At 72.0% G+C, this 108,128-nt stretch carries 113 protein-coding genes, 1 tRNA gene and 2 pseudogenes (1 of these 116 running past the window's edge); 57 read left to right on the top strand and 59 right to left on the bottom strand.

What is annotated here, in order from left to right:
* A protein-coding gene (gene msrP, locus A5481_RS03320) for a protein-methionine-sulfoxide reductase catalytic subunit MsrP (RefSeq protein WP_048436773.1) crosses the window boundary here: on the top strand, window positions 1-925 show its 3' portion. The gene continues 50 nt to the left of window position 1, outside the view; only the last 925 of its 975 coding nucleotides appear in the window; its start codon lies beyond the left edge, outside the window; it ends in the stop codon at window positions 923-925.
* A gap of 112 nt (window positions 926-1,037) precedes the next feature.
* On the opposite strand, the gene A5481_RS03315 is transcribed toward msrP, so the two are convergent.
* The 3 genes from A5481_RS03315 to A5481_RS03305 all read right to left on the bottom strand — a co-directional run bounded on the left by A5481_RS03315 (window position 1,038) and on the right by A5481_RS03305 (window position 7,155).
* Window positions 1,038-2,399: an MFS family transporter gene (locus tag A5481_RS03315; protein ID WP_048436772.1), complete on the bottom strand. Its 1,362-nt coding sequence runs from the start codon at window positions 2,397-2,399 to the stop codon at window positions 1,038-1,040.
* A gap of 296 nt (window positions 2,400-2,695) precedes the next feature.
* A complete protein-coding gene (locus A5481_RS03310; protein ID WP_048436771.1) occupies window positions 2,696-4,039 on the bottom strand; it encodes an ABC transporter substrate-binding protein in 1,344 nt (447 codons plus the stop codon).
* A 77-nt stretch (window positions 4,040-4,116) separates the two neighbouring features.
* Window positions 4,117-7,155, bottom strand: coding sequence for a PAS domain-containing sensor histidine kinase (locus tag A5481_RS03305; RefSeq protein ID WP_048436770.1), 3,039 nt, complete (start codon window positions 7,153-7,155; stop codon window positions 4,117-4,119).
* 268 nt (window positions 7,156-7,423) lie between these two features.
* On the opposite strand from A5481_RS03305, the gene A5481_RS03300 reads away from it, so the two are divergent.
* The gene (locus A5481_RS03300) at window positions 7,424-7,945 is read left to right on the top strand and encodes a phasin (RefSeq protein WP_048436769.1); all 522 of its coding nucleotides are present in this window, start codon (window positions 7,424-7,426) and stop codon (window positions 7,943-7,945) included.
* 94 nt (window positions 7,946-8,039) lie between these two features.
* Here A5481_RS03300 and A5481_RS03295 read toward each other — a convergent pair whose 3' ends face one another.
* Window positions 8,040-8,279 (bottom strand): hypothetical protein, encoded by a 240-nt coding sequence (locus A5481_RS03295; protein ID WP_048436768.1) that lies wholly within the window; start codon window positions 8,277-8,279, stop codon window positions 8,040-8,042.
* 157 nt (window positions 8,280-8,436) lie between these two features.
* Here A5481_RS03295 and A5481_RS03290 point away from each other — a divergent pair, with 157 nt between their 5' ends.
* The gene (locus A5481_RS03290) at window positions 8,437-8,748 is read left to right on the top strand and encodes a hypothetical protein (protein WP_048436793.1); all 312 of its coding nucleotides are present in this window, start codon (window positions 8,437-8,439) and stop codon (window positions 8,746-8,748) included.
* A 98-nt stretch (window positions 8,749-8,846) separates the two neighbouring features.
* Here A5481_RS03290 and A5481_RS03285 read toward each other — a convergent pair whose 3' ends face one another.
* From A5481_RS03285 to A5481_RS03270, 4 genes are all read right to left on the bottom strand, one after another.
* Window positions 8,847-9,524: a L,D-transpeptidase gene (locus A5481_RS03285; RefSeq protein WP_048436767.1), complete on the bottom strand. Its 678-nt coding sequence runs from the start codon at window positions 9,522-9,524 to the stop codon at window positions 8,847-8,849.
* 158 nt (window positions 9,525-9,682) lie between these two features.
* Window positions 9,683-10,489, bottom strand: a complete 807-nt coding sequence (locus A5481_RS03280; RefSeq protein WP_064503775.1) for a transglutaminase-like domain-containing protein — start codon at window positions 10,487-10,489, stop codon at window positions 9,683-9,685.
* A gap of 151 nt (window positions 10,490-10,640) precedes the next feature.
* On the bottom strand, window positions 10,641-11,966 hold the full coding sequence (locus A5481_RS03275; protein WP_048432587.1) for an Nramp family divalent metal transporter: 1,326 nt from the start codon (window positions 11,964-11,966) through the stop codon (window positions 10,641-10,643).
* Between the two features lie 88 nt (window positions 11,967-12,054).
* Complete coding sequence (locus tag A5481_RS03270; RefSeq protein ID WP_048432586.1) at window positions 12,055-12,543, bottom strand: nucleoside deaminase; 489 nt, start codon at window positions 12,541-12,543, stop codon at window positions 12,055-12,057.
* Window positions 12,544-12,587: 44 nt separating this feature from the next.
* Between A5481_RS03270 and A5481_RS03265 the strand changes: the two genes are divergently transcribed.
* A complete protein-coding gene (locus A5481_RS03265) occupies window positions 12,588-14,594 on the top strand; it encodes a pseudouridine synthase (protein WP_048432585.1) in 2,007 nt (668 codons plus the stop codon).
* A gap of 9 nt (window positions 14,595-14,603) precedes the next feature.
* Entirely contained in the window at window positions 14,604-15,161 is a 558-nt protein-coding gene (rsmD, locus tag A5481_RS03260) for a 16S rRNA (guanine(966)-N(2))-methyltransferase RsmD (protein ID WP_048432584.1), read from the top strand.
* On the opposite strand, the gene A5481_RS03255 is transcribed toward rsmD, so the two are convergent.
* Window positions 15,151-16,149 carry a trypsin-like serine peptidase gene (locus tag A5481_RS03255; RefSeq protein WP_245238687.1) on the bottom strand — a complete coding sequence of 333 codons (999 nt, stop codon included), beginning with the start codon at window positions 16,147-16,149 and terminating at the stop codon, window positions 15,151-15,153. The two genes, rsmD and A5481_RS03255, sit on opposite strands and share 11 nt — an antisense overlap.
* A 275-nt stretch (window positions 16,150-16,424) precedes the next feature.
* On the opposite strand from A5481_RS03255, the gene A5481_RS03250 reads away from it, so the two are divergent.
* From A5481_RS03250 to A5481_RS03240, 3 genes are all read left to right on the top strand, one after another.
* Complete coding sequence (locus tag A5481_RS03250) at window positions 16,425-17,114, top strand: hypothetical protein (protein WP_048432583.1); 690 nt, start codon at window positions 16,425-16,427, stop codon at window positions 17,112-17,114.
* A 118-nt stretch (window positions 17,115-17,232) separates the two neighbouring features.
* Window positions 17,233-17,700, top strand: coding sequence for a Rap1a/Tai family immunity protein (locus tag A5481_RS03245; protein ID WP_245238686.1), 468 nt, complete (start codon window positions 17,233-17,235; stop codon window positions 17,698-17,700).
* A gap of 204 nt (window positions 17,701-17,904) precedes the next feature.
* A complete protein-coding gene (locus A5481_RS03240) occupies window positions 17,905-18,225 on the top strand; it encodes a hypothetical protein (protein ID WP_048432582.1) in 321 nt (106 codons plus the stop codon).
* Window positions 18,226-18,390: 165 nt separating this feature from the next.
* Here the strand turns inward: A5481_RS03240 and flaF are convergent, their stop codons facing one another.
* On the bottom strand, window positions 18,391-18,756 hold the full coding sequence (gene flaF / locus A5481_RS03235; protein WP_048432581.1) for a flagellar biosynthesis regulator FlaF: 366 nt from the start codon (window positions 18,754-18,756) through the stop codon (window positions 18,391-18,393).
* A gap of 182 nt (window positions 18,757-18,938) precedes the next feature.
* On the opposite strand from flaF, the gene A5481_RS03230 reads away from it, so the two are divergent.
* Complete coding sequence (locus A5481_RS03230) at window positions 18,939-19,193, top strand: hypothetical protein (protein WP_048432580.1); 255 nt, start codon at window positions 18,939-18,941, stop codon at window positions 19,191-19,193.
* Between the two features lie 12 nt (window positions 19,194-19,205).
* Here A5481_RS03230 and A5481_RS34550 read toward each other — a convergent pair whose 3' ends face one another.
* The 9 genes from A5481_RS34550 to A5481_RS03190 form a co-directional block, all read right to left on the bottom strand.
* Entirely contained in the window at window positions 19,206-19,349 is a 144-nt protein-coding gene (locus A5481_RS34550; protein ID WP_167350035.1) for a hypothetical protein, read from the bottom strand.
* A gap of 95 nt (window positions 19,350-19,444) precedes the next feature.
* Window positions 19,445-19,765: a hypothetical protein gene (locus A5481_RS03225; protein WP_048432579.1), complete on the bottom strand. Its 321-nt coding sequence runs from the start codon at window positions 19,763-19,765 to the stop codon at window positions 19,445-19,447.
* Window positions 19,766-19,938: 173 nt separating this feature from the next.
* Window positions 19,939-20,451: a metallophosphoesterase family protein gene (locus tag A5481_RS03220; RefSeq protein ID WP_048432578.1), complete on the bottom strand. Its 513-nt coding sequence runs from the start codon at window positions 20,449-20,451 to the stop codon at window positions 19,939-19,941.
* 85 nt (window positions 20,452-20,536) lie between these two features.
* Window positions 20,537-21,526, bottom strand: a complete 990-nt coding sequence (locus tag A5481_RS03215) for an energy transducer TonB family protein (RefSeq protein ID WP_048432577.1) — start codon at window positions 21,524-21,526, stop codon at window positions 20,537-20,539.
* 4 nt (window positions 21,527-21,530) lie between these two features.
* Window positions 21,531-22,007, bottom strand: a complete 477-nt coding sequence (gene tolR / locus A5481_RS03210; protein ID WP_064503774.1) for a protein TolR — start codon at window positions 22,005-22,007, stop codon at window positions 21,531-21,533.
* Window positions 22,008-22,074: 67 nt separating this feature from the next.
* Complete coding sequence (locus A5481_RS03205; RefSeq protein ID WP_064503773.1) at window positions 22,075-22,767, bottom strand: MotA/TolQ/ExbB proton channel family protein; 693 nt, start codon at window positions 22,765-22,767, stop codon at window positions 22,075-22,077.
* Window positions 22,768-22,804: 37 nt separating this feature from the next.
* Window positions 22,805-23,347: a hypothetical protein gene (locus A5481_RS03200; protein WP_048437724.1), complete on the bottom strand. Its 543-nt coding sequence runs from the start codon at window positions 23,345-23,347 to the stop codon at window positions 22,805-22,807.
* 290 nt (window positions 23,348-23,637) lie between these two features.
* Window positions 23,638-24,162 carry a photosystem reaction center subunit H gene (locus A5481_RS34545; RefSeq protein ID WP_197514131.1) on the bottom strand — a complete coding sequence of 175 codons (525 nt, stop codon included), beginning with the start codon at window positions 24,160-24,162 and terminating at the stop codon, window positions 23,638-23,640.
* Between the two features lie 37 nt (window positions 24,163-24,199).
* Complete coding sequence (locus A5481_RS03190) at window positions 24,200-24,604, bottom strand: response regulator (RefSeq protein ID WP_064503772.1); 405 nt, start codon at window positions 24,602-24,604, stop codon at window positions 24,200-24,202.
* A gap of 253 nt (window positions 24,605-24,857) precedes the next feature.
* Here A5481_RS03190 and A5481_RS03185 point away from each other — a divergent pair, with 253 nt between their 5' ends.
* The 3 genes from A5481_RS03185 (at window position 24,858) to A5481_RS03170 (ending at window position 27,963) form a co-directional block, all read left to right on the top strand.
* On the top strand, window positions 24,858-25,871 hold the full coding sequence (locus A5481_RS03185; protein WP_048437572.1) for a WD40 repeat domain-containing protein: 1,014 nt from the start codon (window positions 24,858-24,860) through the stop codon (window positions 25,869-25,871).
* Between the two features lie 2 nt (window positions 25,872-25,873).
* A complete protein-coding gene (locus tag A5481_RS03180) occupies window positions 25,874-26,140 on the top strand; it encodes a hypothetical protein (RefSeq protein WP_048437573.1) in 267 nt (88 codons plus the stop codon).
* Window positions 26,141-26,733: 593 nt separating this feature from the next.
* Window positions 26,734-27,963 (top strand): hypothetical protein, encoded by a 1,230-nt coding sequence (locus tag A5481_RS03170; RefSeq protein ID WP_048437574.1) that lies wholly within the window; start codon window positions 26,734-26,736, stop codon window positions 27,961-27,963.
* On the opposite strand, the gene A5481_RS32120 is transcribed toward A5481_RS03170, so the two are convergent.
* The 5 genes from A5481_RS32120 to argB all read right to left on the bottom strand — a co-directional run bounded on the left by A5481_RS32120 (window position 27,887) and on the right by argB (window position 30,857).
* Window positions 27,887-28,219 (bottom strand): hypothetical protein, encoded by a 333-nt coding sequence (locus A5481_RS32120; protein WP_064503771.1) that lies wholly within the window; start codon window positions 28,217-28,219, stop codon window positions 27,887-27,889. The two genes, A5481_RS03170 and A5481_RS32120, sit on opposite strands and share 77 nt — an antisense overlap.
* A 284-nt stretch (window positions 28,220-28,503) precedes the next feature.
* Window positions 28,504-28,926, bottom strand: a complete 423-nt coding sequence (locus A5481_RS03160; protein WP_048436460.1) for a metallopeptidase family protein — start codon at window positions 28,924-28,926, stop codon at window positions 28,504-28,506.
* Window positions 28,927-28,946: 20 nt separating this feature from the next.
* A complete protein-coding gene (locus A5481_RS35655) occupies window positions 28,947-29,078 on the bottom strand; it encodes a hypothetical protein (protein ID WP_280818901.1) in 132 nt (43 codons plus the stop codon).
* Entirely contained in the window at window positions 29,075-29,806 is a 732-nt protein-coding gene (locus A5481_RS03155) for a pyrimidine 5'-nucleotidase (protein WP_048436461.1), read from the bottom strand. The genes A5481_RS35655 and A5481_RS03155 overlap by 4 nt, the downstream gene beginning before the upstream one ends.
* A 142-nt stretch (window positions 29,807-29,948) precedes the next feature.
* Window positions 29,949-30,857 carry an acetylglutamate kinase gene (argB, locus tag A5481_RS03150; RefSeq protein WP_048436462.1) on the bottom strand — a complete coding sequence of 303 codons (909 nt, stop codon included), beginning with the start codon at window positions 30,855-30,857 and terminating at the stop codon, window positions 29,949-29,951.
* 281 nt (window positions 30,858-31,138) lie between these two features.
* Here argB and A5481_RS03145 point away from each other — a divergent pair, with 281 nt between their 5' ends.
* Window positions 31,139-31,348: a hypothetical protein gene (locus tag A5481_RS03145; protein ID WP_048436463.1), complete on the top strand. Its 210-nt coding sequence runs from the start codon at window positions 31,139-31,141 to the stop codon at window positions 31,346-31,348.
* Window positions 31,349-31,363: 15 nt separating this feature from the next.
* Here the strand turns inward: A5481_RS03145 and A5481_RS03140 are convergent, their stop codons facing one another.
* Complete coding sequence (locus A5481_RS03140; protein WP_048436494.1) at window positions 31,364-32,137, bottom strand: MOSC domain-containing protein; 774 nt, start codon at window positions 32,135-32,137, stop codon at window positions 31,364-31,366.
* Window positions 32,138-32,466: 329 nt separating this feature from the next.
* On the opposite strand from A5481_RS03140, the gene clpB reads away from it, so the two are divergent.
* The gene (clpB, locus tag A5481_RS03135; RefSeq protein ID WP_048436464.1) at window positions 32,467-35,106 is read left to right on the top strand and encodes an ATP-dependent chaperone ClpB; all 2,640 of its coding nucleotides are present in this window, start codon (window positions 32,467-32,469) and stop codon (window positions 35,104-35,106) included.
* Between the two features lie 57 nt (window positions 35,107-35,163).
* Here clpB and A5481_RS03130 read toward each other — a convergent pair whose 3' ends face one another.
* Window positions 35,164-35,868, bottom strand: a complete 705-nt coding sequence (locus A5481_RS03130) for a haloacid dehalogenase type II (protein WP_048436465.1) — start codon at window positions 35,866-35,868, stop codon at window positions 35,164-35,166.
* 160 nt (window positions 35,869-36,028) lie between these two features.
* Between A5481_RS03130 and A5481_RS33235 the strand changes: the two genes are divergently transcribed.
* Complete coding sequence (locus A5481_RS33235; protein ID WP_210179210.1) at window positions 36,029-36,247, top strand: hypothetical protein; 219 nt, start codon at window positions 36,029-36,031, stop codon at window positions 36,245-36,247.
* Window positions 36,248-36,539: 292 nt separating this feature from the next.
* Here the strand turns inward: A5481_RS33235 and trpS are convergent, their stop codons facing one another.
* The 4 genes from trpS to A5481_RS03110 form a co-directional block, all read right to left on the bottom strand.
* Window positions 36,540-37,580 carry a tryptophan--tRNA ligase gene (gene trpS / locus A5481_RS03125; protein ID WP_048436466.1) on the bottom strand — a complete coding sequence of 347 codons (1,041 nt, stop codon included), beginning with the start codon at window positions 37,578-37,580 and terminating at the stop codon, window positions 36,540-36,542.
* 118 nt (window positions 37,581-37,698) lie between these two features.
* Entirely contained in the window at window positions 37,699-38,433 is a 735-nt protein-coding gene (locus A5481_RS03120) for an endonuclease III domain-containing protein (protein ID WP_048436467.1), read from the bottom strand.
* 53 nt (window positions 38,434-38,486) lie between these two features.
* Window positions 38,487-39,110, bottom strand: coding sequence for a septation protein A (locus tag A5481_RS03115; protein ID WP_048436468.1), 624 nt, complete (start codon window positions 39,108-39,110; stop codon window positions 38,487-38,489).
* A gap of 184 nt (window positions 39,111-39,294) precedes the next feature.
* Window positions 39,295-39,534 (bottom strand): hypothetical protein, encoded by a 240-nt coding sequence (locus A5481_RS03110; protein WP_048436469.1) that lies wholly within the window; start codon window positions 39,532-39,534, stop codon window positions 39,295-39,297.
* A gap of 403 nt (window positions 39,535-39,937) precedes the next feature.
* Between A5481_RS03110 and A5481_RS03105 the strand changes: the two genes are divergently transcribed.
* The 11 genes from A5481_RS03105 (at window position 39,938) to A5481_RS03055 (ending at window position 49,769) form a co-directional block, all read left to right on the top strand.
* Window positions 39,938-40,606, top strand: a complete 669-nt coding sequence (locus tag A5481_RS03105) for a metallophosphoesterase family protein (RefSeq protein WP_048436470.1) — start codon at window positions 39,938-39,940, stop codon at window positions 40,604-40,606.
* 105 nt (window positions 40,607-40,711) lie between these two features.
* A tRNA-Thr gene (locus A5481_RS03100) sits at window positions 40,712-40,786 on the top strand.
* 47 nt (window positions 40,787-40,833) lie between these two features.
* Window positions 40,834-41,919 carry a hypothetical protein gene (locus tag A5481_RS03095; protein WP_064503770.1) on the top strand — a complete coding sequence of 362 codons (1,086 nt, stop codon included), beginning with the start codon at window positions 40,834-40,836 and terminating at the stop codon, window positions 41,917-41,919.
* 9 nt (window positions 41,920-41,928) lie between these two features.
* A complete protein-coding gene (locus A5481_RS03090) occupies window positions 41,929-42,930 on the top strand; it encodes an asparaginase (RefSeq protein ID WP_048436471.1) in 1,002 nt (333 codons plus the stop codon).
* Between the two features lie 176 nt (window positions 42,931-43,106).
* Window positions 43,107-43,619: a tRNA (N6-threonylcarbamoyladenosine(37)-N6)-methyltransferase TrmO gene (gene tsaA, locus A5481_RS03085; RefSeq protein ID WP_048436472.1), complete on the top strand. Its 513-nt coding sequence runs from the start codon at window positions 43,107-43,109 to the stop codon at window positions 43,617-43,619.
* Complete coding sequence (locus tag A5481_RS03080) at window positions 43,616-44,584, top strand: quinoprotein relay system zinc metallohydrolase 2 (protein WP_048436473.1); 969 nt, start codon at window positions 43,616-43,618, stop codon at window positions 44,582-44,584. The genes tsaA and A5481_RS03080 overlap by 4 nt, the downstream gene beginning before the upstream one ends.
* Window positions 44,585-45,008: 424 nt before the next feature.
* Window positions 45,009-46,811 carry a lanthanide-dependent methanol dehydrogenase XoxF5 gene (gene xoxF5, locus A5481_RS03075; protein ID WP_048436496.1) on the top strand — a complete coding sequence of 601 codons (1,803 nt, stop codon included), beginning with the start codon at window positions 45,009-45,011 and terminating at the stop codon, window positions 46,809-46,811.
* 169 nt (window positions 46,812-46,980) lie between these two features.
* Complete coding sequence (locus A5481_RS03070; RefSeq protein ID WP_048436474.1) at window positions 46,981-47,592, top strand: c-type cytochrome, methanol metabolism-related; 612 nt, start codon at window positions 46,981-46,983, stop codon at window positions 47,590-47,592.
* Window positions 47,592-48,479, top strand: coding sequence for a rare earth element methanol dehydrogenase accessory protein XoxJ (gene xoxJ, locus A5481_RS03065; RefSeq protein WP_048436475.1), 888 nt, complete (start codon window positions 47,592-47,594; stop codon window positions 48,477-48,479). Before A5481_RS03070 ends, xoxJ begins: the two co-directional genes overlap by 1 nt.
* Entirely contained in the window at window positions 48,476-49,009 is a 534-nt protein-coding gene (locus tag A5481_RS03060; protein ID WP_048436476.1) for a PQQ-dependent catabolism-associated CXXCW motif protein, read from the top strand. Before xoxJ ends, A5481_RS03060 begins: the two co-directional genes overlap by 4 nt.
* Before the next feature lie 55 nt (window positions 49,010-49,064).
* On the top strand, window positions 49,065-49,769 hold the full coding sequence (locus A5481_RS03055) for an SDR family oxidoreductase (protein WP_048436477.1): 705 nt from the start codon (window positions 49,065-49,067) through the stop codon (window positions 49,767-49,769).
* On the opposite strand, the gene folK is transcribed toward A5481_RS03055, so the two are convergent.
* The 3 genes from folK to folP are packed head-to-tail and all read right to left on the bottom strand — an operon-like array spanning window position 49,753 to window position 51,414.
* Window positions 49,753-50,265, bottom strand: coding sequence for a 2-amino-4-hydroxy-6-hydroxymethyldihydropteridine diphosphokinase (gene folK, locus A5481_RS03050; protein ID WP_048436478.1), 513 nt, complete (start codon window positions 50,263-50,265; stop codon window positions 49,753-49,755). The two genes, A5481_RS03055 and folK, sit on opposite strands and share 17 nt — an antisense overlap.
* Window positions 50,262-50,624, bottom strand: coding sequence for a dihydroneopterin aldolase (gene folB / locus A5481_RS03045; RefSeq protein ID WP_048436479.1), 363 nt, complete (start codon window positions 50,622-50,624; stop codon window positions 50,262-50,264). The genes folK and folB overlap by 4 nt, the downstream gene beginning before the upstream one ends.
* A 4-nt stretch (window positions 50,625-50,628) precedes the next feature.
* Window positions 50,629-51,414 carry a dihydropteroate synthase gene (folP, locus tag A5481_RS03040; protein WP_197514132.1) on the bottom strand — a complete coding sequence of 262 codons (786 nt, stop codon included), beginning with the start codon at window positions 51,412-51,414 and terminating at the stop codon, window positions 50,629-50,631.
* A gap of 261 nt (window positions 51,415-51,675) precedes the next feature.
* Here folP and A5481_RS03035 point away from each other — a divergent pair, with 261 nt between their 5' ends.
* Together A5481_RS03035 and A5481_RS03030 are read left to right on the top strand one after the other, a co-directional pair.
* Window positions 51,676-52,470, top strand: a complete 795-nt coding sequence (locus A5481_RS03035; RefSeq protein ID WP_048436481.1) for a quinoprotein dehydrogenase-associated SoxYZ-like carrier — start codon at window positions 51,676-51,678, stop codon at window positions 52,468-52,470.
* A 173-nt stretch (window positions 52,471-52,643) separates the two neighbouring features.
* The gene (locus A5481_RS03030) at window positions 52,644-53,195 is read left to right on the top strand and encodes a hypothetical protein (RefSeq protein ID WP_156312066.1); all 552 of its coding nucleotides are present in this window, start codon (window positions 52,644-52,646) and stop codon (window positions 53,193-53,195) included.
* Window positions 53,196-53,252: 57 nt separating this feature from the next.
* Here A5481_RS03030 and A5481_RS03025 read toward each other — a convergent pair whose 3' ends face one another.
* The 14 genes and pseudogenes from A5481_RS03025 to A5481_RS02955 all read right to left on the bottom strand — a co-directional run bounded on the left by A5481_RS03025 (window position 53,253) and on the right by A5481_RS02955 (window position 65,944).
* Complete coding sequence (locus A5481_RS03025) at window positions 53,253-54,179, bottom strand: NmrA family NAD(P)-binding protein (protein WP_048436497.1); 927 nt, start codon at window positions 54,177-54,179, stop codon at window positions 53,253-53,255.
* Between the two features lie 73 nt (window positions 54,180-54,252).
* On the bottom strand, window positions 54,253-54,621 hold the full coding sequence (locus tag A5481_RS03020; RefSeq protein WP_048436483.1) for a hypothetical protein: 369 nt from the start codon (window positions 54,619-54,621) through the stop codon (window positions 54,253-54,255).
* On the bottom strand, window positions 54,602-55,429 hold the full coding sequence (locus A5481_RS34540) for a hypothetical protein (protein ID WP_197514129.1): 828 nt from the start codon (window positions 55,427-55,429) through the stop codon (window positions 54,602-54,604). The genes A5481_RS03020 and A5481_RS34540 overlap by 20 nt, the downstream gene beginning before the upstream one ends.
* Window positions 55,426-56,565, bottom strand: a complete 1,140-nt coding sequence (gene pqqE / locus A5481_RS03010) for a pyrroloquinoline quinone biosynthesis protein PqqE (protein WP_048436484.1) — start codon at window positions 56,563-56,565, stop codon at window positions 55,426-55,428. The genes A5481_RS34540 and pqqE overlap by 4 nt, the downstream gene beginning before the upstream one ends.
* A 19-nt stretch (window positions 56,566-56,584) precedes the next feature.
* Window positions 56,585-57,660 (bottom strand): annotated as a pseudogene (gene pqqC / locus A5481_RS03000) (pyrroloquinoline-quinone synthase PqqC).
* Between the two features lie 198 nt (window positions 57,661-57,858).
* Window positions 57,859-58,758, bottom strand: coding sequence for a pyrroloquinoline quinone biosynthesis protein PqqB (gene pqqB / locus A5481_RS02995; protein ID WP_048436487.1), 900 nt, complete (start codon window positions 58,756-58,758; stop codon window positions 57,859-57,861).
* Window positions 58,759-58,776: 18 nt separating this feature from the next.
* Complete coding sequence (gene pqqA, locus A5481_RS02990; protein ID WP_048436488.1) at window positions 58,777-58,866, bottom strand: pyrroloquinoline quinone precursor peptide PqqA; 90 nt, start codon at window positions 58,864-58,866, stop codon at window positions 58,777-58,779.
* Between the two features lie 139 nt (window positions 58,867-59,005).
* The gene (gene pqqA, locus A5481_RS02985; protein WP_048426854.1) at window positions 59,006-59,095 is read right to left on the bottom strand and encodes a pyrroloquinoline quinone precursor peptide PqqA; all 90 of its coding nucleotides are present in this window, start codon (window positions 59,093-59,095) and stop codon (window positions 59,006-59,008) included.
* A 219-nt stretch (window positions 59,096-59,314) separates the two neighbouring features.
* Complete coding sequence (locus A5481_RS02980; RefSeq protein WP_048436489.1) at window positions 59,315-60,019, bottom strand: response regulator transcription factor; 705 nt, start codon at window positions 60,017-60,019, stop codon at window positions 59,315-59,317.
* A 22-nt stretch (window positions 60,020-60,041) separates the two neighbouring features.
* A complete protein-coding gene (locus tag A5481_RS02975; protein WP_048436490.1) occupies window positions 60,042-61,634 on the bottom strand; it encodes a sensor histidine kinase in 1,593 nt (530 codons plus the stop codon).
* A 168-nt stretch (window positions 61,635-61,802) separates the two neighbouring features.
* The gene (locus A5481_RS02970) at window positions 61,803-62,204 is read right to left on the bottom strand and encodes a hypothetical protein (RefSeq protein ID WP_048436491.1); all 402 of its coding nucleotides are present in this window, start codon (window positions 62,202-62,204) and stop codon (window positions 61,803-61,805) included.
* Window positions 62,201-63,451 (bottom strand): S8 family peptidase, encoded by a 1,251-nt coding sequence (locus A5481_RS02965; protein WP_048436492.1) that lies wholly within the window; start codon window positions 63,449-63,451, stop codon window positions 62,201-62,203. The genes A5481_RS02970 and A5481_RS02965 overlap by 4 nt, the downstream gene beginning before the upstream one ends.
* A gap of 4 nt (window positions 63,452-63,455) precedes the next feature.
* Complete coding sequence (locus A5481_RS02960; protein WP_053082554.1) at window positions 63,456-64,667, bottom strand: S8 family peptidase; 1,212 nt, start codon at window positions 64,665-64,667, stop codon at window positions 63,456-63,458.
* Window positions 64,668-64,990: 323 nt separating this feature from the next.
* A complete protein-coding gene (locus tag A5481_RS02955; RefSeq protein ID WP_048436493.1) occupies window positions 64,991-65,944 on the bottom strand; it encodes an NAD(P)H-binding protein in 954 nt (317 codons plus the stop codon).
* 93 nt (window positions 65,945-66,037) lie between these two features.
* Between A5481_RS02955 and A5481_RS02950 the strand changes: the two genes are divergently transcribed.
* Window positions 66,038-66,922: a LysR family transcriptional regulator gene (locus A5481_RS02950; RefSeq protein ID WP_064503768.1), complete on the top strand. Its 885-nt coding sequence runs from the start codon at window positions 66,038-66,040 to the stop codon at window positions 66,920-66,922.
* A gap of 26 nt (window positions 66,923-66,948) precedes the next feature.
* Here the strand turns inward: A5481_RS02950 and ftsY are convergent, their stop codons facing one another.
* Complete coding sequence (gene ftsY / locus A5481_RS02945; protein WP_048437016.1) at window positions 66,949-68,364, bottom strand: signal recognition particle-docking protein FtsY; 1,416 nt, start codon at window positions 68,362-68,364, stop codon at window positions 66,949-66,951.
* Window positions 68,365-68,447: 83 nt separating this feature from the next.
* On the opposite strand from ftsY, the gene A5481_RS02940 reads away from it, so the two are divergent.
* Entirely contained in the window at window positions 68,448-69,146 is a 699-nt protein-coding gene (locus A5481_RS02940) for an RluA family pseudouridine synthase (RefSeq protein WP_048437015.1), read from the top strand.
* Window positions 69,147-69,192: 46 nt separating this feature from the next.
* On the opposite strand, the gene mtaB is transcribed toward A5481_RS02940, so the two are convergent.
* Both mtaB and dapF read right to left on the bottom strand, forming a co-directional pair.
* Complete coding sequence (mtaB, locus tag A5481_RS02935) at window positions 69,193-70,425, bottom strand: tRNA (N(6)-L-threonylcarbamoyladenosine(37)-C(2))-methylthiotransferase MtaB (RefSeq protein WP_048437014.1); 1,233 nt, start codon at window positions 70,423-70,425, stop codon at window positions 69,193-69,195.
* Complete coding sequence (gene dapF, locus A5481_RS02930; RefSeq protein WP_048437013.1) at window positions 70,425-71,312, bottom strand: diaminopimelate epimerase; 888 nt, start codon at window positions 71,310-71,312, stop codon at window positions 70,425-70,427. The genes mtaB and dapF overlap by 1 nt, the downstream gene beginning before the upstream one ends.
* 201 nt (window positions 71,313-71,513) lie before the next feature.
* Here dapF and A5481_RS02925 point away from each other — a divergent pair, with 201 nt between their 5' ends.
* The gene (locus A5481_RS02925) at window positions 71,514-72,275 is read left to right on the top strand and encodes a GyrI-like domain-containing protein (protein ID WP_048437012.1); all 762 of its coding nucleotides are present in this window, start codon (window positions 71,514-71,516) and stop codon (window positions 72,273-72,275) included.
* Between the two features lie 286 nt (window positions 72,276-72,561).
* Here the strand turns inward: A5481_RS02925 and A5481_RS02920 are convergent, their stop codons facing one another.
* From A5481_RS02920 to A5481_RS02910, 3 genes are read right to left on the bottom strand one after another with little or no spacing between them, the layout of a single operon-like run.
* Window positions 72,562-73,176 carry a DsbE family thiol:disulfide interchange protein gene (locus tag A5481_RS02920; RefSeq protein WP_048437018.1) on the bottom strand — a complete coding sequence of 205 codons (615 nt, stop codon included), beginning with the start codon at window positions 73,174-73,176 and terminating at the stop codon, window positions 72,562-72,564.
* Window positions 73,177-73,187: 11 nt separating this feature from the next.
* Entirely contained in the window at window positions 73,188-73,358 is a 171-nt protein-coding gene (ccmD, locus tag A5481_RS02915) for a heme exporter protein CcmD (protein WP_048437011.1), read from the bottom strand.
* Between the two features lie 2 nt (window positions 73,359-73,360).
* Window positions 73,361-74,128 carry a heme ABC transporter permease gene (locus A5481_RS02910; protein WP_048437010.1) on the bottom strand — a complete coding sequence of 256 codons (768 nt, stop codon included), beginning with the start codon at window positions 74,126-74,128 and terminating at the stop codon, window positions 73,361-73,363.
* A 135-nt stretch (window positions 74,129-74,263) separates the two neighbouring features.
* Between A5481_RS02910 and A5481_RS02905 the strand changes: the two genes are divergently transcribed.
* The 5 genes and pseudogenes from A5481_RS02905 (at window position 74,264) to A5481_RS02890 (ending at window position 75,587) form a co-directional block, all read left to right on the top strand.
* A complete protein-coding gene (locus A5481_RS02905; RefSeq protein ID WP_048437009.1) occupies window positions 74,264-74,437 on the top strand; it encodes a DUF1328 domain-containing protein in 174 nt (57 codons plus the stop codon).
* Window positions 74,438-74,508: 71 nt separating this feature from the next.
* Entirely contained in the window at window positions 74,509-74,649 is a 141-nt protein-coding gene (locus A5481_RS35080) for a hypothetical protein (RefSeq protein WP_245239176.1), read from the top strand.
* 12 nt (window positions 74,650-74,661) lie between these two features.
* Window positions 74,662-74,916 (top strand): annotated as a pseudogene (locus A5481_RS35075) (GNAT family N-acetyltransferase); the annotation flags it as partial.
* Window positions 74,917-75,013: 97 nt separating this feature from the next.
* Window positions 75,014-75,280 (top strand): BrnT family toxin, encoded by a 267-nt coding sequence (locus A5481_RS02895; RefSeq protein ID WP_048437008.1) that lies wholly within the window; start codon window positions 75,014-75,016, stop codon window positions 75,278-75,280.
* Window positions 75,267-75,587 (top strand): BrnA antitoxin family protein, encoded by a 321-nt coding sequence (locus tag A5481_RS02890; RefSeq protein ID WP_053082587.1) that lies wholly within the window; start codon window positions 75,267-75,269, stop codon window positions 75,585-75,587. The genes A5481_RS02895 and A5481_RS02890 overlap by 14 nt, the downstream gene beginning before the upstream one ends.
* Before the next feature lie 3 nt (window positions 75,588-75,590).
* On the opposite strand, the gene ccmB is transcribed toward A5481_RS02890, so the two are convergent.
* Both ccmB and ccmA read right to left on the bottom strand, forming a co-directional pair.
* Complete coding sequence (ccmB, locus tag A5481_RS02885) at window positions 75,591-76,259, bottom strand: heme exporter protein CcmB (RefSeq protein WP_048437006.1); 669 nt, start codon at window positions 76,257-76,259, stop codon at window positions 75,591-75,593.
* Window positions 76,259-76,906, bottom strand: a complete 648-nt coding sequence (gene ccmA / locus A5481_RS02880; protein WP_048437005.1) for a heme ABC exporter ATP-binding protein CcmA — start codon at window positions 76,904-76,906, stop codon at window positions 76,259-76,261. The genes ccmB and ccmA overlap by 1 nt, the downstream gene beginning before the upstream one ends.
* A 374-nt stretch (window positions 76,907-77,280) precedes the next feature.
* Between ccmA and acnA the strand changes: the two genes are divergently transcribed.
* From acnA to A5481_RS02835, 9 genes are all read left to right on the top strand, one after another.
* Entirely contained in the window at window positions 77,281-79,980 is a 2,700-nt protein-coding gene (gene acnA, locus A5481_RS02875; protein ID WP_048437004.1) for an aconitate hydratase AcnA, read from the top strand.
* A gap of 149 nt (window positions 79,981-80,129) precedes the next feature.
* Window positions 80,130-80,435 (top strand): hypothetical protein, encoded by a 306-nt coding sequence (locus tag A5481_RS02870; protein ID WP_048437003.1) that lies wholly within the window; start codon window positions 80,130-80,132, stop codon window positions 80,433-80,435.
* A gap of 115 nt (window positions 80,436-80,550) precedes the next feature.
* A complete protein-coding gene (locus tag A5481_RS02865) occupies window positions 80,551-81,267 on the top strand; it encodes a hypothetical protein (protein WP_064503767.1) in 717 nt (238 codons plus the stop codon).
* Window positions 81,268-81,532: 265 nt separating this feature from the next.
* A complete protein-coding gene (locus A5481_RS02860; protein ID WP_064503766.1) occupies window positions 81,533-81,745 on the top strand; it encodes a NepR family anti-sigma factor in 213 nt (70 codons plus the stop codon).
* Between the two features lie 171 nt (window positions 81,746-81,916).
* The gene (locus A5481_RS02855) at window positions 81,917-83,119 is read left to right on the top strand and encodes an alpha/beta hydrolase (protein ID WP_048436201.1); all 1,203 of its coding nucleotides are present in this window, start codon (window positions 81,917-81,919) and stop codon (window positions 83,117-83,119) included.
* 116 nt (window positions 83,120-83,235) lie between these two features.
* A complete protein-coding gene (locus A5481_RS02850) occupies window positions 83,236-83,841 on the top strand; it encodes a glutathione S-transferase (protein ID WP_048436202.1) in 606 nt (201 codons plus the stop codon).
* Window positions 83,842-83,897: 56 nt separating this feature from the next.
* Window positions 83,898-84,164, top strand: a complete 267-nt coding sequence (locus tag A5481_RS02845; protein ID WP_245239088.1) for a hypothetical protein — start codon at window positions 83,898-83,900, stop codon at window positions 84,162-84,164.
* A 116-nt stretch (window positions 84,165-84,280) separates the two neighbouring features.
* The gene (locus A5481_RS02840) at window positions 84,281-85,069 is read left to right on the top strand and encodes an SDR family NAD(P)-dependent oxidoreductase (protein WP_048436203.1); all 789 of its coding nucleotides are present in this window, start codon (window positions 84,281-84,283) and stop codon (window positions 85,067-85,069) included.
* Between the two features lie 242 nt (window positions 85,070-85,311).
* A complete protein-coding gene (locus tag A5481_RS02835; RefSeq protein WP_048436204.1) occupies window positions 85,312-86,199 on the top strand; it encodes a DUF3313 domain-containing protein in 888 nt (295 codons plus the stop codon).
* Between the two features lie 123 nt (window positions 86,200-86,322).
* Here the strand turns inward: A5481_RS02835 and A5481_RS02830 are convergent, their stop codons facing one another.
* Window positions 86,323-87,444: an amidinotransferase gene (locus A5481_RS02830; RefSeq protein WP_245239274.1), complete on the bottom strand. Its 1,122-nt coding sequence runs from the start codon at window positions 87,442-87,444 to the stop codon at window positions 86,323-86,325.
* A gap of 376 nt (window positions 87,445-87,820) precedes the next feature.
* Here A5481_RS02830 and A5481_RS02825 point away from each other — a divergent pair, with 376 nt between their 5' ends.
* The 11 genes from A5481_RS02825 to A5481_RS02775 all read left to right on the top strand — a co-directional run bounded on the left by A5481_RS02825 (window position 87,821) and on the right by A5481_RS02775 (window position 102,254).
* A complete protein-coding gene (locus A5481_RS02825; protein WP_064503765.1) occupies window positions 87,821-88,912 on the top strand; it encodes a lysylphosphatidylglycerol synthase domain-containing protein in 1,092 nt (363 codons plus the stop codon).
* A gap of 4 nt (window positions 88,913-88,916) precedes the next feature.
* Window positions 88,917-89,576, top strand: coding sequence for an MlaC/ttg2D family ABC transporter substrate-binding protein (locus A5481_RS02820; RefSeq protein ID WP_082984888.1), 660 nt, complete (start codon window positions 88,917-88,919; stop codon window positions 89,574-89,576).
* Window positions 89,577-89,731: 155 nt separating this feature from the next.
* Entirely contained in the window at window positions 89,732-90,916 is a 1,185-nt protein-coding gene (gene hpnI, locus A5481_RS02815; protein WP_048435086.1) for a bacteriohopanetetrol glucosamine biosynthesis glycosyltransferase HpnI, read from the top strand.
* 77 nt (window positions 90,917-90,993) lie between these two features.
* Entirely contained in the window at window positions 90,994-92,430 is a 1,437-nt protein-coding gene (hpnJ, locus tag A5481_RS02810; protein ID WP_048435089.1) for a hopanoid biosynthesis associated radical SAM protein HpnJ, read from the top strand.
* 92 nt (window positions 92,431-92,522) lie between these two features.
* Entirely contained in the window at window positions 92,523-93,383 is an 861-nt protein-coding gene (hpnK, locus tag A5481_RS02805; RefSeq protein WP_048435085.1) for a hopanoid biosynthesis-associated protein HpnK, read from the top strand.
* 68 nt (window positions 93,384-93,451) lie between these two features.
* On the top strand, window positions 93,452-94,240 hold the full coding sequence (locus A5481_RS02800) for a substrate-binding domain-containing protein (protein ID WP_053082436.1): 789 nt from the start codon (window positions 93,452-93,454) through the stop codon (window positions 94,238-94,240).
* Between the two features lie 962 nt (window positions 94,241-95,202).
* Entirely contained in the window at window positions 95,203-96,861 is a 1,659-nt protein-coding gene (locus tag A5481_RS02795) for a dipeptide ABC transporter ATP-binding protein (protein WP_048435084.1), read from the top strand.
* A 27-nt stretch (window positions 96,862-96,888) separates the two neighbouring features.
* A complete protein-coding gene (locus tag A5481_RS02790; RefSeq protein WP_048435083.1) occupies window positions 96,889-98,574 on the top strand; it encodes a peptide ABC transporter substrate-binding protein in 1,686 nt (561 codons plus the stop codon).
* 432 nt (window positions 98,575-99,006) lie between these two features.
* On the top strand, window positions 99,007-99,957 hold the full coding sequence (locus A5481_RS02785) for an ABC transporter permease (protein WP_048435082.1): 951 nt from the start codon (window positions 99,007-99,009) through the stop codon (window positions 99,955-99,957).
* Window positions 99,958-99,989: 32 nt separating this feature from the next.
* Complete coding sequence (locus A5481_RS02780; RefSeq protein ID WP_048435081.1) at window positions 99,990-100,868, top strand: ABC transporter permease; 879 nt, start codon at window positions 99,990-99,992, stop codon at window positions 100,866-100,868.
* 75 nt (window positions 100,869-100,943) lie between these two features.
* Window positions 100,944-102,254 carry an NAD(P)/FAD-dependent oxidoreductase gene (locus tag A5481_RS02775; protein WP_048435080.1) on the top strand — a complete coding sequence of 437 codons (1,311 nt, stop codon included), beginning with the start codon at window positions 100,944-100,946 and terminating at the stop codon, window positions 102,252-102,254.
* Window positions 102,255-102,296: 42 nt separating this feature from the next.
* On the opposite strand, the gene A5481_RS02770 is transcribed toward A5481_RS02775, so the two are convergent.
* The 3 genes from A5481_RS02770 to A5481_RS02760 all read right to left on the bottom strand — a co-directional run bounded on the left by A5481_RS02770 (window position 102,297) and on the right by A5481_RS02760 (window position 105,704).
* Window positions 102,297-103,526 carry a sulfotransferase family protein gene (locus tag A5481_RS02770; protein WP_048435079.1) on the bottom strand — a complete coding sequence of 410 codons (1,230 nt, stop codon included), beginning with the start codon at window positions 103,524-103,526 and terminating at the stop codon, window positions 102,297-102,299.
* Window positions 103,523-104,641: a GNAT family N-acetyltransferase gene (locus tag A5481_RS35070; protein WP_082173221.1), complete on the bottom strand. Its 1,119-nt coding sequence runs from the start codon at window positions 104,639-104,641 to the stop codon at window positions 103,523-103,525. The genes A5481_RS02770 and A5481_RS35070 overlap by 4 nt, the downstream gene beginning before the upstream one ends.
* 523 nt (window positions 104,642-105,164) lie before the next feature.
* Window positions 105,165-105,704 carry a phage tail protein gene (locus A5481_RS02760; RefSeq protein ID WP_048435078.1) on the bottom strand — a complete coding sequence of 180 codons (540 nt, stop codon included), beginning with the start codon at window positions 105,702-105,704 and terminating at the stop codon, window positions 105,165-105,167.
* An 864-nt stretch (window positions 105,705-106,568) separates the two neighbouring features.
* Here A5481_RS02760 and A5481_RS02755 point away from each other — a divergent pair.
* Window positions 106,569-108,128, top strand: a 1,560-nt coding sequence (locus A5481_RS02755) for a collagen-like protein (RefSeq protein ID WP_197514128.1), incomplete at its 3' end; no start/stop codon positions are given.

Below are 108,128 nucleotides of genomic sequence, written 5' to 3'. Positions count from 1 at the left end.
GCCCGAATCGGTCTTCCTCAACCGCCGGACGCTCCTGGGCGGCAGCCTCGGGATGGCGGCGGCTTCGCTCGCCGGCGGTCCGGCCCACGCCGCGCTGCCGGGGGAGGGGACGGGTGCGGTGAAGACCGCCGACCTGTATCCGGCCAGGCAGAACCCGGCCTACACCCTCGACCGCCCGCTGACCGCCGAGCGCTACAGCGCCGACTACAACAACTTCTACGAGTACGGCACCAACAAGACGGTGACGCCGGGCTCGAATGCCCTGAAGGTCCAGCCCTGGACGATCAAGGTCGACGGCCTCGTCGAGGCGCCGTTCGAGATCGGCTTCGAGGACCTGGTGCGCAAGATGGCGCTGGAGGAGCGGCTCTACCGCCACCGCTGCGTCGAGGCGTGGTCGATGGCGGTGCCCTGGACCGGCTTCCCGCTCAGCGCCCTGGTGGCTCTGGCCAAGCCGAAGGGCGACGCCAAGTACATCCAGATGCAGACCTTCATGGACAAGGCGATGGCGCCCGGCCAGCGGGCGTTCTTCTATCCCTGGCCCTATACCGAAGGGCTGACCATGGCCGAGGCCAGCAACGACCTCGCCTTCATGGTGACGGGCGTCTACGGCAAGCCGCTCATCAACCAGTTCGGCGCGCCCTTGCGGCTCGCGGTTCCGTGGAAGTACGGCTTCAAGTCGGTGAAGTCGATCAACCGCATCACCTTCACGGCCGAGCGGCCCAAGACCTTCTGGGAGGGCCTGCAGGCCTCGGAATACGGCTTCTGGGCCAACGTGAACCCGGCGGTGCCGCATCCGCGCTGGAGCCAGGCGAGCGAGCGGGTGCTGGGCACCGACGAGCGGGTGCCGACGCTGATCTACAACGGCTACGGCGCCCAGGTCGCCGACCTGTACAAGGGGCTCGAGAGGGAGCGCCTGTTCGTCTGACGCCGCCGGGTGACCCGTCCCTCGCGAGGGACGGGCAGGCCCGGATGGGCGCCGGCGCCCACGCGCCGGGCGCCCTCGCATCGCCATGGTCGAGGCGAGGGCACGCGACCGATCACGCCGTGCCGTCGCCCTGCAGGTAGCCGGAGCGGCGGCTGTCGGGCATCTGCAGCGAGACCAGGAACGCGATGGCGCACATCGCCGTCACGTACCAGTAGAACGTGGTCTCGGAGCCCGCTTCCTTGAAGGTCAGCGCCACGAACTCGGCCGAGCCGCCGAAGATCGCGTTGGCGATGGCGTAGGACAGGCCGACGCCGAGCGCCCGCACCTCGGCCGGGAACATCTCGGCCTTCACCAGCCCGCTGATCGAGGTGTAGAACGACACGCAGAGCAGCGCCGCGGTGATCAGCGCGTAGGCGACGATCGGGCTCTGCGCGCCGGCGATCGCGTGCAGCAGCGGCACCGTCAGCAGCGTGGTCGAGGCGCCGAACAGCAGCATCGCGGTCTTGCGGCCGAACCTGTCGGCGAACATGCCGAAGAAGGGCTGCGCCACCATGTAGGTGAACAGCACCGCCGTCATCACCAGGTTGGCGGTCTTCTTGTCCATGTGCGTGGTGTTCACCAGGTACTTCTGCATGTACGTGGTGAAGGTGTAGAAGATCAGCGAGCCTCCGGCGGTGTAGCCGAGCACGGTGAGGAAGGCGCGGCGATGGTTGCGCCAGATCGACGCCATGCTGCCGGCCTCGCGCGAGGTGCGGGTCTCGGCGGTCGAGGTCTCGTGCAGCGAGCGCCGCAGGTAGAGCGCGACCACGGCGGCGGCCGCGCCGATGAAGAACGGGATGCGCCAGCCCCAGGCGGTCATCGCCTTGTCGTCGAGGGTCAGCGTCACCAGCACGACGACGAGGGAGGCCAGCAGCTGGCCGCCGATCAGCGTGACGTACTGGAACGAGCCGTAGAAGCCGCGCTTCCCCTTCAGCGCCACCTCGCTCATGTAGGTCGCCGAGGTGCCGTACTCGCCGCCGACCGACAGCCCCTGCGCCATGCGGGCGAAGAGCAGGAGGACGGGGGCGAAGATGCCGATCTGCGCGTAGGTCGGCAGGATCGCGATGACGAGCGAGCCGGCGCACATCATCATCACGGAGATCAGCATCGAGGTCTTGCGGCCGTAGCGGTCGGCGACGCGGCCGAACAGCCAGCCGCCGATCGGCCGCATCAGGAAGCCGATGGCGAACACCGCCGCGGTGTTGATGAGCTGCACCGTCGGGTCCGAGCCCGGGAAGAACACGTCCTTGAAGTAGATCGCCGTGAAGGCGTAGGCGTAGAAATCGTACCACTCGACGAGGTTGCCCGACGAGGAGCCGACGATGGCCTTGATGCGGGCCTTGTTGTCGTAGGCCGCGATGGTCGGGTCTTGCGAGGCGAGGCTGTCGGCGGCGGGCCGCGCGGCCCCCGGCCGGCTCTGGGCGGTGCTGGTCATCGCGGGTTCGGTCTCCTCCCGGCTGGAGCGATGTCGGCGGCGTGGCGCGGGCTCCGCGCCGTGCCCGCACTAGGAGAATGGGAGGCCGGGGTACAGCCCCGCAGCGCATCCCTCCTGCAATTTCACGACGTCGCCGCGTCTTGTCCCAAGGATAGCCGCGTGACGCAAGGTCCTCCACCCCGTTTCCGTCCCGCGATGACGAGCGGGCGCATCCGACGGAAACCGGATGGAGTCGGACAGACGTCGTTTCGCAACGCAACGATCTGGCGAAGACTTGTCGACGCGGCGAAGGTGGGTCACGGCCGGGCCGGGCAGGGCTCCCGCGGCTGCGTCACCGCGCTGCCGGTCCCGGAGGCGGCGCGCTCGGCCTGGGCCGCCACCGCGGCGTCGAGAGGGGCGCTCAAGCGCTCGCGCGGGGCCGGGATCTCGTCGCCGACCTGGACCCAGCGGGCCCCGGTCCATTCCTGCACGGTGACCGGGCGCCGGCCGCTGTGGTCGGCGCAGGTCAGGCGAAGCCGCCGGGCGAAGCCGACGAGGCCGAGTTCCTTCCAGCGCACCGGATCGAGATTGATCGCCTCGAGCCCGCGGCGCATCTCCGCGCCGTCGATCCGCTTGCGGCCGGCCAGCGCCTGCGCGTTGCGGATGCCCTCGGCCAGGACCACCCCGGCATAGACCCCGCGGTTGTAGAGCGGGCCGGCGCTCTCCTCCTTGGGCGTGCGCGACAGGCCGGCATCGACCACCAGGAGGTCGATCTGGTCGAAGGCCGGGAAGCTGTCCGTCAGGGCGTGCCAGGTCACGATGCGCAGGCCCTTCGCCGTGAGGTCCCGGGCGCCGCCGGCCGGCCGCAGCAGGTCGTCCTCGCCGGTCCAGCCCATCGTGACGACCCGGTTGAGCGGGAAGCCCGCCGCCGCGGCGTCGCGCAGGGGCGCGCCGGAGAGGCCGGCGGTGGCATCGAGGATGACGGTGTCGGGATCCGCCGCCCGGGCCCTGCGCCACGGATCGGCGTCCGGCGCCGCCGCCCCGTCGGGCAGGGCGTAGGCGCGGAACTCGAGGCCGGCCTCCGCCGCGAGCGCCTGCAGCACCGGTACCGGCTCGCGCCCGGCCGGGCTGTCGCGGTGCAGGTAGGCGAGGCTGCGCCCCTGCGGGTTGCCCTCGCTGCCGTCCTGCGACAGGTGCGCGAGCGCCGCGGCGAGACCGTCCCAGACCGTGACGGGCGGCGCGAAGGCCCAGGGCAGCGCGTCGCCCCGCGCCATCGCGGCCGGGCCGTAGCCGGAGGCGACGAGGGGCACCCGGCCCGCCGCGAGGCGCGGCAGCAGGGCGAGCGCCGCGTCGGCGCTGCCGGGCACCACGGCGACGCTGCCGCGGGCGACCGCCGCCGCGTGGCAGGCGAGCGCCCGCGCGACCTCGCCCCCGGTCTCGCATTCCTCGACCGTGAGGGTGATCCCGCCGACGCCGCCGTCGCGCCGGTCGAGCATCGTCAGGTAGTCGGCGAGCCCGTTCGCCAGCTGCGCGCCCGCGGCCGCCGCCGGGCCGGTGCGCTCGGTGAGGACGGTCAGCGTCAGGCCGTCCGCGGCAGCGCCGCCCGGGGCGACCGCCAGCAGGGCGAGGAGGGCGGCGATGGCGGCGGGGCGGGGCGGCATGGCCGGATCCTGTGGCCGGGTCCTGGAGGGGCGTTTCGCGGGCCGGAGCCTACGCCGGGGACCGCCCCGGCGATAGGTCAGGATTCGAGCACGCGGGCGGCCGGGAACAGCACCTCGACCAATGTGCCCTCGCCCTTGCGGCTGGTGATCGTCAGCGAGGCGCGATTGGCCTCGACGAGCGCCCGGGTGAGCGGCAGCCCGAGGCCCGTGCCGCCGCCCCGGCGCTGGGCGGTGGCGATCTGCCGGAACGGCTGCAAGGCCGTCTCGACCTCCTCCGGGCTCATGCCGATGCCGGTGTCGCGCACCCGCAGCGCCACGCCGCCGCGGTCGGTCGCGGCCGTCGACACGATCACCTGCCCGCCCGCATCGGTGAACTTGATCGCGTTCGAGATCACGTTGAGGGCGGCCTGGCGCAGGGAGCGCTGGTCGGCCAGCACCGCCGGCAGGCCGGGGGCGAAGCTCGTGCGCATCACCACCCGCTGGCGCGCGGCCTGGGGCTGCATCAGGGCGACCGAGGCCGCCACGAGGTCGTTGAGGCCGAGACCCGCGAAGGCGAGGTCGAGGTGCCCGGCCTCGATCTTGGCGAGGTCCAGCAGGTCGTTGACCAGGCTGACCACGTGCTCGCCGGAGGCGCGGATGTCGCGCAGGTAGTCGCGGTAGCGCTCGCTGCCGACGGGACCGAACTGCTCCTCCAGCATCACCTCGGCAAAGCCGGTGATGGCGTTGAGCGGCGTGCGGACCTCGTGGCTGATCGTGGCGAGGAAGTCGGATTTCTGGGCGCTGGCCCGCTCGGCCTCGCGGCGGGCGCGCACCAGCTCGGCCTCGGTGCGGCGGACGCCCGAGACGTCGCGCAGGACCGCGGCGACGCGGCGCTGCGGCCCGCTCGCCACCGGCGCCAGGGTGAGCACGAGGGGCAGCGGCCCCTCCGCCCCCTGGGCGATCACCTCCTCGGCCGGGGTCGCGACGTTGCCGGCGCTCGCCCGCAGCAGGGCGGCCTGGGCCGCGGGCCGGCTCTCGAGGGAGAACAGGCCGGTCAGGGACGCGCCCGCGACCTCGCGCGGATCGACGCCGAGCAGATCCTGCGCGCCGCGGTTCATGCCGATCACCCGGCCCTCCTCGTCGAGCACCACCACCCCGTCGGTGACCGCGTCGAGGATCGCGGTGGTCTCGCGCAGGTGCGCGTCGCGATGGGCGAGATGGGCCTCGGCCGCCGCCAGCGACTGGGCCGGGTCGGCATCCGGCAGGCGGCGGATGGTCAGCAGGCTGGCGGGCGCGCCGTCCCACTCGACCACCCCGACGGTGACGCCGACCGGCACCGAGCCGCCGGTGCGGGTCGTGAGGGCGACCGGGGCGCCCTCGCCGGCGCCGGCCTGCGCCGCCGGGTCGCGGCCGCGGAAGATCACCCCGGGCCCGCCCGCCTCCGCCAGGGCCTCGAGGGTGTCGTAGCCCGCCAGCGCCAGCAGGTGGCGGTTGGCGAGCAGGACCTCGTCGCCGCGATGGACCAGGAGCCCGATCGGCAGGCGCTCGACGAGCCGGGCGAGCGCCGATTCGGCGCCGCGCTCGGGCAGGCGGGCGAGGGCGTGGCCCTGGCCCGACACGCCGCGGAACGGCGTCACGGCGCCGCGATGCACCGGGCCGGAGGGTGCCGGCGGCACGGCCTCGGCGCCGTCCGGATCGCCGGCGAAGCGGGCGCCGAGCGCCCGGGCGATCTCCCGGAAGGCGGCGTGCTCGTTGAGGGACAGCGCCGCGCCGCGCGGGCCGTCCCCGGCGGGCTCGTCGCCGGACGCCGCGGGCGCGGCCTCGTCGGCCGGCGCCTCGGAATCGGGCCCGGGCTCGGGCCGGGCCGGCGCCCCGGGCGATTCGGACCCGGAATGCCGGCGATCGGCCGCGCGGCCCTCGCCCGGCTCGTCCCCGGCCCGCCCGCCGTCGCCGTCCTGCCGGTCCGGCGCCGGGGGGGCCGGCGGGCTCGACGGCGGCCGGGTACCGAAGCCCCAGCTCATGCCGAGATGCGCGAAGGGCGCCGCCATCAGGCCGGCGAATTCCGCCATCGTCGCCCCGGCGAGGGAGGCGAGGTCGCGCGGGTCGCCCGTCTCCTCCGGCGTTGCCGCCGCGAGGGCCGGCGAGGCGGCAAGAGCGGAGGCCGGATCGGGGGCCGGATCGGAGGCGAGGTCGGGCACGGCGTCCGTCGGCGCCGGTCGCCCGACGGCGATCACCGCCGCGGCGCGCTCGCGCAGGGTCGGGCGGGGCGGCTTCGGCTCGGCGGGCTCCCGCCGGTCGGCCGCCGCGGCGACCCGGTCGGGGTGGATCACCCCGAAGCCGCTGAAGCCCGCGAAGGCACGGCCGGCACCGAGCCGCGGCGCCCCCGAGAGGTCGACGGCGACCGCCTGCCGGGTCCCGGCGAGGCGCCAGCGCACCGGAACGGCCCGGAAGGTGCGGCGCTCCGCCAGGGCCTCGGCAAGGCCGGCTTCCGCCTCGACCGGGCCGGCGAGGAGATCGTCCCAGCTCAGGCCGACCGGCGCGGCGCCGACCGCATCGGACAGGGCCGCCGTCGCCTCGACGAGGCAGCCGCGGGCGTCGCTGCGCCACAGGAAGCGCAACGAGGGCGCCGGCGCGGCGGGAGTGGCAGCGGGAGTGGAAGCGGCGGGATCCGGGGCAGCGGCGGCGTCGGGAGACGCGGGCGGCGCGGGATCGGGCTCGGCGGGCGCGGGCGCCGCGGCCGGCGCGCGGCGCGGCCGGCGGACGGGGAGCGGGTCGAGGATCGCGACGGCGAGGCCCCGGCTCCCGTCCGGCAGCGCGGCGGGCAGGCAGGCGCAGAGCAGCGGCGGGGCGAGGGACCCGGCGAGGCGCAGGCGCTCGAGGCGCGGCTGCGCCGTTCCGGGGGGCAGGCCCAGGGACCCGCGCAGCTGCGCCGGCAGGCCGAGGGCCGGATCGAGGACCCCGTCCGCATCGGCGATCGAGCCGCTCAGGGATTCGGCGGCCGGCGAGGCGTGGAGCAGCCGCGTCGCAGCGCCGTCGACCAGCAGGAAGGCCCGGTCGGGTCCGGCGATCCGATGCCCGAAGGCCGGAACGGCCCGCAGGGCCTCGATCGTCGTCGCGTAGAGCACGTCCCGACCCACAGCCTCTCCTCAAGCGCCCCGCGCTGCACCGGTCCTCCGCGAGGACCGGACCTACCCGTCCTGCTTTAAACCAACTGACCCCATCCCGCACCGGCACGAAATGCGCAGTCGCAGCGTTATGTTGCCGTCAACCTTAACGCCCCACGGAAAGGTGGCATTTCCCGCACGGCATGCTATTGTGCGGTGCACAATACGTGCCGAGCCCCATAAAGTGCCGGGACCCCCGCGTGCCGCGCCGTGGGTCGCGACCGACAAAGAGGAGACGAACATGACCCAGACCCCGAACTACGAGATCCCGACCGAGATGCGGGACTTCGCGGAGAAGAGCGTCGAGCAGGCCCGCAAGGCGTTCGATTCGTTCATCGGCGCGGCGCGCAAGACCGCCGACACGCTGCAGGGCTCGGCCGAGATGGCCCGCACCAACGCCCAGGAAACCTCGACCCGCGGCTTCTCCTTCGCCGAGCAGAACGTGAACGCCGCGTTCGACCTCGCCCAGAAGCTCGTGCGCTCGCGCGACATCCAGGAGGCGATGCAGCACCAGGCCGAGTTCGTGCGCAGCCAGTTCGCCGCCATGCAGACGCAGGCCCGCGAGTTCGGCGGCCTGGCCCAGAACGCCATGCAGCAGAGCGCCGAGAACGCCAAGCAGGCGATGCAGCAGGGTGCCGAGCACGCCCGCAGCGCCATGCAGCAGGGCGCCGAGAACGCCAAGCAGGCGATGCAGAAGGGCGCCGACGCCGCCCGCGGCGCTGCCGACCATGCCACCAACGCCGCCAAGGACGCCGCGTCCTGAGGCGCGCCCGGCCCGCTCCGGCGGGCCGCAAGGCACCCGGGACGGGGACGCCAGGGCAAGGCCGCGCTCCTGCGAGGGGCGCGGCCTTTCTCGTTCAGACCACGTCCGGTGCCGGGCCGCGATGCAGAGGGCCGATGCCGACCTCCAGCTCGTCCAGGTCCTCGTCGGGATCGAGGTCGCGCGCGCCCGCGATGTGGGGCGGCGGGTCGACGGCGCGGATCAGCCGGACGATCTGCATCGCCCGGTCGGCGCAGTCGGGCGCGATGCGGGCGATGTCCTCCGCGAGGTCGACGACCGCGTCGAGGGTGCGTTGCCACTGGGCCGAGGTGGTCACGGCGGATCTCCCGAGGCTCGGACGACATCATGGCCCGCGTCCCGCGATTTGCCGGACCGGACCGGTTCGGCTACCGATGCGGCGCCCGGGGGCCCGTGGAGGCGTTCGCCCGCGCGGCGTCCCGCAGGGTAACCTCCCGCCACAGAGGAACGCAATGATGCGAGGGTTCGTTCGCGCCGGCCTGTCGTCGGCCGTCCTGTTGGTCGCGGCCCTGAGCGGCTCGGCTCACGCCCAGTACTACCGCGAGGACACGCCGCCCGGCTACGGCTACGACCGTTACGAGCGCCCGGCCCCGCGGCGCGCGGTCGGCTACAATTGCGACGCGGTGCAGCGCGGCTTCACCGGGCCGCAGCCCTATTCCTGCCCGCTGCCGGGCCCGCGCCCGCTCGGCGCCCGCTGCTTCTGCGACGTGCCGCTCGCGAGCTTCAGCGCGCCGCAGCCGCCGGCCCCGGGCAGGGTGGTGCCGTAACCGGGCAAGGGCCCGGCACCCGAGCCCCCGTCCCGACACGACGAGGGCCGCCCGAGGGCGGCCCTTTGCACTGCGATCGAAGCGGCCGCCGGCCGTTCTCAGTTCAGCACCACCACCTTGGCGCCGACCTTGACCCGCGAGTACAGGTCGGTGACGTCGTCGTTGGTCATCCGGATGCAGCCCGAGGACACCGCCTGGCCGATCGTGTCGGGCTCGTTCGAGCCGTGGATGCGGTAGAGGGTGCCGCCGATATACATCGCGCGGGCGCCGAGCGGGTTGTCGATGCCGCCGGCCATGTAGCGCGGCAGGTCGGGGCGGCGGGCCAGCATCTCCTTCGGCGGCGTCCAGGACGGCCACTCGCGCTTGGCGGTGATCGTCTTGGTGCCCGACCAGGTGAAGCCCGGCCGGCCGACGCCGACGCCGTAGCGCAGCGCCATTCCGTCGCCCAGCACGAGGTACAGCCGGCGCTCGGCGGTCGAGACCACGAGCGTGCCCGGGGCGTAGCCGCCGTTGAACGGCACCAGCTCCCGCGGGATCGGGGCGACCTGGGCCTGCTCGGTGCTGCCGGCGGCCTGGCCCTGGCCGTACTGGCCCTGGTACTGACCCTGGCCGTAATAGCCCTGCGTCCGATAGCTCGGCGCGTCGTAGGGCTGGCCTGCGTAGTAATCCTCGCCCGGGTTGGCATCGAAGGGATCGTAGGGCGCAGCCTTGGCCGGCGCCGAGGCAAGCACGCATACGCTCATAACGCCCGCCAGGGCGGCAGCGAAGATCTTCATGGCCGGAGCCTTACCTCAGCAGTTACCTTTGCTGTACAATGCTGTCCCGGCTCAGTGGTTCCCGGTTAAAGCGACGCTTATCGCGAAGCTGGAGTACCGAGCGTGGCAGGAGCGTTCACGTTCGGTTGACCGGACCGGCGGCATCCGAGCGTTCGCCGTCAGACCACCTCGTCGGTATGGACCCGGAACCCCGCCAGCAGCGAGGGGCCGAACTGGGTCGAGATCGCCACGTCGGTGGCGTCGCGGCCGCGGGCCATGACGATGCGGCCGATCCGCGGGCGGTTGTGGCGGGCGTCGAACGTGTACCAGCGCCCACCGAGATAGACCTCGAACCAGGCCGAGAAATCCATCGGGTCGGGCACCGCCGGCACGCCGATATCGCCGAGATAGCCGGTGCAGTAGCGCGCCGGGATGTTCATGCAGCGGCAGAAGGTGACGGCGAGGTGGGCGAAGTCGCGGCAGACGCCCTCGCGCTGGTTGAACCCGTCGAGGGCCGAGCGGGTGGCATCGGCGCGCTGGTAGTCGAAGCGGATGTGATTGTGGACGTAGTCGACGATGGCCTGCACCCGGGCCCAGCCCTCCGGCGTGTGGCCGAAGAGCTGCCAGGCGGTGTCCGACAGCTTGTCGGTGTCGCAGTAGCGGCTGGCGAGCAGGAACGGCAGCACGTCGTCGGGCAGGTCCTGGACCGGGTGCTGGATCGCGTCGGGAGCGTAGTCGTCGACCTCGCCGCTGTCCTCGACCAGGCAATCGGCCGAGAACGTGATGCGACCGCCGGGCGCCGTGACGCGGGTGCAGAGATTACCGAAGGCATCGACGAACTGATGCGCGGGGACCGGCGGATCGATGGTCATGGTGTCGGGCGTGATCAGGTCGTGTGCCCGCGACGGATGCACGTTGAGCATCAGGACCATCGGGGTCGGGCCGGGCGTGTCGAAGGCGATCGAGTAGCCGGTGCGGATCTTCATCGTGGCGTCCAAGCAAATCAAAAAGCGTGGTGCCTCAATTCTCGAATCGCGCCGATGTTCCGAGTTGTCGGCCAGTTCGGCGCACGATCGGCGCCCAAATGTTGTGCAGGCGCCACACCTTTCGGCTGGCGTCTGCTTCCTGACATCCGCGTCACCCGCCGGCGACGGTGTCGACGAGGAGCTTCAGGTTCAGCGCGACGATCACGGCGGCGATCGTCCAGGACAGGATGGTCAGCCAGGCCGGGATGACGAAGGCGCCCATCTTGCGCCGGTCGGAGACGAAGCTCACCAGCGGGATCACCGCGAAGGGCAGCTGCATCGACAGCACGACCTGGCTCAGCACCAGGAGCCGGGCGGTGCCCTGCTCGCCGTAGAGGCCGGTCACCACCACCACCGGCACGATGGCGAGGCCGCGGGTGAGGAGGCGGCGCGCCCAGTCCGGCAGGCGCAGGCGCAGGAACCCCTCCATCACGATCTGGCCGGCGAGCGTCGCGGTGACGGTGGAATTGAGTCCCGAGGCGAGCAGCGCCAGCGCGAACAGCGTCGAGGCGAGCCCGATCCCGAGCAGCGGCGAGAGCAGGGCGTGGGCCTCCTCGATCTCCTGCACGCCGGTATGGCCGCTGCCGTGGAAGACCTTGGCCGCCATGATGAGGATCGCCGCGTTGACGAACAGCGCCAGCGTGAGCGCGATGGTCGAATCGGCCACCGCGAAGCGGATCGCGCTCCGCCGGCCCGCCTCGTCGCGCGGATAGGCCCGGGTCTGCACGATCGAGGAATGCAGGTAGAGATTGTGCGGCATCACCGTGGCGCCGAGGATGCCGATGGCGAGGTAGAGCGCCGCCGGATCGGTGACGATCGTCGTCGAGGGCACGAAGCCGGCGAGCACCGCGCGGATCGGCGGCGCCGCCATGGCGATCTGGACCGCGAAGCACAGGAAGATGATCGTCAGGAGCGCGATCACGAAGGCTTCGAGCGCGCGAAAGCCCCGGCGCATCAGCAGCAGGATCAGGAGCACGTCGAGCCCGGTCAGCACCGCGCCGAGGAGCAGCGGCAGGCCGAACAGGAGCTTCAGGGCGATGGCGGTGCCGATCACCTCGGCGAGGTCGCAGGCGATGATCGCCGCCTCGCAGGCGAGCCAGAGCGCGATGCCGACCGGGCGCGGATAGGCGTCGCGGCAGGCCTGGGCGAGGTCGCGGCCGGTGGCGATGCCGAGCCGGGCGGCCAGGGCCTGGAGCACCACCGCCATCAGGTTCGAGAGCAGGATGACGGCGAGAAGCGTGTAGCCGAACTGCGCCCCCCCGGCGATGTCGGTGGCCCAGTTGCCCGGATCCATGTAGCCGACCGAGACCATGTAGCCGGGGCCGAGGAAGGCCAGGAGCCGGCGCGGCCAGGAGCCGGTGGCGCGCACCGGCACGCTGGCATTCATCGCCCCGAGGCTCGGTTCCGCCGCCCCGGCGCCCGCCCATCCGTCCCGCATCCGCCCGTGCTCCCCCGCGCCCGGTCGCGCCGGACCGGTTTATATAGCCACTGCTATATTGATTTGAGAAGGCTGAATTCGAGGGCGGTCAGGCGCGCCGGTCGCGAAAAAAATCGCGCAGCAGGGCGGCGGCCTCGCGCTCGCGAAGGCCCCCGTAGACCTCGGGGGCGTGGTGGCAGGTCGGCTGGTTGAAGAAGCGCGGCCCGTGCTCGACGGCGCCGCCCTTCGGGTCGTCGGCGGCGAAGTAGAGCCGGCGGATGCGCGCGAAGCTGATCGCGCCGGCGCACATCGCGCAGGGCTCCAGGGTGACGTAGAGGTCGCAGCCGGTCAGGCGCTCGTCGCCGATGGCCGCGCAGGCGGCGCGGATCGCCAGGATCTCGGCGTGCGCCGTCGGGTCGCGGTCGGCCCGGGGGCGGTTGCCGGCCACGCCGAGCACGACGCCGTCCCGCACGATCACGGCGCCGACCGGCACCTCGCCCCGCGAAGCGGCGTCCCGGGCGGCGTCGAAGGCGAGGCCGAGCGGGTCCGGACGGAAGGCCCCGCCTGCCGGCGGCCCCCCCCTTGCAAAATCGCCCATCGGTTCCACTCGCTTCGCCTAACCCCGTCTGGTATCAGGCGCGCATGAACGACATCAACGACGACGAGACCGGGGCGCCGCAGCAGCGTCACGGACGGGACGAGGCATCCGCGGGTTCCGCGGGGGGGCAGGCCTCGAGCAAGCGCGCGGGCGCCGCGAAGCCGGCGGCCGCCGAGCCGGAGCCGGAGCGCATCGCCAAGGCGATCGCCCGGGCGGGCGTGGCCTCGCGCCGCGACGCCGAGGCGATGATCGCCGAGGGCCGGGTGACGCTGAACGGCCAGCGCCTCGATTCGCCGGCGGTGAACGTCACCCCCGACGATCGCATCACCATCGACGGAGAGCCGCTGCCGACCCGCGAGCGCACCCGGCTGTGGCTGTTCCACAAGCCCCGCGGCGTCGTCACCACCGCCCGCGACCCCGAGGGGCGCCAGACGGTGTTCGACGTCCTGCCCGAGGACATGCCCCGGGTGGTGGCGGTCGGCCGGCTCGACATCAACACCGAGGGGCTCCTGCTCCTCACCAACGACGGCGGGCTCGCCAAGGTCATCGCCCATCCGGAGACCGGCTGGCTGCGCCGCTACCGCGTGCGCGCCTTCGGCGACGTCGACCAGGCGATGCTCGACGGTCTGCGCAAGGGCGTGACCATCGACGGGATGGAGTACGGTCCCGTCGAGGCGACGATCGACCGGGCGCAGGGCGACAACGTCTGGCTGACGCTCGGCCTGCGCGAGGGCAAGAACCGCGAGGTCAAGCGGATCCTCGAGCATCTCGGCCTGTCGGTGAACCGGCTGATCCGGCTCTCCTTCGGGCCGTTCCAGCTCGGCGAGCTCGAGGTCGGGCTGGTCGACGAGGTCCGCACCCGGGTCCTGAAGGACCAGCTCGGCAACAGCCTCGCCGAGCAGGCCGGCGTCGACTTCACGAGCCCGGTGCGCGAGCCGATCGCGGCGTTCGGCTCGCCGAAGGCCGCCGCCCGCAAGGCGGCCCAGGAGGCCGGTTTCCAGGGCGGCGCCCGCGGCCGCGATCCGGCCCGGCCGCAATTCGGCAAGCCGCCCGGCGCCCCGGCGGCCCGCCGCGCGCCCCCGGCCCCGCCGCGCACGGTCTGGCGCGACCCGGAGGCCGAGGCGGCGGGCGCCCTGCCGAATCGCGGCCGGGTGCATCGCCGCGGCGACAGCCCGCAGGAGATCCGCGCCGCCACGGCCGACGCGCCGCGCAAGCGCGTCGGCGCCATCGCCAGCGGCGACCGCCGGGTGCTGGTCGAGCGGCTGGTGGCCCAGCCGCAGGAGGAGGCGGCCCCGCACCGCCGCACCAAGTTCCGCGGCGGCGAGGGGGCTCCCGAGCGCGCGCCCCGCGGCGACGACCGCCCGATGCGCCGCGACCGCGACGGCGACGCCCCGCGCGGCGGCGCCAAGGCCGGCCTCGCCGACGACGGCGGCCGCGGCCGCGGCTTCGGCCGGCCCGGCGGACGCCCGGAGGGCGGCGGCAGCCGCTCGTTCGAGGGCCGCTCCGGCGGTGGCGGCCGTTCCTTCGGCGGCGGCGAAGGCCGCTCGTTCGACAAGGGCGGCGGTCGCTCGTTCGGCGGGCAAGGTGACGGCCGAGGCGAAGGCCGCTCGTTCGAGGGCCGCTCCGGCGGTGGCGGCCGCTCCTTCGGCGGCGGCGAAGGCCGCTCCTTCGACAAGGGCGGCGGTGGCGGTCGCTCGTTCGGCGGGCAGGGTGAGGGTCGCGGCGAAGGCCGCGGCTTCGGCGGCGAGGCCCGCGGGTCCGGCGGCCGGGGCGGCGAGGGTCGTTCGTTCGCCGGCAAGCCGGCGGGCGGCAGATCGTTCGGCGACAAGTCGTTCGGCGGCAAGCCGGGCGGCAAATCGTTCGGCGGCAAGTCGTTCGGCGGCAAGCCCGGCGGCGGCTCCTTCGCGGGCCGGGGCGAGGGTCGTCCCGGCGGCGGCGGCGGCGGCCGGCCGGGGGGCAAGCCCTTCGGCAAGCCCGGCGGCGGCTTCCGCTCCGGTGGCGGCGGGGGCAAGCCCGGCGGGCGTCCCGGCGGCGGCCGGCCGCGCGGCTGAGCCTGACCGATGCGGATCGTTGGAGGTGAGTTGCGCGGCCGCGGCCTCGCCGGGCCGCGCAGCGACGCGATCCGGCCGACCTCGGATCGCCTGCGCGAGGCGATGTTCAACGTCCTGAGCCACGCCTACGACGATCCGGTCGAGGGCGCCCGCGTCCTCGACCTGTTCGCCGGGACCGGGGCGCTCGCCTGCGAGGCCCTGTCGCGCGGCGCCGTCTTCGCCCTCCTCGTCGACGAGGGGGCGGAGGCCCGCGGCGTGATCCGTACCAACCTCGACACCCTCGGCCTCGGCGGGGTGACGCGGCTGTTCCGCCGCGACGCCACCCGCCTCGGCGCGGCGCCGCCCGGCGAGCCGTTCGGCCTCGTCTTCTGCGACCCGCCCTACGGCCGCGACCTCGCCCCGAAGGCGCTCGCCGCGGCCCGGGAGGGCGGCTGGCTGACGGACGGCGCCCTCGCAATCGTCGAGGAAGCGGCCTCCGCCGCCCTCGCTCCTCCGGCGGGCTTCACCGAGCTCGAGCGCCGGACCTACGGCGACACCCAGGTCGCGTTCTGGCGCCTCACGGCCTGACAGGCCCGTCGACCGTCCTCTTGCCGACCGCCTCCTTGCCGCCCTCCTTGCCGACCGCCTCGTCGAGGGCGCCCGCGAAGCTGCCGGCGGCGACGCCGACCCCGCTCGCCGAGCGGTAGGCGTTGCCGACCCGCGTTCCCGCCGTCACCGCGGTGTGGATGCCGACGAGGGCCGCCGTGCCGTCCGCGTCGAGGACCAGCACCGGCGCGCCGGATTCGCCCGACATCGATTCGCACAGGTCGCTGAGCATCCCCGTCGCGGGCGCGTCGATGCGGACGGCGCAGCCGCGGTGGATCACCGGCAGGTAGGGCCGGTCGGCGGCGTAGCCGGCGAGCGCCACCACGGTGCCGGGCCGGCTGCCCGGCAGGTCGGCATCCGGCAGGACGAGCCACGGCACCGGCTTCGGCGCGAGAGGCTGGCGCAGGGTGAGGATCGCCCAGTCCCGGCCGATCATCGCCGGCGCGATGCCTGCGCGACCCGGTCCCGCCGCCGCCCGCAGGTCGATGCCGGGGGCGAGGCGGATGGCCTCGACCTCGGCGGTGCCGGCATTGAGGTCGCGGGCCTGGCCGGCGACGAAATGGACCTGATGCGGCCTGACCCAGTCGCCGAGGCGGGCGTCGAACAGGCAATGGGCGGCGGTCAGCACGTGGCGCGGCCCGACCAGGGTGCCGGTGCAGTGGCTGCGATGGGCCGGTCCCTGCACCACGTTGACCCGGCCGATCGCCGTGAACGGCCAGGCATTCGGCTCCATCGGCACCCGCTTGTCCGGCGGTGGCGCATCCTTCTCCGCCTGCGGCGCACTCTTCTCTGCCTGCGGCGCACTCTTTCCTGCCTGCGGCACACTCTTCCCTGCCTGCGGCGCTTGCGCCCTCGCCGTCACGGCGAGCCCGAGCCCGAGCCCGAGCCCGAGCCCGAGCCCGAGGGCGACGAACGCTCGGATCGGCCCGCTCCGGCGAGGCGGCGACGTCCTCATCTCACGTAGCGTCATCGTCTCTCCCTCGGTCCCGGCAGTCCGCGTCCAGTGTTCGAGCGTCGACCCTCAAGACGAAGGCCAAAGCAGAGCGTGTCGCGCCCGCCGTCCGGGTCCGCCCCGCATCTCCCCGGGCCGCGACTCATCCGATCGGAGAGGTCCGGGCGAGCCACGCTCATAAATTGTTCATCTATGGCGCGAAGGCCGGAACTGGCAGGCTGCCGTCGAGGTTAAACGGCCGAGTACCAGTACAGACATCCCACACCCACCGTCACGCTCACTGGAGGGGCTCCATGCCGCTGCACCAGACCCTGCCGGCTGCCCGGCTGCGCGCCATGCTCCTGACGGTGACGTCGGGCTGCCTGCTGATGGCGTCGAGCGCCGGGGCACGAGCGGCGGACGGCGACGGTCTCGATTTTCTCCGGCAGATCTTCTCGTCCCCGCAGCAGCAGACCTACGCGCCGGCGCCGGTGGCCCAGCCCTACGCCGTCCAACCCTACGACGCGCCGGTCCGTCACCGGGTGAGCCGGCGCAATCGCCTCGCCGTCCAGGCCCGCGCCCTGCGCGGCCGCACCCGCTACGTCGCCCTGCCGAAGGCCGACGCGAAGCCCGAGAAGGCCGACACCAAGCCGCTCGCCCTCTCGGTGTCGCCGCTCAAGTCGCTCGATGCCCGCACCGCCCTCCTGCGCGACCCGACCCTGCGGCCCGGCGACATCGTCATCATGCCCGAGGGCCCTCGGGTGTTCCGCGGCGACCCCGATTCCGACCGGCACAAGATGGCCGACTTCCAGGATGCGAGCCGCCCCGGCGTGGTGGCGGCCAAGACCCGCAAGGAGCTGCTCGCCATGACGGCGCCGATCGGCGCGCTGCCGGCCGATGCGGCGCGCCGGCTGATGGCGCAGTACCAGAAGGCCGGCCCGATGACGGTGTCGACCCCCCGGGTCGAGGCGACGCTCACCCGCGTCGTGTACCCGGCGCGCTGAACCGCCCTGCGGCAACGAGGGTGTGACTGACCGGACCGGAAGCGGGGCGGCGCGCGGCGCCGCTTGCTAGGATGGGGTGGGCCGCAGGCAGGCGGCCTGCCGCGTCGAGTCAGTCCGCATGTCGATCCTGAGCAGGTTTACCGATCGCGCGTCGTCCATCGTCGCGAGCCTGCGCATCCCCGACCGTCCCCCTGTTCCCGGCCTCGCCGTCATCCTCGCCCTGGCCGGCGCGGCGCTGCTGGCGCCCGGGCCGGCGCGCGCCGCGGACGGCGCGGTGCTGGTGGCGCAGTGCAAGAGCCTCCTGCGCGGTGCCAAGGTGCGCGGCGACCAGGTCGAGTTCCGCCAGGATCCCGAGACCGTCGGGTGCTGGGCCTTCATGGCTGCGATGCAGGACCTCGTCGGCGTCGCGGAGGTCGCCAACCAGCCGCCGATCCTCGGCGCCTGCCTGCCGCCCGACGGCAACCGGCTGCAGCTCGTGCGGGCGGTGGTGGCCTATGGCGGCGCCCATCCTCCGGCCCTGCGCGAGAAGGCCGGCGTGCTCGCGCTGCTGGCGCTGCGCGATGCCTTCCCGTGCCGCAAGGAGTGACTTGCACCGGTACAGCTTTCGCGCGCGCGCTCCAGGTCGATCGTCGCGCTCGCATCGCTCTCGCCTGAAAAAGGTTCCCGGCAATATTTCGTTCGGCCGCGCTTGCGCCGGGCGATGCGCTCCATACTCTTAACGGGTAGCAGGGGCGAGGGGCTGCGACGGCACCGCTCTTCGTCCCGCGACCTGTTCGATCGGAGGATGAGCATGGCCAAGGCCGACAGGCACAACATGGGTCCCGGGGCGCAGGGCAAGGGCTCCGGCACCGGCGCGATGACCGAGCTGCCCGAGGGCATCCTCGAGGAGAACATGGTCCTGAGCAACCGCGACAAGGCTCAGCACGGCGCGGCGCGCGGCCTCGACGGCAAGCACGTCCAGACCGAGCAGTATCACGACCACGCCGCCAACCGGCGCAACTTCGACCAGACCCTGCCGGACCGGGCCGAGCAGAATACCAGCGGCCTCGAAGCCCCGATGACCACCGCCTCGGGTGACGACAGCTCGCTGCGCAGCCAGCAGAAGTCCTGACCGACCCGTCCCCGGTATCGTCGATGCGGCCCTCGTTCCGCCCGGGACGGGGGCCGCTGCGTGGAGGGAGCGGCGGCCGGCGGCCTCTCGGTCGGGGCGGCTCCGGGTCTCCGGTCGTGCCGCATCGTCTCTCGACGAACCGGCACCCGCTCGTCGGACACTGTCCTAGGGAGTGCCGCGCAGGCCGCTCGCCAGCTCGCGGTTGATCCGGATCAGGGCGGTCAGCTTGTCGGCGGTCGGCTCGATCATCGCGTCCAGGGTCCGGCTGAACACGAAGGCGCCGAGCCGGGCCATCGAGGTCTTCAGATCCTCGGGCAGGGGCGCGTCGGGCTCGGTCGCCGCCGTGGAGAGCAGGGTCCAGACCTTGCGGTTGAAGCCGAGCGCGTCGTTCAGCGTCGTCTGTTGCGCGTCCCAGTTGTCCTGGATGGTCTGCAGGCGGGCGGCCGCCTTGATCAGCACCGCCGCTTCCGCCTCGCGGGGTGTCAACGCCACCTGCGCCGTCCTGGCGTAGGCGTTCGCCGCGTAGCTCATCGTCTGCCTCTCCGGCGGGCCGGTGGAACGGCCCCGGGGCAGGTCTGCCATCGATTTGTTAAGCTTGAGTTGTGAAAGAGGGGCGACGTCGCGGCATCGGGCCGGCCCCGCCGCGGGGAAACTGTCCCGTGCCCGGGCTCCGCCCTCAAACCGCTACGATGTCGGCGCAAGGACCGGCCGCTATGCTGAACTTCCTCCTCGGCGCCGTCGCGGGCGCATTGATGGCCGCCGTCGCGACGGTCGCGGCCCTGCGCAATCCGGACGTGCAGGTGAGGATGGGCCTGGTGCGGCCCGAGCCGGTCACGATCCAGACGCGGCGCCCGGAGCCCGTCTGCCCGCCCCCGGCGGCGCAGACGCATGTGCAGGCGGGAAGCCCGCAGGTCGGCCAGCCGGACATGCTGTTTGCCCGGCGCCGGTTCTGGTCGGTGGCGCCGTGAGGCGCGCCGGCCTCAGACGCTGCTGAGGAGAAGCATCACCACGGTCGTCGCCGCGGTCGAGCCGAGGAAGCCGCACAGCGCCGCCGTGAACGAATGCGCACCGGCGGCCGGGGCGGAGAGGCGGGACTCGGACGAGGTCTGGCTGGCGCTGGTCATGGCGGATCTTCCGGTCTGGCGCGCCGATGCACGGCGGCGCCCGGTGAGAGCAATGGGTGAATTTCGGGTGAACCGGTGTGCGCTACGGCACACGCTCAGTCGCAGCGGAAGAAGCGCTTCTCCTGACGGACCGACCGCAGGGCGCTCTTGAGGTCGACCGAGGCGACGCCGAGGCCGCACTCGTCGAGACGGTCGCGGGCATCCTCGTAGCGGTCCTCGGCATCGCCGAGATTGTCGCAGACCCGGTCGCGGTCGCCGATCCGGGCGTCCTGGCGGGCCTGGAAGCGCAGGGCGCCGGCCTCGTCGATCTTGCGCTGCGCCCCGATGCAGGCCGGCTGCGCCAGGGCCGGGCCGGCGAGGAGCAGGACGGCGGCGGCGACGGGCCAGCCGAGCGGGAGACGACGCGGTGTGGTCATCGCTGAACTCACGAACTGATTGGGGGTCCGAAGCTGCGGCGATCTACCTCAGGGACGAGGGTAGAAGCCAAGCTTGCTTATCATGACCGAGGAACGTCTTCGGCGCCCGGGGGGTTCCGCGCAAAACTGCTCAGATGCTCGGCAGGCGCTGGCTGCGGGGCGAGCGGGCGCCCTCAGGCGGCGCCGCGCCGGCGCCGGGTCGCGCGGATCGTCTCGAGCGTCACCGGGCGGAATTCCCAGGCATCGACGCCGACATCGTATTGCCGGGTCGCGGGCTTGAGCTTGCCGTGGGAATGGCCGTGCAGGTTCACCACCCCGCGCCCCATCCGGTTCCAGGTCCGGAAGGCGTAGTGGCACAGGACAAGGTGCTGCCCGTCGACGTCGATCTCGGCGTAATGCGCGACGCTGCGCCAGTCCGGCGCCGTCAGCGTCGCCGGCCCGTCGTTGTTGCCGACGATCAGGTGCTTGTGCCCGTGCAGCCCCGCCAGCAGGGCGAGGACCCGCTCCGGCGGCGGCCCGAGGGCGAAGTCGCCGAGATGCCAGACCGTGTCGTCCGGCTCCACCACGGCGTTCCAGGCCTCGACGAGCGCGGCGTCGTGGGTCGCGAGATCGGGGAAGGGCCGGCGATCGATCCGCAGCACGCGCGGGTCGCCGAAATGCGTGTCGCTGGTGAAGTAGGTGGTCATGCGCCGTCCGGTCGGTCGCCCGGCGCGCGCCGGGCCGCCGACCGGAAATCCCGTCCCGCCGCGGAGTTCCGCGGCGACCGCTCGCTCAGTTGAACCGCACCGGCAGGGTGAAGCTCTGCTGGGCGCCGGCGAACTCCGCCGGGGCCGGCGGCAGGCTGCCCGAGGCCGCCGCGACCGCCGCGGCGTCGATGCTGCCGTTGCCGCTGCTGCCGGCGAGCGAGGCGCCGAGCACCCGGCCGGACCGCGAGACGGTGAAGCGAACCGTCGCGGTGCCGCTCGCCCCGACGCTGCGGACCCGTCCCTGGATCGCCCCGCGCACCATCGCGCCCCAGGCCCGGGCCGCGTTGGCGCTGGCGGCCGCCGAGGCGCCGCCCTGGTTCATCTGCGACGCGGAGGCCGCGGCGCGGCGCTGGCGGGCGGCCTCCATCCGGCGCTCGGCCGCCTTCTCGGCCTCGCGCTTCACGTCGCGCACCGGCTTCGGCGGCGGCTTCCTCGCCTCGACGGGCTTGGGCTTCTCGACCGGCTTCGGTCGCTCCACCGGCTTCGGCTTCGCCACCGGCTTGGGCACCGGCACGGGCTTCGGCTCCTGCACCGGCCGGGCCGTCACCGCGGCCGGCGCCTCGGGGTTGGTCGAGGTGACGACCTGCTCCTCGGGCTCCTGCACCGCCTCGGTCACCGGCTCGGGCGGCTTCTCCACCGGCACCGCTTCGGCCGGGACGGGCTCGACCGGGGTCTCCTGCGGCGCCTCCTCGGCTTTCGTCTCCGGCGGCGGCGTCTCGACCGGCACGGTGTCGGCGGGCGGCTCGGCCGTCGGCACCGTGGTGGGGGTGGTGGTGTCGGTCGGGGTCGGCGTATTCTCGACGTCCTGCGCCTGGGTCGGCACGTCGACGGCCGCCATGTCGGGCGCGAGATCGATGGTGATCTCGTTCTCGCCGGGCGGGGTCGGCGGGCTGCGCCAGTAGGTCAGGGCGAAGAGGCCGCCGGCGTGGAGGGCGAGCGCCACCAGGAAGGCGAGGCCGAGGCCGGTTCCCGGCTCGCGCGGCTCCGGCGCGTCGGTCGTCACGGTCTGGCTCATCGGGCTATTGCGGCGCCGGGGCGGGGGCCGCGGGGGCCGCCGCGCCGCCGGTGGGGGCGTTGGCGATCAGCGAGACCTTGGCGAAGCCGGCCTGGCCGACGAGGCCCATCACCTCCATGACCTTCCCGTAGGGCACGTCCTTATCGCCGCGCACCAGCACGGTCTGGCCCGGATCCTCGGCGGCGGCCTGCTTCAGGCGCGCCAGCGCGCCGTCGGCCGGCAGCGGCTCCTTGGCGAGGAAGGCCTGGCCGTCCTTGTCGATCGAGACCACCACCGGCTTCTTCGATTCGGCGCTCTTCGCCGCGGCGGTCTTCGGCAGCTGCACCGGCACGCCGACGGTCATCAGGGGTGCGGCGACCATGAAGATGATCAGCAGCACCAGCATCACGTCGACCATCGGGGTGACGTTGATCTCGGACATCGGCGCGGCGTCGAAGCCATCCTCGTCGCCGGCGCCGGCCTGCACCGGTCCCATACCCATCTGGCGGGCCTCCGGCCGCCTGCCCGGCGGGGCAGGGGCTGTCTCATGCGTTGAACGGAAGGGCGACTTACTCGGCGGCGGCGCTGCGGGCGTGGTGGCCGCGGTCGCGCGCCAGCCGGTTGCCCAGCACCTGGATGCCGGCGACGAAGGCCGACTGCACCTTGCCGAGGTCGCTCGAGAACTTGTTGTAGGCGAGCACCGCCGGGATCGCGACCACGAGGCCGATCGCGGTGGCGAACAGCGCCTCGGCGATGCCCGGCGCCACCACCGCGAGGCTGGTGTCCTGGCTCTTCGCGATCGACGAGAACGAGTTCATGATGCCCCAGACCGTGCCGAACAGGCCGATGAAGGGCGCCGCCGAGCCGGCGCTGGCCAGGAACGGCAGGCCGATCTGCAGCCGCTTGAGGTCGAGGGTCAGCGCCGCCCGCATCGCGCGCTCGATGCGCTCGCGGCGCTCGGCCCGGGTCTCGCTCGAATCCTGGTCGCGCCAGGCCTCCTGGGCGGCGGCCACCACCCGGGCGGACATGCCCGAGCGCGCCTCCGGCATGCCGCCGCTGGCCACAAGCCTGGCGAAGGACCGGGCCTGCCGCCGTGCGCCGGCGATGCGCACCAGCTTCTCGATGATGATCGTCCAGGAGACCAGCGAGGCCAGGACCAGGAGGATCATCACCCCCTTCACGATCGGATCGGCCTGCAGGAAGAGGCCGAGGAAGGAGAAGTCGTGGCCGGCAGTCGCGGCGGGCGCGGTGGTCGGATCCATCTCGGCGGTCTCCGGGAGGTGAGGAAGGAGGAGGCGGTCAGCGCACGAACGGCGCGGCGCCCTTGGCGGAGGACGGCTCGATGCGCTCGAGGCAGGTTTCGCGGGTCAGGTCCTGGCCCTCGCAGGCCGTCACGTCGTTGAGCAGCACCCGGCCGACCTGGTTGCAGGCGGTGGGGGAGATCTCGAACTGGCGCAGGGCCGTCTTGCGGGCGGGGACCGGGCCGAGCTCGACCACGCTGCGCTTCTGCACCACGCCGTCCGGATCGAAGGCGTAGAGGTCGAGGCGCAGGGACCGGATCGGGCCGCCCTTGCCGTTCTCGACCATCATCACCGCCTTGCAGGTCTCGCCGGCGGTCTCGAGCTTGTTCAGCTCGACGCGCAAGGGGGCGCCGGTCCCCTGGGTCACGGCGGCCGGGGTGACGGCAGCGGGCGCTTCGCCCTGCTTGACTTCAGCCGGCTTGGTCTCGGCCTTGGCCGCGACGGGAGCGAGCAGCGCCAGCGACAGAGCGAGGCAGGAGGCCGCCTCCGGGGCGATGCGGCCGATGCGGGCCCGGGACCGGGTGAACCCTCGCGTGAGCACGTCTGGCGACTCCTCTGGGCGCGGCACGGCCGTCAGCGCGCGGGCCGGCCGCCCGCAGGGGCGACGGCGCGACGCCATCCCGGCTCCCGCTTCCGTTCGTCTGACAAAGCCGGCTTCGGCCCGGGATCCCGAAGATCGGGAGCCCGGGCCGCCGGCATGGACGAACTAGCGAGAGGAGGGGGCCGGATCAAGGCCGCCCGCGAAACTCAGAGGAATTCCAATCTGTTACCGCGATCGTCGACGGGGGTGCCGGGAACATCCGGCAAGCCCCGTTTCCACGTCGTCCTCACCTATTTCTTCGGCTCGGGGGCGGTGGCGGGCGCCTTCACTTCGGGAGACTTGCTCTCGGGCGACCGGCCCTCGTTAGGCTTGGATTCGAGGGGCTTGACCTCGGGCGCCTTCGGCTTGCGGGCCTGTTCGACGGCCTCCGCCTTCTCCTCGTCGGTGTCGCCGCCCTGGTCGATCGCCCGCTCCGGGTCGGCGGCCAGCCCGCGCAGGACCGTCAGAACCTGCGCGCAGACCTTCGGGTGCTTGTAGGCGTCGAGGATCACGGCGGCGTCGCGCAGGGTGCGCAGGTCGCGCACCGCCTGCTCGTTGGCCGGCTTCTGCAGCGCGGGCGACCGGGCGATCACGTCCTCGAGCTTGAGGCCGACGATGTCGCAGGCCGCGCTCGGCGCCGCGGCGACCGGCGCCTCCTTGGCGGGTGCTTCCTTGGCGGGCACGTCCCTAACCGGGGCGTCCTTGGCCCCGGCCGTGAGGGCGTGGCCGGCGAGGAGGACGGCCATCAGGCCGGTCAGGACGAAGGGCGGGCGCATCGGTGTCGGGGCTCCGGCGGGGTTGGGGGAGGGCGGGTCAGTGCCCGAGGATGCGGTTGGCGAGCGCCACGATCTGACTCGGGCGGTACGGCTTGGGAACGAACACCGAGTCGGTCACCGCCTCGCCCTCGCGCAGGGTGTGGCGGCCGCCGGAGGTGTAGACCACCGGCAGGCGCGGGCAGTGGCGCCGCGCGTCGCGGGCCAGCGCCACCCCGTTGGTGTTGCGGGCGAGGTCGATGTCGGTGAACAGCATGTCGATCCGCTCCGCCTGCAGGATGCGGCCGGCCTCGACCGCGTCGGCGGCGGTGAGCACCCGGTAGCCCTCGTCGGCCAGGGCCTCGGCGGCGATCTCGCACACCATCGCCTCGTCCTCGACCACCAGCACCGTTCCCCAGGGAAGGGCGGCAGGCGGCACCATCGCCGCAAAGGCAGACTGGATCATGACGCAACTCGCTCCAGGAGGATCGGGGCCGCCGGGCGCTCCGGCGACGGTTCGAGGGAAGAACCACGGGAAGCGGGGCGGTGTTCGGGCCCGGTCGGTCAAATTGACTCGGTGTGGTGAGCGAAGCCTTAACCCTGCGGGACGGGCGGTTAACCGGGGCCGGAACCGGCGCCGCCCCGAGATGCCGGCCCTTGCGCACCGGGCCCCCGTGTGACAGGCCCGCCCTCGACTGAAGAGGTTCACAGGAAGAGCGATGAGCGCCACCGCCGCCCCCTCCCTCACGCAGCAGGTCACCGGGATCGCGGCCGGCGCCCACGTCATCGCCGCGCACTGGCTCGGCCGGACCCTGGCGCTCGCCCTCGGCGACGGCGCGGTGCTGCTCGTCGCCGAGGACGGCGCGACCACGCGGGTCGAGGCCCATCCGGAGGCCGGCATCCTGGTGGCGGCCGGCGACGCCAAGCGGCTCGTCACCGGCGGCGACGACGGCCGGGTCGTCGCAATCCGGGCTGGGGGCGGCGTCGAGGAGATCGCGGCGGCCAAGGGCGGCGCCTGGATCGACGCGCTGGCGCTGCATCCCGACGGCGGCGTCGCCTATGCGGCGGGCAGGCGCGTCGTCGCCCGCGACGCCAAGGGCCGCGAGAAGACCTTCGAGGCGCCCTCGACCGCCCGCGGCCTTGCCTTCGCGCCCAAGGGCTACCGGCTCGCGGTGTCGCATTACGGCGGCGCCACCCTGTGGTACCCGAACCTCGACACGGCGCCCGACGCCCTGACCTGGAAGGGCTCGCACATCGACGTGACCTGGTCGACGGACGGGCGCTTCGTCATCACCACGATGCAGGAGAACGCCCTGCACGGCTGGCGCCTCCAGCCCGATCGCGGCCACATGCGGATGACCGGCTACCCGGCCAAGGTCCGCTCCTTCGCCTGGTCGTCGGACGGCGACTGGCTGGCGACGAGCGGCGCGGAGGCCGTCATCGTGTGGCCGTTCGACTCCAAGGAAGGCCCGACCGGCAAGGCGCCGCGGGAATGCGGCGTGCGCCCGGCCCGGGTGTCGCGGGTGGCGTTCCACCCCAAGGCCCCGGTCCTGGCGGCGGGCTACGAGGACGGCTGCGTGCTGCTGATCCGCTTCACCGACGCCTCCGAGCTCCTGGTGCGCCCGGCGGTGCGGGGCAGCGCCGTGACGGCGATGAGCTGGCATCCCGGCGGCGAGCACCTGGCCTTCGGCTGCGCCGACGGCCAGGCCGGCCTCCTCGACCTGCCGCGCTAACGATGGGCCTCCTCGGCGCCTTCCGGAAGCGGGCGTCGCCGGACGCCGCCGCGCGGGCCCGGGTGGCCGACCTCGCCCGCCGCCTCGGCGGCCTCGGCCCGGAGGTGACGGTGACCGTGAGCGAGATCGTCTGCGCCGACCCGGCCTGCCCGGGCACCGAGACGGTGATCCTCGTCATGGCGCCCGGCACTCGCCCGCGCGCCTTCAAGGTCGCGAAGGCCCTCGACGACGTGACCGAGGCGGACGTGGCGGCGGCGCTCGGCGCCTGATCCCGGCGGCCTCACACGGGCCGCGGGACGGCACAAGCTTCGCCGCATATGCCTCGGAGCGCCCCGGGGCGGTCTGCGGCGGCCGACGATCCATGAAATCCCGACGCCCGAATCGCCGGTTGCCGCGAGGTCGTAACGCTCATGCTCTCGCGCCGAACCACCTTCCGGACCGGCCGGCATGGGGGAGCCGGGTATACGCGATCCGCTTCGATCTCGATACCGAGGCGCCAGTATCACACGGCATCCTGGCAGAATGGCTGCCGGGACATCGCCCGGGTGCCGGAGCGCCACGGCTTCGACCGGCAGCAGCGCCGTCTGTTTCGGCAATTCTCAGGTCGACCCGGTGCGCCGCGTCCCGGCGATCCAGGACGTGGCGCAGGAATGCCCGTGGGTCCGGGCCGCGGTGGTCGACGTCCGGATGCTGCGGATCGAGGGGAGCAACGACCTGGTGCCCGCCCTCCGGCCGATGCCTCGAGGGCCCGACCGCGCCGCGCCCGTCCTCAGTGTTGCGCCCCATCTACAGCTAAACGGCCGCCCTCTCGACTAGGAGGGGGAACGGCCCCGTTTCGGCGCCGTCATCCGGATTGGCCGCCATGCCGCGCGCGACGTCGCCCACCCCCGATCCCGCCGTCGACGCGGCGGCGCTGCTGCGCCGCCTCGCCTTCTTCGGATTGACGGTGGTGATCCCGGTCACCGCGCTGGTGTCGCGGCGCAGCGTGGTGATCCTGGCACCGATCGGCATCGTGCTGCTCATCATCGCGGCCGCCCTCGACGGCGCCCAGCGCTCCCTCGGGGCGGGGCTCACGCGCCTCGGCGGCGCCCGGGCGATCCTGGCCGGCGCCCTGCTGCTCGGCTGGTGCGCCCTCTCCCTGGTCTGGACCCCGTTTCCCGGCCCGGCGAGCGAGCGCCTGCTCAACCTCGCCGCCACGGTGGCGCTGACGGTCGCCGGCTACCTGGCCCTGCCGGACCGGATGCGCTCGGCCAACCTCTACCTCCTGCCCCTCGGGGTCGGGGCGGCGGCGATCGGAGCGGTGCTGCTCGGGCTGTTCAGCGGCGCTTCCCTGCGCGGCGGCTTCGAGGACGACAGCGCGCTCGAGCGCGGCGCGATGCTGCTCGCCCTGCTGCTCTGGCCCGCCGCCGCCTGGCTGCGCTCGCGCCGGCGCGACATGGAGGCGCTCGGCCTCGCCGTGGTGGTGGCGCTCGCGCTGGTGCTGGCGCCCGGGCCGGTGCCGCTGCTCGCCCTCGCCTTCGGGGCCGCCGCCTTCGCGCTCTCGGCCTGGCGCCAGGGGCTCGGCGTGCGGGTCACGGCGGGAGCCGCGGCGGGCCTCGTCGCGCTGGCGCCGCTCCTGCCCTTCCTCCTGCGCCCCGTTCTGACGCCGCTGCTCGGGCCGCTCCACCCGTCGATCCTGGCGTTGAAGGCCTGGCAGCGGGTGGTGACGGGCGAGCCGCTGCGCCTCATCACCGGCCACGGGCTCGAGACGGCCCTGCGCGGCAAGGTGATCGGCATGCTGCCGATCAACGCCCCGGCCTCGCTGCTGTTCGAGATCTGGTACGAGCTCGGCATCGTCGGCGCCTTCGCGGCGGCCTTCGTGCTGTGGAGCGGCATCCGCCATTCCGGCCGCGAGCATCCGGTGCTGACCCCCGGCGCGATGGCGACCGCCGCCACCGCCTTCGCCTCCGCCTGCCTCGGCATCGGCACCACGGCGAGCTGGTGGTTCACCAGCGTCACCGTGGTGGTGCTGGTCTTCATCGCCGTGGAGCGGGGCCAGTTCCGGACCAGCCGGCCGAAGGCGAGTGCCCTCCCGCCGCGCAGTGCGGCGTGACCGGAGCGGTCCGGCCGTCGAGCCACAGGCGGGCCGCGTCGAGGGTCGGGAAGGTCGGCGGGCGCGGCTCGCCGGCGACCCGCCCGAACCCCGCCTCCAGGAACCAGTGCCGGCCGACGCCCAGCTCGCCGTGAAGCTCCGGGTCGAGCAGGGTCAGGACGCCGATGAGGCGCCCGTCGCGGTAGGCCAGGCGGCCCTCGCTGTCGGTGCTGCCGGTGTCGACGAGGATGGGAGCGAGGGTGATGGCGGCGGACATGTTCGTTTCACGGTGACGAGGGGGGCGAGGATCTATTGCCCCCGATAGGATCGCGCCCGTGCGCCGGCAATCGCATCACTGTTATACTGCCCCCGAGCATATATGAATCGGCCGGGCCCGGTTCCGGACGGAATAGGAAGCCGAAATCAACGGCTTAGAGCGACACGGCGTGGCGATGCGAGCCGGTGTCGCCATAGTTCGCCAGGACTATGCCCCGGATGGCCGGCCGGCGCGCGCGGGTGTGGAGGCCTCATGCCCCGGCGGGTTCGCCGCGGGCGCCGGGCTCACTCCTCGGCCGCCGCCTCGATCGCCGCCATGTCGTCGTCCGAGAGCCCGACATGGTGGCCGATCTCGTGCACCAGCACGTGGGCGACGAGGTGGCCCAGGGTCTCGTCGTGCTCGGCCCAGTAATCGAGCAGGGGCCGGCGGTAGAGCCAGACCATGTTGGGGAACTGCCCGGTGGCGAGGCTCGGGGCACCGCCGCCTTGCGCGAGGCCGATACCGCGGAACAGCCCGAGCAGGTCGAACTCGCTCTCGCAGCCCATCTCCTCCAGGGTCTCGTCGTCGGGAAACTCCTCGACCCGGATCACCACGCCCTCGCACAGGGCCCGGAACGCCTCGGGAAGCCGCGCGAAGGCGGCCTCGGCCAAGGCCTCGATGGCGGCGAGGTCGGGGGCCCGCAGGCCGGTCCAGTCGGTGTCGGGCATCGGGGCCTCGGAGCGCGGGGTCACCACAGGTGCAGCTGCCGGCCGAGCAGGAAGGCCAGGACGGCCAGGGCCGCGACGCCGAGGCCGCGGCCGATGCGCCGGCCCCAGATCTCGGCGGGGTCGTGCGCGTCGCGCTCCTCCGGCGGGCTCACGCCGCCACCGCCGGGGCGACGCGGTCGGTCAGGAAGCCCGCGAGGTCGTTGGTGATGTGGTCGATATGGGGGGCGCGCACCGCCTCCTGCTCGAAGCTCTCGCGGAACGGATCGATGGTGCGGGGCACCACCAGCACCGTCGCCATGCCGAGGTCGTGCGGGACGACAAGGTTCTTGGCGATGTCCTCGAACAGGGCCGAGCGGGTCGGATCGACGCCGTGGCGGTCCAGGAACTTCTCGTAGGCCGAGCGCTCGGGCTTGGGCACGAAGTCGGCCGCCGCGATGTCGAACACGTCCTCGAAATGATCGAGGATGCCGAGCTTCCGCGCCACGTTCTCGGCGTGGCGGCGCGAGCCGTTGGTGAGGATCAGCTTGCGGCCGGGCAGCCCCTCGATCGCCAGCCCGAGATCCGGGTTGAGCGCGATGCTCGAATGGTCGATGTCGTGGGCGAAGTCGAGGAACTCGTAGGGGTCGATCTTCCACTCGGCCATCAGCGCGCGGAGCGTCGTGCCGTAGCGGTGGTAGAAGTACTTCTGCAGCGCCCGGGCGGAGATGCCGTCGAGCCCGAACAGGTTCATCACGTAGAGGGTGATGCGCTCGTCGACCTGCGGCCAGACGCGGGCGTCGTGGGGATAGAGCGTGTTGTCGAGGTCGAACACCCAGGTGTCGATCCCCGAGAAGCCGCGGGCCTCGGGCGCGGTGAGATGGCTCTCGCCTGGCAGGAGCAAGGGACGTTCCGGCGACGGGGGCCCCACGGCCCCGGACGCCCAAGATAAGCGAGGGCGGCCGGAAGGGAAGATGAAAGGAGGGTCTGACGCACCGGGCGGCCCGAGGCCCGCGCTACGAGCACGGGCCGCCCGGTGCGTGTCGTCACGACCGGCGGATCAGCGTGCCGGCGCCGTAATCGGTGAACAGCTCGAGCAGCACCGCGTGCGGCACCTTGCCGTCGAGGATGACCACCGCCTCGACGCCCTGCTCCAGGGCGTAGATGCAGGTTTCGATCTTCGGGATCATGCCGGCCGTGATGGTGCCGTCGGCGATCAGCCGGCGGCAATCCTCGATCGACAGTTCCGGGATCAGCTTCTTGTTCTTGTCGAGCACGCCCGGCACGTCGGTGAGCAGCAGGAGGCGCTTGGCCCGCATCGCCCCGGCAATCGCGCCCGCGAAGGTGTCGGCGTTGACGTTGTAGGTCTGGTTGTCGGCGCCGACCGCCACGGGGGCGAGGACCGGGATCAGCTCGGCCTTCAGCACCGCGTCGAGGACCGTGCGGTCGACGTGCTCGGGCTCGCCGACGAGGCCGAGATCGATGTGGCGCTCGATGTGGGAATCGGGATCGACCACCGTGCGGGCGGCGCGGCGCGCCCGCACCATGTTGCCGTCCTTGCCGCACAGGCCGATCGCCTTGCCGCCCTCGGCCGAGATCCAGCCGACGATCTGCTTGTTGATCGAGCCGGCGAGCACCATCTCGACGACCTCGACGGTGGCCTCGTCGGTGACGCGCAGGCCCTCGCGGAACTCGGACTTGATGCCGAGCCGGTCGAGCATGCGGCCGATCTGCGGCCCGCCGCCATGGACCACCACGGGCTTGAGGCCCGATTGCTCGAGCAGCACGATGTCCTCGGCGAAGTCCTCCGCCGCGGCGCGGTCGCCCATGGCGTGGCCGCCGTACTTGATGACGACGATCTCCTCGTCGTAGCGCTGCATGTGCGGCAGCGCCTGCACCAGGACCTCGGCCCGCACGTGCACGTTGGGCAGCTTGTCCGCTCCGGAATCGCTCATCGTGGCGGGGTTCCTCTCGCAGGGTCGGGCCGCGGCGCGCGGCCGGGGTCGGCGCGGGGTTCTAAGCATCATCGCGCGGCCTGTCACACCGAAATCTCGCGAGCGGCGAGATCACCGGCCGTCCGACGCGATGCGCCGCACCCCGCAGGGTCACCGGCTTCTGCTGGGCGCTCGCGACGGTGCGATGACGGCGCCGGAGGCCGGCCCCCTCGTCGCTCCGCTTTACCCCCGGTTAACCACGATCCGCGCATCCTGTGGACGGTCCACCGGATCTTGCAACGATGCGCCTCGCCGATTCGCTCCTGCCGCGCCCCGCCCTCACCAACCCCTCGCTGCTCGCCGCGACGGTCTCGTCGCTGAGCCACCGTGCCGCCAGCCGCCAGGATCTCTGGCGCCTGCTCACCGACAGCTACACGGTCGACCTCGACGAGGTGGCGGCGGTGCTGCCGCGCCAGGAGCCGGAGCCGGACTGGCTGCCGTCGAAGAGGTGAGCGACGGGCGAAGCGTCAGCTCGCCCGCAACACATCCCCCGCCCGCACCTCGCCCGGCGCGACGACCTCGGCGTAGATGCCGCAATCGGCATGGCCGAGATTTCTTTGCAGGGCCTCCGGGATCGCGAGGTCGCGCTCCCCCGTCACGGGATCGACGTTGGTGGCGGCGCAGCGCACGATGCGCTTCGTCACCTTCAGGCGCAGGCCCGCATCGGTGACGAGGTCCGAGCCGACGAGATCGAACTCGGCGAAGGCGGGCAGGCCGGTGACGTGCAGGTTGCCGCGAAAGCGCAACGGGTCCACCGCCGCCCCGACCATGTCCTCGACCGCCGCCACGCTCGCCAGGTTGATGAGCGAGACGTAGCCGCGCGGTGAATCGGTGAAGCGGTAGCCCTCGCCCGCCGCCAGCACCTTCGGCGGGCCGCGCAGTTCCTTCGGGAGATAGCGGCGGAAGAACGCCTCTACGGCGAGCCGTCCCTCCCTCGTGCCGAGGTCGCCGCGCGCCGCCTCGCGGTCGCCCTCGCGGATCGTCAGCACGCCGGTCGCATCGTCGTAGGTCGTGGAGAGGCGGGCCAGGGCCTCGTTGCGCATCAGCATCAGGTACTTGATCTTGGGCTGATGCACCGGCGCCGCCGGATCGAAGCCGCTCGGGCCGTTCTCGACCGCGAACAACCGGTCGCCCGGAAAGTAGCCGCCCGCGGCGAGCGCGGCCGTCGCCAGCGGCTCGGGCGAGAGCCCCTTGACGGGGTAGCGGTGGAGGGCGGCGACGGTGAGGGCGGCAATCGTCATGCCGTCTCGGTAGCGGAATTCGGGGCTGCCGACCATCGCGTCCGGGCGCGGGCCGCCAAGTCCTCGACCAGAGTCCCCTTCCTCGACCAGAGCCCCCTTCTTCGCCCAGAGTCCCCCCGCCGAAGCCCTCCGCGAACCGCATGCCTCGCGCCCGGGAAATCGCGGTGCCGCCCCCTTGTGTTACCGATATGTCACACCACATGGGAAGGGCCGGCAGCTTCCTGGAAGGGCCGGCGCCCGGCGCGCCACCGACTGCGCGAGGGCGAAACCTTTCGGTCCCCCGTAGCCTCGCAGGAGGGCGGGAGGATCGGCCGAGGAGGAGCGAACGCATGAACTTCGAAAAGTACACCGAGCGGGCGCGGGGCTTCGTGCAGGCGGCCCAGTCGCTGGCCCTGCGCGAGGGGCATCCGCAGCTCGGCCCCGCCCATGTCCTGAAGGTGCTGCTCGACGATCCCGAGGGCCTGTGCGCGGGCCTGATCGACCGAGCGGGCGGCCAGTCGCGCGTCGCGCTGGCGCAGACGGAGGCGTGGCTGGCCAAGCAGCCGAAGGTCTCGGGCGGCGCCTCGCAGCCGCAGGCGACCCGCGAGCTGATGCGCCTGTTCGACACCGCGGAGAAAGCCGCCGAGAAGGCGGGCGATTCCTACGTCACCGTGGAGCGCCTGCTGCTGGCGCTCGCGGTCGAGAAGGATTCCGAGGCGGGCAAGATCCTCGGGCAGGCCGGCGTCACCGCGGCCTCGCTCAACGGCGCCATCAACGCTTTGCGCAAGGGCCGCACCGCCGACAACGCGACGGCCGAGAACGCCTACGACGCGCTGAAGAAATATGCCCGCGACCTCACCGAGGCGGCCCGCGACGGCAAGCTCGACCCGGTGATCGGCCGCGACGAAGAGATCCGCCGTACCATCCAGGTGCTGTCGCGGCGCACCAAGAACAACCCGGTCCTCATCGGCGAGCCCGGCGTCGGCAAGACGGCCATCGTCGAGGGGCTCGCGCTGCGCATCGTCAACGGCGACGTGCCGGAATCGCTTCGCGAGAAGCAGCTCCTCGCCCTCGACATGGGCGCGCTGATCGCCGGCGCGAAGTATCGCGGCGAGTTCGAGGAGCGGCTGAAAGGCGTGCTCTCCGAGGTCACGGCCGCGGAAGGCCAGATCATCCTGTTCATCGACGAGATGCACACGCTGGTCGGTGCCGGCAAGGCGGACGGGGCGATGGACGCCTCGAACCTCTTGAAGCCCGCGCTCGCCCGCGGCGAGCTGCACTGCGTCGGCGCGACTACGCTCGACGAGTACCGCAAGCACGTCGAGAAGGACGCCGCGCTCGCCCGGCGCTTCCAGCCGGTCTTCGTCTCGGAGCCGACCGTCGAGGACACGGTCTCGATCCTGCGCGGCATCAAGGAGAAGTACGAGCAGCATCACGGCGTGCGGATCCAGGACTCGGCGCTGGTGGCGGCCGCGACCCTGTCGAACCGCTACATCACCGACCGCTTCCTGCCCGACAAGGCCATCGACCTCGTCGACGAGGCGGGCTCGCGCCTGCGCATGCAGGTCGATTCGAAGCCCGAGGAGCTCGACAGCATCGATCGCGAGATCGTGCGGCTGAAGATCGAGGCCGAGGCGCTGAAGAAGGAGACCGATTCCGCCTCCCGTGACCGGCTGGTGCGGCTGGAGAAGGAACTCGGCGACCTCGAGGAGCAGTCGGCCGCGATCACCGCGCGCTGGAAGGCCGAGAAGGACAAGCTCGGCCGGGCGGCCGAGCTGAAGAAGAAGCTCGACGAGGCGCGGAACGACCTCGCGGCGGCGCAGCGCCAGGGCCAGTACCAGAAGGCGGGCGAACTCGCCTACGGCATCATCCCGGGGCTCGAGCGGGAACTCGCCGAGATCGAGGCCCGCGGGACCGACGGCTCGCGCGGCAACGGGTCCGGCATGATGGAGGAGGCGGTGACGCCGAGCCACATCGCCGGGGTCGTCTCGCGCTGGACCGGCGTGCCGGTCGACAAGATGCTGGAGGGCGAGCGCGAGAAGCTGCTCGGGATGGAGGCGGCGCTCGGAAAGCGCGTCGTCGGCCAGCACGAGGCGGTGGTGGCGGTGGCGACCGCCGTGCGGCGTGCCCGCGCCGGGCTCCAGGATCCGCACCGGCCGATCGGCTCGTTCATGTTCCTCGGCCCCACCGGCGTCGGCAAGACCGAGCTGACCAAGGCGCTCGCCGGCTTCCTGTTCGACGACGACACCGCCCTCGTGCGCATCGACATGTCCGAGTACATGGAGAAGCACGCGGTGGCCCGCCTGATCGGCGCGCCCCCGGGCTATGTCGGCTACGAGGAGGGCGGGGCGCTGACCGAGGCCGTGCGGCGCCGGCCCTACCAGGTCGTGCTGTTCGACGAGGTCGAGAAGGCGCATCCGGACGTGTTCAACGTCCTGCTGCAGGTCCTCGACGACGGCAGGCTCACCGACGGGCAGGGGCGGACGGTCGACTTCCGCAACACGCTGATCGTCATGACGTCGAACCTCGGTTCGGAGTACCTCGTCAACCAGCCGGAGGGCCAGGACACCGACGTGGTGCGCGACGACGTGATGACCGTCGTCCGCTCGCACTTCCGGCCGGAATTCCTGAACCGGGTCGACGAGATCATCCTGTTCCACCGCCTGCAGCGGCAGGAGATGGGCGCGATCGTCGACATCCAGCTCGGGCGCCTCGCCCGGCTGCTCGACGACCGCAAGATCACCCTCGACGTCGAGCCCGACGCCCGCGCCTGGCTCGCCGACAAGGGCTACGACTCGGCCTACGGCGCGCGCCCGCTGAAGCGCGTGATCCAGAAGGCGGTGCAGGATCCGCTCGCCGAGCAGATCCTGGCCGGCCGGGTCCACGACGGCGAGACGGTGCCGGTGCGCCTCGGCCCCGCCGGCCTGTTCATCGGCGACCAGTCGGTCTCGCCGGACGAGCGGCGGCCGGCGCATGCCCTGCTGAACTGAGGACCCGCGACAGTGTCGTCAGGGCCCGTCTCCTCCGGGAGGCGGGCCTTTTTCCTGTCAGCAGCCGAGCTGACGCGCCAGATCCGCCAGATCCGAGGCCGCAACGTCCACCGGCACCAGCGGCGCCGGCTCGCCGGTGCCCGGGCCGCTCTCGCCGGGGCGGGCGACGTGGGCGGTGGCAAGGCCGCAGGCGGCCGCCGCCGCGAGGTCGGAGGAATGGGCCGCCACCATCATCACCTCCGCCGGCTCGAGCCGCAGGGCCTCGACGGCGCGCAGGTACACGGCGGGCTTCGGCTTGTAGTCCTGGGCGATCTCGGCCCCGAGCACCGTGTCCCAGGGCAGGCGGTTGCGGCGGGCATGCGCGATGGCGAGCCGCACATGCGCGTTGGAGCAGGGCGCGAGCAGGTATTTCTCGCGAAGGCGCGCGAGCGCGTCCGGCACCTCGGGCCAGGCGTCGAGGCGGTGCCAGGCGAGGACCAGTTCGTGCCGGATCCCGGCGGGCACCGCCTCGGCGAGGTTCAGGCCGGCGAGCACGCCCTCCAGGCTCTCGGCATGCAGGGTGTCGAGGTCGGTGTAGCTGCGGGCGCCCTGGCGGATCGGCTCCATGCCGGGCTGGTAGCGGTCGCGCCAGGCCCGCGCGAAGGCGCCGCCGTCGAGATCGGGCCGGAACGGGGCCAGGAGCCGGCCGGCCTCCCGGGCGACGCCGCCGTGCCAGTCGAGCAGGGTGCCGAAGACGTCGAAGATGAGGGCCTGGATCGCCATGCGGACAGCCTCCCGGGTTTGGTCGTTCCGACCCCGGTTATCGGTCCGGCGGCTCGCGCTTCAAGCCCGGAGGCGGCGATCATCACCATCGGGTGAGCGGGTCCGGTCGGCGGTGTGGTTCTGACAGAAATTTACCATCCGTTAACGACGCCGTCAGAGCATGCCCGGCATGTCGAGCCGCCGCAAATCACCCCCCTCTTCCGAACATCAATCGGTATCCCGGAACACGATTTTGAGAGACGAGATGGACATGTTGCGGCAAAGGCTGCGCTCCCGCCCGACCCTGATCGAGGAATGGGCCCAGGATGTGCAGCGGGATGATTCGGCCGAGCAGGCCGTGACCCGCCTGACACGGTTGAAGGCCAGCGGCAAGATGTGAGGACGACTTGGCGCGGCTGCACGTGGGCGGCGAAATCGCGAGACAAGCTTCGCGTCAGGGTTCGAGTTGGTGGCGAGACACAGGGCCGGTATCCCCCTGTGCCGGGATCGACTGTCAGATACAGGACATCGGAACGATCTCGACCGCGCCGTCCTCGATCTGATCGAATCAGGCGTCGTACGGCCCGCGGGTCAGCGGCGCGCCGGGCGAGGGATACCCTCCGCGTCGTCCCGGGTTCCCGCCTGCGGCGAGCCCCGCGACGACGCGGAGGGTGTCGGATGCGCGAGAGGGCTCAGCGCCGGCGCACGAACCCGACGATGTCCTTGACGGCGGCGATGTTCGGGGCGGCGATCGCCTCGGCGCGGGCGGCGCCGTCGGCGAGCACCGCGTCGATGTGGCCCGGATCGGCGACGAGGCGCTTCATCTCGGCGCCGATCGGCCCGAGCTTGGCCACCGCGAGGTCGACGAGCGCCCCCTTGAAGGCCGAGAACTGGGCGCCGCCATACTCGCGCAGCACGTCCTCGCGGCTGACATCGTTGAGCGCCGCGAAGATGCCAACGAGATTGTCGGCCTCCGGCCGCTTCTCGAGGCCGGCGGTCTCGGAGGGGAGGGGCTCGGCGTCGGTCTTGGCCTTGCGCACCTTCGTGGCGATCCCGTCGGAATCGTCGGTCAGGTTGATGCGCGAATAGTCGGACGGGTCCGACTTCGACATCTTCTTGGTGCCGTCGCGCAAGGACATCACCCGGGCGGCCGGCCCGCCGATCAGCGGCTCGGTGATGGGGAAGAACGCCTCGCCGTGGCCCTGCTCTTGAATCGCGCCCGCGAAGTCGTTGTTGAACTTCTGGGCGATGTCGCGGGTCAGCTCGAGATGCTGCTTCTGGTCCTCGCCCACCGGCACGTGCGTGGCGCGGTAGGCCAGGATGTCGGCGGCCATCAGCACGGGGTAGTCGTAGAGCCCGACGCTGGCGTTCTCGCGGTCCTTGCCGGCCTTCTCCTTGAACTGCGTCATGCGGTTGAGCCAGCCGAGGCGGGCGACGCAGTTGAAGATCCAGGCGAGTTCGGCGTGCTGCGGCACCTGGCTCTGGTTGAACACCACCGAGCGGGCCGGATCGATGCCGGCGGCCAGGAACGCCGCGGTCACCTCGCGGATCTGCCGCGTCAGCTCGGCCGGATCCTGCCAGACCGTGATCGCGTGCAGGTCGACGACGCAGTACAGGCACTCGAACTGCGCCTGCATGGCGACGAAGCGCTTGATCGCGCCGAGGTAGTTGCCGAGGTGCAGGTTGCCGGTCGGCTGGACGCCGGAGAAGACCAGTTCCTTGAAGGCGGGCATCGTGATCGTCGTTCCCTGGGTCCGTCGTCCCTTGGCCGGGGGCTGTCGCAATCCCGCGGGCGCGGCGTTCTGGACCGTTCCGGCAGGGGGGTCAAGCAGAGGGGGCGAGGGCCTGGAATCAGGGGTGGAGGGCGGCCGTTTCCCGCGCCGCCCGCGCGCCCGTCCGGGCCTTTCCGGTGGGGCACAGATCGAGCACGGCGCATGTCCCGCAGGCCGGGTTGCGGTGGAAGCAGCAGCGCTGCCCGTGCAGCATCAGGACCTCGTGGTTGTCGTAGAGCTTCTGCGCGTCCCAGTCCGCCGGCAGCTGCGCCCGCAGGATCGCGTGGGACGGGCCGACATCGACCTTGGGGCCGATCAGCCCGGTGCGCTGGGCGACGCGGTGGTGGTGGCTGTCGACCGGCAGCGCCGGCATTCGCAGCGCGCTGAACGACAGCACCGCCGCGCTAGTCTTCGGCCCGATGCCGGGGATCGCCTCGAGCCAGGCCCGCGCCTCCGGCACCGGAAGCTCGCGGAGGAAGGCGAGGTCGAGGCTCCCGGCGCGCTCCCGCACCGCGCGCAGCACCGCCTGGATCCGCGGCGCCTTCAGCTCCGGCCAGGTGACGCCGGCGATCAGGTCCTGCACCTCGGCGGTCGGCGCCGCGACCAGCGCGTCCCAGTCGTCGAAGCGCGCCCGCAGCGCCTTGAAGGCGCGGCCGGACTCGGCGTTGCGGGTGCGGTGCGACAGGAGCGAGGAGATCAGCTCGCTCACCGGGTCGAGATCGTGGAAATAGGCGATCGGGCAGCCGTAGACCCCGCACAGGCGGCGGTGGATCAGGAGGGCCTTCTCGGCGAGGTCGGGAGGCGCGGGGATCATGACGGGGTGAATCGTCGATGCCCCGCGCCCGTTCCGCCTGCGGCACCGCGTCCCTAGGCTTGACCGGGTCCGGTCTCGTCCTTCTTGCGCTCGTAGCGCAGGAGCAGCGGGGTCTGGGCGAGCGCGAAGGCGATGGTGAGCGGCATGATGCCGAACACCTTGAAGCTGACCCAGAAATCGGTGGTCTGGGTGCGCCACACCACCTCGTTCACGCCGGCGAGGAAGAAGAAGAAAAGCCCCCAGCGGAAGGTGAGCTTGCGCCAGCCCTCCTGGGTGAGGTCGAACACGCTGTCGAGCACCAGGGCGAGCAGCGGCCGGCCGAAGGCGAGCCCGCCGAGCAGCACCGCGCCGAACAGGCTGTTCACGATGGTGGGCTTGAGCTTGATGAACACCTCGTCGCGCAGGAGCAGCGTCAGGCCGCCGAACACCACCACGACGACGCCGGAGACGAGCGGCATGATCGGCAGCCGCCGCACCCAGACGTAGTGGATCGCGAGCGCCGCCAGGGTCGCGGCGATGAACAGCCCGGTCGCCACGAACAGGCGCTGGTCGGCGGCGAAGCCGAACCGGTCGGCATAGGCGTTGCCGAGGAAGAACACCCCGAGGGGACCCAGCTCGAGGGCGAGCTTGGCGAGGGGCGGCAGGTGGGTCTGCGGCGGAACGGCTTCGATCTGCATGGGGCGGGGGCGAGGCTCCTCTCGGCGCGCAGGCGGCTGCGGACACCGTGCGGGTCGAGCCACCGGGCGAATGACCACCGGGCGAATGACCACCGGCAAGTGGGCTCGCGCGGGCCCGAGCGCAACGGGAGGGAGGCCTTAGACCGGCGCGGCCGTTCCATCCATCCCCAAACCGACGCCGGACCTACTGCGCCTCCGCCGCCGGACGAAGCGCCGCGGTGCGGCGGCGCTCGCAGGCGACCTTCAGGTAGGTCTCGCTCCCGCGAAGAAGGCCGCTGCTGGCCGCCAGGGTCTCGCCCTGCATCAGGCAGGCCATCGGCGTCGGCGCGGGGGCGACCGCGACGTCGAGCGCGGTGTCGCGGGAGCAGTCCGGCGCCGCCAGGGTGCCGGCGCAGACCAGGGCGACGGTGAGAAAATCCGCCATGCTACCTCCACCGGCCGCTCGCGACGCAGGGCAGCGCGGGGCCGGGGCCGGAGAGGCGCGCGCGCTGCCCCGGGCGGAGCGATTCGCGTGCCAGGACCGGACGAAGGTCGAACGCCGCGACGCTTTGTTGCAGCGCAGCGAAGACGGGAGGTCACGCAGCGCATGGCGTTCCGGCCGCCGAGCCGGGCGCCGCCGGCGGAGGATGGGCGGACCGATAGGCACGACGTCCCGATTTCTGTGCCCGACGTCCCGGACCGGTGCGAAGCCATCGACAACGGCGCCGCCTTCGGCTGAGACTAGAGTCCTCCTGCCATGTTCCGCGGATCGCGTTCCTTGGGGCAGGCACCCAGGGTCACGGTCGTTGAGCCAAGTTCCTGATACCCGCCCCGCACAGGCTCCGGCCATGGACGAGCTGACCTACGCCATCGGCGACGTCCACGGCTGCGCGTCGGCCCTCGAGAGCCTGCTCGCACGGATCGCGGCGCACGGTGCGGGCCGCCATCGGCGGCTGGTCTTCCTCGGCGACTACATCGACAAGGGCCCCGAGAGCGCCCGCGCCGTCGCGATCGTCCGCGACCTGCACGAGCGGGACCCCGATGCGGTGGTGTGCCTGATGGGCAACCGGGAATCGGCCCTGCTGCGCGCCGTGCACGACCCCCGGCGGGCCGCGGCCTGGAGGGAGACCGGCGGCGACCGGACCCTCGCCTCCTACGGCGTGGCGCGGGCCGTCGACCTGCCGGCCGCGGTGCTGGCCTGGATCGCCGGGCTGCAGACCGTCCACGAGGACGCGCTGCGCTACTACGTCCATGCCGGCTTCCGGCCGGGCCGCCGCGGCATCGATCCGAGCGTGCGGGCGCGCCTGTGGATCCGCGAGCCGTTCCTGTCCGCCGACTTCGATTTCGGCAAGCACGTCGTCCACGGGCATACGCCGTGCTACGCCGGCCTGCCCGAGCGCCGCCCCTACCGCACCAACCTCGACACCGCCCCGCTGCGGACCGGCCTCCTGACCGCCGCGGTGTTCGACGGCACAGATCCGGGCCCGGTCGCGTTCCTGCAGTCGCGGGACGCCTGACGGCGGGCGCCGGATTTTGCGCCTTGACGGCCGGACGCCCAGTGGGTCTAAAGACCCGCCCGTTCCAGACGTCCCAGAGTAGCGTCGCAATGGTTTGGGGCTCTCGCCGGTGTAGCACAGCGGTAGTGCAGCGGTTTTGTAAACCGAAGGTCGGGGGTTCGATCCCCTCCGCCGGCACCACTCACCGCCGACCGGCCCCGCGGGCGGTCCGCGCTCGCCGAGGCCCGATGGCGTCTTCCCTCCGCTTCCTCCTGCCGCTCCTTCTCGCGCTCGTCGCCGGCCGGGCCGAGGCCGCCGGCGAGGCCGGCCCGCATCGCCGGCCGGTGCCGGTTCTCGGCGACAGGAGCCTCGCGGTGGCGCCGGGCGCCCGGCTGCTGCTCTTCGCCTCGGCCGATCTCGACCGGCGCCATCCTGAGGTGACCCGGGCGGTGATCGTGCTCCACGGCCGCCTGCGCGACGCCGACACCTACTTCGACACCGGCCTGGCCGCCCGCGCGGCCGCCGGCACCGCGGGGGAGGGCACGGTCGTCGTGGCGCCGCAATTCCTGGCGGAGGTCGACTGGGCCGCCCATGCCCTGCCGGAGGACGTGCTGCGCTGGTCGCTGGAGGGCTGGCAGGGCGGGGACGACGCGCTGGGGCCGCGCCCGCTGAGCTCCTTCGACGCGCTCGACGCGATCCTGGCCCGGCTCGGCGACCGGGACCTCTTCCCGAACCTGTCGCGCATCGTCGTCGCCGGGCATTCCGGCGGCGGGCAGGTGGCGCAGCGCTACGCGATCCTCTCCCGGGCGGGCGACGCCCTGGCGCAGCGGGGCGTGCGGGTGAGCACCGTCGTCGCCAACCCGAGCAGCTACGCCTACTTCACGCCCGAGCGGCCCGGCCCGGTCGCGGGCTGCCCCGGCTACGACCGCTGGAAATACGGCATGCAGGACCTGCCGCGCTACGCCGGCGGCGCCGCGCCGGCGGCCCTTGAGGCGGCCTACGTCGCCCGGCCGGTGACCTACCTGCTGGGCGGCCGCGACACCGACCCGGATCACCCCGCCCTCGACCGGAGCTGCATGGCCGAGGCGCAGGGACCGTTCCGCCTCGCCCGCGGCGAGCTCTACCGCGAGGCCCTGCTGGCGCGTCACCCCGACCTGCGCCAGCCCCTCCACGTGGTGCCGGGCGTCGGCCATAGCGGCCGGGGGATGTTCGGCTCGGCCTGCGGCCTCGCCGCCCTGTTCGATCTGCCGGGTTGCGGCCCCGGCGCGCGGCCCGCCGGGACGGATCCCGTCCCGGGGCGGCCGCTTCCCGCCGCAGGCGCGCGCACGAGGTAGTTCTTCCGCATGACCGCACTTCCCAAGGTCGCCTTCATCGGCACCGGCGGCACCCTGTCGTCGGTGGGCCGCGACAGCCTCGACATCCTCGATTACACCGCCACCGGCGAGCGCCTCGAGGCCGAGGAGATTCTGGCCCGGGTGCCGGAGACCCGCGCGGTCGCCGAGGTCGTGCCGGTGCGCTACCGGGCGGTGACGAGCCCGGGGGTCGGCTTCTCCGACTGGCGCGCCCTGGTCCTGCTCTGCGAGCGGCTGGCGCGGGAGCATGCCGACCTCGCCGGCATCGTGATCGGGCACGGCACCGCGACCCTGGAGGAGACCGCCTACGCGCTCAGCCTCACCCTCACCGTCGACCTGCCGGTGGTGCTCGTGGGCTCGCAGCGCCCGATCAGCGCGCTGTCGAGCGATGCCGGCCTCAACCTCGTCGCGGCCCTGCGCACCGCCGCGGCGCCGGACTCCCGCGGGCGCGGGGTGCTGGTGGTGCTCAACGACGAGATCCAGGCCGCCCGCGAGGTGACGAAGACCTCGGTCGCCCGGCTCCAGACCTTCCGGACCCAGGATTTCGGCGTGCTCGGCCAGGTCGACGGGCCGCATGTGCGCTACTACCGCAGGCCCGAGCGGCGCCACGCCCCCGGCACGCCGTTCGACATCCGCAGCCTCGACGCCCTGCCGCGGGTCGACGTCTCCTATGCCTACGCCGATGCCGACGGCACGGCGGTGCGGGCCTTCGTGCAGGCGGGCGCGCAGGGCATCGTCTCGGCCGGGCTCGCCCCCGGCATGACCCCTCCGGCGGAGGCCGAGGCGCTCGGCGCGGCGGCCGCCGCCGGCGTCGCGGTGGTGCAGTCGACCCGGGCCGGCAGCGGCGTGGTGCCGGCGACGCGCCGCCTCGCCGAGCTCGGGATCCTCAGCGCCGACAACCTGACGCCGCAGAAGGCCCGCATCTTGCTGGCCCTCGCCCTCACGGTGACCCGCGACCCCGTCGCCCTCGCGGAGATCTTCGCCGCGTACTGAGCCGGGCGGGTGGGTCGACCGTGCTGCCGATTGCCAGGCCGGCGACCGGTGCAATAGGGTCCGACGGCCGGGCCCACGACTGCCCCCGCGGGTCGGTCCGGCGGCAGGTCGGGCCGACGCAGTCTGAACACCTCCGTTCAGGCCCGGCCTGCTCGCGAGGGGAGGGACCCGTCCGGATGGTGCGCCTCAACGAGATCCGCGCCGGCGAGGTCGCGGTCGCCCTGCCCGCGGCGCCGGATGCCGGGCTCGTCTTCATCGGCCGCATCCGCACCCCCTGGACCGACCGCCTCGCCTGCCCGCGCCAGGGCCGGGCCGACGGGCCGGCCTGCCGAATCGAGGTCTTCCCGCCCTGGCGCGCGGCCCTCGACGGCGTCGCGCTCTACGAGCGCCTCGAGGTGCTCTACTGGCTCGACCGCTCGCGGCGCGACCTCGTGCGCCAGAGCCCCGCCGACGACGGCACCACGCGGGGCACCTTCTCGCTGCGCTCGCCGGTGCGGCCGAACCCGATCGGCACCAGCATCGTCCGGCTGATCCGGGTCGAGGACGGGATCCTGCACGTGCGCGGCCTCGACTGCCTCGACGGCACGCCGCTCCTCGACATCAAGCCCGACCGCACCCTGTTCACGCCGCTCGCCCCACCCCAGCCCGGCGACGCGGAGACGGGCGGTGCGGAGACGGGCGGCGCATGAGGCGCGCGGTCGCCCTCGCCCTCGCCCTGTCCCTGGCGTCGCCGGTCCCGGCGCGTCCGGACGCGCCGGCCCGGGCCGCCGACGCGCCGGGGCCGGCCGGCGTGAGCGACGCGGCGCCCCTGCCGATGCAGGAGGTCGCGCCGGGCGTCTTCGTCTACGCCGCGCCCTACGCGCTCGCCGGGCGCGGCAATGCCGGCGCGATCGCCAATGTCGGCTTCGTGATCGGCCGCGACGCCGTCGCGGTGATCGATACCGGCGGCAGCCTCGCGGCGGGGCGCCGTCTCCTCGCCGCCTTGAGGCAGCGCACGGCGCTGCCGGTGCGCTACGTGATCAACACCCACGTCCATCCCGACCACGTGCTCGGCAACGCCGCCTTCGCGGGCGAGGGCACTACCTTCGTCGGGCACCGGGCCCTGCCGGAGGCCCTGGCGGCGCGGGCCGGGGACTACCTGCGGGCCAATGCCGACCTCGTCGGGCCGGACTTCGCCGGCACCCGCATCGTGCCGCCGACCCTGCTGGTCTCGACCCGCCTCGACCTCGACCTCGGCGGGCGGGCGCTGCACCTCGAGGCCTGGCCGACCGCCCACACCAACAGCGACCTGACCGTCCGCGACGGGGAGACCGACACCTGGTTCCTCGGCGACCTGCTCTTCGTCGGCCACGTGCCCGCCCTCGACGGGCGCCTGTCGGGCTGGATCGCGGTCCTGCGCGCCCTGGCCGCGCGGCCGGCCGCCCGGGTCGTCCCCGGCCACGGCCCGGCCGCGGTCGCCTGGCCGGCGGCGGCCGCCGCGATCGACCGTTACCTCACGACGCTCCAGGCGCAGGTCCGGGCCATGGTGCGGGACGGCGCGCCGATTGAGGAAGCGGGCCGCGCGGTGCACGACGAGGCGGGGGACTGGGCGCTGTTCGACGACTTCAACGCCCGCAACGCCACCACCGCCTATCACGAGCTGGAATGGGAATAGGCGCCCAACGGTTAGCCGGCCTCGCGTCAAGCTCTCCCGTTCGCAGGCGAACGACGTTAACCAAGAGCACCTGATGTTGCAGGGCACAATTTCCATACTGCTATGCAGCATGCTACCGGATATAGACCTTAGTTATCGATTTCGGGCCGCGCCGCGCCCGCCCTGCGGCAGGCTGGTGTGTTGACGGCGTCCGAATTTCTCTTAGAGTTCCTTCAAGCTTCGGTTTCAACGGTGCCGCCAGGGGAAGGCGGTGTTCGGTTCGCAGACACGGCAAGGCCCGCCCGGGCCCCCTCGCCAGCAGCGCCGCTGGCCGCCGGTTGTGACACGCTGCCGAGGTCAAAGACGTCCCCAAACGCTAACAACAGGAAACGGCTCGTTGCGTCCTTTGCGGGCGCACGGCGGAATGCACCTGTCGGAGGAATCCATGAGAGCGGTCCATCTTCTTGCGCTGGGCGCGGGCATTCTCGGCGTCACCCCGGCCCTCGCCAACGAGGACGTGCTGAAGCGCACGGCGAACCCGGCCGAGCAGGTCCTGCAGACGGTCGACTACGCCAACACACGTTACTCGAAGCTCGACCAGATCAACACCGGCAACGTCAACAAGCTGCAGGTGGCCTGGACCTTCTCGACCGGCGTGCTGCGCGGTCACGAGGGTTCGCCGCTGGTCGTCGGCGACGTGATGTTCGTCCACACGCCGTTCCCGAACATCGTCTACGCGCTCGACCTGAACAACGAGGGCAAGATCCTCTGGAAGTACGAGCCGAAGCAGGATCCGAACGTCATCCCGGTGATGTGCTGCGACACGGTGAACCGTGGTCTGGCCTATGCCGACGGCGCGATCTTCCTGCACCAGGCCGACACCACCATCGTGTCGCTCGACGCCAAGACCGGCAAGGTGAACTGGTCGGTCCAGAACGGCGACCCGAAGGTCGGCGAGACCAACACCGCCACCGTGATGCCGGTGAAGGACAAGCTCATCGTCGGCATCTCGGGCGCCGAGTACGGCATCCGCGGCCATATCACGGCCTACGATCTCAAGACCGGCAAGCAGGCCTGGCGCGCCTACAACGTCGGCCCCGACGCCGAGATGAAGATCGACCCCGAGAAGACCACCCAGCTCGGCAAGCCGGTCGGCAAGGATTCGTCGATCAAGACCTGGGAAGGCGACCAGTGGAAGACCGGCGGCGCCTCGACCTGGGGCTGGTACTCCTACGATCCGAAGCTGAACCTGGTCTATTACGGCACCGGCAACCCCTCGACCTGGAACCCGAAGCAGCGCCCGGGCGACAACAAGTGGTCGATGACGATCTTCGCCCGTGACGCCGATACCGGCATGGCGAAGTGGGTCTACCAGATGACCCCCCACGACGAGTGGGACTATGACGGCATCAACGAGATGATCCTCACGGATCAGAAGGTGGGCGACAAGGAGCGTCCGCTCCTGACCCACTTCGACCGCAACGGCTTCGGCTACACCCTCGATCGCGCCACCGGCGAGCTGCTCGTCGCCGAGAAGTACGATCCGGCGGTGAACTGGGCCACCAAGGTCGACATGGACAAGTCGTCCAAGGATTACGGCCGCCCGCTCGTCGTCGCCAAGTACTCGACCGACCAGAACGGCGAGGACACCAACTCGAAGGGCATCTGCCCGGCGGCGCTCGGCTCCAAGGACCAGCAGCCGGCGGCCTACTCGCCCAAGACCAACCTGTTCTACGTGCCGACCAACCACGTCTGCATGGACTACGAGCCGTTCCGGGTGAGCTACACCCCGGGCCAGCCCTATGTCGGTGCGACCCTGTCGATGTACCCGGCGCCCAACAGCCACGGCGGCATGGGCAACTTCATCGCCTGGGACAACGTGGCCGGCAAGATCAAGTGGTCCGTGCCCGAGCAGTTCTCGGTGTGGTCGGGCGCTCTCGCCACCGCCGGCGACGTGGTGTTCTACGGCACGCTCGAGGGTTACCTGAAGGCGGTCGATTCCAAGACCGGCAAGGAGCTCTACAAGTTCAAGACCCCGTCGGGCATCATCGGCAACGTGATGACCTACCAGCACAAGGGCAAGCAGCAGGTCGCCGTCCTCTCGGGCGTCGGCGGCTGGGCCGGCATCGGCCTCGCGGCCGGTCTCACCGACCCGAATGCCGGCCTCGGCGCGGTCGGCGGCTACGCCGCCCTGTCGAGCTACACCAACCTCGGCGGCCAGCTCACCGTCTTCACCCTGCCGAACTGACCGGCCGCGAGGCTCCGGTGAGGAAGCAGGCTGAGAGGGAAGCATCTCAGACCTAAGTCCGGGCCGGCGCGGGTTTCCGCGCCGGCCCTTCCATGATTAGATGGCGATGACGACGGCGGCACCGCGGCGTCTGCGGCAGTCGCCCAAAGTTGTCAGGGAGAAACGTCCGTTGCGTGACCTCAGCAAAGCTGTTCTGCGGCCGTTCGCGGCCGGCCTCGCCCTAGCAACCGTCGCCCTGGTTGCCGTACATGCTGAGGATGCCAAGAAACCCGATCCGGCGCTCGCCAACCAGCTCAACCCCAACGACAAGAGCGCCGAGCCCGACGAGAAGCTGCTCGCCAAGGATGCCGCCGTGAAGGTGGAGGACGGCAAGTATTTCGACGCCGCCGGTTCCCCGACCTTCCACGTCACCGACAACGGCAAGAAGGTCGACTGGTACGCCTATTCGGGCTACCGCCGCTATCACGCCGAGTGCCACGTCTGCCACGGCCCGGACGGCATGGGCTCGACCTACGCCCCGGCGCTGAAGGACTCGCTGAAGACCCTCTCCTACGAGGAATTCGTCGGCATCGTCGTCGGCGGCAAGCAGGACGTGAACGCCTCGACCCAGAAGGTCATGCCGGCCTTCGGCGACAACAAGAACGTCACCTGCTACATGGACGACCTGTACGTCTACCTGAAGGCGCGGGCCGCCGGCGCGATGGGCCGGGTGCGGCCGAGCGAGAAGGAAGACAAGCCGGAGGCGGCGCGCAAGCAGGAGAAGGAGTGCCTGGGCGGCTGATGGCGCGGGCATCTCTCCCGACGATCGTCGCGACGGCCGGCCTCGCGCTGGCCCTCGCGGGCCCGGCGCGGGCGCAGAACCTGCCGGACCTCGTCACCACCGACACCCTGCGGGTCTGCGCCGATCCCGGCAACATGCCGTTCTCGGAGCGCAAGGGAGACGGGTTCGAGAACCGCATCGCGGCGATCGTCGCCGACGAGCTGAAGGTCAAGCTGCGCTATTACTGGCTCACCCAGGGGCCGGGTTTCGTGCGCAACACCCTCGGCACCGGCCTGTGCGACGTCATCATCGGCTCGGCCTTCGGCAACGAGCTGGTGCAGAGCACCAACCCCTATTACCGCTCGACCTACGTCGTGGTGTCGCGCCGCGGCAGCTTCGACGGCCTGGCCGGGCTCGACGATCCGCGCCTGAAGGGCAAGGCGATCGGCGTCATCGTCGGCACCCCGCCGGTCGACCGGATGGGTGCCGTCGGGCTCGTGCCGACGATGAAGCCCTACCCGCCCTACCAGTTCGACCCGGCGCGCCCGCACCAGACCGTCTCGGCCGAGATCGTCGCCGACGTGGCCTCGGGCAAGCTCGACGCCGCCGTGCTATGGGGGCCCGCCGCCGGCTGGCTCGCCAAGCAGGCCGGCGGCCTCGACGTGGTGCCGCTGCTGCGCGAGCCCGACCGGCCGCCGCTCGCCTACCGCATCGCCATGGGGGTGCGGCACGGCGAGAACGAGTGGAAGCGGATCCTCAACACCGCGCTCCGCAAGCGGCGGGCCGAGATCGAGGCGGTGCTGCGCGACTACGCCGTGCCGCTCCTCGACGAGGAGGAGAACCGGCTGCTGCCGGCGGATCCCAAGCCGGCGGCGGACACCAAGCCGGCGGCGGATACCAAGCCGTGAGGCGGGCCGTCGCGGCGGCGATCCTGGTCCTCGCCGCGACCGCGGCCCGGGCCGCCCCGCCCGAGCCCGACGGCTACCGCCAGGAGGACTTCCGCAGCCCGACCCCCGCGACCCTACGCGGCGCCGAGACGGTGACCACCGCCGAGGCCGAGCGGCTGTGGCGGGCGGGCGCCGCCTTCGTCGACGTGCTGCCGCGCCCGCCCCGGCCGACCGCCCTGCCGCCCGGCACGATCTGGCGCGACGCCCCCCACGACAGCATCCCGCACGCCCGGTGGCTGCCCAATACCGGCTTCGGCGCGCTGGCGCCGGAGACCGAGGCGTATTTCCGGCACGGCCTCGTGGCGGCGACCGGGGACGATCCGGACAAGCCCGTGGTGCTGTTCTGCCAGCGGCACTGCTGGATGTCGTGGAACGCCGCGAAGCGCGCCGTCTCCCTGGGCTACCGCCGCGTCCACTGGTACCCGGACGGCACCGACGGCTGGGCCGAGGCCGGCCTGCCCCTCGAGCGGGCGAGCCCGGCGGCCCCGTGACTCCGGGGCTCCGCCCGTGGCATCCAGGCCGCGCGAGTCACCGGGAGACCAGATCATGAGCAGCGAGCGCGTCGCCATCGTCACCGCCGGCGGCAGCGGCATGGGAGCCGCCGCCGCCCGCAAGCTGGCGGGGGAGGGGTTCCGGATCGCGATCCTGTCCTCGTCGGGCAAGGGCGAGGCCCTGGCCGAGTCCCTCGGCGGACTCGGGGTCACGGGCTCGAACCGGTCGAGCGAGGATCTCGCCCGCCTCGTCGCGCGCACCATGGAGCGGTGGGGGCGGGTCGACGTGCTCGTCAACAGTGCCGGCCACGGCCCGAAGGGCCCGCTCCTCGACCTCACCGACGAGGACTGGACCCGCGGCATGGAGGTCTACTTCCTCAACGTCGTGCGGCCGACCCGCCTCGTCACGCCGATCATGCAGGGCCAAGGCGGCGGCGCGATCATCAACATCTCGACCTTCGCGGCCTTCGAGCCCGAGCAGGCCTTCCCGACCTCGGGCGTGTTCCGCTCGGGGCTGGCCGCCTTCACCAAGCTGTTCTCGGACCGCTACGCCCCCGACAACATCCGGATGAACAACATCCTGCCGGGCTTCATCGACAGCCTGCCGGAGAAGCCGGGCATCCGCGAGCGCATCCCGCTGGGCCGCTACGGGCGCGAGGACGAGATCGCCGCGGTCGTCGCCTTCCTGGCCTCCGAGGGGGCGGCCTACATCACCGGGCAGAACCTGCGGGTGGATGGCGGGATCACGCGGTCGGTGTAGGAGGCTCTGCGGGCGCGGGGCCGTCCACCGGCTCGATCCCGCGCCGATCGAGCCGCGCCAGCGCCTCCGCCACCGTCTCGCCCCCGACCACCAGGTCCGGGGCGATCTCGGCCAGCGGCACCAGCACGAAGGCGCGCTCGCGCAGGAAGCGGTGGGGCAGCACCAGGCGCTCGTCCGAGACCGTGGCGCCGGCATAGTGCAGGACGTCGATGTCGATCACCCGCGGGCCCCAGCGGCGCTCGCGCACCCGGCCGAGGCGGGTCTCGGCGGACAGGCAGGCCTCCAGCAGGGCGTGGGGCGGAAGCGTCGTCTCGATTCCGATCGCGGCGTTGAGGAACCAGTCCTGGTCGGTATCGCCCCAGGGCGGGGTGCGATAGTGGCGCGAGCGCGCCGTCACGGCGATCCCCGGCGTCGCGGCGAGCGCCGCCACCGCCGCGTCGAGCATCGCGGCCTTGTCGCCGAGATTGCTGCCCAGTCCCAGATAGGCCTCGGTCACCGGCGGGTCCTCGTGATCTCGACCGCGACGCCGTCGAGCACCAGCGGCACCGGGGCGCCCGGCTTGTCGATCCGCACGGTGAGGCCGGCGAGCGCCGGGAAGGCGGCGAGGGCCTCCGTGGCGATGGTCTCGGCCAGGGCCTCGATCAGCCGGAAGCGGCGCTCGGTGGCGATGCGGTGGGCGAGGCCCGCGAGGTCGGCGTAGCTCACCGTGGCGGCGATGTCGTCGCTCGCGCCGGCCTCCCGCAGGTCGAGGCGGGCCTCCAGCGAGAGGTAGAAGCGCTGGCCGAGCACCTCCTCCTCCGGCAGCACGCCGTGCCGGGCGAAGACCGCGAGGCGGTGGATCAGGATGCGGTCCAACGGGTCAGGCTCCGGTGCGGGCGGCGGGCCGGATGATCGCGTCGACCACCTGGCAGGCCTCGACATGGGGGCGCACGTCGTGGGCTCGCACGATGTCGGCGCCGAGGACGGCCGCCGCGACATGGGCGGCGATCGAGCCGTAGAGCCGGTCGGCCGGCGCCGTGGCGGCGTTATGGATGCGCCCGAGCACCGACTTGCGCGACACGCCGACGAGGAGGGGGAAGCCGAGCGCCCGCAATTCCGGCAGGCGCCGCAGCGCCTCGAGGTGCTGCTCCCAGCTCTTGCCGAAGCCGATGCCGGGATCGAGCACGATGTCGCCGTCGGGGATGCCGGCCCGGCGGGCGATGGTCAGCGAGCGCTCGAAGAAGGACCGCATCTCGTCCACGATGTCGAGGCCCGGGTCGATGGTCTCGCGGTTGTGCATCACCACCACCGGGGCGCCGTGATGGGCCGCGACGTGCGCGATCTCCGGCTCGCGCTGGAGGCCCCAGACGTCGTTGACGATGCGGGCCCCGGCCGTCAGCGCCGCCTCGGCCGTCGAGGCCTTGTAGGTGTCGATCGAGATCGGGACGGGGAGGGCGGGGCCGAGCAGGCGGATCGCCGGCAGCACCCGGGCCTGCTCCTCCTCGGCCGGCACCGGCGTATGGCCGGGCCTCGTCGATTCGCCGCCGATGTCGAGGAGCGCCGCGCCGTCCTCGACCAGGCGGGCGGCCTGGGCCTGCGCGGCGTCGAGGTCCTGGAAGCGGCCGCCGTCGGAGAACGAATCCGGGGTGACGTTGAGGATGCCCATCACCAGGGTGCGGCGGCCGAGATCCGGCAGCAGGGCGGCGAGGACGGAGGGGGAAGGCGCGGTCACGGGGCGGCGATCCTCGGGGCGAACAGCCCCGGGATAGGCCGAGGGGCGCCGTCGCGCAACGGCGCCGGCGGCCTCGCGGTGCGGCAGGGCGCGGGTCGAAACCGCGCCGCGTCAGGGACTTACCCTGGTGCCGGACGCCGCCGTCCTCTACATTGGTCGAAGCCCCGAGAGAGGGCGTGACCCCGGGAGTGCGCCATGAGAGTGTTGTCGGGTGGGGTGTGGGCGGGTCTCGCCCTCGTCGCGGTGCTGGCCGGCCCGGCGGCCGCCGAGGACGAGCGGCCCGAGACGACCTGGACCGAGCTGCGCCCGACCGTCCTCGGCGAGCGCCCGATCCGCGACGGGGCCGGTCTGCTGAGCCTCGAGGCGCCCAAGCGCGCCGAGGACGCCGCCATCGTGCCGGTGAGCCTGAGGATCGCGCTGCCCGAGGGCGACGCCCGCCGGGTGAAGAGCCTGACCCTGGTGGTGGACGAGAACCCCTCGCCGGTGGTCGGCACCTTCCGGTTCGCCGACGGGCAGAGCCGCTTCGCCCTCTCCACCCGCATCCGGGTGAATTCCTACTCGTATGTCCGCGCCATCGCCGAGACCGAGGATGGCGGGCTCTACATGACTAAGGTCTACGTCAAGGCGGCGGGCGGCTGCTCGGCGCCGGCGGTCAAGGATCCGGCCGAGGCCAAGGCCCATCTCGGCGAGATCCGCTTCCGCGCCTTCGCGGATCGCGGCGAGGCCCAGGTCCAGGTCCGCCACCCGAACTATTCCGGGCTCCAGATGGACCAGGTGACCCGGCTCTACACGCCGGCCTGGTTCGTCGAATCGTTGAGCGTGCGCCAGGGCGAGACCCCGCTGTTCTCGATGACCGGCGGCATCTCGATCAGCGAGGATCCGACCTTCCGCTTCTCGTTCGCGGGCCATGCCGGGCCGGTGACGGTGGCGGCGAAGGATACCGAGGGGCGGGTGTTCACGCAGACCTTCCCGAGCGGCAACGGGAGCTGACGGGGGCCTGGTGAAAGGAACGCGACGCGCAGCGGCATCATGATCCTTGCATCGCTCCCGCGCCATTGCCACAGTCGCTCGACCCGTTCTTCGAAGATATGGAATTTTGTTTTCCATATCGTGGCATTGAAAGACCGTGTGACACCATTCATCTTTGTCGAAGACGCTGGTTGATGGCGTTTGACAAGCGATGGAGTGGTTCGATGAGCGCGGGGGCCGACGGCGTTTTCATCTCGTCTTCGACATTGATGCGGATGCCGAGCGACGTTCGAGAACTGATCGTCGCATTCGTCGTGGGCCATCAGGAAGGCCCCGGTGGCGATACCGACGTCGGCAAGACCTCCGGCGTGAGCGACGCCTCCCCGCGGAATGACACGTCCGACGACGACGGCTTCGCCGATCTCACCCCGCGACAGGCACGTCGGTACATCGCCGGTTGCGGTGAGAGGACCAGGGCGGCCATCGAGGCGATCGCCCGCAGCGGCACCCGCTACTTCCAGGTGAAGGACGTCGCCGCGGCGGTCGGCGTCGCCCCGCACGAACTGCGCGGCGTGTGGGGTGGGCTCACCCGTCGGGTCAAGACGGTCACCGGAGATGCCGACGCCTATCTCGTGTACTGGGACGGATCGGAACCCGTCTTCGACGATGCGGGGACGTACGTGGACCAACGCGGCGAGATCACCGAATTGACCCATACGTCGCTCCGCAAGGCGCTCGGACTGTAGAGTCGCCCTCGGCGGTCGCGACCGCCTCGTCGAACCCGTGCCGCGCGCGACGCGGTCTCATCGGCGCCCCAGCATCTCCCGCGATCCGGTCCAGGTCAGGTCCGGATAGCGGTCGTTGTCGAGGGGGTCGAGCTTGCCGCGGCCCTCGAACATGTCGCGCAGGTACTGCATGCCCTGCCAGGCGGGGAAAACCTGGTTTCCCCCCGGCGCGAGGGTGCGGGCGAGCGCGATCATCGGAGTGAGCAGGCCCGGGCCGCCGAGGCGCAGCACCGTGAAGGGCCGGCCGGTCGCCTCGCCCGCCGCTCGTGCCAGGTCACGGGCCGAGGCGACCTCGCCGGCGATGCGCAGGATTCGCGGCGCGTCGGGGTCGAGGGCGGCGTGCGCCGTGTAGGCGGCAACGTCGTCCATGGCGGTGAAGTCGAGGGGCTGGTCGGGGTCGCCGAAGCTCAGGACACGCCGGAGGCCGAACTGGATCATCGGCATGGCGCCGGTGAGCATGTCCATGAAGGCGCCGTTGAGGATCGAGGTGGCGCGGACCGGCGACCGGCCGAGGCGGTCGTGGAAGTCGCGTCGCAGGTCGAGGTTGCGGTTCCGCCCGGGCGCCGTCTTCGTGAAATCGAGGGCGAAGTCGGAGGGGATGAAGCGCGGCACGCCGGCTGCGGCCGCGGCGTCGAGGAGCACGGTCTGGGCGTCGAGCATCGTGTCGGCGAGGCCGTTGAGGCTCGAGACCACGCAGGAGACCTCGGCGCAGGCCTGCGTGACCGTCGCGGCGTGGTGGAGATGTACCGCCACCACCTCGGCCCCCAGCCGCCGCAGCGCCTCCGTCCGGGTCGGCGGAGTGCCGGGCCGTACCAGCACCCGTACTCTGGCGTCCCGCGCCGCGAGCGCCCGGACGATGCGGGTTCCGAGACCGCCGGTCGCGCCGGCCACCAGCACGCGGGCACCGCTGCCCGTCCGATCCCGGCCGGCTTCACCTGCGCTCATCGCCGATCCCCGCTTCGCCGAACCGGCGACCATGCGGGCAAGCGGCGCGGCCGCCCGACGGTTCCGCCCGGGCTCAGTTGGCGGTCGGGCGGTAGCAGCGGATCTCCGCCTCGGCCTGGGCCCGGCGCAGCTCGGCGATCTTGTCGTCGAACATCTTGGTCGAGCGGAACTCGTTGGCGCGCTGGCCGATGCCCTGGCGCATGCCGAGGATGGTCGAGGCCTGGACGTACCGGTCGTAGGGCAGGATCGCCGCGATGGCGTCGATCGAGCAGGCGCATTTCGTCAGCGCCTCGCGGGTCTGGCCGTTCGCCGCCATGCAGCCGAACACGTAATCGGCCCGCGCCTCGGTCGGATAGTCGTTGTCGTCGGCCCGCGCGGCGGTGAGGCCGGCGGCGAGCCCGAGGCCCGCGATCACCGCCGCCTTAACCAGCATTCGGTTCATAGGTCAGGGTTTCCTGCAGCAGGGTTCCGCCCTCGGGGTTCGTCGCCTTGACGTCGATCGAGACGATCTGGCCGGGTACCTTGGGCGAAACCACGAAGGTGTAGGTCAGGCTGTCGAAGCCGCGCAGCCGGTCGCGGACCGGGTCGCCGACGAAGGGCCGCGCGACCACGCGCCAGCCCGGGACCGTCCTGCCGTCGACCTCGACCTCGGTCGGGGTCACGCTGGCGCTCTCGCGCAGGGCGCGGCGGATGCCGTTCTTGATGTAGCGCGGGTTGCCCTTGAGCACCTTGGCGAGGTCGTCGAGATGGTGCTCGAGGAACCGCACCAGCACTGGGTTGCCGGGCATGTCCTCGTAGGTCGCGGTCGGCATCCGGCGCTCGCCGGAGAACATCTCGACCTTGAGGTTACGGTTCTCCGGGCCGGAGCCCGGCGCCACCTCCTCGCGGATGCGGTCCTCGACCGGCGGCCCGAACGGCGCGCCCTCGATGCCGCTGAAGCGGGTGTAGCGGTAGCTCAGGGCCTGCCCCGCCGGGACGTTGGCGAGCTGGTTGGTCTCGAACAGGAGCGCGGTGGCGGAGGGCGCCTCCTGCGGGATGGAGCCTTGCGGGGTGGAGCCCTGCGAGGATGCCCCCGGCGACGGCGTGGCCCGGGCGGGTGTTTCTTGCGCAGGCGTTCCCGGCGCCGGGGTTCCCGGCGCCGCAATGCCCTGCGCGGGCGTTCCCTGCGGCGGCCCGGCCTGCGCCCTGGCCGGCGCCGTCGGGGCGGCCAGGGAAGCGGACACGGCGGCAACCAGGACGAGGCGTCTCACACGGGCGCTCCCTCGGGCATGGCGGCGCGGGGCGCGCCGCCGATGGTGCGGTACTGGTAATCCGGCGCGGTCTCCAGCGCCGATTCGGCGATCGCCAGGGCCTGGACCTTGCCGTGCAGGGGCGAGAGCGAGCAGGCCGGGTCGGTGGCGGCGGCGTCGCCCGCCAGCGCCAGGGCCTGGCAGCGGCACCCGCCCCAATCCTTCTCGCGCCGGTCGCAGGAGCGGCAGGGCTCCTGCATCCAGTCGGTGCCGCGATAGGCCCGGAAGGCCGGCGACTCCGCCCAGATCTCGCCGAGCGAGCGGTCCTGGACGTGCCAGAACTCGAGGCCCGGGATCGTCTCGGCGGCGTGGCAGGGCAGCACCTTGCCGGTCGGCGTGACGTTCATCAGCCGCCGGCCCCAGCCGCCGGCGCAGGCCTTGGGGTACTTGGCGTAGTAGTCCGGCACGACGAGGTCGATGACCAGCTGGCCCTTGAGCCGCTCGCGCGCCTCCTCGACGGTGCGGATCGAGCGGTCGACGTCGGCCTTCGCCGGCATCAGCGCGGCGCGGTTGACGTAGGCCCAGCCGTAATACTGCGTGTGGGCGACCTCCAGGCGTTTGGCGCCGAGGCGGAGGGCGAGGTCGATCAGCGCCGGCACCTCGGCGATGTTGCCGCGGTGGATCACGGCGTTCAGGGTCAGCGGCAGGCCGAGCGCCGTCACCCGCTCGGCGAAGGCGAATTTCTGCGGCTGCGCGTTCCTGAGGCCGCCGATGCGCTCGGCATTGGCCGCCTCGACCGCCTGGACCGAGAGCTGCACGTGGTCGAGCCCGGCGTCGGAGAGCGCGTCGAGCTTGTCGAGCGCGCCCGCCACCCCGGAGGTGATCAGGTTCGAGTAGAGGCCGAGCTCGGCGCAGGTGCGGGTGATCGCGACGATGTCCTGCCGCGCCGTCGGCTCGCCGCCCGACAGGTGGACGTGGAGCACCCCGAGACCCGCCGCCTCGGTCAGCACCCGCTGCCAGGTCGCCGTGTCGAGCTCGGCCGAGCGCCGGTCGAGCTCGAGCGGGTTCGAGCAGTAGGGGCAGCGCAGGGGGCAGCGATGGGTCAGCTCGGCGAGGAGCCCGATCGGGGCCGGCAGGGCGGGCGTGACGGCGTTCATGACTGACTCTCCCGGGACTTCACGCCGCCGGCACGGTCTCGAGCACGCGCTTGAGCAGCAGGCCGTCCAGCATGGCGATGACGTCCGGCTCGATGACGCCCAGGTCGACCGCGTATTGCTGCGCCAGCGTCTCGGCGATGGCCCGGATGCTGCGGCTGCCGTCGACCAGGCTCAGGACCGCGACGGCGTTCTGGTCGAGGTCGAAGGTGCGCTCGGGCGCCAACAGTACGTGGGCATTGCGCACCGTGTCGTGGCGCAGCCGCACGCCGCGGGGCAGGCGCGGCACGCTGTCGGCGGTCAGGCTCATGCGCCGGCTCCTGCGCGCAATCCTTCGCCGGGACGCCAGGCATCCGGCGGGATCATTCCGGGCGCCACGTAGGCGGCGTAGAGCGCGTCGAGCTGGGTCCACAGCACGCTGCACTTGAAGCGCAGCGCGTCGAGGGCCTGGGCCTGCTGCTCCGGCGTGACGGCGTGGCGCACGACGTAGTCGAGCGCGAAATCCGCGTCCCGGGGCGCCTGGGTCAGGCGCTTGTCGAAATAGGCCAGGGTCTCGCGGGTGATGAAGTCGTAGTTCTTCAGCATCCCGGCGACGCGCTCGGAGATGATGGTCGGCGAGAACATCTCGGTCAGCGAGGAGGCGATGGCTTCGAGCAGCGAGCGCTCGCCGACGAAATGCACGTAGGCCTCGACGGAGAACCGCGTCGCCGCGAGGATGCCTTGCGTCGAGAGCACGTAGTCGCGGTCGAAGCCGACGCCCTCGGCGAGCTTCAGCCAGCGCTCGATGCCGCCGTCGCCCTCGTGGTCGCCGTCGTGGTCGACGATGCGCTGGCGCCAGATCCGGCGCAGGGCGGCGTCCGGCAGCCGCGCCAGCAGGGTGGCGTCCTTCACCGGGATCATCGCCTGGTAATAGTAGCGGTTGAGCGCCCAGGCCCGGACCTGATCCTTGTCGAGCTTGCCGTCGTGCAGCAGGCGATGGAACGGGTGCAGGTTGTGGTAGCGCCGCGCCCCGATGTCGCGCAGGGCCGCCTCGAGCTCGGCCGGGGAGAGCAGGCGGTCGGCGGGTGGGGCGTGCGGGGCGCGGGAAACGGCGTTCATGGTGTCGGCGGTCCTGGCGTCGGGATCTTCGCGTCGGGATCTTCGGCGTATCCGGCTTCCTGGTCGTCACGCGGGTCCCGTGGGCGGGAGATTGATCGGCCTCAGGGAGCGGTCAAGGGCGACCAAAGTGCCTGTCGGCGGAGCGCGATCGGATCGATCAGATGCAGCCGTTTTCATCCTCGTCGAGGCCGGAACCCCCTACAGGCTCAGCGTCAGCCCGTCCTGCGCCACGGTCCACCCCGCCGCCTCGATGCCGCGACGCTCGTCCGAGCCCTCGACCAGCACCGGGTTGGTGTTGTTGATGTGGACGAAGACCCGCCGCCCGATCGGCACCCCGGCGAGCGCCGCCACCGAGCCGCCCTCGCCGGTCATCGGCACGTGGCCCATGCGCCAGCCGGTCTTGGTGCCGACGCCTGCACGGATCATGTCGTCGTCGGCCAGCACCGTCCCGTCGAACAGGAGTGCGTCGACCCCGGCGATCCGGTCCTTCAGGCCCTCGGTGACCCGGGCACAGCCCGGCACGTAGGCAAGGCGCCTGTCCCCGGCCTCGATCATCGCGCCGACCGTGCTCTCGGTCTCGGCACCGATCTCCGGCGTGCCGTCCTCGAGCCAGAGCGGCACCTTGCCGGGCACGGGGAACAGGGTGACGGTCAGGCCCGGCCCCGGGGAGAAAGGTTCATTCAGGGCGATCTCGGTCCGCTCCACCACGCCCGGCGCCATCACGTCGAAGACGCGGTTGGCACCGATCGACTCGAGGATGCCGCGCGTCGCGTGCAGGCGGAAGGGCTGGCCCTCGCGCAGGGTGAGGAGGCCCGCGACGTGGTCGACGTCGCCGTTGGTGAGCAGCACCGCCCGGATCGGCGAGTGGCGCAGGCCTTCGCGCGGGTGGAGGGCCGGCGTCTCGAAGAGCTGCTGGCGGATATCCGGCGAGGCGTTCACCAGGAGCCAGGCGTCACCGTCGGCGGAGACGGCCAGGCTCGATTGCGTGCGGGGCAGGACCCGGCGGTCGCCCGCCCGCGCCAGGGCACAGATCGGGCAGCGGCAGTTCCATTGCGGCACGCCGCCGCCGGCGCCGGAACCCAGAACGATGGCCTGCATGGTCCGGCTGCGATCCCGTCAGTTGAACGGATCGATCTCGGCGGACTCGTAGGACGTGACTTCCATGCCGACGCAGATCTCGGCGACGACGGGCATCGACCACTTCATGGCGTTCCTCCTCGGACTTCGGCGGATTTCGGTAGATTGGCGCGCGGACATCGCGGCTCGTACCGGCCGGATTGCTGGTGATGTCCATGCCGAGCGCCATCCGGCGGCGATCGCCGGACGGCGCAGAACCGGCGAGCCCTTAGTTGAAGGGATCGATCTCGGCGGACTCGTAGGAGGTGACTTCCATGCCGACACAGACCTCGGCGACGACGGGCATCGACCACTTCATGGCGTTTCTCCTGGGCGGCCAGAACCTCTAAGAGGTTCTTAAGACGTTGGAATGACAGTGGTTTCTGTCACACGGGATATATCGGCAATCAGGGCCCGCAGCGCAAGCGCTATTTTGCCGGAAGTCCGGGACGGAGCGGCACGCCTTTTCTCAGATCGGTCTTATTGTGCAGGATCCGCACGGAGTTAGGCCAGATCGATCGTGCCCAAAATAATTTGGTCACTGGCGGAATCCGGCCTCGTGCAGGTCGAGCAGGAAGCCGCGGCCGCGCACCGTGACGAGGCTCGGGCCGCCGGCCCGGCCGATATCGGCGAGCTTCGTGCGCAGGTACCCGACATAGACGTCGACCACGTTGAGGGAGAGGCCGCCCTGGCTCGCCCACAGCCGGTCGAAGATGTCGCCCCGGGTGACCGGCCGGCCGGCCTGCTCCATCAGGATCGCCAGGAGCTCGGCCTCGCGCTGGGTCAGGCGGGCGGTGATCTCGCCGAACCGGACCTGCCGCGTGGCGAGGTCGAGGGAGAGGCGCCCGGCGCCGACCAGGGTGCGGGCCTCGCCCGAGGCGCGCCGGCGCTGCAGGTGGGTGCGCAGGCGCGCGAGCAGCTCGTCGAACACGAACGGCTTGACGATGTAGTCGTCGGCCCCGACCGCCAGGCCGTCGACCCGGTCGCCGACCTCGTCCTTGGCGCTCAGGAACAGGATCGCGCCGGGATAGCCGCCCTCGCGCAGGGAGCGGCAGACGTCGTGGCCCGAGCCGTCGGGCAGCATGTTGTCGAGGAGCACCGCCTCCGGCACCCGCTCGCGGGCGGCCGACAGGGCCTCGTCGACCCCGCCCGCGACGTCGACGGCGAACCCCTCGGCGGAGAGACCCCGGGCCAGCATGGCGCGGATGTCGCCGTCATCCTCGACGATGAGCACGCTGGTCATGCGCGCTCCTCCGGTCGCCGGCTCATGCCGCATCCTCCCTCATGTCCTCGCCCGGCAGCTCGATGACGACCCGGGCGCCGGACGCGCCGTCTCCCGGGCCGCCCGATTCCAGGCGGATCACCCCATCATGGCGCTCGACGACCCAGCGCGCCAGAGCGAGCCCGATGCCGAAGCCCGCCGGGGCCGGGCCGGCGCCTTCGCCGCGCCGGAAGCGCTCGAACAGCGCCTCGGCCTCCGCCGGGAAGCCGGGGCCGTCGTCGGTCACCGTGACGGCGGCGCCGCCGGCCCTCGGCGCGAAGCCGACGCGCACCCGCGTCGCGCCGGCGGCGTGGCGCAGCGCGTTGTCGATCAGCCCCTCGACGATCTGGCGCAGCCACTCGGCATCGGCCAGCACCTCGGCGTCGGCGGCGCTCGGCTCCAGCTCGAGGGCGATGCGGCGGCGGCGGGCTTCCGGGTCGCAGCTCTCCACCGCCTCGGCCAGGATGGCGGCGAGGCCGACCGGGCGGCGCTCGAGCGCGATCTGGCCGGATTCCGAGCGGGCGACCCGCAGCATGTCGCCGACCCGGCGGTGCAGCCGCAGGGCCCGCTTGCGGATGGTGGCGATTACCGGCCGGAACCGCTCCGGCGTGTCGGGCGCGCGGGCGGCGAGGTCGCATTCGCCGAGGATCACGGTGAGCGGCGTGCGCAGCTCGTGGCTGACATCGGCGAAGAAACGCCGGCGCGACCGGTCGATCTCCTCCAGCCGCGCATTGGCGCCGCGCAGATCGGCGGTGGCGCGGGCGACGATCTCCTCCAGGGCGGCCCGGTCGGCGGCGACCCGGGCCTCGCGCCGCTTCAGCCGCGCCGCCATCCGGTTGAAGCTCGCGACGAGCAGGCCGAGCTCGTCGTGGCTCGCCACGGCCAGGCGGGTGTCGAGCTCGCCCCGGCCGATCGCCGCGGCCCCGGCCCGGATCGCCTCGATCCGCCGCAGGATCGGCCGGGTCAGGCTCTGGTGCAGCAGCAGGAGGAGCAGCACGATCACCACGGCCGCCGCCACCGCGACGCCGCGCATCCGCGCCGCCAGGGTCCGCACCTCGGTCGAGGAGGCCTCGACGGCGCGCCGCTCGGCCTCGACCAGGAAGGTGAGGGGCTGGCCCGTCACCGCCCCGAAGGCGTTGAGGGCCCCCCGGATCGCGTCGGCGCGCCGGGCGGGATCGGGCTCGCGCTGGATCTGCGCCACCTGCCGGTCGAGCATGGCCCGTGCCGCCCGCAGGCGGGCCAGCGGCCGGGCGCGCGCGGTGTACTGGGTGCGGTCGAGGACGCCGCCGGCGCCCGCCACGGCGCGGCTCAGGCCCTCGTCGACGGCGTTGAGCGCCCGGTCGACCTCGTTGCGGGCATTGGCCAGCCGCTCGGGCCGGCCCGGCTTGTCGCTGACCGCCTCGACGGCGGCAAGGCCGAACTCGGTCAGCCGTCCGGACAGCTCGGCGATCAGTTCCAGGCGCACCTGCGCGTCGAGCGTCGCATCGAGGGTCCGCTCGGCCGCGTGCAGCGCCGCGTAGAGGCCGATCGCCGCCAGCACCACGAGGGCGGCCGCGCTGCCGACCAAGAGCCCGAACCGTACCCTGAGCGATCCCATCCCGGCCTTGCCCTCCCTGTCGGCGTCATTCTGCCCGGGAGCGGCGGGAAGGGCGAGGTGGACTTCACGGCGAGGAGGCGCGGCGCGCTCCGGCCGCGGGGTCGAGCGCCCGCGGCGGTTCCGCGCGACCGGAGGTGTCGTCGTCCAGCCGCGCCGTCCCGGCCAGGCTCAATCGAGCCCGATTGGCGCGTCCAGAATCGCGCTGCTGACGCCGTCGAGCGCGAGCGCGCGGGCGATCTGCCCGGCGGGCCCCTCCGCCACCACCGCGCGCCCGATCTCGCCGCCGGTCACCTGCAGCGACAGCTTCTCGAGGTCCCTGACGGTGTCGGCGGTGAGGTCGCGCACCTCGGTCCGGCGCCTGTCGATCAGGGCGCGTCGATAGTCGGTGCTCGAGCCGTAATCGCTCCGGTGCAGATCGCTCCGGTGCATGGCGGCCGACGAGGCGGCCACGGTGGCACCGGCCCCGCCGAGGATCAGCACCACGCGGACGCGGGCATCGGCGTCCGTGGTCTCCAGGAGGGCCTGGAGATCGCCGCTCGCCTTGTCCCGGCTGGTCGGATCGAGCTTCATCGCATGGTCCCGCCTCGGGCCTGAACTAGTCCGTCGCCCTGCCGTCGGCCAGCCTCCTGCGGCAGGATACGGCATCGTGAGCGGAGTTCGTCCTGGAGTTGCCAGACGTCCAGTTCGGGCCGCTGTCCCAGGATCAGTGCGGCGATGCCCGCGACCACGGCTGCCGCAGGCATGGTGCCGGACAGCGGATGAAGGCTCCGGGTATCGGCCAAGGCGCCGTAGACCCCGTCTCCGGGGGCGACGAGCGACGGTACGGTGTACCAGATCCCGGCGAAGCCGAGTTCACCGTCCCCGCTGAACTCCGCCACCCGCTGCCGCCTGGTCACGGCGCCCACCGACGTGACACCGTAGCAATTGCCCGGCGAGGTGGTCCGATCGGGCCCCTCGTTGCCGATGGGGACAATCGGGAGAATGCCGCGCTCCAGCAGGGACAGCATCACCATCTGGTGGACCGGCCGCGGCTCGGTCCCCGTGCCCGGGGTTCCGAAGCACAGGACCGCGATCCTGGCGGGCGGCCCGCCATCGCGCGAGGCCCCGGCGAGCCAGTCCAGGGCTGACAGGATCGGCGTATCCGTTCCCGAGCCGTGCGCGTTCAGCGCCTGGAGGCCGATCAGCCGGGCGGCGGGGGCCACGCCGACCGTGTGGCCGGCGATGAGGCTGGCGACATAGGTTCCGTCGCCGTGCGGGTCGTTCGGACCGCTCGGGTCGGCTTGCGTGCGACGCCCGAGTTCGTCGAAGGCGAGTGCCTGGACGACCCGACCCTCGAGTTCGGGATGGCGGCCGTCGATGCCCGTCCCAATCACCGCGACGGTGACCCCTTGCCCGCGTTCTTGCCTGCGTTCTTGCCCGGCACGGGGCCTGCCGCGGGCCGGAAGTCCGACCGCCCGCAGGTGCCAGAGCCCGTTCCTCGGCTTGGCCGGGCCCTCCGGCCCTGCGTTCGGCCGCGGCGGCGCGGGCGGGGCCGCCGGAAGCTCGCCGGCGATATATTCATCGAGAACGACGTTCAGCACCCGTTCCACCTGCGCGCAGCGGTCCGGGTGCAGGCGCAGGAGATGCGCCGCCATGTTCGCGACCTCGATCGCGCCGGACGCGATGTCGACCTCGATCCACTTCAGCACGCAGCGCCAGCGGTGATCCCGCAGCCGCTGGATGTTGTCCGCCCGGCTGCTCACCGGGCCGGACGCCGGTGCCGCGATGTCGGGATGGTCCGGGACCGTGAGGAGGTTCCTGATCGTATAGACGCGCATGCGCCTACCGGGCCTGGTGCCTGGCCTGGACGAGGCCGTTGCCCTGCCGGTCCGACGGCAGGCCGAGGGTGTCGCAGCTCAGGATCAGTTCCTCCTGGAGGTCCGCGACGGTCAGGTTGGGGTAGCGCTCGATCAGCAGGGCGGCGAGACCCGAGACGATCGGCGTCGCCATCGACGTGCCGTTCCACGCCTCGTACCCGCCGCCCATGACGCAGGAAAACACGCCTTCGCCCGGCGCCACGACGTCCGGCACGGCGTATTGCTGTCGGTCGGACGTCACCATCGTGCCGCCGCTGCTGAAGGCGCTCACCCGCCGGTTCCGGTCGATGGCACCGACCGAGACGACCTGGCTGTAATTGCCAGGGCTGCGTGTCTGGTTGCGGCCCTCGTTGCCGATCGCGACGACCGGCAGCACGCCGACGAGCAGCAGGTCGCCGAGCACGGATTGCATGCCGTCGACCCACCCGCGGATCCCCGCGGAGATGTTGACGATCTGCACCTCGGGCTGGAGCGCGGCCCATTCCAGCGCCATCACGAAGTTCGCCAGCGTTCCCTGCCCGTTCGGGATCAGGATGCCGTTCATGACGCGGGCGCCCGGCGCGACGCCGACGCTCTTGCCGCAGATCAGGCCGGCGACATGCGTTCCGTGACCATGGGTGTCGATCGACTTCGGCAATTGCCGGGTCTGCCGCGTCGCGATGTCGAACTGGTAGGCGGCGCTGATCCGCCCTTCGATTTCGCGGTGATCCTCGTCGATGCCGGTGTCCAGCACCGCCACGGTCACGCCCTCGCCGGTCATGGCGGTCTTCTTGCGCCGCATCGGAAGGCCGACCATCGTGAGGTGCCAGCGATCCTTGGCGGTGAGCTTCTCGTCGGCACCGATCGCCGCGACCGGTCGGGCCGGCTCGATCAGACCGATCGGCTGATCGCGCAGCACGAGAAGGTCCGGGCGCTCGCGCCGCATGCGTTCGCCGTCCTCCTCCGGCATCTCGACGAACTGCAATCCGGTGACGGGGGTCTGTGCAGCGCCCCCGAAGACCGGCGTGCCGTTGTAGTCGAGAACGGCGTCGGCCACTTCCCGGTGAGGCGTCTCGTTGGACCGCAGGTCGCTGATCTGCTTGATCTGGCTCTCCCGGGCTGGCCGGGCGATGCTGCGTGTCCCGAGTGAGAGACCGAGGCTCTGATCGTTCTTCGACCGCACGATGTACAACGCCATGACTTATCCAACGATTGCCAATCTTGCACGTGCCGAGCTTATTTAGATTCTCCCATGCTCGGAAGAGGCGTCAAACGCTAACACAAACGTTTTATTACGCTGAGATTTATTGATGATATGCGGATTGATTTCGTAGTTTATCCTTGAAGAGAGCATCGATGACTGTTGACAAAGGCAGAAATAAAATCATTACGATCGTAGGACCGGGCGGTTTGCGATGGCGCGCCGACAATGCGCGCATGTGGATACGGCATGACGTCGTACGATCGCGGCCATCGAATCGGTTCGGGGGCGCTCCGGCTGCCCCGAGGGATGCGCGGCGGCTATCTCGACTCCAGGCATCCCAGCCCCGCCAGCGTCGCCCGCACCGCCTCGTCGAGGGCTGTGTGCGGCTCGGCCCCCAGAAGCGCCAGGAGCTCGTCGTTGCGCATCCGCAGCGGCTCGCGCCAGAGATAGCGCATCTCGCGGATCTCCCGGGCGAGCGGCCAGACCGGGGCGGCGAGCGGCAGGAGCGCCCAGGGGAAGCGCCGCACCCGCGGCCTGCGGCCGACCGCGCGGGCGATGGCGGCGATCATCTGCCGTCCGTCCGGGTCCCAGTGGCCGTCCATGTTGAAGGCGGCGAAACGCGGCAGCCCGGCCTCGCGGGCGGCGAGCCGCACCATCGTCTCGGCGACGTCGGGCAGGTAGGCCCATTGGTGGCCGACCCCCGGCATGCCGGGATCGAGCACCGTCCGGACCGGCCGGCCCGGCCGCACCAGGGCGGCGGAGAACCAGGAATTGGCGGTGGTGCGCGGCCCGAAGAAGTCGCCGGCCCGCACGACCAGGCTGCGCACCCCGGACTCGCGCAGCCGGTCCTCCATGGCGATGCGGATGCGGCCCTTCGCGGTCCGGGGCGTCTGCGGCGCGTCGGCGCCCGGGTTCGGGCCGGCATCGCGGCCGTAGACGTAGACGTTGCCGGGCAGGAGCAGGCGGGCCTCCGACGCCTGCGCCGCCGCGATCGAGGCATCGAGCATCGGCAGAACCAGCCGGTCCCAGTCGCGGTAGCCCGGCGGGTTGACCGCGTGGACGAGGAGCGAGGCGCCCGCGGCGGCCGCCACCACGTCGGCTGCCGCCATCGCATCGCCCCGTACCCAGACGAGCCCGTCCTCGGCCCGCGCGACCCGGCCGGGATCGCGGTGCAGGGCCCGCACCGTCCAGCCGTCCTGACGGAGGCGCTGCGCCACCGCCCCGCCCACCCCGCCCGTCGCGCCCAGAACCAGCGCCGTCCTCGTCGTCATCGCGCGCTCCCGTCTCGCTGCCGGGATCCGGTGTGCCAGGGTAACCGTGGGGCGAAAATTGCCGAAGCGCGACGACCGGCTATACGGTTTCGTATGACCGAGCCGAGCTGGGACCATTACCGCGCTGCTCTCGCCGTGCTGGAGGAGGGTTCGCTCTCCGGCGCGGCGCGCGCGCTGGGCCTGACCCAGCCGACGCTCGGCCGGCAGATCGCCGCCCTGGAGCGGGCGCTCGGCGTCGCCCTGTTCACCCGTTCGCCCGCCGGCCTTGCCCCTACCGAGGCCGCGCTGACCCTGGCACCCTATGCGCGCTCCCTCGCGGCGACCGCCGAGGCCCTGCGCCGGGCGGTGGCGGCGGAGGCGGGCGGGCTGTCGGGGCGGGTGCGGATCACCGCCTCCGAGGTGGTCGGCGCCGAGGTGCTGCCGTCGATCCTGGCCGGCCTCCACGCGCGCCATCCCGGCCTCGCCGTCGACGTGGTGCTCTCCGACCGGATGCAGGACCTGCTGCGGCGCGACGCCGACATCGCGGTGCGCATGGCACCGCCGACGCAGGGCGCGCTGGTGGCGCGCCGGGTCGGCACGATCCGCCTCGGCCTCTACGGCCACCGCCGCTACCTCGACGGGCGCGGCGTGCCCGAGACCCCGGCGGATCTCGCCCGCCACAGCGTGATCGGCTTCGACGCCGAGACGCCGTTCCTGCGGGCGATGATGCGCGACGCGCCCGCGCTCGCCGGGGCCGGCTTCGCCTGGCGCAGCGACAGCACGCTGGCGCAGCTCGCGGCGGTGCGGGCCGGTTTCGGCCTCGGCGCCTGCCACACGGCCCTCGCCGCCCGTCACCCGGACCTCGTCCGGGTGCTGCCGGAGATCGTCTGGGAGCTGCCGACCTTCGTGGCGATGCACGAGGACCTGCGCTCCCTGCGCCGCTGCCGGGTGGCGTTCGACGCCCTGGCGGAGGGGATGGCGGCCTATTGCGGAGGGTGAGAGGGCGCCCGGCCGCCCCCGCCCGCTCAGCCCTTGTCCAGCCCGGCGATCGCCCGGGCGAAGTCCCGCGCGGCGAAGGGCTCGAGGTCGTCGACGCCCTCGCCGACGCCGATGAAGTGGACCGGCAGCCCGAACTTCGCGGCGAGCGCCACCAGGATGCCGCCCCGCGCCGTGCCGTCGAGCTTGGTCATCACCAGGCCGGTGACCCCGGCGGCCTTCTGGAAGATCTCGACCTGGCTCAGCGCGTTCTGCCCCACCGTGGCGTCGAGGACGAGGAGCACCGCGTGGGGTGCTTCCTCGTCGAGCTTGCGGATCACCCGGATCACCTTCTCCAGCTCGGCCATCAGTCCGGCCTTGTTCTGGAGACGGCCGGCGGTGTCGATCATCAGGATGTCGGTACCGGCGTCGCGGGCGGCCTGGAGCGCGTCGAAGGCGAGGCCGGCGGCGTCCGACCCCTGCGCCCGCGCCACCACCGGCGCGCCGGTGCGCTCGCCCCAGACCTTCAGCTGCTCGATCGCCGCGGCCCGGAACGTGTCGCCGGCGGCCAGCATCACGCTGTGCCCCTGCGCCCGGAATTTCTGCGTGAGCTTGCCGATCGTCGTGGTCTTGCCGGCGCCGTTGACGCCGATCATCAGGATCACGAACGGTTTCTTGGTCGTGTCGATGACGAGCGGCTGCGCCACCGGAGCGAGCGCGTGCTCGACTTCCGTTGCCAGGATCGCCCGGACCTCGTCGGGGGCGATGCCCTTCTCGTAGCGGCCCTTGCCGACGGCTTCCGCGATCCGGGTCGCGGTCTCGAGGCCGAAATCGGCCTGGATCAGCGCGTCCTCCAGCTCCTCCAGCGTGTCGGCGTCGAGCTTGCGCTTGGTGAACAGCCCGGTGACCCGGTCCGACAGGGCCGAGGAGGTGCGCTTGAGGCCGCCGGTGAGCCGGCTCCACCAGCCGCGCTTCTCGGCCGCCGCCTCGGGCTCCGCCGGGGGCTGGTAGATCACGAGCGGGGCGGATTCGGCCGGGAGTTCGGCGTCCGGCTCCGCGACGGCCTCCGCGACGGGCTCGGGTTCCGGCTCGGGGTGCTCGGGTTCGAGACGTTCGGGCTCGGGCGCCGCCGGCACCACGCCCTCGGGCTGCAGGCCCTCGACCGGTTCGAGGTCGGCGCCGGCAAGCTCGTCGGGCAGGTCGTGCTCCGGCTCGGTCTCGGGCGAGGCCTCGGTCACCGTGGGGGGCGCGGGGAGGACGTCGTCGGCGCCGGTGGCGAAGTCGGGAACGCCCTCGGACAGGGTGCCGGTCGGCTCCGTCGGCATCGTCCCGGCCGGGTCGTGGCCGGGCTCGGCGGGCGCCTCGACGGGGGAATCCGCGGGCGTCTCGGCAGGCGTGTCCGTCGGCGTCTCGGCCTTCCGGCCGAACAGTCGGCCGAACCAGCCCGGCTGTTTGGTCTCACTCATCCGCACTTGCTCCCGACCCTGCGGACGATCTAGGGCGGCCTGCCCCGAACTTCGCCCGCATCCGCCGCCACTGCGACAGGCCCATGATCGTTGACGACATACTCTCGCGGCTCCTCTACCGCGATGCCCTGGTGCTCGTCATCGACAAGCCGGCGGGATTGCCGGTGCATCCCGGGCCGAAGGGCGGCGAGACGCTGACCCGGCACCTCGATGCCCTGCGCTTCGGCCTGCCGCGCCGGCCGGAGGCCGCCCACCGCCTCGACCGCGACACCTCCGGCTGCCTGGCGCTCGGGCGCCACGCCAAGGCGCTCGCCCGGCTGAACGCGCTGTTCGCGCAGGGGCGCGCCGGCAAGACCTACTGGGCGCTGGTCGAGGGAGGCCCCGCGGAGGAGGCGGGCGAGATCGATCTGCCCCTGATGCGCCGCTCCGACGATCCGCGCAGCTGGTGGATGAAGACCGATCCGGCGGGCGACCCCTCGCTGACGCGCTGGCGGGTGATGGGGCGCGATCCCGCGTCCGGGCGGACCTGGCTGGCGCTCACCCCGGTGACCGGGCGCACCCACCAGCTCCGGGTGCATTGCGCCGCCATGGGCTGGCCGATCCTGGGCGACACCGTCTACGGCACCGCCCCGCGCCAGGGCGGGCCGGGGCTGCAGCTCCACGCCCGGGCGCTGACCTTGCCGCTCTACCCCAAGAAGCCGGCGATCGCCGTCGAGGCGCCGGCGCCGGGGCACATGCGGGAGGGGTTGCGGGCGTGCGGGATGGCCGACGATCCGGAATGATCCGGAGGTGACGGCGCGGGTCGAAGGTCCGCCGGCGCGCTGATCCTCAGGCCGCCCGGAGCTCCCGCCCGTCATGCCCTGCGATGCGCAGGTCGACGAGCGCGCCGGCCTCCACCCCCTCCGGCAACCGCACCGGCAGGAAGCCCTCCGTCCGGCCCAGGCCGCCGCGCTCGGCCAGCACCCGGCGGGTCTCGCCGACCTCGCGGTCGAGACGGCGGGCGAAGGCGGCGGCGCCGGCCTCGCGCAGGCGGGCGGCGCGCGCGCGGATCTCGCCCGCGGCAACCTGCGGCATCCGGGCGGCCGGCGTGCCGGGGCGGGGCGAGTAGGGGAAGACGTGGAGCTGCGCGAGGCCGCATTCCTCGACGAGGGCGAGGGAGCGGGCGAACTGCGCCTCGGTCTCGGTCGGGAAGCCGGCGATCAGGTCGGCGCCGAACACCGCGTCGGGGCGCAGGCGCCGGATCTCGGCGCAGAACCGGATCGCGTCGTCCCGGCCGTGGCGGCGCTTCATGCGCTTGAGGATCAGGTCGTCGCCGGCCTGGAGCGACAGGTGGAGATGGGGCATCAGCCGCGCCTCCTCGGCGAAGGCGGCGACCAGCTCCGGATCGGCCTCGACCGAATCGATCGAGGACAGGCGCAGCCGGTCGAGGGCGGGCACCGCCCGCAGGATCGCCCGCACCAGGGCGCCGAGGGTCGAATCGCCGAGGTCGCGGCCGTAGGCGGTGAGGTCGACGCCGGTCAGCACCACCTCGCGGGTGCCGGCCTCCACCAGGGCGCGGACCTGCGCCACGACGCCGGCCGCGGGCACCGAGCGCGAGTTGCCGCGGCCGAACGGGATGACGCAGAAGGTGCAGCGGTGGTCGCAGCCGTTCTGCACCGGCAGGAAGGCGCGGGTGCGCGCCTGCATCGGGGCCGCGTCCGGCAGCGGATCGGGCCGGGGCGCCATCACGTCGTCGAGGCGGATCCGCTCCGGCGCCGGATCGGCCCAGGCGACGGGGTCGAGCTTGCGGCGGTTGCCGAGGATCTTGGCCACCTCCGGCATGGCGGCGTAGGCCGCGGTCTCGACCTGCGCGCCGCAGCCCGTCACCACCACCCGCGCCGCCGGATTCGCCCGCGCGGCGGCCCGGATCGCCTTGCGCGCCTGCCGCCCGGCCTCGAGCGTGACCGCGCAGGTATTGACGAGGACGAGGTCGGTCCGGCCCGCCGCCTCCGCGTGCCGGCGCATCGTCTCCGATTCGGCGGCGTTGAGGCGGCAGCCGAAGCTCAGGACCTCCACGCCCATCAGGCGGCCCCGGCGAACAGCGCGGGCGCGAAGGTGCCCTCGTGCTCCAGCTCGGTCGGGCCGGTCATCCGGACGTGGTCGTCCTCGCCCCAGGCGATGCGCAAGGCGCCGCCCGGCAGGGTCACGGTGGCCTCGCGGTCGGCGAGGCGCAGGCGCGCGGCGGCGACGAGGGCGGCGCAGGCGGCGGTGCCGCAGGCCCGCGTCAGGCCGGCGCCGCGTTCCCAGACCCGCAGGCGGATGCGGCCGCGGTCGATCACCTGCGCCAGCGAGATGTTGGCCCGGTCGGGGAAGATCGGGTGCGATTCGAGCAGCGGGCCGATCCGGGCGAGGTCGTAGCTGTCGGGATCGCGCTCGACGAAGAACACCGCGTGCGGGTTGCCCATGCTGACCGCGCCCGGCGAGTGCAGCACCGGATCGTCGATCGGCCCGATCTGCAGCTCGATGCGGCGGGTGTCGGGGAACGGCTCGGCGAGCGGGATCTCGTCCCACCGCAGGCGCGGCGCCCCCATGTCGACGGTGAAGTCGACGGGGGAGACGCGCACCACCTCGAGCAGGCCGGGGCGGGTCTCGAGGATCAGGCGGTCGTTCGCGGCCGGGCGCGCCATGACGGGATCGTCCAGCATCGCCCAGGCGACGCAGCGGGTGCCGTTGCCGCAGGCCCCGGCCTCGGAGCCGTCGGTGTTGTAGATCCGCACGTAGGCGTCGGTACCCGGGGTGACCGGATCGTGCAGCACCATCATCTGGTCGAATCGCGACGCCGGATCGGCCGCGATGGCGCGGGCCTCCTCCGGCTGCACCCGCACGTCGCTGCCGCGCAGGTCCAGCACCACGATCTCGTTGCCGAGGCCGTTCATCTTGAGGAAGCGGCGATGGGCGAGAGGGGACACGGGGCTCTCCGGGCTGGGACCGCTCGAGGGGGGATCTGGCGGTGTATGGACCAGAACCGGCCCGCAGGCGAGCCGCGCGGCGCCGGGCGGCCCCCCGCGCTCACGCATCCGCGATGAGCCTGCAACGGCTTTGCGCTTGACGCATTCGACACGTCCGGCGATGCCGGCCCACGCTGAAGCCGCCCGGAGCGCTCGCCCGTGATGAAGACCCGCCTCCCGACGATCGCGATCGGCCTCGCGGCCGCCCTGGCCTGCGGAACGCCGGTTCTGGCCCAGCAGCCAGCCCCGGCCCCGGCGCCCTCGCCGGCCGCGCCCCCGGCCGGCACGCCCTCGCCGGCGCAATCGACCCCGCTGCCGACCACCACGGCGCCCGGACCGGGGACCGGCACCAACCAGGCCCCGACCCCGCCGGCGCCCGAGAAGGCGCTGCCGCCCGCGACCCCGGTGCCGCCGACCGCCGGGCGCCCGCCGCTCGTCGCCAATCCGGGCGACCCGTCGGACGTCGACGAGGTGACGCTGCCGGCCAAGCCCGCCGCGATCCTGTCCGGGACCGCGAAATGGGACCAGGCGGTGCCGAGCCTCAAGGACGCGATCGCCAAGGTCGAGGCGGCGCTTGCCCAGGCCGGCATCAAGGCGACCGGCAAGCCGCTCTCCGTCTTCACCCGGACCGACGACGACGGCTTCCAGTACGAGGTGATGGTGCCGGTGGAATCGGTGCCGAACCCGCCTCCCGCCGGCCTCCCGGACGGCCTGCGCTTCGGCACGACGCCGAGCGGCAAGGCCCTGCGCTTCACCCACAAGGGGCCCTACGAGGGCATCGACCAGACCTACGAGACGGTGACGGCCTATCTCGACGCCAAGGGCATCATCGTCCAGGACGCCTTCGTCGAGGAGTACCTGACCCCGCTCGCGAGCCCGTCCGACGAGACGCTGGAAGTGAACATCTACGCGCTGCCCAAGTGACCGGCCGGGGAGCCGGAGGCTTCCCGGAAACGACTTCTCCCACGCGGCGGTATTGACGCCCTCTCCGTCGATCCGGGGCTGCGACGCCGAGAACCCGGGTCCACGACCGCCGAAGATGCCGGACGGGGCGGCACGGTCGCCGCTCCTTTCACGTCCTTCAGCGGGTACGGCGCCCGGGTTCCGCCGCGCGGCCCCGGGATGACGAGGAGGTTCATGACGAGGAGGTTTTCGACGCCCTTAGGGCAGATCGAACCAGACTTCGAAGAGAAGGAAGGCGCGAGCGCGTCTACTTCATCGCCCTGACCCGCGCCAGGAACGCATCGTAGTTCTCCGGCGTCAGGATCCCGACCAGCTTCTCGCGGATCCGGCCGTCCGGCCCGATCACGAAGGTCTCGGGCACGCCGTAGACCCCGAGATCGATGCCGACGCGGCCGTCCTCGTCGGCGCCGACGGCCTTGAACGGGTTGCCGTGGCGGCCGAGGAAGCGGCGGCCGTTCTCGGGCTGGTCCTTGTAGTCGATGCCGACGAGGTTCACCCCGTCGCGGGAGAGCCGCACCAGCATCGGATGCTCGATCTGGCACGGCGCGCACCATGACGCCCAGACGTTCAGCACCGTCACCTTGCCCTTGAAGTCGGCGGCGCTGAGGCCCGGCACCGCGGCGCCGTCGGTGGCGAGGCCGGGCACCGGCGGCAGGGTGAAGTCGGGCACCGGCCGGCCGATCAGGGCCGAGGGCACGGCGGAGGGGTCGTAGCCGGTGGTGAGCAGCTTGCCGAGGAAGATCCCGGCGAGCGCGGCGAAGGCCAGGAGCGGCAGCAGGAACAGCAGCCGGGAGCGCCGGGGCGCCTCCTCGGCCTCGTCTCCCGAGGTCTCGTCTCCCGCGGTCTGCTGGACCGGTTGCACGGGGGCGTCGCTCACCGGCGGCTCCCCTTTGCGTCGTGCCTGTGCGGTTCCTGGGCTAGACGGGCGAGCGCCCGCTCCTGCGCCCGCCGGTCGAGAATCGCGTGCGCGACGAGGCCGGCGATCACCAGGGCGGTGAAGCCGTAGGCGCCCAGGATGAAGGCGGCGTGCGGTCCGAGATCCATGGTCAGGCCGCCTGCGGCGCCATCAGCGCGGCATCGAGCCGCTCGGCTTCGAGGATCGTGAGCGTGCGCACGCGCCGGCGCAGGATCTCGGTGCGCATCGCCTGGAGGTGGAGCGCGATGCCGAGCACCGAGGCGGCGGCGATCATCACCAGCAGGGGATAGAGCATGCTGGCGTAGATGGTCGGCCCGCCCATCCGCAGGATCGAGGCCGGCTGATGCAGGGTCGACCACCAGTTCACCGAGAACTTGATGATCGGCAGGTTGATGGCGCCGACCAGCGTCAGGATCGCGACCGCCCGGGCGGCCCGGTTCGGGTCCTCGATGGTGCGCCACAGGGCGAGCAGCCCGCAATAGATCAGGAACAGCACCAGCATCGAGGTCAGGCGCGCGTCCCAGACCCAGTAGGTGCCCCACATCGGCTTGCCCCAGAGCGAGCCGGTGACGAGGCAGATCAGCGTGAAGGCGGCGCCGATCGGGGCGGCGGCGCGCTGCGCCACGTCGGCCAGCGGATGGCGCCAGATCAGGGTGCCGAGCGCCGAGACCGCCATGGCGCCGTAGAAGAACACCGCCATCCAGGCCGCCGGCACGTGGATGTACATGATCCGCACCGTCTCGCCCTGCTGGTAGTCGGGCGGAGCCACGAACCAGGTCAGGTACTGGCCGACGGCCAGCAGCACGATCGCGAGGCCGGCGACCCAGGGCAGGAGAGCCCCGGACCAGCGCATGAAGTGGCCGGGCTGCGCCAGCCGGGTGAGACGACCCATCGACATGAGGCCGGTGTACCGCGCGGGCGCCGTCCGGAGCAATGCGGACGAACGGCGCAGACGGCCGCCGGGGCCGCGGAACGAAGCGTGGCGGTGGCGGTTATCGCTGCGACTTTTCGCTGCGACCGGAGTGCGCACGCCATGTTGAAATGGGCGATCATCTTCTTCGTGATCTCGCTGGTGGCCGGCGCGCTCGGCTTCACCAACGTCGCGTCGGGCGCCCGCGGCATCGCGCGGCTGCTGTTCGGCCTGTTCCTGGTGATCGCGGTAGTGATCGTGATCGCGGCGATCCTGATGGGGCAGGCGGTGTTCTAGACCTGTCGCGCTCCCCCGGCGCGCGGCGCCGGGGGAGCGTAGCGATGGGGTATTCGATACGCCCGGCGACGATGGACGATGCGGCGGAGATCAGCTGTGTCGTCCGGTCCGCGTTGCACGAGAGCAATGCGCGCGATTACGGTCCGGAGACCATCGCCCGGGTCGCCCGGGGCTTCACGCCGGACGGGATCGCCGCAACGATCCTGACGTGACGGGTCTTCGTCGCAACGGATCACGAACGGCTCCTCGGCACGGCGAGCCTGGACGGTGGTGTCGTGCGCGCCGTCTTCGTCGCGCCAGAGGCGCAGGGGTGCGGCATCGGCCGGGCGTTGATGGCGGAGGTCGAGCGGGCGGCCGAAGGCGCGGGCGTCGCGGCCCTGACCGCAATGGGCTTCTATGGCAGTCTCGGGTTCCGGACGGTGCGGGAGCACCACCATGGCGAGGAACGGACGATCGTCATGGAGCGGCCGCTAGGATAGCGGTGACCGGCATCCCTTGCATCCGACGTTGCGCCGGTTTGCCATCCCGTTATTCTCTGTATATACATAAATATCGAGGTTGCGCGCCACGAGGTTCATGTGGGGTGAGCCGAAACGGCAGGCGAACCTGAAGAAGCACGGCTTCGACTTGGCGGATTTCGAGGATGCGTTCAGCTTCGAGCGATTCATCACCCTCGATGCCGAACCGAGCAAAACCGGCAGGGTCCGGTTCAAGCTGATTGGTTCGTGGCACGATAACATCGTTGTCGTGGCGATCGTCTCGCCGCTTGGATCAGAGGCGATCGATATCGTCAGCGTCCGTCGCGCCAACGGGGATGAAAGAGCGCTCCATGTCATCGACTAAGCACGCGCCTGGATACGTTCCCAATCCTCTCTACTCTCAAGAGGATTGGGACGAAGTGTCTGATAATCCGCCGCTGACCGACGAGGAGCTGGCGCGCGCGCGTCCGGGAACCGGTAGCATGCCCGCCGAGATGGCGACAGCCTTCACGAGCCGCGCCGGCCGGCCGAAGGCGGACGCGAAGCGCGTACCGATCTCGCTGCGGATCGATCCGGACGTTCTGGAGACTTTCAAGGCAACCGGACCCGGTTGGCAGACTCGCATGCACGACGCGCTGGCCGAGGCCGCCCGGAAGCTGAAGGCAGCCTGAGCCCTACTCCCCCCACCGCAACGCCGCCGCCGCCGCCAGCGTCCCGACCACCCCGGCGACCAGGCTCAACGCCCCCAGGATCGCCAGCGGCGTCGTGAACGGCACCGTCCCGCTTAACGCCGCATCCGCCGCCGAGACGCCGAAGATCAGGGTCGGCACCATCAAGGGCAGCACCACCACGGCGAGGATCAGGCCGCCGCGGCGGATCGAGGCGGTGAGCGCCGCGCCGACGGCGCCGATGAAGGTCAGCGCCGGGGTGCCGACCAGCAGCGTCAGGCCGGTCGCCGCCATGCCGGTGGGGCTCAAGGCGACGAGGAGCCCGAACAAGGGCGTGGCGAGCGCCAGCGGCAGGCCGGTGGTGAGCCAGTGCGCCGTGACCTTGGCGAGCACCAGCAATTCCAAGGGCGCCGGGGCGCCGGCGAGGAGATCGAGGGAGCCGTCCTCCTCGTCGGCCTGGAACAGGCGGTCGAGGCCGATCAGGGTCGCCAGCACCGCGGCGATCCACAGGATGCCGGGGCCGATCCGGGCGAGCAGGTTGAGGTCGGGCCCGAGGCCGAACGGCACCAGGGCGACGATCATCAGGAAGAACACCAGGGACAGGGCCCCCGAACCGCCGATGCGGCCGGCGAGCCGCAGGTCGCGGGCGACCACCGCCAGGAAGGCGCGGCCCATCAGAACGCCTCCGCGAAGGGATCGGCGACCGGCTCGGACCGGGCGGTGCGGAAGGCTTCCACGGAGAGGTCCCGGGCATGGTCCAGGCCGAGCGCCTGGTGGGTGGCGGCGATGACGAGGCCGCCTCGCGCGAGGTGCTCGCGCATCAGGCCGGCGAGCGCGGCTTGCGAGGCGACGTCGAGGGCGGCGGTGGGCTCGTCGAGGAGCCAGAGCGGCCGGCGGCAGACGAGGAGCCGGGCGAGCGCCACCCGCCGGCGCTGGCCGGCCGAGAGATAGGCCACCGGCAGGCCCGCTGCATGGGCGAGGCCGAGCCGGGCCAGCGCCTCGCGGGGGGCGAGGTCGGCATTCCCCAGGAGGTCGCGGGCGAAGGCGAGGTTCTCCTCCGCCGTGAGCGCCCCTTTCAGCCCGTCGCGGTGGCCGACGACGTGGAGGCATTCGGGAATCGCGCGCTCGCCCACCTCCTCGGCCCGGAGCCGCCCGGCCTCGGGTCGCAGCCGCCCGGCGAGGATGGCGAGCAGCGACGACTTGCCGGCCCCGTTGCGGCCGGTGACGGTCAAGGCTTCGCCGGCCTCCAGGGTGAAGGAGAGCCCGGAAAAGAGGCGGCGGCCGGAGCGCCGGCAGGCGAGATCCTCGGCGATGAGGCGCAAGGGCAGGGGGCTCCAGCGAGGGGGGATGGACGGGGAGGGCGGTCCCGCGTTTACGCGATGCCTGCCCCGGCGAGAATGACCGATCGCGCGGCCGACAGACCCGTAGCGGCCAGTTTCGAAGTGTTCTATACGCATCCCCGGCTGCGCCGCGCGACCTTCAGAGGCGTCCAAACCGTCCTTCGCGCATCCCAGTCCGGGCACCCCCGGGGCGGCGCGCGCACCGTCCGATTCTCGGCCGAAAGGCGAGGGCGGGCGGCACACGGGTATTCCCTGCGTCAGCCAGGGCCAAACCCGCAGCGCATCCGGCCGAACACTTCTGAGTGGCGCAGGCCCTGCCTGTGCCGTGTTCGACAACCCCTCGCGAGGACCACGCCGTGGCATCCATCGACAGCTTCAAGGCCCGCCAGACCCTTCAGCTCGGCCAGAAGACCTACACCATCTATTCGATTCCCCAGGCCGAGACGAACGGCCTGCCGGATGCGAGCCGCCTGCCCTTCTCGATGAAGGTGCTGCTCGAGAACCTGCTGCGCTACGAGGACGACCGCTCGGTCCGCAAGGCCGACATCGAGGCCGTGGTCGGCTGGCTCGAGAACCGCGGCAAGACCGAGGTCGAGATCGCCTTCCGTCCCTCCCGCGTGCTGATGCAGGACTTCACCGGCGTGCCGGCGGTGGTCGATCTCGCGGCGATGCGCGACGCCATGGTGGCGCTCGGCGGCGACCCGCAGAAGATCAACCCGCTGGTCCCGGTCGACCTCGTCATCGACCACTCGGTCATCGTCGACGAGTTCGGCACCCCGAAGGCGCTGGCCGACAACGTCGCGCTCGAATACGAGCGCAACGGCGAGCGCTACACCTTCCTCAAGTGGGGCCAGTCGGCCTTCGACAACTTCTCGGTCGTGCCCCCGGGCACCGGCATCTGCCACCAGGTCAACCTCGAATACCTGTCGCAGACCGTGTGGACCAAGCCCTTCGAGGGCCATGAAGTCGCCTACCCGGATTCGCTCGTCGGCACCGACTCGCACACCACGATGGTCAACGGCCTGGCGGTGCTGGGCTGGGGCGTCGGCGGCATCGAGGCCGAGGCCGCGATGCTCGGCCAGCCGCTGTCGATGCTGATCCCCGAGGTCGTCGGCTTCAAGCTGTCGGGCAAGCTGCCCGAGGGCACCACCGCGACCGACCTCGTGCTCACCGTCACCCAGATGCTGCGCAAGAAGGGCGTGGTCGGCAAGTTCGTGGAGTTCTACGGCCCCGGCCTCGACGACATGTCGGTCGCCGACCGCGCCACGATCTCCAACATGGCGCCGGAATACGGCGCGACCTGCGGCTTCTTCCCGGTCGACCAGAAGACCATCGACTTCCTGAAGGTCACCGGCCGCGCCGACGACCGCATCGCCCTCGTCGAGGCCTATGCCAAGGCGCAAGGGATGTGGCGTGACGCGACCACCCCGGACCCGGTCTTCACCGACACGCTCGAGCTCGACATGGGCGACGTGAAGCCCTCGCTCGCCGGCCCGAAGCGTCCCCAGGACCGGGTGCTGCTCGACGGTGCCAAGACCGGCTTCGCCCAGTCGATGGAGACCGAGTTCAAGAAGGCGGCCGACATCGCCAAGCGCTATCCCGTCGAGGGCGCGAACTTCGACATCGGCCACGGCGACGTGGTGATCGCCGCGATCACGAGCTGCACCAACACCTCGAACCCGAGCGTGATGATCGGCGCGGGGCTGCTGGCCCGCAACGCCGTCGCCAAGGGCCTGCGCTCGAAGCCGTGGGTGAAGACCTCGCTCGCCCCCGGCTCCCAGGTGGTCGCCGAGTACCTGGACAAGGCCGGCCTGCAGCCGAGCCTCGACGCGCTCGGCTTCAACCTCGTCGGCTTCGGCTGCACCACCTGCATCGGCAATTCGGGCCCGCTGCCGGCGCCGATCTCGAAGTCGATCAACGACAACGACGTGGTGGCCGCCGCGGTGCTGTCGGGCAACCGCAACTTCGAGGGCCGGGTGAACCCCGACGTGCGGGCGAACTACCTCGCCTCGCCGCCGCTCGTCGTCGCCTACGCGCTCGCCGGCTCGATGCAGCTCGACCTGAGCAAGGACCCGCTCGGCACCGGCTCGGACGGGCAGCCGGTCTACCTGAAGGACATCTGGCCCTCGACCGCCGAGGTGCAGGAGTTCATCGAGGCCAACATCACCTCGGCCCTGTTCAAGTCGCGCTACGCCGACGTGTTCGGCGGCGACCAGAACTGGAAGGACGTCGAGGTCACCGAGGCCGAGACCTTCGCGTGGAACGGCGGCTCGACCTACGTCCAGAACCCGCCCTACTTCGTCGGGATGGAGAAGACCCCGAAGCCGGTGGAGGACGTGGTCGATGCCCGCATCCTCGGCCTGTTCCTCGACTCGATCACCACCGACCACATCTCGCCGGCCGGCAACATCCGGGCGGCGTCTCCGGCGGGCCACTACCTGCAGGAGCATCAGGTCCGGGTCCAGGACTTCAACCAGTACGGCACCCGCCGCGGCAACCACGAAGTCATGATGCGCGGCACCTTCGCCAACATCCGCATCAAGAACCAGATGGTGCGCGACGAGGCCGGCAACGTGGTCGAGGGCGGCTACACCCTGTACCAGCCGTCGGGCGAGCGGATGTTCATCTACGACGCCGCGATGCGCTACGAGCAGGAGGGCACCCCGCTGGTGGTGTTCGCCGGCAAGGAGTACGGCACCGGCTCCTCGCGCGACTGGGCGGCGAAGGGCACCAAGCTGCTCGGCGTCCGCGCCGTGATCGCCGAGAGCTTCGAGCGCATCCACCGCTCGAACCTCGTCGGCATGGGCGTGGTGCCGCTGGTGTTCCAGGGCGACGCCTCCTGGGACTCGCTCGGCCTGAAGGGCGACGAGACCGTGACGATCGAGGGCCTGGCCGGCGAGCTGAAGCCGCGCCAGACGCTCACCGCCAAGATCACCTCGGCCGACGGCTCGGTGAAGGAGGTCCCGCTGACCTGCCGCATCGATACGCTCGACGAGCTCGAGTACTTCCGCAACGGCGGCATCCTTCCTTACGTCCTGCGCCAGCTGGCGGCGTAAGGGCCGAGGTCGCCTCGACCCTCCGGGTCACCCCCGGAGGGTGGGGTTTCGCAATACCGAGAGCCCGTGACAGGCTCCCGGGAACCGCCGCCACGACGGGGGCCTTTCCGAGGGGAAGGGCCCCCGTCCCGTTCTCGGGAGAGCCCGCGATGAGCCCGGACGACAAGATCAACGGCCTGACCACGCTCTCGGCCCGCCACGGCGAGATGATCGCCCGGCTCTCCGAGGCGCAATCCGACGTCGCCGCCAAGCAGGTCGCCCTGCAGATGGCGGTGCGCTTCGTCGCCGGCATCCTGCGCGGCGTCGATTCCGACCATTACCGCCACCAGCTCGGCGGCTTCCTCGCCATGCTGGAGGACGCGCTGACCCGCGAGGATCCCGATTCCGACCTCGCCCGGCGGGTGCTCGACACCGTCAAGGCGACCCTCGAGCCGGAGGAGGCCGAGGAGGAATAGTCCCTCCGCGGGCGATCACGTCTGCGCGAGACGAATGTCCGGCGGCACCCGTGCGAACCATAACCGGGCGGGGCTCCCTGTCGTCGCGAGCCCCTTGTTCGCCCCCGGAGATCCCATGACCCTTCTCAGGACGATCGCGGCCGCAGGCCTGACGCTCGCCGCCGTCGCCCCCGCCCTGGCCGCGCCTCAGGTCGAGCGCCTGCGCGGCACGATCGAGCGCGTCGAGGGCGACAGCGTCACGATCCGTACCCGCGCCGGCGCGACCGAGACGGTGCATCTCGCCTCCGGGACGCGGGTGGCGCAGCTCGCCCCCGCGAGCCTCGATCAGGTGAAGGACGGCAGCTTCATCGGCACCGCCGCCAAGGCCGGGGACAAGCCCGGGGGCCCTCCGGTCGCCCTCGAGGTGCTGATCTTCCCCGAGGCGCTGCGCGGCTCCGGCGAGGGCCACTACCCCTGGGACCGCCTGCCGGACGGCGCCGCCGGCGGCCCGGTCGAGACGAGCATGACCAACGGCACGGTCAAGGCACCGGAGGTCGAGACGAGCATGACCAACGGCACCGTCAGGGCGCCGGAGGTCGAGACCACGATGACCAACGGCACCGTCGCGGGCGGCACGAGCGTGACCGGCGGCCGCACGATCACGGTGTCGTACAAGGGGCAGAGCCTCGCGGTCGCGGTGCCGCCGGGCACGCCGATCGTGATGCTGGAGCCCGCCGACCGCGCGGTGCTCAAGCCGGGCGCGAAGGTCTTCGCCGCGGCGGTGCGGGACGGCGATCGCCTCGAGGCGCGCAGCATCTCGGTCGGCAAGGATGGCCTGACGCCGCCGATGTGAGCGGCGCGTCCCCTCGACGTCGCGCGATCCCCGATCGCGCGACTCACAGGAAAATTCGATGACGGCCCCGTGCGGCGGAGCACGGGGCCGTACTTGTTCCGGGCGATTGCTCGAAAATCGGGCGCAACTGGCCTCCCGGACGCGCGTTGTTCATGTCGAGCCGGTCATCCGGCACAGTCGATCATCCGCGCGGGCGCGGCTCCGCGTCCCAAACCTTGACCCTTCTGCATGACGGAGCCGGGACCACGGTCCTGTAGATTGCGCCATGAAGCTGATTCCGAGCAATCACGCCGCGAGCTACGGCCAGACGCACACCACAGTATCGTCGCTGGCCGATGCCCTGCTGCTCGCCAAGCTCGGATACGACTTGCGGGCGATGTACACCGACGTCACCGACGAGCCGGTGCCGCAGGAACTCGACGGCCTGATCGCGCGCCTGCACACCGTGCTCGGCGACGAATCCGAGCGGCGCGGCTAGAACCTGCGCGAGGAGGATCGCCGTTCTTCCGGCTCTGCTCCCGGACCCTGGCGTGACTGTACCGCGGATGCGACAAGCCGGACGAACGCGCCGGCCCTGCGCGATCGCGCCTTGAGGTTGGGCGCGAAACAGTGTGGGGTGCGCCTCCCGAGCCGCCGAACCCCCAGCCGCATGCCCTCCCTTCCCCGCCTCCGCCTCGCCCTTCCGCTCGCCCTCGCCCTCGCGGTCCTGGGCGGCGTGCCCGGCGCAGGGGCCGCCACGCCCCCCGCCCAGCCGAAGGACGGGCCGGGCGGACAGGCCTACACCGCCGCGAGCGTGACGAAGCGGGCGCTGGGCCGGGCCGGCGCGGTGACCCTGGCCTATTACGGCAGCGGCGCCGCCCCCGCCCAGGGGCGGCCGGTCGTGGTGATGCTGCACGCCTGGGGGGCGGTGAACCCGCAGGCCTACGGCGCGTGGATCGAGCACCTCGCCCGCTCCGGTTCCCTCGTGCTGTTCCCGCGCTTCCAGGAGTTGAACCGCACCCGGCCGGCGGATGCGAGCGGCATCGCCGCCGGCCTCGTCAAGGATGCCCTGGCGGAGCTCGCCGCGGACCCCGAGGCCAAGCCCGACACGGGCCGCGTGGCGCTGCTCGGCCATCTCGCCGGCGTGCCGCTCGCCGCCAACCTCGCGGCGCACGCGAAGGAGACCGGCCTGCCGGTGCCGCGGCTGATCTTCGGCGCCATGCCGGGCGGCATCGCCCGGGACGACAAGGCCCGCGGCATCGCCCTGCACGACCTCAACGCCATCGACCCCGCGACGCTCATCGTCACGGTGATCGGCGACCGCGACGCCCGTGCCGCCGACATCGCCGCGCGGCGCGTGATGCGCGAGGCGAGCGCCGTGCCGGTCGACCACAAGCTGATGGTCCGGGCGCTCTCGGACGATCACGGCTTCCCGGCCCTCTCCGCCACCCTGGCCTCGCCCGCCGGCGGCAGCCCGGCCTACGACGTGGCGCAGCTCAAGCTGCCCGCCGCCGACCTGAAGCAGAAGCCGCCGCCGTTCAAGTGGTCCGCCGACATGGCGCTCACCGGCGAGCAGACCGTGCTGGTGGCCCAGATCAACGGCGCCGGCACCGACAGCCTCGACTACCTCGCCTTCTGGAAGACCTTCGACATGGCGGCGGCGGCTGCGTTCTCGGGCCAGAACGCCGCGAGCCTGAAGAGCAACCCGCGCTTCATCGACATGGAGCGCTGGAGCGACGGCTGGCCGGTGCGGCGGCTCAGCCTCGAGACCCCGCGCCCGCCGGCCCCGCCGAAGCCCGCCGCGACCAGCGCGGCGCCACCGCCGGCCGCCAAGCCGGGAGGAAAGCCGGTGGTGCCGGTGCGGGGGCATTGAACGGCTGCCCGCGGCGGTATCCCGCCCGCGACCTTCGGAACGGGGTCGCGATCCGGATGAGGCCGGCTTCCTCGATTGCCGGACACGGATAAAAACGACGAGACCGGAGGAAACCCATGAAGCTGTTCTACGCCAAGGCCTCGCCCTTCGTCCGCAAGGTGCTGGTCGTCGCCCACGAGCTCGGACAGTTCGAGCGGATCGAGCTGCTGACGGCCGCCGCCCACCCGATCAACCGGGATCCCGCCATCCGGGCGCAGAACCCCCTCGGGCAGGTGCCGACCCTGATCCTCGACGACGGCACCGCGCTCGCCGACAGCCGGGTGATCTGCGAGTACCTCGATCATCTCGGCGGCGGCGGCTTCTTCCCGGCTCCCGGCCCGGCGCGCTGGGCGGCGCTCGCCGCGCAGTCGACCGGCGACGGCCTGCTCGATGCGGCCCTGCTCTGCGTCTACGAGACCCGGGTCCGCCAGGAGGGCGAGCGCTCGCCGGCCTGGGTCGCCGGCCAGCGGGAGAAGATCGTCGACGCCCTCGCGCGGATCGAGACGGCGGCGCCGGGCTTCGGCGACCGGGTCGACATCGCCACCATCACGTATGGCTGCAGCCTCGGCTACCTCGACCTGCGCCTGCCCGATCTCGGCTGGCGCGAGCGCGCCCCGGCGGCGGCGGCGTGGTACGCGCGCTTCGCCGAGCGCCCGTCGATGCAGGCGACCCGGCCGGAGTGAGGCGCTGGCGCGGCTCTTGCTGCGCCGCTCCCTCCTCGACCGCGGGGGTGACGCCCATGCCCGACCTGTCCAGCCACGATCTCTCCGGCCACGAGCTGCCCACGACCGACCTGCGGAGGAGCGACTTCGTGGCGCTCCTCCTCGCCGCTCTGACCTTCTGCCTCGGCTACGGGGCGGCCGGTCTCGCCATCCGCCTGGCGATCCACCTCGATCTCGGCCACGCCCATCTGGGCGAGGGCAGCCTGGCGCAGGTCGTCCTCGCGCTGGCCGCCGGGATCGCGGCCTGGCGCCGGGCCCGCCTCGTACGCGCCGCCTGCCCCTGAGGCGAAAGGGACGGTCCGTCCGATCCATGCGGGCCGAGACTGGCGGCCCTGCTTTGTCGCCCGTTGCGCGGGGAGGGCGTTTCTCGCGACTCTCCCCCGGTCAGGGAGGCCGGGCCATGTCGACACGCCTGCTGAAGAAGGTCGCGATCGTGTTCGGGGCGGGCTCCGCCGGGACCGGGTGGGGCAACGGCAAGGCGGTGGCGGTCGCCTTCGCCCGGGAGGGCGCGAAGGTGATCTGCGTCGACCGGCTGCTCGCCGCCGCCGAGGAGACGGCGCAGATCATCGCCGAGGAGGGCAACGAGGCCGCGGCGCTCGGCGCCGACGTCACCGATTACGAGGCGGTGGCGGGTGCGGTCGCCGCCGGCGAGGCCCGCTTCGGCCGCATCGACATCCTGCACAACAATGTCGGCCTGCCCGAGGCCGGCGGGCCGGAGGACCTCGACGAGGAGACCTGGCGGCGGGCGATCGAAGTCAATGTCGGCGGGGTCTGGCGCACCTGCAAGGCGGTGCTGCCGGGGATGCGGGCCCGGCGCTCCGGCGCCGTGGTCAACATCTCGTCGGTCGCCTCCCTGCGCTGGGCCGGGGCGCCGGCCTTCGCCTATTCGGCCGCCAAGGCGGCGGTGAACCAGGCCACGGTCTCGGTGGCGATGCAGTATGCCCGCGACGGCATCCGGGCGAACGCGATCCTGCCGGGCCTTCTCGACACCACGATGGCCGACGAGTGCCGCGGGGCGGGCACGCTCGAGCCCGGCCGCGACCGCCGGGTGCCGCTCGGCCGCCTCGGCGAGGCCTGGGACATCGCCCACGCGGCGGTGTTCCTCGCGTCCGACGAGGCCCGCTTCATCACCGGCGTGTGCCTGCCGGTCGATGGCGGCCAGAGCTGCAGCATGGCGGCCCTCGCCTGAGCGCGGCCGGCAGGGACCTGACCTTCGGAAACAATGTGGCCGAAGCGTTACAGCCGCGGACCGAAGCGCGCGCGACCGCCAAGCTCGGCTTTCCGACCCGGGCGGCGAGGGTTAGGTTTCGGGACATAACGGTGCGGTGGGGGCCCGACGGGCCTCCTCCCCGCACCGCCGGAAGCCGGCCTCCGGGCGCCCCGCACGGGGAGCCCGGGGTACGGCTTCGCGCGACCCGGGAAAGCGACCGAATGCGGACGACACTCAAGGCTGCCTTGAACGCGCGGGCCGCCCGCCGCGTCGCGGCCGTGGCGGGGTTGGCGGCTCTGGCGGGCTGCGCCACGCCGGTCCTGACCCAGACCGGACTGCTGACGCGCTACGACCACCTGACCGCGAGCGAGGCCACCGCCACCAAGTCGCGGATCTTCATCGACAAGGCGGCGATGGCCGCGGTCCGGACCGTCCGCATCGTCCCGACCACCTTCACCGCGGCGGTCTCCGGCCCCGGCGTGACCGATCGGGAGCGCCGGGTCGTCGCCAACGCCGCCGACCGGGCGCTCTGCTACGAGCTGTCGCTGCGCTACGACGTGGTCTCGTCCGGCCCGGCCGACCTGACCGTGCGGGCCAACATCACCCGGGCCGGCCTCACCAACGTGCCGGCCTCCGGCGTCGCGGTCGGCGCCTCGGCGGCGATCACGATCGCCGCGCAGGTCGGCGTCGGCTTCGCCGACACGATCGGCAAGGTGCCGGTGCCGCGCCTGCCGATCGGGCTCGGCGACCTGACGGTCGAGGCCGAGGCCCTGGATGCGCGGCGCCAGCAGCGCGCCGCGATGGTCTGGGCCGGGGGCGCCAACTCCTTCACCAACCAGGCCCGCTTCTCGCCGGTCGCCGACATCTACGACCTCGCCGGCGATTTCGGCCAGGATTTCGGCTCCTACCTCGCCACCGGCGAGGACCCGTTCGAATCCGAGCTCACCATCCCGACCTACGAGCGCATCCGCGTGACGATGCTGGGCGAGATGCCCCGCGACCCCGATTGCCAGGCCTTCGGCCGGGCGCCCGGCGTCGACGGCATCATCGGCGATTCCTTCGGCCTGCCGCCGGACTGGACCGACAAGGGGCCGACGGCCGGGCGCTGACGCGCGGGGCGTTGCGCTGCAAGCAGGAAGGCCCCGAACGCGAAGAGGCCCGCCACCGATCGGTGGCGGGCCTCTTCGCGTCGCGGGATCCGGCCCGTCGGGGCGGGCCGGTCTCCCCGGTCCTTAGAAGTACGACTTCAGCGGGCCGCGCCGGCGCACGTCGAGCGTGGCGCAGTGGAACGAGCCGCCGAACGGGCCGTAGGACAGGAACGGCGTCGGGATCGGGTCGAAGCCCCAATCCTTGAGCGCCTTGATCAGCGTCGGCTGGCTCGCATCGACCACGATCTTCTTCTCGTCGATGGCGAGCACGTTGATCGAGGTCCAGGGCGAGCACATCGAGATCTTGCTCATGAAGCCCTCGACGGGGTCGGGGCGGGGCGCGATCAAGACGTCCCACTTCTTGAGCACCGCCGGCAGCTTCTCGACGTCGATGTAGTCGGGGTTGACCAGCACCTTGCCGGGGGCGAGCGGCATGAACGACGAATCGATGTGCATCGGCTGCGGGCAGCGGCTCTCGATCTCGTGGATGCGGAAGCCCGGCCCGAGGTGGCGGCGCAGCCACTCGATGCCCATCAGGTTGGTGACGTTCGAGCGGGTGACGAACAGGTCGCGGCCGCAGCGCACGAAGTCGGCGGCGTCGAAGACCGGCTCGAACTCGTTGACGGTGAACTGCATCGGCTCGCCGGCCTTCAGGTTCGGCACCCGGTAGTCGTAATTGTACAGCTCGTCGGTGAGCTGCGGCCGCGGCGCCGAGGTCCAGCGCGCGCCGGCCCGGAAATACTCCTTGAACAGCGAGCGGTAGGCATCGCCCTCGAAGTAGCGCGAGCGCCAGCACATCGGGCTCTCGATGATCTCGTCGCCGATCACCAGGTACGGGTCGCGCGGGCAGGCGACGCAGAAGCCGCGCGACGACCAGCGCGGCGCCTTGAACTTCTTCGAGAAGTCCACGGAGTCGGGACGGCGGATCTTCACGCCCTCGCCGGCCAGAATCTTGATGAAGCCGTCCAGCTCCTGTTGGGCCAGCTTCTTCATGAAGCCGGGATACTTCCAGCCGGAGGCGAGCCGGTAGAACGGCTGGGCGGCCCGCGGCAGGTTGAAGATCACCGTCAGGTGGTGGGTCGGGATCGTCGCGCCGTCGAGCGAGCCGACGATCACCTCCTCGAGGGGATCCCACTCGTTCCAGGCCATCACCGGCGATTGCGGCGCCGGCGCCCGGCCGGGCGCGCCGTCCGCGAACGACGTCATGTCGCGCGCGGCCACATCGTCGAGCGCGCCGCGCTCGGCCTCGAAGGTCGTCTCCCGGTCCATGCCTCGTCCATCCCCTGGCGGCCGTCACGCGCGGCCGTCTCTCGCGCGATCCCGAGCTCCGCCGGTCGAGGCCGGCGGGCAAGGAAGCTGCGCCATAACATAAGCTTGCGGCGATGCTTGGGCGGCGATGCTTTGGGCTGTCTCGCCGCGTCGGCGGGTCGTGCCGGTTTCGCCGGCACTGTGTCCGGCCGGTGATAGACAGCGCCCATCAAAGCTGCAACGTGCCGGGAGGCAACGGCGCTGCTTTGTTTCGTCCCCGTTGCCGGAATGGCGCGCCTCCCGGGGCCGCGGCCGCCGCGACAGAAAGAGGGTCATGAAGCGACTGACGACACTGGGCCTGATCGCCGGCCTGTGCACCGTGATCGGCCTGTTCGTCTCCTCGGGGCCGGAGGCGGTCGCCGCGGCCCTGTGGGCCTCGGGCTGGGGCGCCGTGCTGGTCGTCGTCGCGCGCGTCGTGGCGGTGGCCTGGGCCGGCCTTGGCTGGTGGGTGGTGTTCCCCCGCGGCGAGAGGCCGCTGCTGCGCGACTGCGTCAGCGTGCGCTTCGTGCGCGAGGGCGTCAACACGCTGCTCCCCGTGGCGCAGGTCGGCGGCGACCTGATCGGCGCGCGCCTGCTGACGTTGTTCCGGGTCCCGGGCGCGCTGTCGGGCGCCACCACCCTGGTCGACCTGATGATCCAGGCGCTGACGCAGTTCCTGTTCACGGTGGCCGGCCTCGGCATCCTGGTCGCCCTCGGCGGCGACGGGCCGATCGTGCACTATGTCGGCCTCGGCCTGATCGTCGCGGCGCCGGCCCTGGTGGCGTTCTACCTGGTGCAGCGCCGCTTCGGCCAGAGCCTGCTCCAGGCGGCGATCAACCGCTTCGCCGGCGGGCGCGAGTGGCGGATCTTCGGCGCCGTCGACGTGCTGTTCGAGCGCCTGCGCGGCCTCTACGCCGCCCGCGGCCGCATTGTCACCGCGATCGGCACGCACCTGTTCGGCTGGATCATCGGCACGCTCGAGGTCTGGATCGCGCTCCGCTTCATGGGCTACGAGGTCGGCTTCCTCGAGGCGATCGTGATCGAGAGCCTGGCCCAGGCCGTGCGCGGCGCCGCCTTCGCGGTGCCGGGCGCGCTCGGCGCGCAGGAGGGCGGGCTGATCGCGCTCTGCGCCGTGTTCGGCATCCCGGCCGAGGCGGCGCTCGCCCTGTCGCTGATCAAGCGCCTCGCCGACCTCGCGGTCGGGCTGCCGAGCCTGATGCTCTGGCACGCCATGGAGGACGGCAGGTCCGAGCCGGGAAGCCGCCCGGCGGCCGGCCTCGGCGCGGCCCTGCGGGCGCTCGTCCGCTCGCGCAGACCCCACGCGCGCAGGGCTCACGAGCCCGCCTTCGGCTACGCCGCGGCGCCCGCCGACGGCAAAGGAGAGTGACCTGGTGCAGACCCGACGCGACATCCTGCGCAGCCTGACGATCGCCGGCCTGGTGACGGCGGCCCTGCCGGCGCTCGCCCAGACCGCCACCCCCGCCACCCCCGCCGCCCCGGCGGGCGGGGAGGGCGATCCGGCGGTCGCCACCGTGCGGCGCATGACCGACGCCCTCGAGGCGGCGCTGAAGGCCGGCGACGTGCGCGCCCGGGCCGAGATCCTGTCCGGCCCGATGCAGCAGAATTTCGACCTGCCGGCGATGCTGCGCCTCGGCGTCGGCACCCGCTGGAAGGACATCCCGGCGGAGAAGCAGCAGGCGCTGATCGCCGCCTTCGGCCCCTACCTCACCGCGACCTACGCCACCCGGCTCAGCGCCGCCTCCGGCAGCAAGTTCGCCATCGACCCGAAGAGCGAGGCCCGTGGCTCCGGCCGCATCGTGCACGTCACGGTGACCGACGGCAGCGGCGACACCTCCCCGGTCGACTACGTGCTGAACGCCGACAACAAGATCACCGACGTCTACCTCCAGGGCACGGTCAGCGAGGCCGGCACCCTGCGCACCGGCTTCTCCGAGCCGCTGCAGGAGGGTGGCGCCGACGGGTTGCTCGCCCACCTGAAGACATCGACCGAGACGATGCTGGCGGCGCCGGCCCCCAAGGCCAAGCCCTGACCGCCCCCCGACGGCCCGCGAGGCCGTCGCCTGATGCCGGCGGGCGCGGGATCCTTCACGGGATCCTCACCGTCCGCCGGCAGCCTCGCCATCACAAGACAGCCCGCCGCGCCTGACAGCGCGGCCAACTTCCTGCCAGGGATCGCCGCCTCGCCATGGATTGGACCTGGATCTCCGCCCTGTTGCTCGTCCTGGCGCTCGCCGGATGCGTGTACGGCCTGACGACCGCCTGGCTCGCCGGGCGTCTCGCCCGCCGCCCGGTGCCGCGCCTCGCCCCCGATGCCGCCCGCCCGTCCGTGACCCTGCTCAAGCCGCTCTGCGGCGACGAGCCGAACCTGCACGCCAACCTCGCCACCTTCTGCCGCCAGGCCTATGCCGGCGCCGTCCAGGTGGTCTTCGGGGTGCAGAACGCCGCCGACCCGGCGATCGCCGTGGTGCACCGCCTCCAGGCCGAGCACCCGTCCCTGCGCATCGACCTCGTGATCGACGCCCGCCAGCACGGCGCGAACCGCAAGGTCTCGAACCTCATCAACATGGGCGGCCTGATCGCCCACGAGGTCGTGGTGCTCGCCGACAGCGACATGGTGGTGGCGCCCGACTACCTCGAGCGCATCGTCGCCGAGCTCGGCCGGCCGGGCGTGTCGGGCGTGACGTGCCTCTATCACGGCGTGCCGGCCAATCGCGGCGTGTGGGCCCATCTCTCGGCGCTGGCCATCGACACCCAGTTCCTGCCCAACGTCCTGATGGGCACGTCCCTGGGCCTCGCCGATCCGTGCTTCGGCTCGACCATCGCGTTCCGCACCGAGCTGCTGCCGCGGATCGGCGGCTTCGAGGCGATCCGCGACGACCTCGCCGACGACTACGCCCTCGGGGCGGCGCTGCGGGCGCAAGGCGGCATCGTGGCGATCCCGAGCTTCACCATCGGGCATACCTGCGTCGACACCTCGCTCGCCGGCCTGTGGCGCCACGAGACCCGGTGGAACCGCACCATCCGCAACCTCGACCCGGTGGGCTACGCCGGCACGCTGGTCACCCACGCCGTGCCGCTGGCGCTGATCGCGGCGCTGCTGCCGGATGCCGGCGTCTACACGCTCGCCACCGCGGCGCTGGCGCTCGCCTGCCGGATCGTGCTGTGCATGCGGATCGAGCGGGCCTTCGGCCTCGAGCCGCACCCCTACTGGCTGCTGCCGATCCGCGACCTCCTGTCCTTCGCCGGCTTCGCCTGGTGCTTCGTCTCCGGCGCCGTGACTTGGAAAGGTCATGATTATCGGGTCGTTGCGGATGGCACGCTGATCCCGGAATCCGGCCTCGCCCGCGAGTCCGGCGCTCCCTCGACTTGACGCACACCTCATCGGGCCGCCCGGCGGCCTCACCGGCCGCGGATGCGGCTCCCCTCTCCTGAGACACCTTCCCGATGATGCGGACCCTCTTCCTCCAGGCCCCCACCTTCGACGGCTTCGATGGCGGCGCCGGCTCGCGCTACCAGGCCAAGCGCGAGATCAAGTCGTTCTGGTACCCGACCTGGCTCGCGCAGCCGGCCGCCCTGGTGCCGAACTCCAAGCTGATCGACGCGCCCCCGCACGACATCAAGCTGCCGGAGATCGTGGCCCAGGCCAACGACTTCGACCTCGTGGTGCTGCACACCTCGGTGCCGTCGTTCAAGTCGGACGTGAAGACGATCGAGGCGCTGAAGGCCAAGAACCCGAAGCTGATCGCCGGCCTGATCGGCGCCAAGGTGGCGGTGGACGCCGCCGGCGCCATGGCCCAGGCGCCGGCCGTCGATTTCTGCGCCCGCAACGAGTTCGACTTCACCGTCAAGGAGGTCGCCGACGGCGTGCCGATGGCGGAGATCAAGGGTCTCTCGTTCCGGAACGCCGACGGCGTCGTGGTCCACAACCCGGACCGCGAGATCATGACGGACATGGACCAGCTGCCGTTCGTGACCTCGGTCTACAAGCGCGACCTGCAGATGGAGAAGTACTTCATCGGCTACCTCAAGCACCCCTACATCTCGTTCTATTCGGGCCGGGGCTGCAAGTCGCGCTGCACCTTCTGCCTGTGGCCGCAGACGGTCGGCGGTCATACCTACCGCACCCGCTCGGTCGCGCACGTGATCGAGGAGATCAAGTACTGCCTGAAGGAGTTCCCGCAGACCAAGGAGTTCTTCTTCGACGACGACACCTTCACGGACAACCTCCCGCGCGCCGAGGAGATCGCCCGTGAGCTCGGCAAGCTCGGCGTGACCTGGTCGTGCAACGCCAAGGCCAACGTGCCGCGCGAGACCCTGAAGGTTCTCAAGGAGAACGGCCTGCGCCTGCTGCTGGTCGGCTACGAGTCGGGCAACCAGCAGATCCTGCACAACATCAAGAAGGGCATGCGGGTCGAGGTCGCCGAGAAGTTCACCCAGGACTGCCACGATCTCGGCATCGCCATCCACGGCACCTTCATCCTCGGCCTGCCGGGCGAGACCAAGGAGACGATCCAGGAGACGATCGCCTTCGCCAAGCGGATCAACCCGCACACCATCCAGGTCTCGCTCGCCGCGCCCTATCCGGGCACCTTCCTGTACAAGCAGGCGGTCGAGAACGGCTGGCTCGACAAGGACAACGCCGAGCTCGTCGACGAGAACGGCGTGCAGATCGCGCCGCTGCACTACCCGCACCTGTCCCACACCGAGATCTTCGACTCGGTGGAGGAGTTCTACAAGAAGTTCTACTTCCGCGCTCCGAAGATCGCCTCGATCGTCAGCGAGATGGTGCGCTCGCCCGACATGATGAAGCGCCGCCTGCGCGAGGGCGTCGAGTTCTGGCACTTCCTGCGCGAGCGCCAGGGCGTCGCCAAGAAGGCGGCGTAAACTCCTCCGCTCGACCTTCCCGCCTGAGCGGGCGCGAGCCTCCCCGTCCCGCCGGACGGGGAGGCTCTTTCACGTCGCGAGACCTGCCGACCATGTCCATCCCCGTGTCCCGCCAGCGCCTCGTCGTCACCTCCGACGATTTCGGCCTCTCGTCCCAGGTCAACGCGGCGGTGGAGCGGGCCCACCGCGACGGCATCCTCACCGCCGCGAGCCTGATGGTCTCGGCCCCCGGCGCCGCCGACGCGGTGGCCCGGGCCCGCGCGATGCCCTCGCTGCGGGTCGGCCTCCACCTCGTGATGGTCGAGGCCTGGCCGACCCTGCACGCCTCCGCCCTGCCGGACCTCGTCGACAGGGACGGTCTGATCCGGGCCGACCAGGGGCGGCTCGGGCTCGACCTGGCGCTGAAACGAAGCACCCGCCGCCAGCTCGCCGCCGAGATCCGGGCGCAGTTCGAGGCGTTTCGCGCGACCGGGCTGCCCCTCGACCACGTCAACGCGCACAAGCACTTCCACGTCCACCCGATCATCGTCGGCATGGTCCTGTCGATCGGGCGCGACTACGGCATGCGGGCGATCCGGGTGCCGCTCGAACCGCGCGGGACCCTGCGCCGCGCCGAGCCCGGGGCATACCCGCGCCTCGCCCTCGACACCGCGCCCTGGGCGGCGCTGCTGCGGGCGCGAGCCCGGCGGGCCGGCCTCCTCACCCCCGACCGCGTGCTCGGCCTCGCCTGGTCGGGCGCCATGACTCCGGCCCGCGTCGAGGGCCTGCTGCGCCACCTGCCGGACGGGCTGACCGAGCTCTACCTGCATCCGGCCACCGCGGGCGGCTTTCCCGGCGAGGCGCCCGGCTACGCCTATGCCGAGGAGCTGGCGGCCCTGGTCTCGCCGGCGAGCCGGGCGGCGCTCGCGGCCTCGGGCGCCGTCACCGGCGGCTTCTCGGATTTCGCTCGCTGAAGGCGAGGGCGGTCGGCTACCGAGGGGGCAGGGCCGGGCACGCGGCCCGGTCCGTCGGGAGCCCGTCCATGCGTCGCCTTACGCCGCTCGTCCGAACCCTGTGGCGCACCTGCGGGGTGCTCGGCATCGGGCTCGCCGTCGCGACCTCCGCCCGGTCGGCCGAGATCACGCTTCTCACCACGGGCGCCTACAAGCCCGCGGCGGTCCTTTTGGTGCCGCCGTTCGAGCGACGCACCGGTCACACGGTGCTCATCCGCAGCGACACGGCCGGCGCGGTGGCGCAGGCGATCCGCGACGGCGCCCGGCCCGACCTCGTGGTGCTGACCCCGGGCGGCCTCGACGCCCTGATTCGCGAGGGCCGCCTCGCCGGCGCGCCGCCGGTGCCGCTCGCCAAGGTCGGGATCGGCGTCGCCGTCCGGGCCGGGGCGCCGGTCCCCGACATCGCCACCCCGGCGGCGTTTCGCGAGGCGCTGCTGCGGGCACGGGCCGTCGCGATGGTCGATCCGGCCTCCGGCGGGTCGAGCGGGATCTACCTCGCGGGGCTCTTCGAGCGCCTCGGCATCGCCGACCGGATGAGGGACAAGCTGGTGCTGGTCCGCGGTGGCCTCGCGGCGTCGCGCCTCGTCTCGGGCGACGCCGATCTGGCCCTGCAGCAGACGAGCGAGCTGCTGGCCGTGACCGGCGCACGCCTCGTCGGGCCGATCCCGGCGGAGGTGCAGACCTTCACGACCTATGCGGGCATGATCCCGGAGGGGGCCGCGCAGGCCGGGGCCGCTTCGTCCCTCCTGCGCGATCTCGCCGGGTCCGAGGCCGCGCCGATCCTGGCGGAGAAGGGGATGGTGCCGCCGGAACGGTGAGGCGTGGTCGACCCGCCCGCCGCCTGCGCGCGGCGCGACGCCGATCGTCGCCCCGGGATAGCCGACCGTGCCGATGGAGGCGGTGGAGGCCGACATCGCCGCCGGCATGACGCTCCCGGCCGCCCATCGTGTCGAGCTGCGCTCGACCAACCGAGCTGCGCTCGACCAACCGAGCTGCGCTCGACCAACCGAGCTGCGCTCGACCAGCCTCCCTTGAGCGCCTCGACGGCGCGATCAGGCGCCGCATCGAGGAGATCGGCGCCTTCCCCGGCGAGCCCCCGCGATCCGCGGCCCGTCGGCGCAGGCCCGCCGGAGCGGTGCACGGGCGGTGCACCACGACCCCGGCAAGCATCGCTCCGATCGACGATTGAGTGTCGCCTGTCCGCCGGACGGTTCGGCCCTGCCGGTCATCGTGGTGAGCGGGCCTCGGCGACACCGCGCCCGGGGACGGCCCGACAGCGACATGATTCGGCTTCGTGCGCGGCCGCCTTTGCAAGATCGTGCCGTCCCGTTCGCCCCGAACGGCAGATTCGCGCGGCCGTGATCGCGCAATGTCCTAGAAAGCAGAAAATGCAACTCGTGCACGGGGCGGAGACCATGGGTTCGACGGAGCGGGCATCGCCCCGCGTGACGAGCGGCGCGGCGACAAAAATCGGGCAAGTGCTTCATTAGGTGCCCAACATTTCGACTTGATGATCCTCAGGTATCGAAACTATATCTCGGCAAATGAGAAACTAACACCTTCGCATTGCGGATATTTAATACAGTATCCATGAAGCGGACGGCGCTTTCGTGATGGACGTGCATTATCAGATCCGTTTCGGCGGCCCGCCCGGCGGCCTCGGCGCGTGAGGCGGGCCGGGTCGTCCCGACGGCTCGCGGGCTCCCGGGCCGCCCCCGGGGGACCGTTCGGGACGCCGGCCCGTTCAGGACATCCGTGACCACGCTGCGAGAGACGCGCCATGTCAGACACCCCCCACATCGACGCTGACGGGCAGGCGGCGCTCTCCGTCCGGGACCTCGAGATCGGCCTGCCGGCGGGGATGGAGCGCGCCCACGCGGTCTCGGGCATCTCCTTCGACCTCCTGAAGGGCAAGATCCTCTGCATCATCGGCGAATCCGGGTCGGGCAAGTCCGTCACCGCCAACGCCATCATGGGCCTCCTGCCGAAGGCGATCGCGATCCGCTCGGGCCGGATCCGGCTGGGCGACGCCGAGATCGTCGGGATGCCGGAGGACGCCCTGCGGGCCATGCGCGGCCGGGTGGTGTCGATGATCTTCCAGGACCCGCTCTCGGCCCTCAACCCGCTGATGACCGTCGGGGCGCAGATCGACGAGGTGATGGCGGCGCACGCGGTCGGCACCCGCGCGACCCGGCGCAGCCGCTCCCTCGAGCTCCTGGCCGAGGTCGGCCTGCCCGATCCGGCGCAGATGGTCCACCGCTACCCGTTCCAGCTCTCGGGCGGGCAGCGGCAGCGGGTGATGATCGCCATGGCGCTGGCGCTCGAGCCGACGGTGCTGCTGGCCGACGAGCCGACCACCGCCCTCGACGTGACGACGCAGGCGCAGATCCTCACGCTGATCCGCGACATCCAGCGGCGCAAGGGGATGAGCATCGTCTTCGTCACCCACGATTTCGGCGTGGTGGCGGAGATCGCCGACACCGTCGTGGTGATGGAGAAGGGCCACGTCGTCGAGCAGGGCACCGCCGAGCAGGTTCTGCAATCGCCGACGGCGCCCTATACCCGCCGACTGATCGCCGCCGTGCCGCACCTGACCGGCAAGGACCGGGTGCCGCTCGAGGCCGCGAGCACCGGGCCGGTCCTCGTCTGCGAGGGGCTGATGAAGACCTATGGCGGCGGCAAGTCCCTGCTCGCCAGGGTTTTCCCCGGCAAGTGGCTGTCCGGGAACCGGAAATCGGTGCGCGCGGTCGACGACGTCTCGTTCAGCCTGGGCGCGGGGCGCACCCTGGGCATCGTCGGCGAGAGCGGATCGGGAAAATCCACCGTCGGTCGCCTGCTGACCCGCCTCCTCGACAGCGACGGCGGCCGGATCCTGTTCGAGGGTCGCGACGTCGCCCGGTTGTCGGAGGCCGAGTTCCGCCCCTTGCGCCCGAAGATCCAGATGATCTTCCAGGACCCCTTCGCCTCGCTCAACCCGCGCTCGACCATCGGCACCAGCCTGACCGTCGGCCCGGTCGCGCACGGGATGCCCACCGCCAGGGCGGCCGAGGAGGCCCGCGCGCTCCTCGCCCATGTCGGGCTCGATGCCGGCGCCTTCGACCGCTACCCCCACGAATTCTCCGGCGGCCAGCGCCAGCGCGTCGGCATCGCCCGCGCCCTGATGTTCAAGCCGAAGGTGCTGGTCGCCGACGAGGCGGTCTCGGCCCTCGACGTGTCGATCCAGGCCCAGATCCTGGCGCTCCTCGACCGGATCCAGCGCGAGACCGGCGTCTCGATGATCTTCATCACCCACGACCTGCGCGTCGCGAGCCAGATCTGCGACGAGATCGCCGTGATGCAGAAGGGCCGGATCGTCGAGCTCGGACCGCCGTCGCAGATCTTCCTCGATCCGCAATCCGCCTACACCCGCGAGCTCGTCGCCGCCATTCCCGGCGAGTAGCCGCCCCCATTTCCACGGAGCACGGCCATGACCGACCACCACGACACGACGCACCTGCTCTCGCGCCGCGCCGCCCTGCGCCTGGGCCTCGCCGGCGGCGTCGCCGGCCTCGCCCTGCCGAATCTCCTGGGCAAGCCGGCCCTCGCGCAGGGCGCGGCCAAGGATGCAGCCAAGAAGGCGCCGGCCGGCCGCGTCGTCGTCGGCATCACCCAGGAGCCGACGGTCTTCAACCCGCTGATGCTGAAGATCGAGGTCGATGACGGCGTGCACTTCTCGCTGTTCGACGCGCTGTTCCGCATCGGGCCCGACGGCGTCATCACGCCGAACCTCGCCGCCGAGGTGCCGACCCAGGCGAACGGCGGCATCTCGCAGGACGGCCTGAACTGGCGCGTGCGCCTGCGCGACGGCGTGCGCTGGCACGACGGCAAGCCCTTCACCGCCGAGGACGTGAAGTACACCCTCGAGCTCATCACCAAGCCGAACTTCCGCGCCTGGCGCACCGCCGGCCACTCGCTGGTGCGCGACATCGCGGTCGTCTCGCCGACCGAGATCACCTGGCGGATGGAGAAGCCCTTCGCCCCCTACCTGTCGTTCCTGACCGAGACCTTCATCGTCCCCAAGCACGCCCTCGCGGCCGCCGCCGACCCGAACACCGCCGATTTCAACAAGGCGCCGATCGGCACCGGTGCCTTCAAGTGGGGCAAGCGCACCGCCGGCGACAACCTCGAGCTCGTCGCCAACCGCGACTATCACGGCGAGGGGCCTTACATCGAGACCCTGGTCTTCAAGTACATCCCGGATCTCACCGTCTTCTACACCCAGTTCAAGAGCGGCGACATCGACCTGACCGGCCAGACCTACATCACGCCCGACAACTACAAGGAGGCCAAGTCGCTGCCGAACAAGGTGGTGACCCTGGTGCCGCGGCAGACCATCGAGACCATCTACTTCAATCTCGAGAAGCCGCAATTCAAGGAGCTGGCGGTGCGCCAGGCCCTGTACGCCGCGGTCGACAAGGGCGCGATCATCGACGCCCTGTACTACGGCGTGCCGTCGGTGACCGAGAGCTACATGCCGCGCTCGTCGTTCTACTTCAACGACAAGCTCCCCAAGCAGACCTTCGACGTCAAGGCGGCGCGCAAGCTCCTCGACGAGGCGGGCTGGAAGCCCGGCAAGGACGGGATCCGCGCCAAGGACGGGGTGCGCCTGTCGTTCAACAACACGACCACCTCGGGCGACCACCTGCGCGAGCAGGTGCAGCAGTTCCTCAAGCAGAGCTGGGCCGATATCGGCGTCGAGATGAACATCGCCAACCAGCCCGCCGCGGTGCTCTGGGGCGATTTCTGGGCCAAGTCGCAGTTCGACACGGTCATCGCCGGCGTCACCTACATGGTCGCGTCGGATCCGGACGTGACGAACCGGTTCCATTCGGGCTCGATCGGCGCCAAGGGCGGCAAGGGCTCGAACACCGCCCAGTATGCGAACCCCGAGGTCGACGCCCTGCTCGAGAAGGGCACCGGCACGTTCGATCCGGAGGAGCGGCGCAAGATCTACACCCGCGTGCAGGAGATCGTCCGCCACGACCTGCCGTTCATGCCGATCTTCCAGTACACGGTTCCGCTCGGACACAAGAGCTCCGTCAAGGGCTTCGTGCCCAACCCCAACACCCGCACCGAATCCTGGAACGCCGCCGGCTGGTCCCGGGTGGGCTGACGCCCACGAGAGCAAAACCCGATCACGTTGTAACACAATACGCGACCCGGCAGCACGCATGGAGGTGCGGGACCGACGGGGAGTGCGCATGAACCCTCCCCCCTCTGCGGGGGAGGGTGGACCCTGCGTCAGCAGGGGCCGGGAGAGGGGCAGCGCAGCGCTTTTCCAGAGGGCGCCTTTCAGAACGGTTCAGTCAATTTCGGAAGCGTGGTTCCCCTCTCCCGCCCGGCTTCGCCGGGCACCCTCCCCCGCAGAGGGGGGAGGGTTGGCGCGGCGGCCGTTGCTCCTGATGTGTCGTGTACCGTTGCGTTGCCAACGGCCTTGCTCTTGGTCTTTGATTTTGCTGCATTTTCTACGACGAGCCGAAATTCGCTTTGTCAGGAAATGCTCTCGTCCTGCTGGGTGCGCGCCCTGCGAGAATAGGAGTCCATCGTGCACAGGTTCCTGCTCGGCCGCCTGGTCCAAAGCCTCGTCCTGCTCGTCATCGTCTCGGTCATCGGCTACGTCATCCTGAGCCTGATCCCGGGCGGGCCGCTGTCGCAGTTCGGGCTCGATCCCGGCCTGACCGCGGACGACATCGCGCGGCTGAAGGAGCAGATGGGGCTCAACCAGCCGGTCTGGGTGCGCTACCTCGACTGGGCCTGGAAGCTCGTGCACGGCGACTGGGGCGTGTCCCTGCGCGACGGCACCCCCGTGTTGACGGTCATCGCCCGCCACCTCGTCGCGACCCTGCTGCTGATGGGCAGCTCGACCGTGATCGCGATCGCGGCCGGGACCTGGATCGGGATCCGCAGCGCCACGCACCGCTACTCGCTGTTCGACTACGCGGCGACGATCGGCGCGATGATCGCCCTGTCGATCCCGACCTTCTGGTTCGGGTTGGTGGGCATCTACGTCTTCTCGCTCAAGCTCGGCTGGCTGCCGGCCGGCAACATGTATTCGATCGGCGACGGCTCGGTGCTCGACTACCTGCACCACCTGATCCTGCCGAGCCTCGTCCTGTCGCTCGTCCACGTCGCGGTGTGGAGCCGCTACATGCGGGCCGCGATGCTGGATTCGATCAACCAGGACTTCGTGAAGACCGCCCGCGCCAAGGGCGTGGCCGAGCGCCGGATCCTGATGAAGCACGTCGTCGGCAACGCCCTCCTGCCGATGATCACGCTGGCCGGCGTGCAGCTGCCCAGCATCCTCACCGGCGCGCTCGTCACCGAGACGGTGTTCACCTGGCCGGGCATGGGCCGGCTGTTCTACGACAGCCTCGGCTACAGCGACTATCCGGTGGTGATGGGGATCCTGATGTTCTCGGCGATCGTCGTCATCCTCGGCAACCTCATCGCCGACGTGGTCGTCGCCCTCGTCGATCCGCGGATCCGGCTGGCCTGAGCGGCCGCACCCCCAACCAAGGATATCCCGGCATGACCGCCCTCGCTGCGCCCATCGCCCCGACCCGCTGGTGGCAGGGCCGTGCCGCGCGCCGCTTCATCAGCCACCGCCTCGCCCTGGTCGGGGCGATCATGATCACGCTCCTGGCGCTGGCCTGCATCCTCGGCCCGTCCCTGCTCCCGTACGATTCGCTCCACATCGACCTGCGGGCGCGCTTCGCCCCGCCGCTGACCGGCTCGCACTATCTCGGCACCGATCCGCTCGGGCGCGACGTCGCCGCCCGCCTGCTGATGGCGGGGCGGATCTCGCTGATGGTCGGCGTGCTCGCCATGCTGCTCTCGACGGTCGCCGGCACCCTGGTCGGCGTCGTCGCCGGCTATCGCGGCGGCCTCATTGGCGCGGTGCTGATGCGCACCGTCGACGGCTTCCTGGCCTTCCCGTCGATCTTCCTGGTGCTGGCGCTCGCCGCGCTGCTCAAGCCCACCCCGGGGATGATCGTCGTCATCATCGCGCTCACCAAGTGGATGGAGGTCGCCCGCATCGTCGAGGCCGAGGTCCGTTCGCTCAAGGAGCGGGAATTCGTCCATGCCAGCCGGATGCTGGGCCTGAGCAGCGCGCACATCATGTTCCGCGAGATCCTGCCGAACGCGATGGGGCCGATCATCGTCGCGGCCAGCCTCACCGTGGCCCGCGCCATCCTGCTCGAGGCCTATATCAGCTTCCTCGGCTACGGCATCCAGCCGCCGCTGCCGAGCTGGGGCAACATGCTCAACGGCGCCCAGCAATACCTGGCGAGCGCGCCCTGGCTCGCGATCATCCCGGGCGCCGCCATCACCCTCGCGGTGACGAGCTTCAACTTCATCGGCGACGGCCTGCGCGACGCCCTCGACGTGCGCGGCGACCTCAAGTGACGAGGCACCGCCGGCCCCCTGCCGCCGACCGCGTGCCGGCGGCGTCTCTCCCGGTTTCGTAGAGAGCCCGATCCCATGCCCGACGCGACGACTGCCGAGAAGACCACGCCGTACTGGTGGGACGCCGCCCCGGTCCGGCCGATCCCGCCGCGTCCCCTGCCGCAGGCGGTCGACGTCGCCATCGTGGGGGCGGGCTTCGCCGGCCTCTCGGCCGGCCTGGTCCTGGCGCGGGAGGGCCGCTCGGTCGCGGCCTTCGACGCCGCGAACCCGGGCGAGGGCGCCTCGACGCGCAACGGCGGCATCACCAGCGGCAACATCCGCCCGGACTTCGCCACGATGGTCCGGCGCTTCGGCGAGGCGCGGGCGATCGCGATCGAGGCCGAGGGCCACGCCGCCCGCAAGTTCCTCTACCGGTTCATCGCCGAGGAGGGGCTCGACTGCGACTTCCAGCCGACCGGCGCCTTCAAGGGCGCGATCGGCTACCGGCAATACGACGCGATGGCCCGCAGCGCCGAGGCCTTGCGCGGGAAGGTCGGCATCGAGACCTACGCGGTGCCGTTCGCCGAGCAGCGGAACTACGTCGGCAGCGACTTCTACCGCGGCGGCGCGGTGCGGATGGATATCGGCGGCCTGCATCCGGGCAAGTTCCACGCCGAGATCCTGCGGATCGCGCAGGGCGCCGGCGTCGCCGTCCATTCCGGCACGCCGGTGACCGGGATCGCCCGCGACGGCGACGGATTCCGGGTCGCCACCGCCTCCGGCACGGTCCGGGCGGGCCGGGTGCTCGTCTGCACCAACGGCTACACCGATCGCGCCGCGCCGTTCCTGCAGCGCCGCCTCGTGCCGGTGCGCAGCCGCATCATCGTCACCGAGGCGCTCGCGCCCGAGACGATGGCCCGGCTGATGCCCAGGCGCATGATGCTCGGCGAGGGCCGCCAGCTCGGCCACTACTACCGCCCGACCCCGGACGGCCGCCGCATCCTCCTCGGCGGGCGCGAGAGCGGCAACAAGGGCGATCCCGTCGGCCCGTCCCTCCTGATGCGTGCCGGCCTCGCGCAGATCTTCCCGGAGCTCGCGGACGTGCGCCTGTCGCACAGCTGGTTCGGCAACGTCGCGATGAACCGCGACATGCTCCCCCGCATCTTCGAGGCGGACGGCATCGTCTACGCCTCGGGCTTCTGCGGCTCGGGCACGGTCTGGGCGCCGTGGATCGGCATGCGGGCGGCCTACAAGCTGCTGGGGCAGGAGGCGCGGGCGAGCAGCGCCTTCGACTTCCGGCCGCCCGCCAGCGTGCCGCTCTACCGCGGCGATCCGTGGTTCATGCCGACCATCATCCAGGGCTACCGCCTGCAGGACCGGATCGCCATGCTGCGCGCCCGGCGGTGACGGGGCGGGTCGTCGGCGGCGATCCGCGCCCCCGCCGGGTCGTCATACGGCCGGCCGCTCCCGCACCGCGTCGAGCGCGGCGAGCACCGGGCCGACGATCCGCTCCGCCGCCGGGCGCCACGCCGCCGCCGCCTCGCGCTTGGCCGGCCCGTCCGGCGTGAAGGCGGCGCCGGTCTTGGCGTGCCGGAGCGAGGCCGCCCGCATGGCGGCGAAGCCCGGCAGCGCCGGGTCGAGCCCGAAATGCGTCGCGAACAGGCGCCACAGGCCGTCCGGCAGGTCGTCGTAGCGCAGCACGCGCCCGCGGCCGGGGGCGCGGGCGAGGCCGTCGAGGGCGGCCCGGCCGTAGGCCGCCATCGCGGCGAGCTGATACTCCCTCCGGTCCATCGCCAGGACCGCGTCCCGGGTCAGCCCGAGGCGGTCCGGCGGGATCGTGCCCCGCCCCGTATCGGCCCCGCCCCGGCGCATCTGCGAGGCCAGGATCTCCACCGGATCGCGGTACAGGAACAGCCACGGCACGTCGGGGAAGACCCGCTGGATCCGCGGGAGCTCCAGGATGTCCGCGGCCATGAACTTGACGAAGAACCGGTCCTCGCCCGGCGCGCGGGGCCGGGCGAGGGCGCTGACGATGCCGGCGAGCCAGGCATCGGCCCGCTCCGGCGCGAGGTCGGCGTGGCGCGGGGCCTCCAGCATCGCCCGCACCGGGCCCGGCTCGGAGGCGACGACGTGGCGGGGATCGGCACTGAGCGCCTGGGCGGCCAGGGTCGAGCCGCAGCGCGCCATGTGGAAGACGAACCCGCTCGGCCTCACCCCCGGGGCGAGCGCCGCGAGGGCGTCGGCCGGGAGGCGCGGGCGGAAGGCCCGGTTGAAGGGGGTGCCGATCGCCCGGGCGATCGTCTCGTAGAAGAACGGATCGGTGAAGCGGTGCTCGCCGAGATGGCACCACTCCACCGTCATGGCGCCGTCGATCCAGCCGGCGCCGAACGGCGTCCAGCCGTCGAGCCGGGGCGCGCCGCCGCCTCCGGCGACGGGAGGGGGGCCGCCATCCCCGACGGGATCCGGGGGGGCGACCGGCCGCACGAAGCCGGCCCGGTTGTCGTCCATCCGCCGCTCCAGCGCGTCGGCGGCGACGGCGAGGCCGTGGGCGGCGCCCGCGGCGACCGCCGCCCGCACCAGCGCCGCCGGGTCCTCGATCGCCCGCAGCCGCGCGGCGAGGGCGGCGTCCTGCGCCACCAGCCGGGTGAGGGCCGCGAGCCCGTCGGACGGTCGGCTCATGCCGTCGCCCCTGGCCTCGTCGCTGCCGTCGTCTCCGGCGCGGCCGTCGCCGTGGCGGCCGCGAACAGCGCCGAGAGCGCGGGCGTGACCTGCGCGTCGACGACGAGGTGCACCCGCTCCCCCGGTCCCGGGTTCTCGACCGCGTGCGGATCGGACAGGCGCAGGTACCAGCACGTGCCCGCCGCCATCGGCACGCGGCGGCCGTTCAGGCGGAACGCGACGCCGTCATGGGTGATCACCGGCACGTGCAGGCGCACCGCGCCGTCCTCGAAGCTGAGCTCGGGGTCGCGATGCTCCTTGATCCGCGAGCCCGGCCCGAGCCGCATCAGCCGCACCGAGAGGAGCGGGCTGCCGAACTGCGCCAGCGCCGCCCGGATCGCCGGGCAGGCCGCCAGGAACGGCGTGTCGACGTAGTTGCGCGCCTCCGGGTCGGACTGGATCATCATGATCGGATGCTGCGCGTCGGCCCGGGCCCGCAGCGGGATCACGCTCCAGTCGCCGTCGTAGTTGCGGCGCACGAAGTGGTCGATCCAGTCGCCGCCGGCGAGCGCCGCGCAGTCCGCCGCCATCGCGGCGGCGTCGAACGACAGCGGCAGGCGCAGGGCGTCCGGCACCGCGGCGGGGTCGAGGCGCGGCCCGCATTCCATCCGCAGGCCGACGCCGTCGCCGCCGGTGACGAAGCGGAAGCCGTGGCGCCGGTAGAGCCGCTGGGCGGCCTCGTTCTCCGCCCGGACCGAGAGCCGCACCGGCAGGCCCGCCTCCTGCGCCTCGGCGACCACGGCAGCGATCAGGCCCGAGCCGAGGCCGCGGCCGCGATGCTCGGGCAGGAGCGCGATGTCGACCAGGGCGACGGCCTCCGGGCCGGCGGCGGTGACGATCCGCCCGAGGGGAACGCCGTCGCGCTCGACGATGTCGAAGCGCGCTCCGGGATGGGCCGCCCGGTAGCCGGCATCCTGCGCCGCGCATTGCTGGCGCAGGAGCCGGTCGACCAAAGCCGGCTCGAACCCGGCGAACAGCCCGTCCTGCGCCGCCTGGAACAGCCGCTGGCGGAACGCCGCATCCGCCGCGGTTTCCGGCCGGCGCCGGATCGCCGGCCTCTCGGGGGATGATGTCATAGGTTCCGCCCGTATTGGGTGCACCTCACGCGGATGCTGTCGTTTGGGGCCAGGCAGGGCATGGAATTCCCTTTCTCGCGCGGGCTCGCGCATGCGCCCACCGCCGGGTGAGCGGCTCGCGGTTTCGAAGCCTGTTTGATCCGAGCAGCAGTAGTCACACCCTCCCTGTCGGTTCGGAGCCGCGATGCGGTCCCGGAACGACAGGGAGAGTGTCAAATCTGTGGGATGCAATCGAATGGGCTCTCGGTCTCATGGGTCGAACAGGCTCCGAATGCGTCCGCCGCTCGCGGGGAGGGGCGTTGCGCATGGCCGATGGCGCGAACCTGGGAGCCCGGATCGGATGCCGGGCGGTGCGAGGCGAGGGCGCCCGCCCCCCGCCCCGGGATCGAGGCGGGCCGTGGGACGCGCCCGATCCCGCGCTCGCCGACGAACGTCTCGACCTGAGCGGACGGTGCCGCCGATCGTTTGCATGCACGGCCGCCGCCGGGGGGCGGCCGTCGTGGGACGGCCGGGCCCGGTGCCGTCAGTTCCGCATCGGGAACAGGCCGTTCACGCAGATGATGTAGTTCATGACCTGGTAGGGCTGGATGTTCGCGTGGGGCAGTCCGCTGCCCGCCACGCCGCTCACGCTCTGCGACATGGTCACGTTCGGGGCCGCCTGCGCGTAGGCATTGATGTTAACGCCTGTGCCGTCGTTCGGCTGCGCCAGGACGGCGTTCGTCGGGATGTTGGTGGTGCCAGGGCCGTTGAACGCCGAGAGGGCGGTGGTGTGGTTGTGCGCCGGCATCTGCTGCGGGGTCAGGGTCACGGTCTCGACGCCCCCCGTCGCCCCGAGCCGGTAGGCCGAGAGGCCCGGCGACTGGCCGGTGCCGACCGGCACCCGGCTCCGCAGGTCGGGCAGCGCGAAGGTGATCCGGCCGTCGCCGCCGTAGGTGGTGCCGAGAACTCCGTAGAGGGCGTTGTACTGCTGGATCTGCAGGATCTGCCCGGCGCAGTACTTCCAGTTGGTCGGCTCGTAGGGGCCGGCGAACATGATGATCTGGCCGAGATAAAAGTCTGTCATAGAATGGTTTTCCCCCAAATTCGCGGATTTTGCGACGCATATATATCGGATTGCGGCAGACATACGGCATATTCGATTGCCGAATGGCGTCGAATCAAGACGAATGGTGTCGTTTATTGCGTCTGAATCTGATTCGCCTCGACGTGTGAATGCCTATCACGCGAATCGTCCGGCGGGCAATCCTGGTGATGAGGATGAAAATCCGGTCCGGTCCGTACGGAGCCGACTATGAAGCCTCGTGACTCCTCTGGCCCGACCCTTCGGCAAGGACAAGCGGGATGCGAGGGCTTTTCGCGAGATTATCGCCGCCGCCGTGCTGCCTGCCGGAAGATATTCTGGCCTTGACGCGGGTGCCCGGCGCGGCTCATCGGCTGCCGGAACTGGCCTGAGGCGATGTTTGAGTGCCATTGGTTGTGCGATGACTGAATGGGGTTGTCTCGCTCGCCGGATGAAGACCGCAAGTGTGTCGACCGTCGAAAATCCAATCTGTCGTTTGCTGTCCCTCGACGGATTCTCGATGCGTCGGTGCGGGTCGGAAGTAGAGCGATTTAATCTTGACTATAAACATAAATATATAAATATATAACTTTGTATTGCTTGCACTAAACATACATCACCGAAGATAAAAACTCTTAATAAAATTTGTCTTCTTCTTGAGCGGTTCTGCAAAGAAACATCATCGCTATCACGAAGTTGCCTGATTGCAACAGCGCTGGGATAAACTTTTGATTCTTGCGTGTGAGGCCTACTGCAGTCGAAACCGTGGGGCTGGCCCTCTCGACACCCTCGAGTTTTCCATCGCATATCTCCGCTAGACATGTGCGGCGCCAGCGGCGACCTCCCAGCTTAGGATCGGACTACGAAATGGCCGTCAGCACGCTCAATTTCAGCGGATCGTTCACGCAATCCAATACAGCCAACGTCAGCGTATATTTTTATTCCGGTACCAGCGGAACTTATGACACGAGCAATTTTTTAGGGTCGGCTGCCGGGTTCAGGCAGGCCTACGATCCCGCCAACGGCGGCGGGCCCACCTATCAGTTCAACCTCTCGGCGACCGTCGATACCTCGGTGACGACGGTCAACGCGATCGTTTATTCGGGCGGAACCATCAGTGGCTTCACTGGGATCGTCACGAACCTGAACCAGCAGACCTATTCGCTGGCAGCGAACGGTACGGTCCAGAATTATGCGCTTAACAATCAAAGCAGCCGATACACTGTGAACAACGTGGCGGTGACGTCGCCGGCCGGTGCGACCGGCCCGACCGGTGCCACCGGCCCCGCCGGTCCCACGGGCCTGACCGGCGCGACCGGTGCCACCGGCTCCGGCGCGACGGGTGCCACCGGTGCGACCGGCGCCACGGGCGCCACCGGTGCTACGGGCCCGACCGGCTCGGGCGCCACGGGTGCCACCGGCGCGACGGGTGAGACCGGCGCGACGGGTGCCACGGGCGCCACCGGTGCCACGGGCCCGACCGGCTCGGGCGCCACGGGTGCCACCGGCGCGACGGGCGCCACCGGTGCCACGGGCGCGACCGGCCCCACCGGCACGGGTGCGACCGGTGCCACCGGCGCGACGGGTGCCACCGGTCCCACGGGCGCCACAGGTGCGACCGGCACGGGTGCCACCGGCGCGACGGGCGCCACCGGCCCGACGGGTGTCACCGGCGCCACCGGCGCGGGTGCCACCGGCGCGACGGGCGCCACCGGTCCCACGGGCACGACAGGTGCCACGGGTGCCACCGGCGCGACGGGTGCCACCGGCCCGACGGGTGCGGGCGCCACCGGCGCGACGGGCGCCACCGGTGCCACGGGTTCCACCGGCGCGACCGGTGCCACCGGCCCGACAGGTGCGGGCGTGACCGGCGCCACCGGTGCGACGGGCGCCACCGGTGCCACGGGCTCCACCGGCGCGACGGGTGCCACCGGCCCGACGGGTGCGGGCGTGACCGGAGCCACCGGTGCGACGGGCGCCACCGGCCCGACAGGTGCGGGCGTGACTGGAGCCACCGGCGCGACGGGTGCCACTGGCCCGACAGGTGCGGGCGTGACTGGAGCCACCGGTGCGACGGGTGCCACCGGCCCGACGGGTGCGGGCGTGACCGGAGCCACCGGTGCGACCGGTGCGACGGGCTCTCCCGGTGCGACGGGTGCCACCGGGACGGGTGTCACTGGCGCGACGGGCGCGACCGGTTCGGCCGGCGCGACGGGTGCGACCGGCTCGGCCGGCGCCACGGGCGCGACCGGTTCGGCCGGCGCCACGGGTGCGACCGGCTCGGCCGGCGCCACGGGTGCGACCGGCTCGGCCGGCGCCACGGGTGCGACCGGTTCGGCCGGTGCCACGGGTGCGACCGGCTCGGCCGGCGCCACGGGCGCGACCGGCTCGGCCGGCGCCACGGGTGCGACCGGCTCGGCCGGTGCC

Source organism: Methylobacterium platani, assembly GCF_001653715.1.
Taxonomy (GTDB): Bacteria; Pseudomonadota; Alphaproteobacteria; order Rhizobiales; family Beijerinckiaceae; genus Methylobacterium; species Methylobacterium platani.
The sequence above is the reverse complement of the archived record's forward strand: the minus strand, read 5'-3'. Positions and strand labels throughout refer to the sequence as shown.

What these genes read in the sequence shown, in the direction of transcription:
- A5481_RS03315 (WP_048436772.1), bottom strand. Translation starts at nt 2,399, where the DNA reads ATGACCAGCACCGCCCAGAGCCGGCCGGGGGCCGCGCGGCCCGCCGCC.
- A5481_RS03310 (WP_048436771.1), bottom strand. Translation starts at nt 4,039, where the DNA reads ATGCCGCCCCGCCCCGCCGCCATCGCCGCCCTCCTCGCCCTGCTGGCG.
- A5481_RS03300 (WP_048436769.1), top strand. Translation starts at nt 7,424, where the DNA reads ATGACCCAGACCCCGAACTACGAGATCCCGACCGAGATGCGGGACTTC.
- A5481_RS03290 (WP_048436793.1), top strand. Translation starts at nt 8,437, where the DNA reads ATGCGAGGGTTCGTTCGCGCCGGCCTGTCGTCGGCCGTCCTGTTGGTC.
- A5481_RS03285 (WP_048436767.1), bottom strand. Translation starts at nt 9,524, where the DNA reads ATGAAGATCTTCGCTGCCGCCCTGGCGGGCGTTATGAGCGTATGCGTG.
- A5481_RS03280 (WP_064503775.1), bottom strand. Translation starts at nt 10,489, where the DNA reads ATGAAGATCCGCACCGGCTACTCGATCGCCTTCGACACGCCCGGCCCG.
- A5481_RS03275 (WP_048432587.1), bottom strand. Translation starts at nt 11,966, where the DNA reads ATGCGGGACGGATGGGCGGGCGCCGGGGCGGCGGAACCGAGCCTCGGG.
- A5481_RS03270 (WP_048432586.1), bottom strand. Translation starts at nt 12,543, where the DNA reads ATGGGCGATTTTGCAAGGGGGGGGCCGCCGGCAGGCGGGGCCTTCCGT.
- A5481_RS03265 (WP_048432585.1), top strand. Translation starts at nt 12,588, where the DNA reads ATGAACGACATCAACGACGACGAGACCGGGGCGCCGCAGCAGCGTCAC.
- rsmD (WP_048432584.1), top strand. Translation starts at nt 14,604, where the DNA reads ATGCGGATCGTTGGAGGTGAGTTGCGCGGCCGCGGCCTCGCCGGGCCG.
- A5481_RS03255 (WP_245238687.1), bottom strand. Translation starts at nt 16,149, where the DNA reads ATGACGCTACGTGAGATGAGGACGTCGCCGCCTCGCCGGAGCGGGCCG.
- A5481_RS03250 (WP_048432583.1), top strand. Translation starts at nt 16,425, where the DNA reads ATGCCGCTGCACCAGACCCTGCCGGCTGCCCGGCTGCGCGCCATGCTC.
- A5481_RS03245 (WP_245238686.1), top strand. Translation starts at nt 17,233, where the DNA reads ATGTCGATCCTGAGCAGGTTTACCGATCGCGCGTCGTCCATCGTCGCG.
- A5481_RS03240 (WP_048432582.1), top strand. Translation starts at nt 17,905, where the DNA reads ATGGCCAAGGCCGACAGGCACAACATGGGTCCCGGGGCGCAGGGCAAG.
- flaF (WP_048432581.1), bottom strand. Translation starts at nt 18,756, where the DNA reads ATGAGCTACGCGGCGAACGCCTACGCCAGGACGGCGCAGGTGGCGTTG.
- A5481_RS03230 (WP_048432580.1), top strand. Translation starts at nt 18,939, where the DNA reads ATGCTGAACTTCCTCCTCGGCGCCGTCGCGGGCGCATTGATGGCCGCC.
- A5481_RS34550 (WP_167350035.1), bottom strand. Translation starts at nt 19,349, where the DNA reads ATGACCAGCGCCAGCCAGACCTCGTCCGAGTCCCGCCTCTCCGCCCCG.
- A5481_RS03225 (WP_048432579.1), bottom strand. Translation starts at nt 19,765, where the DNA reads ATGACCACACCGCGTCGTCTCCCGCTCGGCTGGCCCGTCGCCGCCGCC.
- A5481_RS03220 (WP_048432578.1), bottom strand. Translation starts at nt 20,451, where the DNA reads ATGACCACCTACTTCACCAGCGACACGCATTTCGGCGACCCGCGCGTG.
- A5481_RS03215 (WP_048432577.1), bottom strand. Translation starts at nt 21,526, where the DNA reads ATGAGCCAGACCGTGACGACCGACGCGCCGGAGCCGCGCGAGCCGGGA.
- tolR (WP_064503774.1), bottom strand. Translation starts at nt 22,007, where the DNA reads ATGGGTATGGGACCGGTGCAGGCCGGCGCCGGCGACGAGGATGGCTTC.
- A5481_RS03205 (WP_064503773.1), bottom strand. Translation starts at nt 22,767, where the DNA reads ATGGATCCGACCACCGCGCCCGCCGCGACTGCCGGCCACGACTTCTCC.
- A5481_RS34545 (WP_197514131.1), bottom strand. Translation starts at nt 24,162, where the DNA reads ATGCGCCCGCCCTTCGTCCTGACCGGCCTGATGGCCGTCCTCCTCGCC.
- A5481_RS03190 (WP_064503772.1), bottom strand. Translation starts at nt 24,604, where the DNA reads ATGATCCAGTCTGCCTTTGCGGCGATGGTGCCGCCTGCCGCCCTTCCC.
- A5481_RS03185 (WP_048437572.1), top strand. Translation starts at nt 24,858, where the DNA reads ATGAGCGCCACCGCCGCCCCCTCCCTCACGCAGCAGGTCACCGGGATC.
- A5481_RS03180 (WP_048437573.1), top strand. Translation starts at nt 25,874, where the DNA reads ATGGGCCTCCTCGGCGCCTTCCGGAAGCGGGCGTCGCCGGACGCCGCC.
- A5481_RS03170 (WP_048437574.1), top strand. Translation starts at nt 26,734, where the DNA reads ATGCCGCGCGCGACGTCGCCCACCCCCGATCCCGCCGTCGACGCGGCG.
- A5481_RS32120 (WP_064503771.1), bottom strand. Translation starts at nt 28,219, where the DNA reads ATGTCCGCCGCCATCACCCTCGCTCCCATCCTCGTCGACACCGGCAGC.
- A5481_RS03160 (WP_048436460.1), bottom strand. Translation starts at nt 28,926, where the DNA reads ATGCCCGACACCGACTGGACCGGCCTGCGGGCCCCCGACCTCGCCGCC.
- argB (WP_048436462.1), bottom strand. Translation starts at nt 30,857, where the DNA reads ATGAGCGATTCCGGAGCGGACAAGCTGCCCAACGTGCACGTGCGGGCC.
- A5481_RS03145 (WP_048436463.1), top strand. Translation starts at nt 31,139, where the DNA reads ATGCGCCTCGCCGATTCGCTCCTGCCGCGCCCCGCCCTCACCAACCCC.
- A5481_RS03140 (WP_048436494.1), bottom strand. Translation starts at nt 32,137, where the DNA reads ATGACGATTGCCGCCCTCACCGTCGCCGCCCTCCACCGCTACCCCGTC.
- clpB (WP_048436464.1), top strand. Translation starts at nt 32,467, where the DNA reads ATGAACTTCGAAAAGTACACCGAGCGGGCGCGGGGCTTCGTGCAGGCG.
- A5481_RS03130 (WP_048436465.1), bottom strand. Translation starts at nt 35,868, where the DNA reads ATGGCGATCCAGGCCCTCATCTTCGACGTCTTCGGCACCCTGCTCGAC.
- A5481_RS33235 (WP_210179210.1), top strand. Translation starts at nt 36,029, where the DNA reads ATGCCCGGCATGTCGAGCCGCCGCAAATCACCCCCCTCTTCCGAACAT.
- trpS (WP_048436466.1), bottom strand. Translation starts at nt 37,580, where the DNA reads ATGCCCGCCTTCAAGGAACTGGTCTTCTCCGGCGTCCAGCCGACCGGC.
- A5481_RS03120 (WP_048436467.1), bottom strand. Translation starts at nt 38,433, where the DNA reads ATGATCCCCGCGCCTCCCGACCTCGCCGAGAAGGCCCTCCTGATCCAC.
- A5481_RS03115 (WP_048436468.1), bottom strand. Translation starts at nt 39,110, where the DNA reads ATGCAGATCGAAGCCGTTCCGCCGCAGACCCACCTGCCGCCCCTCGCC.
- A5481_RS03110 (WP_048436469.1), bottom strand. Translation starts at nt 39,534, where the DNA reads ATGGCGGATTTTCTCACCGTCGCCCTGGTCTGCGCCGGCACCCTGGCG.
- A5481_RS03105 (WP_048436470.1), top strand. Translation starts at nt 39,938, where the DNA reads ATGGACGAGCTGACCTACGCCATCGGCGACGTCCACGGCTGCGCGTCG.
- A5481_RS03095 (WP_064503770.1), top strand. Translation starts at nt 40,834, where the DNA reads ATGGCGTCTTCCCTCCGCTTCCTCCTGCCGCTCCTTCTCGCGCTCGTC.
- A5481_RS03090 (WP_048436471.1), top strand. Translation starts at nt 41,929, where the DNA reads ATGACCGCACTTCCCAAGGTCGCCTTCATCGGCACCGGCGGCACCCTG.
- tsaA (WP_048436472.1), top strand. Translation starts at nt 43,107, where the DNA reads ATGGTGCGCCTCAACGAGATCCGCGCCGGCGAGGTCGCGGTCGCCCTG.
- A5481_RS03080 (WP_048436473.1), top strand. Translation starts at nt 43,616, where the DNA reads ATGAGGCGCGCGGTCGCCCTCGCCCTCGCCCTGTCCCTGGCGTCGCCG.
- xoxF5 (WP_048436496.1), top strand. Translation starts at nt 45,009, where the DNA reads ATGAGAGCGGTCCATCTTCTTGCGCTGGGCGCGGGCATTCTCGGCGTC.
- xoxJ (WP_048436475.1), top strand. Translation starts at nt 47,592, where the DNA reads ATGGCGCGGGCATCTCTCCCGACGATCGTCGCGACGGCCGGCCTCGCG.
- A5481_RS03055 (WP_048436477.1), top strand. Translation starts at nt 49,065, where the DNA reads ATGAGCAGCGAGCGCGTCGCCATCGTCACCGCCGGCGGCAGCGGCATG.
- folP (WP_197514132.1), bottom strand. Translation starts at nt 51,414, where the DNA reads ATGGGCATCCTCAACGTCACCCCGGATTCGTTCTCCGACGGCGGCCGC.
- A5481_RS03035 (WP_048436481.1), top strand. Translation starts at nt 51,676, where the DNA reads ATGAGAGTGTTGTCGGGTGGGGTGTGGGCGGGTCTCGCCCTCGTCGCG.
- A5481_RS03030 (WP_156312066.1), top strand. Translation starts at nt 52,644, where the DNA reads ATGGCGTTTGACAAGCGATGGAGTGGTTCGATGAGCGCGGGGGCCGAC.
- A5481_RS03025 (WP_048436497.1), bottom strand. Translation starts at nt 54,179, where the DNA reads ATGAGCGCAGGTGAAGCCGGCCGGGATCGGACGGGCAGCGGTGCCCGC.
- A5481_RS03020 (WP_048436483.1), bottom strand. Translation starts at nt 54,621, where the DNA reads ATGAACCGAATGCTGGTTAAGGCGGCGGTGATCGCGGGCCTCGGGCTC.
- pqqE (WP_048436484.1), bottom strand. Translation starts at nt 56,565, where the DNA reads ATGAACGCCGTCACGCCCGCCCTGCCGGCCCCGATCGGGCTCCTCGCC.
- pqqB (WP_048436487.1), bottom strand. Translation starts at nt 58,758, where the DNA reads ATGCAGGCCATCGTTCTGGGTTCCGGCGCCGGCGGCGGCGTGCCGCAA.
- pqqA (WP_048436488.1), bottom strand. Translation starts at nt 58,866, where the DNA reads ATGAAGTGGTCGATGCCCGTCGTCGCCGAGATCTGCGTCGGCATGGAA.
- pqqA (WP_048426854.1), bottom strand. Translation starts at nt 59,095, where the DNA reads ATGAAGTGGTCGATGCCCGTCGTCGCCGAGGTCTGTGTCGGCATGGAA.
- A5481_RS02980 (WP_048436489.1), bottom strand. Translation starts at nt 60,019, where the DNA reads ATGACCAGCGTGCTCATCGTCGAGGATGACGGCGACATCCGCGCCATG.
- A5481_RS02975 (WP_048436490.1), bottom strand. Translation starts at nt 61,634, where the DNA reads ATGGGATCGCTCAGGGTACGGTTCGGGCTCTTGGTCGGCAGCGCGGCC.
- A5481_RS02970 (WP_048436491.1), bottom strand. Translation starts at nt 62,204, where the DNA reads ATGAAGCTCGATCCGACCAGCCGGGACAAGGCGAGCGGCGATCTCCAG.
- A5481_RS02965 (WP_048436492.1), bottom strand. Translation starts at nt 63,451, where the DNA reads ATGCGCGTCTATACGATCAGGAACCTCCTCACGGTCCCGGACCATCCC.
- A5481_RS02960 (WP_053082554.1), bottom strand. Translation starts at nt 64,667, where the DNA reads ATGGCGTTGTACATCGTGCGGTCGAAGAACGATCAGAGCCTCGGTCTC.
- A5481_RS02955 (WP_048436493.1), bottom strand. Translation starts at nt 65,944, where the DNA reads ATGACGACGAGGACGGCGCTGGTTCTGGGCGCGACGGGCGGGGTGGGC.
- A5481_RS02950 (WP_064503768.1), top strand. Translation starts at nt 66,038, where the DNA reads ATGACCGAGCCGAGCTGGGACCATTACCGCGCTGCTCTCGCCGTGCTG.
- ftsY (WP_048437016.1), bottom strand. Translation starts at nt 68,364, where the DNA reads ATGAGTGAGACCAAACAGCCGGGCTGGTTCGGCCGACTGTTCGGCCGG.
- A5481_RS02940 (WP_048437015.1), top strand. Translation starts at nt 68,448, where the DNA reads ATGATCGTTGACGACATACTCTCGCGGCTCCTCTACCGCGATGCCCTG.
- mtaB (WP_048437014.1), bottom strand. Translation starts at nt 70,425, where the DNA reads ATGGGCGTGGAGGTCCTGAGCTTCGGCTGCCGCCTCAACGCCGCCGAA.
- A5481_RS02925 (WP_048437012.1), top strand. Translation starts at nt 71,514, where the DNA reads ATGAAGACCCGCCTCCCGACGATCGCGATCGGCCTCGCGGCCGCCCTG.
- ccmD (WP_048437011.1), bottom strand. Translation starts at nt 73,358, where the DNA reads ATGGATCTCGGACCGCACGCCGCCTTCATCCTGGGCGCCTACGGCTTC.
- A5481_RS02910 (WP_048437010.1), bottom strand. Translation starts at nt 74,128, where the DNA reads ATGTCGATGGGTCGTCTCACCCGGCTGGCGCAGCCCGGCCACTTCATG.
- A5481_RS02905 (WP_048437009.1), top strand. Translation starts at nt 74,264, where the DNA reads ATGTTGAAATGGGCGATCATCTTCTTCGTGATCTCGCTGGTGGCCGGC.
- A5481_RS35080 (WP_245239176.1), top strand. Translation starts at nt 74,509, where the DNA reads ATGGACGATGCGGCGGAGATCAGCTGTGTCGTCCGGTCCGCGTTGCAC.
- A5481_RS02895 (WP_048437008.1), top strand. Translation starts at nt 75,014, where the DNA reads ATGTGGGGTGAGCCGAAACGGCAGGCGAACCTGAAGAAGCACGGCTTC.
- A5481_RS02890 (WP_053082587.1), top strand. Translation starts at nt 75,267, where the DNA reads ATGTCATCGACTAAGCACGCGCCTGGATACGTTCCCAATCCTCTCTAC.
- ccmB (WP_048437006.1), bottom strand. Translation starts at nt 76,259, where the DNA reads ATGGGCCGCGCCTTCCTGGCGGTGGTCGCCCGCGACCTGCGGCTCGCC.
- A5481_RS02870 (WP_048437003.1), top strand. Translation starts at nt 80,130, where the DNA reads ATGAGCCCGGACGACAAGATCAACGGCCTGACCACGCTCTCGGCCCGC.
- A5481_RS02865 (WP_064503767.1), top strand. Translation starts at nt 80,551, where the DNA reads ATGACCCTTCTCAGGACGATCGCGGCCGCAGGCCTGACGCTCGCCGCC.
- A5481_RS02860 (WP_064503766.1), top strand. Translation starts at nt 81,533, where the DNA reads ATGAAGCTGATTCCGAGCAATCACGCCGCGAGCTACGGCCAGACGCAC.
- A5481_RS02855 (WP_048436201.1), top strand. Translation starts at nt 81,917, where the DNA reads ATGCCCTCCCTTCCCCGCCTCCGCCTCGCCCTTCCGCTCGCCCTCGCC.
- A5481_RS02850 (WP_048436202.1), top strand. Translation starts at nt 83,236, where the DNA reads ATGAAGCTGTTCTACGCCAAGGCCTCGCCCTTCGTCCGCAAGGTGCTG.
- A5481_RS02845 (WP_245239088.1), top strand. Translation starts at nt 83,898, where the DNA reads ATGCCCGACCTGTCCAGCCACGATCTCTCCGGCCACGAGCTGCCCACG.
- A5481_RS02840 (WP_048436203.1), top strand. Translation starts at nt 84,281, where the DNA reads ATGTCGACACGCCTGCTGAAGAAGGTCGCGATCGTGTTCGGGGCGGGC.
- A5481_RS02835 (WP_048436204.1), top strand. Translation starts at nt 85,312, where the DNA reads ATGCGGACGACACTCAAGGCTGCCTTGAACGCGCGGGCCGCCCGCCGC.
- A5481_RS02830 (WP_245239274.1), bottom strand. Translation starts at nt 87,444, where the DNA reads ATGACGTCGTTCGCGGACGGCGCGCCCGGCCGGGCGCCGGCGCCGCAA.
- A5481_RS02825 (WP_064503765.1), top strand. Translation starts at nt 87,821, where the DNA reads ATGAAGCGACTGACGACACTGGGCCTGATCGCCGGCCTGTGCACCGTG.
- hpnI (WP_048435086.1), top strand. Translation starts at nt 89,732, where the DNA reads ATGGATTGGACCTGGATCTCCGCCCTGTTGCTCGTCCTGGCGCTCGCC.
- hpnJ (WP_048435089.1), top strand. Translation starts at nt 90,994, where the DNA reads ATGCGGACCCTCTTCCTCCAGGCCCCCACCTTCGACGGCTTCGATGGC.
- hpnK (WP_048435085.1), top strand. Translation starts at nt 92,523, where the DNA reads ATGTCCATCCCCGTGTCCCGCCAGCGCCTCGTCGTCACCTCCGACGAT.
- A5481_RS02800 (WP_053082436.1), top strand. Translation starts at nt 93,452, where the DNA reads ATGCGTCGCCTTACGCCGCTCGTCCGAACCCTGTGGCGCACCTGCGGG.
- A5481_RS02795 (WP_048435084.1), top strand. Translation starts at nt 95,203, where the DNA reads ATGTCAGACACCCCCCACATCGACGCTGACGGGCAGGCGGCGCTCTCC.
- A5481_RS02790 (WP_048435083.1), top strand. Translation starts at nt 96,889, where the DNA reads ATGACCGACCACCACGACACGACGCACCTGCTCTCGCGCCGCGCCGCC.
- A5481_RS02780 (WP_048435081.1), top strand. Translation starts at nt 99,990, where the DNA reads ATGACCGCCCTCGCTGCGCCCATCGCCCCGACCCGCTGGTGGCAGGGC.
- A5481_RS02775 (WP_048435080.1), top strand. Translation starts at nt 100,944, where the DNA reads ATGCCCGACGCGACGACTGCCGAGAAGACCACGCCGTACTGGTGGGAC.
- A5481_RS02770 (WP_048435079.1), bottom strand. Translation starts at nt 103,526, where the DNA reads ATGAGCCGACCGTCCGACGGGCTCGCGGCCCTCACCCGGCTGGTGGCG.
- A5481_RS35070 (WP_082173221.1), bottom strand. Translation starts at nt 104,641, where the DNA reads ATGACATCATCCCCCGAGAGGCCGGCGATCCGGCGCCGGCCGGAAACC.
- A5481_RS02760 (WP_048435078.1), bottom strand. Translation starts at nt 105,704, where the DNA reads ATGACAGACTTTTATCTCGGCCAGATCATCATGTTCGCCGGCCCCTAC.